The following is a 114,457-nucleotide window of genomic DNA, read 5'->3' on the forward strand; positions in this document are numbered from 1 at the left end:
GCTGTTTAAATTCACCGCCGCCGATGGCTACGACTATGGCTTGAGCCTGCCGATCCTCACCCTGCTGGTAGTGGTGGCGTTAACCGGTTTTATCATGAATAAAACCAGCATCGGCCGGATGATTTACGCCATGGGTGGCAACCGTGAAGCAGCCTCGCGGATGGGATTCGGCATCTTTAAAATGCAGCTGTTTGTCTACGGCTATATGGGCCTGATGTCCGGCGTCGCTGGTGTGGTGCAATCCGCAACCGTATTAACCGTCGCCCCCGACTCCCTGCTCGGCTATGAGCTGACGGTGCTCGCGGCGGTCGTGTTAGGCGGAACCAGCATCGTCGGCGGGCGCGGCACCTTACTCGGCACCCTGCTGGGGGTCATTTTACTGGCCGTGATCCAAAACGGTCTCAATCTTTTAGGGATCTCCTCTTACTGGCATACGGTCGTTACCGGTGTGGTGATTGTCACCAGCATCAGCATGACGGCCTGGAGTCAGCGCAAAGGTCAGGGAGCATTAGCATGAGCGCCAGAAAAACCCAGGATCGCGTTGAGATTTACCTCAGTCTGTTAATCGCCATCGTGGTGATCGCCTTTAGCTTCCTCATCCCCTCTGTCTTCTGGTCTTCAGCTAACTTCCAGTCCATCGCCTCGCAAATGCCGATCCTCGGTGTGCTGGCGTTAGCCATGGCGGTGACCATTCTTACCGGGGGGATAAACCTTTCTATCATTGCCACCATGAATGCCTGCGGGCTGGTAATGGCCTGGGTCGCCACGCACTATCCCCCAACCCTCAGCAGCATGCTGCTGGTACTGGCTGCCGGATTAGCCATGGCGATAGTGATAGGTTCGGTGATTGGATTTTTAATTGCCGTGGTGCGGGTTTCGCCGATTTTAGCCACGCTCGGGATAATGACCCTGCTGAAGGGGATCAATATTCTGATCTCCAAAGGCTCGTCTATCTCGAACTTCCCGGATTACGTGCTGGTCATCAACAGCACCAACGTCCTTGGCATTCCGCTACCCCTACTGGTGTTTCTGGCGGTGGTGGCGGTGCTGTGGGTGATCCTCGAAAAATCCGCCTTCGGGCGCACCCTTTACCTGATTGGCTCCAATGAACAGGCGACCCACTACTCCGGGATCAATACCCGTAAAACCCTTATCTGGGTTTATATACTTTCATCGGTACTGTGCGTGATTGCTGCCCTGCTGATGATGTCCAAGCTGAACTCGGCCAAAGCTTCTTATGGTGAGTCTTATCTGCTGGTGTCGATTCTGGCGGCGGTGCTGGGCGGGGTAAATCCTGACGGCGGCTTTGGCAAAGTCTTTGGCATGGTGATGGCGCTGATCCTGCTGCAGATGCTGGAGAGCGGGCTGAACATTCTCGGGGTGAGCAGCTATATCACCATGGCCCTGTGGGGCGGCCTGCTGCTGGCGTTTATTTTCCTGAAAGGGGCTAACCTCTCGCACCTGTTCAGCAGATCCTGATGATCAGCGGAGAGCGTCGGAAGGCGGTCAATAATCACGACATAAAGTGAGAAATGCAGATTTCAGGCACAAAAAAACCACCTTTCGGTGGTTTCACGACACTGCTTATTGCTTTGATTATTCTTCTTTTTCCCATGGTAGCCGGAGTGGGACTTGAACCCACACAGCGCGAACGCCGAGGGATTTTAAATCCCTTGTGTCTACCGATTCCACCATCCGGCCTCGGGAAGAAAGTGGAGGCGCGTTCCGGAGTCGAACCGGACTAGACGGATTTGCAATCCGCTACATAACCGCTTTGCTAACGCGCCTTAAATCTTTTGTCTTACGACTGACACCCGCTAATGCGACTGTCTTAAATTTGGAGCGGGAAACGAGACTCGAACTCGCGACCCCGACCTTGGCAAGGTCGTGCTCTACCAACTGAGCTATTCCCGCAATCATCAAGTCATTATACTAATCACTTGATTTTGTTATCGACTAACGAACCGTGCCGTCGTTCGATGCGTTGCATTCTACTTACCTGACGTTTTGAGTCAACGTTATTTTTCGCTACTCTGAATCGTTTGCTGAAAATTACGTCGAAACGATCACTGATCAAGCAAATCGCCACGTGCAGCGTTCAAATATTGCAGCATTGACCACAGCGTCAGCACAGCTGATACCATAAACAGAGCGATGCCGGCCCACTCTACCCACTCGTTTGGACGCCACAGCATCCACACCAGCGCGGCCATTTGGGAAGTGGTTTTCACCTTCCCTACCCAGGAAACCGCCACACTGCTGCGTTTACCCAGTTCGGCCATCCACTCACGCAGGGCCGAGATAATAATCTCACGGGCGATCATGGTCGCGGCAGGCAGCGTCACCCACCAGGTGTGGTAATGCTCCACCACCAGCACCATGGCGATGGCGACCATCACCTTGTCCGCGACCGGGTCGAGGAAGGCGCCGAAACGGGTGCTCTGGTTCCAGCGACGCGCCAGATAGCCATCAAACCAGTCGGTGACTGCCGCAATGAAAAAGATCAATGCACAGGCGAAAGGTGCCCAGACGAAGGGCAGATAAAACGCCAGCACAAAGAATGGGATAAGGACGACGCGGAAAAGCGTTAACAACGTAGGGATGTTTAATCGCATAGTGACGGTAACTGTTTGTTGTCAGTAATTATTAGCCCTATGTTGCTACAGAGCCCTCAATGTTTCAACGAGTAGTAGATCTTTTCTGCCAGCCCTTGCGAAATACCCGGCACTTTTGCGATTTCCTCCACGCTGGCGTTGAGTAATCCTTGCAAACCGCCCATGTATTTCAGCAGCATCTGGCGACGCTTTGGCCCGACCCCTTCGATCGTTTCCAGCGTACTGGTGTTTTTCACTTTCGCGCGTTTTTTACGGTGGCCGCCAATCGCGTGATCGTGCGACTCATCGCGAATATGCTGGATAACATGCAGCGCGGGTGCATCCGGCGGCAGGCTAAAGCCCTCCCCTTCCGGCTCCAGGAACAGGGTTTCCAGCCCGGCTTTACGGTCGGTACCTTTTGCCACGCCCAGTAACAGCGGATGATGCTTATCCCAGGGAACGTCCAGTTCGGCGAATACCGATTTAGCCTGGCCGAGCTGCCCTTTCCCCCCGTCTATGATGATGACGTCCGGGATCTTGCTCTCTTCGATGGCTTTACCGTAGCGACGGCGTAATACCTGGTTCATGGCGGCATAGTCATCGCCAGGGGTAATGCCGGTGATATTGTAGCGGCGATATTCCGCACGCACCGGCCCGTTGGCATCGAACACCACGCAGGAGGCCACGGTCTGCTCCCCCATCGTGTGGCTGATATCGAAACACTCCATCCGTTTCACTTCCGGCAGCTGCAGCGTCGTCGCCAGCGCGGCAAGACGCTGATGAATGGTCGACTGCTGCGACAGTTTGGTGCTCAGGGCCGTCGCCGCATTGGTGCGCGCCAGCTTCAGGTAGCGGGCACGATCGCCGCGCGGTTTGGTCTGGACGTTCACTTTACGCCCCGCCAGTTCCGACAGCGAATCGGCCAGCAGCGTCTTATCGCTCAGATTAAAATCGAGCAAAATTTCCGACGGCAGAGTGCGCATCTGGCTACCCTGAAGATAGAACTGGCCGACAAAGGTTTCCACCACTTCGCCCAGCTCGGTGCCGCCCGGCACTTTCGGGAAGTAGCTGCGGCTGCCCAGCACCTTGCCCTGACGGATAAAGAGCACATGGACGCAGGCCATGCCCGCATCAAACGACACGCCAATCACGTCCAGGTCATCACCATTATTGGAGACAAACTGCTTTTCCGTGACCCGACGTACGGCCTGAATCTGATCGCGGATCCGCGCCGCTTCTTCAAAGTTCAGCGCCTGGCTGGCCTTCTCCATACGAGCAATCAATTGGGTCAGGACCTGATCGTCTTTCCCGGCGAGGAACAGGCGCACATAGTCCACCTGCTGCGCATACTCCTCTTCGCTGACCAGCCCTTCCACGCAGGGCCCGAGGCAGCGACCAATCTGATACTGCAGACAGGGGCGGGAGCGGTTGCGATAGACGCTGTTTTCGCACTGGCGAATCGGGAAAATCTTTTGCAGCAGGGCCAGGGTCTCCCGTACGGCATAACCGTTAGGGAATGGGCCGAAGTACTCGCCTTTCGCATGTTTGGCGCCACGATGGGTCGCCAGACGCGGATGAGTATCGCTGCTGAGAAAAATAAACGGATAGGATTTGTCATCGCGCAGCAGCACGTTGTAACGCGGCTGATAGAGCTTGATGTAGTTATGTTCCAGCAACAGCGCTTCGGTCTCTGTGTGGGTCACAGTGACATCGATCTGCTGGATCTGGGCGACCAGCGCCTCTGTTTTGCGGGAAGCAAGATTGCTGCGGAAATAGCTGGAAAGTCGCTTTTTGAGATCTTTCGCTTTTCCGACGTAGATAACCGTCCCGCCGGCGTCATACATCCGGTAGACGCCTGGCTGGCTGGTAACGGTTTTCAGGAAAGCACTGGATTCAAACACATCACTCACTGACTAATTAGGGTCTCGGCATTGCACAGACCATGACGGATGGCCAGGTGAGTGAGTTCAACATCGCCATGGATGTTCAGTTTACTGAACATACGATAGCGGTAGCTATTCACCGTTTTCGGGCTGAGATTAAGCTGCTCGGAGATCTCATTCACCTTTTGGCCTTTGGTAATCATCAGCATAATCTGCAATTCGCGCTCAGACAAACTTGCAAAGGGTGATTCGGTCTTTTCTGGCTCAATCTGGCTGAGGGCCATCTGCTGCGCAATATCGGATGCGATATAGCGTTGCCCGGAAAACACGGAGCGGATCGCATTAACCATCTCCTGAGGGGCAGCGCCTTTGCTTAAATAACCGGCTGCGCCCGCCTGCATTACTTTTGCAGGAAGGGGATTTTCAGTATGAACCGTCAGCATGATGACTTTGGTATCAACCCAGGTACGCGCGATTTTACGCGTCGCTTCCAGGCCGCCAATCCCAGGCATGTTCATGTCCATCAGGACAACATCCGCGGTATTTGACCGGCACCATTTCACGGCGTCTTCACCGCAGCAGGCCTCACCAGCCACTTTAATACCTTTAATATCTTCAAGAATGCGTCGTATCCCTGCGCGCACCAGTTCGTGGTCATCAACAAGAAGGACGTTGATCAAAGGAAATTCTCCAGAATAGGGATAACGGCTACAGACAGTTAATTCGGCATATATTAACGGTTTTTATCCGAAACTGAAAACGTTAAAAAATGCATATCGCCGATATTGCTCCCTTTTTTGGAAATTAACTTGTACATCAACTGGAAACTAAAGCCTTGTGCAATGCGGCTTCGGTCTCTTTTTTCAGGCGGATGTTTTCAAAAACTTACAAAGTTTAATGCGCATATAATGCTGTTAAAATACACCTTTTAAATTTGTAACAATAATTAACCTCTTGCCTACCTTCTCCAAACAATTAACCCACACTAAAGTCTTAGAAAAATCAGAGTTAATGTTTGTTCAATTGAATAAACTAAACGCGAAAAAGTACAAAAAACAAGCACTGCGTTTTTCCTGACGGCTTGTGATATACTCCGCCGCCTTAACTTTGATCTATGCGCAAAAGCGCTGTTTTTATCATGAGGAAAATAAATGAGCACACCTGATTTCGCCACTGCGGAGAATAATCAAGAACTGGCACAGGAAGTCTCCTGCCTGAAATCCCTGCTGACTCTGATGCTGCAGGCGATGGGCCAGGCGGACGCTGGCCGTGTGATCATTAAGATGGAACGCCAGATTGCTGAGATGGAAGATCAGGCTCAGGCCGCGGTATTTTCCGGCACCGTTAAGCAGATCAAACAAGCTTACCGTCAATAAAACAAAAACGGCTGAACGCAGTGCATTCAGCCGTTTACTCGCCTGCCACGCAGAACAGAAGTGTAGTCAGATAATCCCCGTCGCTGCCGCATAGCATGCAATCTGCGTCTTGTTCGGCGCATTGAATTTCTTCTGCATATTTTTCTGATGGAAGTTAACCGTATTTTCAGAAATAGAAAGAATGATCGCTATTTCTGCCGAGGTCTTCCCTTCCGCTGTCCATTTGAGAATCTCTTTCTCGCGCTTGCTGAATTTCATCTCAGGTGGCATCACCATTTCATGTTGCAGCCGTAGCAGCGTGGTCAACGCCAGTTGCACCAGAATTTGCAGACGTAATTCAACCACTTCATTCGCCAGGATATTCACTGGCAGACTGGTGCTGGAGACCGAAAGGAAGCCCATCGCATGATTAGGTAGCATCAGGCATTGCGTGATCCCTTTACGTAGCCCGTGGTCGCGTGCACCGTCCCATAAGGGTTGCGCTTCAGCGAATAACGCATCATTCCAGGGTAAATGCCCGTGAACGAAATTCTCAGGTTTGAGCACCGGATCGATGACGAAATAATTTTCTGCCTGATACTGGGCCATCCACTGTTGCGGATAGGTGGAATGTACCGAGACTTTAGGCCGCGTGAAAGGCACCGGATGACGAACGCAGAGGGAGAAGAAATCATAGCCCAGGTTCTGTGTTTGTCGTTGAAGTTCGGGATATACCTCGTCGGCAGAAGTCATCTCCTGAAAACGTAGGAAGCAGTCCCGCCGCCATGTGAAAAAATCTAAATCCTTCATACTGACTGAATTAAGCCCCTGTAAAAGATAATCATTATTATGGATTCTTAAACTAACACATAAATCTTATTTATATGTATAAAATATCGTCTCAAGGATAATTATCTACACATTTTATGTACTTAGGGCGGTAATAACCGGATAAAATCAGGGGAGCATTCATATACGGGGTGAATATATTGCTCCGGTGAATATTTCCGGAGCAATTAAGAACAAATATGCTATTGCATCAGGAATTTTTCGAGGAATTGCCGGGTACGGGGCTGCTGAGGGTCGGCAAAGAGTGATTTTGCCGGACCCTGCTCCACAATGCGACCCTGATCCATAAAAATAGCCCGGTCCGCCACATCGCGGGCAAAGCTCATCTCATGGGTGACAATCACCAGGGTGCGTTTTTCCTGCGCCAGCTGACGAATGGTGTTCAGCACCTCCCCCACCAGCTCCGGATCCAGCGCCGACGTCGGCTCATCAAACAGAATAACGTCAGGACGCATCGCCAGCGCACGGGCAATGGCCACTCGCTGCTGCTGCCCGCCGGAGAGACGACGCGGATAGCTGGTCTCCTTGCCGGAAAGCCCCACCTTCGCCAGCAGTTCACGAGCGCGGGCAGTGGCTTCATCTTTCGGTTCGCCTTTAACGATCACCGGCCCTTCAATGATGTTTTCCAGCACCGTGCGATGGGGAAACAGATTAAAGCTCTGGAAGACAAAGCCGACATGCTGACGCAGACGGCGAATCAAACTCTTTTGCTGGCTCAGGGACTTGCCGGTATCAATGGTGATCTCACCCACGCGGATAGTTCCGCCTTCCGGATGTTCCAGCAGGTTAATACTGCGCAGCAGCGTGGTTTTACCGGAACCGCTCGGCCCGATGATGGCCACCACTTCGCCCTCCTGCACTTCCAGGTCGATGCCGTGCAGCACCGTCTGGCCATGAAACTTCTTCACCAGGTTTTTAACGTCGATAGCACTCATTTCGGATCACGCTCCTGGCGATTAAGCTGGTTTTCAAAATAGTTCTGCAGCGCCGACAGCACCGTCGCCATCACCCAGTAGATCAGCGAGGCGGCCAGATACATGGTGAAGACCTCCAGCGTACGCGAGGTAATCAGCTGCGCCTGGCGGAACAGCTCCGGTACCTGAATGGTGGCTGCCAGCGAGGTGTCTTTCACCAGGCTGATAAAGCTGTTGCTCAGCGGCGGCAGGGCTACCCGTGCGGCCTGGGGCAGAATGGCCCGGCGCAGGGTTTGCCACGGGGTCATACCGATACTGGCTGCGGCTTCCCACTGCCCTTTTTCAATGGAGGAGATCGCCGCACGCAGGGTTTCCGAAGTATAAGCCGCGGTGTTAAGCGACAGGCCGATCATCGCCGCCGGGATCGGATCGAGCTCGATACCAAACTGCGGCAGGCCGTAATAGATCATAAACAGCTGGGCAATCAGCGGCGTACCGCGAAACACGGAGATATAAAAACGTGCCAGCCAGCGCACCGGCAGCAGCGTTGACATGCGCATCAGGGCCAGGATAAAGCCCAGCACCAGACCAAAGAACATGCCGCCAATACTCAGTTGCAGCGTAAACACCGCACCTTTCAGCAGGTAAGGCAGCGAATCCATCACCAGTTGAATACTTTCTTGCATTATGATTTTTCTGCCTGTGATTTAGACGTGAGGATGGTAGGCAAAGAGAGCCGGTGCCCCGCCAGTATGAATAAACAGGATCGGCCCTTCATCTTTGAAGCGCTTCTGGCTGATGCCGTCGATAAGGCCCGCCATCGCTTTCCCGGTATAGACCGGGTCCAGCAGGATACCTTCCAGACGCGCCAGCAGTTTCACCGCCTCGGTGCCTTCCTCATTTGGGGTGCCGTAGCCCGGCGCGAAGTAGTCATCCCACAGGATGATATCGGCACTGGCGCTCACTTCCAGTTGTTCGGCCACCGCCTGTTGCAGGGTGACCACCTTCGGTTTTTGCTCGGCAACGCTGCGCGAGACGGTAACGCCAATCAGCTCGACGTCCGGCATTAACTGCTCCAGCCCGACCGCCAGTCCGGCATGGGTACCGGCGCTGCCGGAGGCCACCACCACCGAGGAGATCTCCGCCGCCCCTTCACACTGCTGGGCGATCTCCAGCGCGCTTTCAACGTACCCCAGGGCACCCAGCGCGTTCGAGCCGCCCACCGGGATCACATAAGGACGGAAGCCCTGAGCTTCGACGCGGGTGGCCAGCTCATGCAGCTGCGCCACAGGGTCGATCAGCGCATCACACATTTCTATCTGCACATTGAACAGGTCCAGCAGCAGACGGTTGCCGTTGCTGAGGTAGTTTTCTGCCTGGGTGCCAATCGGGTTTTCCAGCAAGGCGATGCAGTGCAGGCCCAACTTTGCCGCCACGGCCGCGGTCTGGCGCACGTGGTTGGACTGGATCGCTCCTGCGGTAATCAGCGTGTCGGCCCCTTCGCGCAGGGCATCTGCCGCAAGGAACTCCAGCTTGCGCAGTTTATTGCCACCCATCGCCATGGGCGTCACGTCATCACGTTTGATGAGGATGTCGCGCCCGAGGTAGTCCGATAAGCGCGGCAAATACTCCAGTGGCGTCGGGGCGCCAATAAATTCGAGGCGCGGAAAACGCGTTAGATTCTGTAATGACATGAAAACCTCCGTAACCCTGTCTAAGTCTCTCTTTTTTATTATGCACGTTGCTGGCGAGGAAATAAAAAAGGCGCTTTGATAAGCGCCTTTTTTTGCATTCAACTGCTTACTTTGTGACGTCTGCCCCGAACCATTTCTCGGAGAGTGCCTTCAGGGTGCCGTCTTTCTGCATCTCAGCAATGGCCCCGTCGACCGCTTTCACCAGATCGTCGTTGTCTTTGCGGATCGCCACGCCAGCTTCCTGACGGGAGAAGGCATCACCGGCCACAGCCAGGGTGTCTTTGGTTTTCTTCACCAGATCCAGCGCCGCCAGACGGTCAACCAGAATGGCATCGATACGGCCTACGCGCAGATCCTGGTATTTGGTCGGGTCATCATCATAGGTACGAATATCGACGCCCTGCACGTTCTGACGCAGCCACTCTTCGTAGTTGGTCCCCAGACCAACACCGACTTTTTTGCCTTTCAGATCGGCGGCAGATTTAATCGAGCCTTCGTTGCCTTTCTTCACCAGCGCCTGGATACCGGAGACGGTATACGGGGTAGAGAAGTCATATTTTTTCTTACGTTCGTCAGAGATGGTGACCTGGTTAATCACCACATCAATACGTTTGGAGTCCAGCGAGGCCAGCATGCCGTCCCATTTGGTCGGCTTCAGCGACGCTTTCACGCCGAGGTGTTTCGCCAGCTCTTCGGCAAACTCCACTTCAAAACCGGTCAGTTTGCCGTCGTCACCCTGATAGCTGAACGGAGGATAGGTGCCTTCCAGCCCAACCAGCAGCGTGCCGCGCTCTTTTACTTTATTTAACAGACCTTCTGCCGCGAACGTTTTCACGCTCATACCGGCAACCAGCGCAACGGCCATTACACCCATCAGCGCCTGACGACCCAGAAGTGCAAATTTCATACTTACCCCGATATCATTGGAATTTTGAGTGTAGTGTAGGGCGTTCGGCCGCAAGGTCAAACACGACTCCGCTACATGTTATTCATTTTTAATATATATCAGAAGTTGTTTCGCGGTGGACTTTCTGCTTCGGCGACACCGGCATTTGCGTTTTAAATTGCGCGTACTTGCGCAGCGCAATCCGGTAGTTGTTGGTGCTGGTTGCAGGCAGCCATGGCTCCAGATTTTCAGCCAGATAGCCGTTGGTCAGTAAGTCACGGGAGATACGCTGTGTGGTCAGATGCTGGCCCAGGCGACGCAGACGCACGACATATTCGCGCACCGTGCCATGGCTCATCTCTGTTTGCTCAAACAGGAATTGCTTAAAGCCGATGATATCGAAAAAGTCGCTCTGCTCCTTGCAGTGCAGATCGCCACAAAAACGACATAACGCCACCCACTCCTTCTGCTCTTCCAGCCATCCGGCTTCATCCAGCAAAGTATCGAGGCGGGAAATCGCAATTTTATTGACGATTTCGCCGCGACGAACCAGCGTGATGCGATCGAGCAGCTTATGGCAATGGGCGCAATGCGTCTGGCTGTGTTTAAAGTCTTTCAGGTAGCGGCTTAATGGCCGTCTTTTAGATTGCTGCACCGTCATGATAACTCCTGGTTGTCAATACGTTGTGCGGCACTTAACGGGTGATAAGGATCACCTATAACTTACCCAGCTTGGTACGTAAGCGTTTAATGGCCTGGCTGTGCAGCTGGCTAACCCGCGACTCCCCTACTTCCAGTACAGCGCCAATCTCCTTGAGATTGAGCTCCTCCTGGTAATAGAGGGTCAGCACCAGCTGCTCGCGTTCCGGTAAAGCTTCGATAGCTTCCATCACGCGCTGGCGTACATTGCCTTCCATTAACTGGTGCAATGGGTTTTCCTGCTGATGATCGTCCGTCACCAGTTCGATGCTATCGCCATGCTCTTCGCGCCACTCATCATAAGAGAAGAGTTGGCTATTATTGGTATCGAGCAACATCTGGCGATAGTCAGCCGTGGAGATCCCCAGACGCTCCGAAACTTCAGTTTCCGTCGCGTTACGTCCGAGCTCTTGCTCCAGCTGCCCCATTGCTTGCGCTACTTCGCGTGCATTGCGTCGGACGCTGCGCGGCACCCAATCCCGGCTGCGCAGTTCGTCCAGCATCGCACCACGAATACGCTGTACTGCGTAAGTCGTAAATGCCGTTCCTTGCAGAGCGTCGTACCGGTCAACTGCATTCAATAACCCGATACCGCCCGCTTGTAGCAGATCGTCCAGTTCCACACTCGCCGGTAGCCGCACCTGAAGCCGCAATGCTTCATGTCGCACCAGCGGAACATAACGCTGCCACAGCGAGTGTTTATCCATTACACCTTCAGCGGTATAGAGTGAATTCACGATAAACAGCCCTGCGTTAGTTGAGTTATCGGCATGATTATCCGTTTCTGGAGGGTTTTTAATCGTGTGAAAAGGGGGGGAAATGGGGGTTTATTTAGGATTTTTGCCCCTTAAGGATCCTGATGGATCCTTAAGGGGTGGGCATTCTGATGTCGATTTGTCGCACCGGTAAGCCCGTTTTTGGCACAAGATCAACCGGCATGTTTAACAAATGGCAAGATATTAAATGGTTACACGGCTTGCCGAGTGAGCGCTGTGCTGCGTCTTTTGCAGGAAGTCCAGACCACGCAGTGCTGTATCAGCGCCTGCCGCATACGTCGACGCTTCTCCCCGCAGGCTGGTCGCAATATCGGCATAATAGTTGGCAAAGGCCTCAATAAAGCCCGCCGGATGCCCGGCTTTGAACCGGCAATACCGTTCATGGTGAGCCACACGGTTTTCACCAGAGGTCCGATCTACCAGCGAGATGCGGCCAGCACTGTCGCTCATACGCAGCACTTCCGGATCCATCTGCACCCACTCGGCGCTACCTTCTGAACCATAGACACGAATGCGCAGCCCGTTACGGTAGCCCATCGCCGCTTTGCCGTACCAGTAGTTACAAACCAGATCGTCGGTGTATCGCGACACAATATGAACGGTATCCACCACGCCCGGAATACGGGCGAAGGTGCTGTTCACGGCATAGACGTCCAGCGCCTGTTTGTTAGTCAGAAACTCCACCATATGGTGAACATGCACCCCTAAATCGAGGGATACCGTCGGGATTGGACCGTCGCTACAGCGCCACGATTGCGGCGTCGCGGCCGAGCCATCGGCCCTGAGCCGGGCAAACCCTTCCTGAGGCATTTCTACCATCACCTGCTGGATCTTGCCCAGTTCTCCGCTCAGCAGACGCTCCCGCAGCTCGCGGATCATTGGATAGCCGCTGTAGTTGTAGGTTACGAAAAGCTTCCCGGCCAGGCGTTCCACTTCGTTAGCAATCTCCTGCGCCTCTTCCACTGTCCCTACTAACGCTTTTTCGCAGATCACCGGCAAGCGATATTCCAGGCAGGCGAGAATAATTTCCCGGTGTGCAGGGGTCGGGGTCAGGATAACCAGCGCATCGAGCTCGGTGTGGCACTCTTCAAGCAATACCATGGCGTCGCGGTAGATCTTCTCCGGCTCAAGGCCCCACTGCTGCCCGGTCTGGAGATTGATCTCCTGATCCCGGCTAAAACACCCGGCAACTAATCTGAAATGCCCATCCATTTGACTGGCGATTTTATGTGTCTGACCGATGGCGGAATTGATGCCGCCACCGATAAACCCCAGAGAAAGTGGCTTATACATCCGAAAGTCCTTCATAAGCATTGAGCAAAAAATAGTCTTTAAGATGCGGCGTCATCTGGCGCAACGCCGCGTCGTCCCTGAACTCTGCAAAAATGAGCCCCGCTCTGTCACCCGGCGCTGGCCCCACCAGGGTGCCCGGCGTGGTCAAGGGGAGCACTTCAATAAGATCGGCAGGCAAGGATTTGAAAGCAAAACCGGTGAACCGCATCGCACGTTCAACAGAGATGGTGTGGCGCGCAATGGCTCTTGTCTGTGCCGGACGGCGCGGAGCGGCCGGGGTCGATTTACCCAGGAACGGCGCGACAAACCAGTCGGCATAGTTCACGCCAGTAGACAATTCAATCAGGCGTGAATAGAGATCGCCCGGACAGCGTCGGGTTAACTCGATAAGCCAGAACTGGCCTTCACTGGCAATAAACTGTGTATGCAGCAGGCCATCGACCAGACGCAGATCGCTGACGATGCTCTGCATGCATTCGCTGACGCTATCACGCATCCCGGAGGACAAATTTTGGCTGAGGCTGCTACTATTCACCTGCCAGGGGTAGACCGTGCAGTATTCGTCGACAAAAAACTCGCAGACGATCGCTCCGTTGCGAATAAACGCAGAGTGGCTGTAGAGCGCACCTTCGCAAAAGTTTTCCACCACGTACTGTTTGCCTGGCGAGGCGCTGCGCGCGGTATCAATCGCCGCATCCAGCATTGCCCAGTCGGTCACTTTAGTGATGCCGTTGCCGCTATAAGCATCAACAGGCTTAACCAGTAACGGTAAGGTTAATTGTCGTGCCTGCGCGGCGGTCCACGCTGCCTGCGGCACAGGCAAGCCTTTGCTCAGCGCCCAGGCACGGAACCTATCTTTCAGGAAAATCGTGTCGCTGACATCAGGGGCATCAAAGCCCGGCAATCCCAGGGAATGGGCAACCCGACAGCCACTCAGGTAGGAGACATCGGTCACGCCAGGAAGCAGTGCCGCAACCTGATGTTGTTGGGCGATCTTCAACACCGCCTCGCTGTCGGCGTAGTTCTGATTACAGGTTATATCTGCCGTCTGCATCCCGGCGTCCTGAGCTTTACCGCTGCACACAAGCGTCATGAAACCGGCGGTTTTTACCGCCCATTGCAGGGGTAACGACGCAAAACCGGCATCAAGCATTAGCGCCGTTTTCGGGTAGCTCATACTGCCACCCCGCTAACTTCAACCACCTCGTAGCGGGCGGCAAAGGCGGTTCGCCGGATCACATCCACCACGTGCTGTTGATCTTCTCTGCTCAGGCCAGGATAGATCGGCAGACAGAGCACTTTAGCGGCGATCTCATTAGCCACCGGAAGGTTCGTCTCCGACGCTGTGGGAAGCGTGCTGTACATGGCAAATGATGTGATAAGTGGGTAGAAGTAGCGGCGGGTCATGATGCCCTCGTCCTTCATACTTTCGTACAGCGCATCGCGGTCAATGCCAAATTCTGGTTCAACCAGAATGGGGAAATAGGCATAGTTCCAGGTCACATCAGCAGGAACGCTGATTTGAGTGATTCCCTCCACGCCATCAAGCAGTTGACGATAGTTATCGGCAATGGCTTTACGTTCAACCAGGGCTTGATCAATATAGTTAAGTTGCAGCATGCCAAACGCTGCTTCCACTTCATTCATCTTGGCGTTGATACCCGGCGCAACCACACGAGTTTCCCCGGCAAAACCAAAGTTTTTAAGGTAGTCGATACGCTGTTTGGTTTTGGCATCATGGCTGACAATGGCTCCTCCCTCGAAGGTATTGAACACCTTAGTGGCATGGAAGCTCAGTACCGAGAGATCGCCGTGATTCAGCACGCTGATACCCTCTTTTTTCACCCCAAAGCAGTGGGCTGCATCATAAATAACCTTCAGGCCGTAGATGTCGGCAATTTGCTGAATTTTGTCCATTTCGCACGGCACGCCATAGCAGTGTACCGGCATGATTGCCGTGGTCTGCGGGGTGATCAACGCTTCGATCTTACGAGGATCAATGTTGTAAGTGTGCGGATCAATATCCGCAAAAACCGGCGTCAGCTTGTTCCACAGCAGGCTATGAGAGGTCGCGACGAAAGAGTAAGGCGTTGTGATCACCTCCCCTGTTAAACGCAGTGCCTGAAAGGCCGTCAGTAGCGCCAGCGTGCCGTTGGCAAACAGTGAGATATATTTCACGCCAAGGTAGTCGGCTAAAGCCTGTTCCAGCTGCTGGTGAAAGGGGCCGCCGTTGGTCAGTTGCTTGTTCTGCCAAATCTGCTCCAGATAAGGAATAAACTCTTCCAGCGGTGGCAATAACGGGCTCGTCACATAAATCTTACTCATATCGCACCTCAGTGTTTATACCGTTAATCCGTCGCGCAAGCGGCTGGATGTGTTATCCAATTCATTTCCCGGGTTCTCATCAGCAACGATAAACGTACGGGGTTTTTCACCACGACAATATATTTCCCATGCTTTACGAAGTACCTTTTCAAAATTCTCGGAAATATTAAAATCGGGCTCATTTTCGCTCGGAATCCGTGCACGGATCCCCTGACGAATTGCCGCGAGTTCTGGAATATGATCCCGCCACGCAATCGCCTTGCTGATATACTCCTGGATATCTTCAGCAATAAATTGTTCAAGCCCATATGAACCCATAATATCAACACCCTGCAGGCTGGGGATTGTCGGCCCATTTATCGTTATTGTCGGCACGCCCATCCATGCACCATGATGTGTTGTTGTTCCGCCGGTATAGGGGAATGCATCCAGTAAAATATCAATGTCATGATGGTAAGCGAGGTACTCTTCCATTTTGGCAAGTCCCCTGAAAAGTAATCTGTCTTCCGTAATTCCCCGGCTTTGCATACGTTGTTTCGTTGCCGCAATCATCTGCCCGTCTGTCATGTTTCCTAGCAACAACTTGGCCTCGGGATAGCCCCGTAAAATAGTTGCCCATGCATCAAGAACATGATCGTTAATTTTTTTTGTGCGATTAAAACTTGCAAATGTAATAAAGCCATTGCGTAACGCAGGCAGCGCATTAACATCCGGGCAATGTGGATGCGGTTCAAAACACTTACGGGTTTCGAAAAATATCACCTTTTCGGAAAGTTGTTTGGCAAGCACTTGAGAGCGGGCAAGGTTTGTGGACAGTAAAATATAATCCATATGTTTAATGCCGGTCGTGCCGGGATAACCTATCCAGGTAAACTGGACCGGCGCTGGGCGAAGAGCAAAAACCGGCAGACGGTTATATGCAGTATGCCCGGACAAGTCGAATAAAATATCAACGCTGTCTTCGACAATCATCCTGGCGAGTTCAATATCGCTAATCGCATCAACCTGCCGCCATAGGGTGGATGTCTCTCTGAAATGCTGAGAAACAGCATCGTTCGTTAAAAATGTGCTGTAAGATACAACATCAAATTTTTCACGATCTAATGCATTCCAGTACGGTAGCAGAAAATTAGCGACGGGATGGTTGCGTAAGTCTCCGGAGATAAAGCCCAGTCGAAGCTTGCGATGCGGGTCCTTGACATTGTCGAGCACCAATTTTATCCCGCTCTCTTCTGCCCACTTATCAGCAAGACGACCATATTCCAGATGTTTTTCCAGCAGGGCTTCGGATTCAATACCAGGATCGTGACTCATTATAAATAACAAGTTACTAAAATGACCAAAGTTAAAATCACTAATCTCAACGGCCTTTTCCATGAAATAGCGTGCTTCAGCCATTTTATGATTATCACTTAGCACAATCCCGGTCCACGCAAGAGAACTGGCAGTCGGATGCTGGAATCGCATGATTTGACGACAGCAACTCTCGGCTAAGGTCATATCACCATAGGCATGATGAAGAGAAGCGAGACTCAGCCAGTAATCAATATTTTTACGATTCAGGCGAAGCAATGTGCGGGCAATATTTCGGGCCCCATAATACTCTCGCTTTCGCTGCAGGACCGTTGCCAGATCATGATAAATATCCAGGCTGGAGAAATAATATCCCATCAATTTACAGAGAGAGATTAAGCCGTCATCCCATGCATAGGTTAAAACGCAAGTACGAGAGTAACAACGCAGTATATGGATGTTTTCAGGATCCTGTACCATTAACTCATGTGCATACTCTCTGGCTTCTCTGGAGCATCCTTTATTAATGAGCTCATTAACGTGATGATAAATAGCATCAACATCCGGATCGACTAAAACGGAATCCGCAATGTCATCATTTATCATTCCACCTTGTTCCTGGCCGACACTCAATAATAACAGGAGAGATAGCTGAGATATTAAAACATCGGTCATGCCTGCACGAAGAAAACATTGCATCTGTTTTTTCCACGCGCCAGGCGAACCAGTGAGTAGTCCTTTCATTTTCAATGAAGAAAAAAGTTCCCAGCCAGGCTGGTCCATAGCCTGCATTTCGTCCTGAATATAATCCCACTCTTCAGGCGTTAACAGAACTGACTCGCCCCACAGATTCATCAGGGTGATATCGTTAGCAGGACGTACAGCGGGTAATAACCCCACCGGTAATAATGTGTCATTCTGCGCCGCATTATATATACCCGGTGAAGCACTCCAGAAAAGCCCTTCAGCGCAGGTCATAAACAGCGTCTTCAATGATTCCCACACACTTTCCTGGGCATCATCTTGTTTTTCAGGCGCACTGCAGTTAAATGCCAACTGTTTAAAGCTTAACGACATTGGCCATGCACTGCCCAACAGCTCCATGATGCGAATGATTTCGCCATTGTCGGTACGGATTAGCTTGCCGTTACTGGTTTTGAATAAATGAGATGCTTTTTCCGAATGGGTCTCTACCGGTATAAAACATCCAGCCCAGTGCAGATTTTTTAACTGGCTCAGGTTCGGCGTAACCGAAGGCGTGGTGATATGTTGGTGGCAAAGAAGGGTAAAACGCTCCTGACGCTGAACAGCATAATCAAGATACTGTTGCGCCATGGATCGACTGGCACCATTGCTGACGGCAGCGAGCATTTGCTCAATATCAGAGTTGTAATAACTCCCTGACTCGTACTGGGGCATCAGATCCCCAAGAAACTGCAAACCCATTGCTTCAGCCTGTAAACTGAATCCATCAATGTTACAGGCACCGTCGGTCGCGTATAGGTAGGCCAGTGTCAGGGTTGTATCATCCATGCTCTCGGCGGCGAGGACTTCGTTCTTCAACTCCCCGTCTTCCAGCGTAATTAGCATAAAACTCAACATGGCGCGGGCTGTTGCAAGGGGATCGCTTCCCTCTTCTGCACGCGCAAGATGAAAGCGTAGCGCCTCACCTAACGAAACGCGGGCCATGCCTCCCGGCAGTACTGACCACTTTATCGTGATAACGCCGTTGGAAGATAAATGCGCCTTACTCCATTCGAGCAATGCTTCCCGCTCGACTTTTCCAAGAAATGAAAATTTCTGATGAATGATAATGTAATCAAACTCGCCGGGATCGGCCGCGAGGAGATCGCCTAATCCCGCAGCAAACAATTCGACGTTAGCACATCCAAGCCCTGCGGCATGCTGCTGCCCCTGCAGAATATCCTGTTCATCCACATCGATACCGATAGCAATGCTCTCAGGATTGGCATAGGCATGCATAATGAGCCGGGATGCCGTACCACAGCCAACCTCCATAATTCGGGCGGTGGCAGGAAGTGGTGTCGCAAGATCATTAAGTGCTGCGGCAGCATGAATAGTCTCGGGTGTAACCCGATAGCTCGGATAGAGAGTCGTCACGTTTATTCCAGATCGTCGTTGTTCTAATGGCACAGTAAAGGTTTAGCGTTGATATTTTTGAATAAGTGACGCTTTTACATCCTTATAAGGCCCTACTGCACTCTCGACGACCCAGCAGAAAACATCAGGTCCATACTGGCTATCGAGTAATGAGGTACGTTCAGGTCGGGAGATCAACAGCTGATCCGTCGCCGCGAGCTTGTCCAGACTTGCAAAGAGTGCCACCTGCTCCAGACCTGGGACATAGTTACCGCTAACAAGGTTGGCATCGATAAAACTTGCAACCCGATCGAAGTATCGTTGAGCGACCCCACCGGGTTTTGCATAGATGAATCCAGCAAAAACCGCTTCCCAGAATGGTGAGGTTTCACTGTGTAATAACATCAGCGGCGTCTCTGACGCTTCCCAGCGTTGGCGCATCAATACGTTGGCGTTGATAGCCATAATCGGCGTACCGAATGTCAGCAATGCATGACGCAGGAAAATGATGCGTCGGGATGCATAGCTGATGGACATGGCATCATTACTCGCAATTTTTTCGTGGCTGGCAGAGATATGGAGTTCAGGCAGTTGCTCACAAAGCGACATTACGCTCTGCTTAACTTCATCATCACAGTTGAAGAGATGCAGATGCACATCAAGTCCGACACGGTTGGTTTCATAGACAGAGTAAATCAGCGGCACAGCATGTTCGAAATAATCAAACTTATCGCAGGCAACCAGCACCGTCGTTTTGGCAGTTGCTTTTTTTTCGACCCACTCTTCGTAAACAGCGTCCGTAATTACATACTCGCTGTTATTGAGTGGTCTGAAATCGATATAGGAATCTGGTATCCCCCCGAGCATATAAATGCCGCAGGTGATCATCAATAACGCCATCGGATCCTCGCCAATGAGAGAGGCATCCTCGGTCAGAGCTTGAATGACGACCATCGCCTGATTGAAGTCATTCTCCATCAGACAAATGAGCAACAGAATTTTAAGCACCGGCCCTGACTTGCTGACTAACGAAAGATTGTTGTTGATTAAAAAAAGTGCTGACGAGATTTCATTAACGCGGAAAAGGATCTGGATCGCGGCAACAAGATAGTTAACGTTATTATCGCCTTTTAATGCCGCGACAACGTAATCGATAATTTGGGCACCCGTTTCTGGCGACAGCTGTTGACGGTCTTCTGACTCCGTCTCGTCAAGCGCATGGTTTGCAAGAACGATCGCACACAGAAGGTGCTTTAAGGCCTGCTCTTTTTCTGGCTCCAGCCCGGTCTTCACATCCCGGATTTGAGGTTCCAGGCGTGCAAGGTTAGTGCTTTTAAAACTAAAGATCTCCGCCACGATATGCGCAGGCATAACATCTGTTTCCGGCAGCTCAATCATCCTGGTAAAAAGATTGCGGTAAAACTGACGCACTGCCCGGCTACGTGCAAATTCACTCATCGTAATAACTCATCGGTAAATGTCGTCAGACGACCTGAAAGGAGATTTTACGCAGAGTAGCACTGCACTATGAGGGCCTATGCCGGGAAAACACCGCTAATTGCGGTCTTATTTTGCACATAACGACATGGGCGGTTCTGGATAAATAACATAAAAAAAAGGCTGCTGTTTCCAGCAACCTTTTTTGAATTTATAGCGTCTATTAACGCAGCAGGGACAGCATAGCCTGTGGAACCTGGTTTGCCTGAGACAGCACGGAAGTACCAGCCTGCTGCAGGATCTGCGCGCGAGACATGTTGGAAACTTCGGTCGCGTAGTCAGCATCCTGGATACGGGACTGTGCAGCAGACAGGTTAGAGATAGAGTTGTTCAGGTTGTTGATGGTAGATTCGAAACGGTTCTGAATCGCACCCATGTTTGAACGAGCTGTATCAATTTTGCTGATTGCGTTGTCAGCTGCAGTGATGAACGCTTTAGCAGTTGAGTTGTTGGTGATAGTACCGGTCAGGCCAGAGTCGAGGCTGGTCGCTTTAGCGTCGATCAGAGCACCAGTAGTGATAGCGATGGTATCAGTTGCACCGGTACCTGCACCCACCTGGATGTTCAGGGAAGCAGTCAGGCTACCATCCAGCAGTTTTTTGCCGTTGAAGTTAGCTGCGCCAGCGATACGGTCGATTTCACCCAGACGCTGTGTGATTTCAGTGCTGACAGAAGCGTAGTCAGTAGTACCGTTGGTGTCGTTCGCAGCCTGAACAGCCAGCTCACGGATACGCTGTAAGTTGCTGTTGATTTCGTTCAGGTTACCTTCAGCAGTCTGAACCAGGGAGATACCGTCGTTGGCGTTACGCGCCGCCTGAGTCATCCCTTTAACCTGAGCGGTCATACGGTTAGCAATCGCCTGACCAGCTGCATCGTCTTTAGAGCTGTTGATACGCAGACCGGAGGACAGACGCTCGATAGCAGTGCCCAGGGAAGACTGAGATTTGTTCAGGTTGTTCTGAGTGGTCAGGGACAACAGGTTAGTATTGATAACGGCCATAATTTTAATTCCTTAAACAAAAATGGTTTCTAGGTCGGTGCCTAACACTCACGGCGTCTCTCACCGTCAACAAGGTTATCGACGCCCTGGCAACAGACTTTAGAAAATATCTAATAAAAAATTTAAATTATTGTTTTTTAATGTAATTTTTTTAATTTAATTTCTTAAAGTGCTTTGTCATTGCCTGAATCAACGGCAAAATACGCTAATAAGGGGGAGTTATTGCCCGATTTATTTTTTTCCTTATAGCGTAAACTTTTCGCTGTTTTGGCCGATAGAGGTCTGAAACAACCATTGGAAAGGAATTAATTATGGCGACTATTAGCAACCTTGGGGTGGGGATGCCGGGTTTATCAGACCTGTACGATAAATTACAGGCTGCGGAAGAGACGAAGCTCACGGCTATCGCTACACAGAAAACCAAGTATGACGCGCAGATCACCGGCTACGGCAAACTGCAAAGCGCCCTGACCAATCTGCAAACAGCTGCCGCTAAACTGGCCAAGACAGACACATGGAACTCAACGTCTGTTACCAGCACCAATACCGCCTTCGCCGCGACCACGTCTACGAATGCGAACGTTGGCGAATTCACGATTAACGTCAATAAAATTGCTAAGGGCCAGGTTCTCACTACCGCTCCCGGCACCATCGACAGCAATACCAAACAGCTGGGTGAAACCACCGGTGCAAATCGCACTATTACTATCACCCAGGCCGGCGCCGACAGCAAACCACTGACCGTGACGCTCGCCGACGGCGATACCTCCCTGAACGGGATTGCCAAAGCCATCAACGCGGCCAACGGCAACGTTACAGCCAGTATTGTCAAAGCGGATGACGGTGATTACCGTCTGATGCTGTCATCAAAAACCACCGGCACCGATTCGGATATGACCGTGACGGTCACTGGCGATGACACGCTGAACGCGGTTATCGGCAGCGCTGCGCTCAATGAGCAGGTTAAATCCCAGAATGCCGTCGTCAACGTTAACGGCATTGAAATTATCCGTCAGAGTAATACGGTGACCGACGCGCTGCCTGGGGTGACCTTAACCCTGAAAGCGCCGAGCACCGCTGATGAGACGCTGTCAGTCACGCGTTCCACCGACGATAACAAGAAAGCCGTTACCGATTGGGTTACCGCCTATAACGCCCTGCAATCGACCATTACGTCTCTGACCAAATATGAACCGCCTGCCACGGGTGCCACCGCACAGAACTCCAGCAATGGCGTGCTGATGGGTGACAGCACTATCAGAGGAGTACAGTCAGATCTGCGTGCTTTATTGACCAATGTGCAGACCGGCTCGTATGCGATCATGGCGCAGTTGGGTATCACTCAGGACCCGCTGAAAGGGGCTGACGGCACGTTCGGCAATCTTAAGATTGACGACAAGAAGTTAACCCAGGCGCTGACAGATAACCCGGCTGGCGTACAAGCCTATTTTGTTGGGGACGGTAAAACCACCGGTTTCGCCACCCAAATGAATAGCAAACTGACGGACATGCTGAGCACCTCCGTGGGTAAAGAAGGCGTTATTCAAAATGCGAAAGATGGCATTAACGCCACGCTGAAAACCATTGGCAAACGTTACGACGCGATGGAACTGTCCATTGAAGCCACAATGGCCCGGTATAAAAAGCAGTTCAGCGATTTAGATTCGCTGGTCACCAAATTCAACGGAACTGCTTCCTACCTGACCTCGCAGTTCAGTAACAATTAATAAAGGAACCGATATGTATAGCAATTCTGGTGTTCAGGCCTATCAGAAGGTAGGTCTTGAATCTGCCGTCTTGAGTGCCAGCCCACACCAGTTAGTTGTCATGCTGTTTGACGGTGCCCACAGCGCGCTGGTAAGAGCGCGCCTTTTCCTTGAGCAGGGGAATATTCCTGCTAAAGGAGAAGCCCTGTCTAAAGCCATCAACATCATTGACAATGGCTTAAAGGCTGGCCTGAACATGGAGGTCGAAAGTGACTTGCCGGAAAATCTCGCCGCGCTGTATGACTACATGGTTCGCCGTTTATTACACGCGAACTTACGTAATGATGCAGAGGCGATCGTCGAGGTTGAGGTTTTACTGAATAACATTGCGGACGCGTGGAAACAAATCGGCCCCAATGCTACCTCCATTTCAGGATAATTTTTGATGAACAACCCTAGCACTGCTCTTAACAACTGGCATGCCCTGCATGCCCTGAGTATTGCCATGCTGAAACTAGCTCATTCCGGTCAGTGGGATGAGCTGGTTGAAAAAGAGACGGAGTACGTTAAGTTAGTCGAAAGTATCGGACAGAACGCCATCTCGGCCTGTCCGCCAGCGCAAATTGAGCAGGCACGCTTTCTCCTCGAAAAGGTGCTGCAAAATGAAACTGAACTGAAAGCGTTGCTGACGGACAGAATGAGTGAACTGCGCCAGCTGATCACCCAGACCGGTAAACAGCAATCGGTCACGTCTACGTATGGCAAACTGTCAGGCAATATTCTTTATCCGGAAAATTTAACCCGCGACCTCCCGTTATGATTCTTATGTTCCATACTCCAGAGGTCAGCCGAAACGGCTTCTGGAGCACGGAAGATGAAAAACCCCACCCTTTTACAGTTTTTTCACTGGTATTACCCTGATGGCGGCCAACTCTGGCCGGAAGTAGCCGAGCGCGCCGACCTTTTAAACGATATCGGTATCAATATGGTCTGGCTGCCCCCGGCCTATAAAGGGGCGTCCGGTGGTTACTCCGTCGGGTACGACTGCTACGATCTCTTCGACCTCGGTGAGTTCGATCAAAAAGGCTCCATTCCCACTAAATACGGGGATAAAAACCAGCTGCTGGCCGCTATCGGGGCGTTAAAACGCAATGACATTGCGGTGCTGATGGACGTGGTGGTTAACCACAAGATGGGCGCCGATGAGAAAGAGGCGATCCGCGTCCAGCGGGTCAATGCGGACGATCGCAATCAGATCGACGACGAGATTATCGAATGTGAAGCCTGGACCCGCTACACCTTCCCGGTGCGGGCAGGCAAGTACTCGGAGTTCGTCTGGGACTACAAATGCTTTAGCGGCATCGATCATATCGAAAACCCCGATGAAGACGGCATCTTCAAGATCGTCAATGACTACACCGGCGATGGCTGGAACGACCAGGTCGATAACGAGATGGGGAACTTTGATTACCTGATGGGCGAAAACATCGATTTTCGTAACCGGGCGGTGACCGAAGAGATTAAATACTGGGCGCGCTGGGCAATGGAGCAGACCCAGTGCGACGGCTTCCGTCTGGATGCGGTGAAACATATTCCGGCATGGTTCTATAAAGAGTGGATCGAGCATGTGCAGGAGGTTGCGCCGAAACCGCTGTTTATCGTGGCGGAATACTGGTCGCCAGATGTCGGTAAACTGCAGCACTACATCGATCAGGTGGACGGGAAAACCATGCTGTTCGACGCCCCGCTGCACATGAAGTTTCACGAGGCTTCGCTGCAGGGACGTGATTACGACATGAGCCAGATCTTTACCGGCACCCTGGTAGAGGCCGATCCCTTCCACGCGGTGACGCTGGTGGCTAACCACGACACCCAGCCGTTACAGGCCCTGGAGGCTCCGGTCGAGGCCTGGTTTAAACCTCTGGCCTACGCGTTAATTTTGCTGCGTGAGAACGGAGTGCCGAGCGTCTTCTATCCCGATCTGTACGGGGCCAGCTATGACGACACCGGCGGTGACGGCGAGACGTACCATATCGAGATGCCGGTGATCGAGCAGCTCGACCAGCTGATCCTCGCCCGCCAGCGTTTTGCCCACGGCGTTCAGACCCTGTGGTTCGATCATCCGAACTGCATCGCCTTCAGCCGCAGCGGCACCGAGGAAGAGCCGGGCTGCGTGGTGGTGCTCTCTAACGGCGATGAGGGTGAAAAGACCATTACGCTGGGGGAGAACTACGGCAATAAAAACTGGAAAGATTTCCTCGGCAACCGCGAAGAGTGTGTAACGACCGACGAAACCGGCACCGGCGTGTTTACCTGCAACGGCGGCAGCGTCAGCGTGTGGGTACTGGAAGAGGTGTTGTAGAGGGTGGAAAGCCGGGCGGCGCTACGCTTGCCCGGCCTGCTAACCACTTACGGCAGCTTACTGCCGAGCGGATTTTTGCTGAGGTAAGTCGCACACTCGGTGGTCGGGCGATCCACGCGCTGCAGGATCATCCCGTCATACTCAATGGCGCTGCCTTCGCGATCCAGCGGATAGATATCAAGCTTACGGGTGACGTTATAAAAATCATCCGAACGCAGCATCATTTTCCCCGGTACCGCCACCACGCGCTGCCACTGACGGCAGTCCAGGGTGTCCCCTTCTTGCGTCACCACCAGCGTGGCGATCGCTTCCGGGCTGACCATTGCGCTTTGCGGCCCTTTCGACTGCCAGTACCCTGCCAGTTCAGCCGGGACGGGATGCTTAATCACGTCCTCGTATCGGTCCACCTGCACACAGCCGGTTAATGCCAGCAGCCCCGCCATCATTGCTATTTTTTTCATCATTGTTCCGTCTATGTCGAAAAAAAAGAGTGTGGCATTAAAGCGGTCGGGTCGCCAGCACCAGAAGGACTAAACCTGCATGGACATAACGTCCTGATACGCCTGCATCAGTTTATTACGCACCTGAATGCCCATCTGCATGGAGACTGACGCTTTTTGCAAATCGGTCATCACATCGTTCAGACCAATACCCGGCGCACCCATGGTGAACTTTTCGCCCTGCACGCGCGCGGCGGTTTGCGTGTCGCTGATCCGATCCAGCGCCGCATGCAGCTGGCCCGCGAAGCTGACGGTTGACTGCACGTCAGCCACGTTCTGATGACGGGCGGTCATTGCCGTTGCCTGCAACTGGCTAATGACGCTTTCAATCCCCTGTATTGCCATGACTTTCCCCTGATGGATTTTTACGCGCTCAAGAGTAGCAGCCTGTCAATGAGATAAAGGCGTTAAATAGCGTTAAAAAACCAGGTTATTTGACGCATAGAAAATCCTGAAACATCAAATAATGGCACAGCCATGATTATGGAATTTTTGTTGTGTTTGCCGACCCGGGAGTCTGTTTTGTTTCTCCACACGAATAATGAAATCCACGATGAGTCACGAGGTACGCTATGAGTGCGTCAGCAACATCCGCTCCTCAAACTAAATCTCTCGAATGGATGAGCCGCCTGCGCGCGAACCCTAAAGTGCCATTGATCGTGGCAGGTGCCGCCGCTATCGCTATCGTTGTCGCGATGGTTTTATGGGCCAAACAACCTGACTACCGCACGCTGTTCAGCAATCTCTCGGATCAGGATGGCGGCGCAATCGTCACCCAGTTAACCCAGATGAACGTCCCTTACCGCTTCTCGGATAATGGCGGCGCACTGGAAGTCCCTGCCGATAAAGTTCATGAGCTCCGCTTACGTCTTGCCCAGCAAGGTCTGCCGAAAGGCGGCGCAGTGGGCTTTGAACTGCTGGATCAGGAAAAATTCGGTATCAGCCAGTTCAGCGAGCAGGTTAACTACCAGCGCGCGCTGGAAGGCGAACTGGCCCGCACCATCGAAACCCTCGGTCCGCTGAAAAGCGCCCGCGTGCACCTGGCGATGCCAAAACCGACGCTGTTTGTCCGGGAACAGAAAGCGCCTTCCGCTTCCGTCACCGTCAATCTGCAGCCTGGCCGTGCGCTGGATGAAGGGCAGATTAGCGCCGTGGTGCATCTGGTCTCCAGCGCTGTAGCAGGTTTACCGCCGGGCAACGTGACCCTGGTGGATCAGATGGGTCGCCTGTTAACCAAATCCAACACCAGCGGTCGCGATCTGAATGACGCCCAGCTGAAATATGCCACCGACGTGGAAACCCGCCTGCAAACCCGCATCGAAGCCATTCTTGGCCCGATCGTCGGGACCAGCAACGTCCATGCCCAGGTCACCGCGCAGATTGATTTTGCCGATAAAGAGCAGACCGAAGAGCAGTATCGTCCGAACGGCGATGCCGCCCAGGCCGTGATGCGCTCGCGTCAGGTCAATGAAAACCTGCAGGTCGGCGGACCAAACCCTGGCGGTGTGCCGGGTGCGCTCTCTAACCAGCCTGCCCCGGCCAATACCGCACCGATTAACGCCCCGGCGCAGAATCAGCAGAATGGTCAGCAAGGCGCGCAGCAGCAGCAAACCACTGCCGCCGCCAACGCCGGTCCGCGCACCAGCAGCCGTAACGAAACCACTAACTACGAAGTCGACCGCACCATTCGCCATACCAAAATGAACACCGGTGAAGTGCAGCGTCTCTCCGTGGCGGTGGTCGTCAACTACAAAGCCCTGGCGGACGGTAAGCCCCTGCCGCTGACCGCCGAGCAGATGAAGCAGATCGAAAATCTGACCCGTGAAGCCATGGGTTATTCAGAGAAACGTGGCGATACCCTCAACGTCGTGAACTCGCTGTTCAGCGCCGTGGACGATACCAGCGGTGAACTGCCGTTCTGGAAAACCCAGTCGTTTATCGATCAGTTGATTGAAGCCGGTCGCTGGCTGCTGGTGGTGATTGTTGCCTGGCTGCTGTGGCGTAAAGCCGTACGTCCGCAGCTTGTCCGCCGCGCCGACGAGGCCAAAGCGTTGAAAGAGCAGTCCATGCTGCGCGAAGAGACGCAGGAAGCCGTGGAAGTGCGCCTCAGCAAAGACGAACAAATGCAGCAGCGCCGTGCTAACCAGCGCATGGGCGCTGAGGTGATGAGCCAGCGTATTCGCGAAATGTCAGACAACGATCCGCGCGTCGTGGCGCTGGTCATTCGCCAGTGGATGAGTACAGAAAATGAGTAACCTTACCGGAACGGATAAAAGCGTCATCCTGCTGATGACCATTGGCGAGGACCGGGCGGCAGAGGTGTTCAAACACCTCTCCCAGCGCGAAGTACAGGTTCTCAGTGCGGCGATGGCCAACGTGCGCCAGATCTCCAACAAGCAGCTGACCGACGTGCTGGCGGAGTTTGAGCAGGAAGCCGAACAGTTTGCGGCGCTCAACGTCAACGCTAACGAATACCTGCGTTCGGTGCTGGTCAAGGCGCTCGGAGAAGAGCGCGCCGCCAGCCTGCTGGAGGATATTCTCGAGACCCGCGATACCGCCAGCGGCATCGAAACGCTCAACTTTATGGAGCCGCAGACCGCCGCCGACCTTATTCGCGACGAGCATCCGCAGATCATCGCCACCATCCTGGTCCACCTCAAGCGTGGCCAGGCGGCAGATATTCTGGCGCTGTTCGACGAGCGTCTGCGTCACGATGTGATGCTGCGTATCGCCACCTTCGGCGGCGTCCAGCCGGCGGCGCTGGCGGAGCTGACCGAAGTGCTGAACGGCCTGCTCGACGGCCAGAATCTCAAGCGCAGCAAAATGGGCGGCGTGAGAACGGCGGCCGAAATTATCAACCTGATGAAAACGCAGCAGGAAGAGGCGGTCATTACCGCGGTACGCGAATTCGACGGCGAGCTGGCACAGAAGATCATCGACGAGATGTTCCTGTTCGAAAACCTGGTCGACGTGGACGACCGCAGTATCCAGCGCCTGCTGCAGGAAGTGGACTCCGAATCGCTGCTTATCGCCCTCAAAGGTGCCGAACAGCCGCTGCGCGAGAAGTTCCTGCGCAACATGTCCCAGCGTGCGGCGGATATCCTGCGCGACGACCTTGCCAACCGTGGCCCGGTGCGTCTGTCTCAGGTGGAAAACGAACAGAAAGCGATCCTCCTTATTGTGCGTCGTCTGGCCGAAACCGGCGAGATGGTAGTCGGCAGCGGCGAGGATACCTATGTCTGATGAACTGCCGTGGAAGATCTGGACCCCCGACGATCTCTCCCCTCCTCGCGCGGAATTTGTGCCTGCGTCCATCGCACCTGCCGAGGCAGGTGAGGATAACGACGAGCCTGAGCTGAGCGAAGAGGAGCAGCGTGCCCAGCAGCTGGCGCAGATCCAGATGCAGGCCCACGATCAGGGCTACACGGCCGGCATGAACGAAGGCCGGCAGAAAGGCCAGGAGCAAGGTTATCAGGAAGGGCTGGCCCAGGGGCTGGCACAAGGTCTGGAGCAGGCGCGTGCCCAGCAGGCGCCAATCCATGCCCGGATGCAGCAGCTGGTCAGCGAGTTCCAGAACACCCTGGACGCGCTGGACAGCGTTATCGCCTCGCGCCTGATGCAGATGGCGCTGGAAGCCGCCCGTCAGGTGATCGGCCATACCCCGCCGGTGGATAACTCCTCGCTGATCAAACAGATCCAGGGTCTGCTGCAGCAGGAGCCGCTGTTCAGCGGCAAACCGCAGCTGCGCGTCCACCCGGACGATCTGCAGCGGGTGGAAGAGATGCTCGGCGCGACCCTGAGCCTGCACGGCTGGCGTCTGCGTGGCGATCCGACCCTACATCACGGCGGCTGTAAAGTCTCTGCCGATGAAGGCGATCTGGATGCCAGCGTGGCCACCCGCTGGCAGGAACTGTGCCGCCTGGCGGCACCGGGAGTCATCTGATGACCGCACGCCTGACCCGCTGGCTCAACACCCTCGACAATTTTGAAACCAAAATGGCGCAACTGCCCGCGGTTCGCCGTTATGGCCGCTTAACCCGCGCCACCGGTCTGGTGCTGGAGGCGACCGGCCTGCAGCTGCCGCTGGGGGCCACCTGCATTATCGAACGCCAGGACGGGAACGAGATCCGCGAAGTCGAGAGCGAAGTGGTTGGCTTTAACGGCCAGCGTCTGTTCCTGATGCCGCTGGAAGAGGTCGAAGGCGTCCTGCCCGGCGCGCGCGTGTATGCCAAAAATTTATCCGGCGACGGACTGCACAGCGGCAAGCAGTTGCCGCTCGGCCCGGCGCTGCTCGGACGCGTGCTGGACGGTGCCGGTAAACCGCTGGATGGCCTGCCCTCCCCCGACACCACCGAAACCGGGGCGCTGATCACTCAACCGTTTAACCCGTTACAACGTACCCCGATCGAGCACGTGCTGGATACCGGCGTACGCCCGATCAACGCCCTGCTGACAGTCGGTCGCGGCCAGCGTATGGGGCTGTTTGCCGGCTCCGGCGTCGGCAAATCGGTGCTGCTCGGGATGATGGCCCGCTACACCCAGGCCGACGTCATCGTGGTGGGGCTGATTGGCGAGCGTGGCCGTGAAGTTAAAGATTTTATCGAGAACATTTTGGGCGCCGAAGGGCGCGCCCGGTCGGTAGTGATTGCCGCCCCGGCGGACGTCTCTCCCCTGCTGCGTATGCAGGGTGCGGCCTATGCCACGCGCATCGCTGAGGATTTCCGCGATCGCGGCCAGCACGTGCTGCTGATTATGGACTCCCTGACCCGTTACGCGATGGCCCAGCGTGAAATCGCTCTGGCGATCGGTGAGCCTCCGGCAACCAAAGGCTATCCGCCTTCGGTCTTCGCCAAATTACCGGCGCTGGTGGAACGCGCCGGTAACGGCATCAGCGGCGGCGGGTCGATCACCGCGTTTTATACGGTGCTGACCGAAGGCGATGACCAGCAGGACCCGATTGCCGACTCGGCACGTGCGATCCTCGACGGTCATATTGTCCTGTCGCGCCGTCTGGCCGAAGCGGGCCACTATCCGGCCATTGATATCGAAGCCTCGATCAGCCGTGCGATGACGTCCCTGATTACCGAGAAGCATTACGCCCGGGTGCGTAACTTCAAGCAGCTACTCTCCAGTTTCCAGCGCAACCGCGATCTGGTCAGCGTCGGGGCCTATGCCAAAGGCAGCGACCCGATGCTCGACAAGGCGATCGCCCTGTGGCCGCATCTGGAGGCTTATCTGCAGCAGGGTATTTTTGAGAAAGCCGACTGGGAAAGCTCGATCCAGGCTCTGGAAATGATTTTCCCGCAGGTGTAACCGAGTAGAGGGCGAATGTCATGGCACAACACGGCGCATTATCCACGCTGAAAGATCTGGCCGAAAAAGACGTTGATACTGCCGCGCAGCAGCTTGGCGCAATGCGCCGCGGGTATCAGCAGGCGGAAGAGCAGCTGAAGATGTTGATTGACTACCAGCATGAGTATCGCACCAACCTCAACACGGATATGGCCCAGGGCATCGGCAGCCAGCGCTGGATCAACTATCAACAGTTCATCCAGACCCTGGAGAAAGCCATAGATCAGCATCGCCAGCAGGTGCTTCAGTGGACCGAGAAGGTTGACCGGGCCCTGAACTTCTGGCGAGAGAAGAAACAGCGTTTACAGGCCTGGCAAACCTTGCAGGATCGGCAGGTTGCCGCAGCAACCCTGGCGGAAAGCCGTCTCGATCAGAAAAAAATGGATGAATTTGCCCAGCGAGCAACAATGAGGAGACCGGAATGATCACCCTTCAACAACTGCTTTCGAGCGACACCGACCTTGCGGCGGGCGTTCGGGGCGGAAAAGCGGCCGACGGCGCGCAGGACTTTCTTTCCCTGCTGGCGGGCGCGTTAACCGATGCCAAAGGCCAGGGCAACGAGGTCGGTCTCACGCTGAACGATCTGCAGACCGCTGGCGGTAAGCGGGCCGTCGTGGATCTGAAAGCCGACGCCAGCGATATTGATGCCGACACCGACGCCGGGAAACTGGCCGATCTGCTGGCGCATCAGGATCTCATCGTCGCCGACGAGAGTGTCACCCAGCCGGGCCTGACCTCCGGCCTGCTGCCCGCAGCCAAAGGCGAGGTGCTGAAAAGCCTGACCCAGGCGGCGAAAGAAGCCGACAGCAAAACCGAACTCAGCGATGAAGAGCTGGCGGGATTAAGCGCCCTGATGGCGATGCTGCCCCACCAGCAGACCGCTACTGCCGCACCACCTCAGCCGGTGAGCACCGGGGGCCTGAACGTTAAGGCCTCTGTAACCAGCGATCGTGGCCGTCAGCCTGCGCTGGATACTGACGCCCTGCGCACCGCCAAAGCCGTAGCCCAGGATAAAGAGGCGGCGCTCGCCTCCAACACCCAACTGACGCCAGCCGTTGCCGCCGCGACGACAAAGCAGGCGGCAGAGAGCACCCCGTCCCCGACCGGGCCGACCATCACCATGGGGCCGATTGTCAGCACCCCGGCCTCAGTGCAGCCGACCTTTGCCGCCGCGCCGGTGGTCAGCGCCCAGTTGGGCAGCAACGAATGGCAGCAGACCATCAGCCAGCACATCACCCTCTTCACTCGTCAGGGCCAGCAGAGCGCCGAGCTGCGTCTGCACCCGGAAGATCTGGGTCAGGTACAGATTACGCTTAAGCTGGATGATAACCAGGCGCAGCTGCAGATGGTCTCAGGCCATAGCCACGTCCGTGCGGCGCTGGAAGCGGCCCTGCCGGTGCTGCGTACCCAGCTGGCGGAAAACGGTATTGAACTGACGCAAAGCAGCATTAGCAGTGAAAACTTTAACGGCCAGCAGCAGGCTTCTTCCCAGCATCAGCAGCAGACTTCCCGTTCCGGCAATGCAAGCACATTCGATGAAGAGAGCGATGAGCTGCTGGCAGTACCTGCCTCCCTGCAGTCCGCGGCACGTGGAAACAACGCTGTCGATATCTTCGCCTAAACCTAAACGTCAGAGGTAGCGTGATTATCTCCGTCTTTTCGGCCCTTTGACGGCGAGCGGACACGGGATAATCACCTCATTAGCAGTCCCGAAACAGGAAGCACGAATCAGATGACTGACTCCGCCATCACCAAGAAAAGTAAGCGTTCCATCTGGATCCCGCTTCTGGTGTTAATTACGCTCGCTGCCTGCGCGACCGCAGGTTACAGCTACTGGCGCATGAATAAAGCACCGTCAGCCGCAGCCAAAGCAGAGCCACCGCCACCCGCGGCCCCGGTCTTTTTCGCGCTGGATACCTTTACCGTTAACCTGGGCGATGCCGAGCACGTGTTTTACGTGGGCATTACGCTGCGTCTGAAAGACGATGCCACCCGCACCCGTCTGAGCGAATACCTGCCGGAAGTGCGCAGCCGTCTGCTGCTGCTGTTCTCGCGTCAGGATCCCACACAGTTGTCTACCGATGAAGGTAAACAAAAACTGGTGGCGGACATTAAGCAAACGCTGGCTGCGCCTCTGGTAAGCGGTCAACCTAAGCAGGAAGTCACTGACGTTCTGTATACAGCTTTCATTCTGCGGTAACGACATGGGCGACAGTATTCTTTCTCAGGCGGAAATCGATGCGCTGCTCAACGGCGACAGCGATAAAACCGACGATCCAAAACCGGGCAAACCGGGCGAAAGTGACATTCGTCCCTACGATCCTAATACCCAGCGTCGCGTGGTGCGCGAGCGTCTGCAGGCGCTGGAGATCATCAACGAACGTTTTGCCCGTCAGTTCCGTATGGGGCTGTTTAACCTGCTGCGTCGTAGCCCGGATATCACCGTCGGCGCGATCCGCATTCAGCCCTATCATGAGTTCGCCCGTAACCTGCCGGTGCCGACGAACCTCAACCTGATCCATCTGAAACCGCTGCGCGGCACGGGCCTGTTCGTCTTCTCGCCAAGCCTGGTGTTTATCGCCGTGGATAACCTGTTCGGCGGCGACGGACGTTTCCCGACTAAAGTGGAAGGCCGCGAGTTCACCCATACCGAACAGCGCGTCATCAACCGCATGCTGAAGCTGGCCCTTGAAGGCTACAGCGACGCGTGGAAAGCGATCCACCCGCTGGAAGTGGAGTATGTCCGTTCCGAGATGCAGGTGAAGTTCACCAACATCACCACCTCGCCAAACGACATCGTGGTGAACACCCCGTTCCACGTGGAGATCGGCAACCTGACCGGTGAGTTCAACATCTGTCTGCCGTTCAGCATGATTGAACCGCTGCGCGAAGTGCTGGTGAATCCGCCGCTGGAAAACTCCCGTCACGAAGACCAGAACTGGCGCGAAAACCTGGTGCGCCAGGTTCAGCACTCCCAGCTGGAGCTGGTGGCGAACTTTGCCGACGTCCCGCTGCGGTTGTCGCAGATCTTAAAATTAAAACCCGGTGATGTGCTGCCGATCGACAAACCCGATCGCATCATCGCCCATGTGGATGGCGTACCCGTGCTGACCAGCCAGTATGGCACCGTGAACAATCAATACGCGTTACGCGTTGAGCACCTGATTAACCCGATTTTGAATTCTCTGAATGAGGAACAGCCCAAATGAGTGATATGAACAATCCGTCCGATGACAACAACGGAGCACTGGACGATCTGTGGGCTGAGGCATTAAACGAACAACAAGCACCGGCCAGCAAAAGCGTGGCCGATGCGGTGTTCCAGCAGCTGGGCGGCGGTGACGTCAGCGGCACGCTGCAGGATATCGATCTGATTATGGATATCCCGGTCAAGCTGACCGTGGAGCTGGGCCGTACCCGGATGACCATCAAAGAGCTGCTGCGCCTGACCCAGGGTTCCGTGGTGGCGCTGGACGGTCTGGCCGGTGAGCCGCTGGATATTCTGATCAACGGCTACCTGATTGCCCAGGGTGAAGTGGTGGTTGTCGCCGATAAGTACGGCGTGCGTATCACCGACATTATCACCCCGTCTGAACGTATGCGTCGTCTGAGCCGTTAATGATGAAAACCCAGGCCATCGTCTCTCAACCCTCTGCAGTGACCGGTTCGCCGCTGCTGCAGGTCAGCGGTGCGCTGCTGGGTATTATTGCCTTTATTTTGATTGTCGCCTGGCTGGCAAAACGCGTTGGCCTGGCGGGTAAGACCGCCGGCGCGCGCGGGCTAAAGCTTGCGGCCAGCACCTCGCTGGGGCCACGCGAGCGCGTGGTGATTATCGAGGTGGAAGATGCCCGGTTGGTGCTGGGTGTCACCGCCTCGCAAATTAACATCCTGCATACCTTACCGCCTGCGCCGGTCTCTGAAGAGACAGGCAAAGAAGTTCCGCCCGATTTCCAGGCCATGATGAAGAGTTTGCTTAAGCGTTCCGGGAGATCGTGATGCGCCGTGTTTTATCCCTTGCGCTTGCAGGCCTTGGCCTGTTTGCTCCCGCCGTGTACGCTCAGTTGCCAGGCATAATCTCCACGCCGATGGCCGGGGGTGGCCAGAGCTGGACCCTGTCGGTTCAGACGCTGGTGTTTATCACCTCGCTGACCTTTATCCCGGCAATCTTGCTGATGATGACCAGCTTCACCCGCATCATCATCGTCTTCGGTCTGCTGCGAAATGCGCTGGGTACCCCTTCGGCGCCGCCGAACCAGGTTCTGCTCGGTCTGTCCCTGTTTTTGACCTTCTTCATTATGTCGCCGGTGATCGACAAGATTTACGTCGATGCCTATCAGCCGTTCAGCGAAGACAAGATCTCGATGCAGGAGGCGATGGAGAAAGGGGCACAGCCGCTGCGCGAATTTATGCTGCGTCAGACCCGTGAAGCCGACCTGGCGCTGTTTGCCCGTCTGGCCAACGCCGGGCCGATCCAGGGGCCGGAAGCGGTGCCGATGCGCATTCTGCTGCCCGCCTACGTCACCAGCGAGCTGAAAACCGCCTTCCAGATTGGGTTTACGATCTTCATTCCGTTTTTGATTATCGACCTGGTGATCGCCAGCGTGCTGATGGCGTTGGGGATGATGATGGTGCCGCCGGCAACCATTGCCCTGCCCTTCAAGCTGATGCTGTTTGTGCTGGTGGATGGCTGGCAGCTGCTGGTCGGCTCGCTGGCGCAAAGTTTCTACAGTTAAGGAGCGCGCAATGACGCCAGAATCGGTCATGATGATGGGCACGGAAGCGATGAAAGTCGCCATCTCCGTTGCCGCTCCCCTGCTGCTGGTGGCCCTGGTCACCGGTCTGATTATCAGTATCCTGCAGGCCGCCACCCAGATTAACGAAATGACCCTGTCATTTATCCCAAAAATTATCGCCGTGTTCGTGGCGATGATTATTGCCGGGCCGTGGATGCTGAACCTGCTGCTGGATTACATGCGTAATCTGTTTACCAACCTGCCGTACATCATCGGTTAAGCCCGGGCATGATCCACTTCACCAGCGATCAATGGCTTGAGTGGCTCGGCCTCTACTTCTGGCCCCTGCTGCGCATTCTGGCCCTGATCTCCACCGCGCCGATCCTCAGTGAGCGGTCGATCCCCAAGCGGGTGAAAATCGGCCTCGGTATTCTTATCACTATTATCGTTGCCCCGACGCTGCCGCCGGTGAACGTGCCGATATTTTCGGGTCCGGCCCTGTGGGTTGGGTTACAGCAGATCCTGATTGGTGTGGCGATCGGTTTTACGATGCAGTTTGCCTTTGCCGCGGTGCGTATGGCCGGGGAGCTGATTGGTTTACAGATGGGTCTGTCGTTCGCCACCTTCTTCGACCCGGGCAGCCGACTCAACATGCCGATCATCGCCCGTATTATCGACCTGCTGGCGATGCTGCTGTTTCTGGCCTTTGATGGTCATCTGTGGCTGATTTCAATGCTGGTGGATACCTTCCACACGCTGCCGATTGGCGGTGAAGCGGTGAACAGTAACGCCTTTATGGCCCTGACCCGTGCCGCCGGGCTGATCTTCCTTAACGGCCTGATGCTGGCGCTGCCACTGATTACCCTGCTGCTGATCCTCAACCTGTCGCTGGGTTTACTGAACCGTATGGCACCGCAGCTCTCGGTGTTTGTCATTGGTTTCCCGATCACCCTGACCGTCGGCATGGTGCTTATTTCTCTGTTAATGCCCCTTATTGCCCCTTTCTGCGAACGCTTATTCAGTGACGTATTTAATCTGCTGAGCAATATCGTGAGTGAACTTTCAGCGAAATAATAACCCCTGGGTTTTATATTGTTTCTTTGAGGATAATCCTAAAGTCAAAGATAAGGAACATCTACCAGCGTATATCTGGTGCGGCCTGAATGTTTTTATCCTCCTCACATTATTCAACATTTACTTTACTTTAAGAAGTTTCCTGGCAAATTATACGTAACTTTACGGGATAGTGAGTTCGCCTGAAAGTCCTTGTAATGCTCACAGGTAATTATGTTATTCCATCCCGTATGGCGGTTATAGAGCTCTCAGGCCGATGGTAAATTATCGTTATGCATTGAGTGAGGGTATACCATGTCAACGATCATTATGGATTTATGCAGTTACACCCGGCTAGGGTTAACCGGGTATTTGGCCAGCAGAGGGGTAAAGAAAAAAGACATCAACGACGTTCATAACGTTGACGAACTTGCCGCCGCATGTGAGGCCTTGACGCCTGGTGTGGTGTTTATTAATGAGGACTGTTTCATTCACGATCCTGGCAACAGTCAGCAAATAAAGCAGATCATTAATCAGCATCCCGGCACTCTGTTTATTGTATTTATGGCAATTGCCAATCTTCATTTCGACGAATATTTGCGGGTACGTCAGAATCTTCTGATTAGCTCTAAATCCATTAAGCCGGAGTCACTGGATGACCTGGTGGGGGATTATTTAAGCAAAGAGATAAAGAATGTAGCAGAATTTAATTTTCCGACTTTATCATTAAGCCGGACTGAATCAAGTATGCTGCGAATGTGGATGGCCGGACAGGGAACGATTCAAATATCCGATCAGATGAATATCAAGGCCAAGACGGTTTCGTCACATAAAGGAAATATTAAAAGGAAGATAAAAACGCATAATAAGCAAGTGATCTATCATGTTGTGCGTCTGACAGATAATGTGACCAACGGAATTTACGTTAACCTGCGTTAATCGCCCTCCCCTTTTTTATTGCTCCCCGATCTCTGGCTATGCCAGAGATTTTTCCTGTGCGCTATTTGGGTCGGGCCAGCCCGGGTATGAACCGGAAACATGGGTAACACTTTAGACCGGATACATGGGTAACAGTTATAACTGGCATAGAAGAGGAGACTCGCTATGCCCTGGACTGAGACCCGACCCATGCAACGCCTTGATTTTATCCGTGCCTGCCACGCAGGCACGGACTCCTTTTCCGCCCTCTGTCGGCTCTTCGGCATCAGCCGCAAGACCGGCTATAAATGGCTTCAACGCTTCGACCCGGATGACCTCTCATCCCTCTCTGACCACTCCCGTGCCCCGCACTCGCACTCCCGGTCCGTTCCGGATGGTATCGCGGCTTACCTGACGGCCCTGCGGCAAAAGCACCCTGACTGGGGGCCCAAAAAACTGCGGATGTGGTGCCTCAATCATCATGTCGGTTTTACCGTGCCTGCCGCCAGTACCATCGGCGATATCCTTAAACGGGAGGGCCTGGTTCCGGATAAAAAGCGAAAACGCCGGACGCCGGGCAACCGCCAGCCCCTGACCACCATCAGTGAGAACAATCAGGTCTGGAGCGCGGACTTTAAGGGCAGGTTCAGGCTGCTGAGCAGGGAATACTGCCACCCCTTCACCCTGACCGATAACCACAGCCGGTATCTGCTGAGCTGCCGGGGAACGGACCGGGAGAGCGAGCCCTTCGTCAGACAGTGCCTGACTGATGCGTTCCTGGAGTACGGGCTCCCGGAGGTGCTCAGAACCGACAACGGTCAGCCCTTCGCGGGGACAGGTATCGCCGGGTTAAGCCGTCTTGCGGTCTGGCTGATAAAGCTGGGCGTCAGGCCGGAACGTATCCGGCTGGGTCATCCGGAGGAAAACGGGCGGCACGAACGCATGCACCGTTCCCTGAAAAGCGCGCTGAAACATGGCAATACCTTCATGACGATGGAGGAGCAGCAGGTCTGGTTCAGCCATTACCGGAAGGAATTTAATCATGAAAGGCCCCATGAAGCGCTGAACGGGGCAACACCCGGAACCGTCTGGACACCCTCCGGACGGCGCTGGGATGGCAGGGTTCCGGAGTTCACCTATCCGGCAGGAGCCCGGCTGCATAAGGTGATGTCGAAAGGGGCACTTTATATGGGAAAAATGGTGTTCCTGAGTGAAGCGTTGATCGGGGAGTTCGTCATGCTGGAAGAGCAGGATGATGGCCTTGAGGCCATCATCTTCAATGGAATAACGCTTGCGTACTATGACCGGAAAACCCAGAGTGTGATCCGGATAGACTAGAAAAGTGTTACCTGTGTTCCCGGTCTGATGTGCCACCTGTGTATCCGGTCATACACCGCGCTACCCGACACACGCGTTACTCCTGGCTTTCGACGAAAATGCCGTCAGGGTGACCCGTCTCGTTAAAGAACCAGATCCCGAGCGGGTAATCTTCCAGCGAGACCAGGTACATCGTGCCTTCATTAAACTGCTCAACCGCCAGTACCACACCCGGGCGGCGCGGCCCACCATCCGTTTTGACTGTCACCCGATCGTTAACCTGCATAAAATCCTCCTCTGGTTTTGAGCCAGTGTAGAACAAAACGTGAAAACTGGCAGCGTGTTGCCGCGTGAATGACGTTTTTATCGACGGTCTATACTTACAGGTGGACAGCCTGTAATGAGGAGTGAGTGATGAAGACCGTCAAAGAGTACAGCGAAACGGCAAAACGGGAAGTGAATGTTGACGTCGATGCCCTGCTCGCCGCAATCAATGAGATTAGCGAGAGTGAGGTAAAACGCATCGAGGATGACCCCGCACGGGTAAGAGTGAATGACCGGGATTACCACACCTGGCGCGAGCTGGCTGAGGCCTTCGAGCTCGATATCCATGATTTTAGCGTGACGGAAGTGAATCGCTGAGGCGAAAAAAATCCCGGTCATGGGGTGACCGGGATGAAACTTGCTTATGCAAGAAGCACTTGTAAATTCGTTACACCAGGAAATCTGATGTGGGGTAGACATTATCTGCAAAAATTTTGCAAGACAAGGATATATTTTTCACATTTATAGTTACCTCGCGAAATTAAATTTTTAGATATGATTGCCAATGGGCCTGGGACGCGGCCTCAACGGGATCGGTTCCATAAGTGGAACTATTGCCATGCCAATTTTTTAAGAAAATTCCTATAAACGACTGTTATAGGTTACGGGAGATGCTATGCCTTCACTTGAGGACCCGCTGCTCATCTATAGCGATCTGGATGGCACGCTGCTGGACATTCACACCTACGACTGGCAACCCGCCGCTGGCTGGCTGGAGACCTTACAGGACCATCAAATCCCGATCGTTCTCTGTAGCAGCAAAACCGCGGCGGAGATGCAGGCGATCCAGCGCGATCTCGGCCTGGACGGTCTGCCCTTTATTGCGGAGAACGGCGCGGTGATCCAGCTGGATGTGCGCTGGAACGATCATCCTGACGCCCCACGGCTGATCAGCGGGGTTCCCCATGCCGATATTGTCCAGGTGATTAACCAGCTGCGTACCGACGCGGGGTACAAGTTCACCACCTTCGATGAGGTGGACGAGCGGGTGATTAGCGAGTGGACAGGCCTCAGTCGCGAAAGAGCGGCCCTGGCGCGGCTGCACGAAGCCTCGGTTACGCTGATCTGGCGTGACAGCGACGAGGAAATGGCGGCGTTTGAAACGGCCCTGGAGGCGCTGGGGCTGAAATTTGTTCAGGGCGCGCGCTTCTGGCATATCCTTGACGCCCGGGGCGGCAAAGACCAGGCCATCAGTTGGCTCAATGAGCAGTACCTGCAGCGCGACGGCATGCTGCCCACCACCTTAGGGCTGGGGGACGGGCCAAACGACGCGCCGCTGCTGGACAGCGTGGACCTGGCGGTGGTGATCAAAGGTATTAACCGCCAGGGCATACAGCTGAAAAACGATGACCCGCAGCGGGTTTACCATACCCAACAGCCAGGTCCTGCGGGCTGGCGTGAAGGGCTGGATCACTTCTTCTCTTCCTGACCAACGACCTGATTGCGTCCTCGCTGCTTCGCCTGATAGAGACGGGCGTCAGCGATGGACTGCAGCTGTTCAAAGTCGTAATTACCGTTTTCCCGGGCGCTGCTGACGCCGATCGACACGCTGATGCGTGCCGTCTGGCTCTTTTTCACCAGAATTTCGCGGCCGTTAATACGCGCCCGTATCCGCTCGGCAATCTGCATCGCCTCCTCAGGCCCGGCTCCTGGCAGGACCACGCAAAACTCTTCCCCGCCCACGCGCCCGGCGACATCGGCCTCCCGTATCGTGCTGGTGATTAACCTGGCCGCATGGGTCAGTACCTTATCGCCCGCCTGGTGGCCGTATCTGTCGTTGATGTTTTTAAAATGGTCGAGATCCATCTGCATTACCGAGAAAGGCTGCTGCTGTTGCTCGCATCGCTTCGCCAGCGCTTTTGCCCGCTCAAACAGCGCGCCGCGGTTGTTGATCCGCGTGAGGGGATCGTGCCAGGCCTGCCACTGGAGCGAGTGTTGCAGCCGGTACATGTTGCTGACCATCCGGCGGATGACGAACCACGAGACCACCAGCATCCCGGTGAACAGCAGCCAGAGCAGCGTCAGGGCAATGGTAATGCTGCCAAAATCGCCTTGCGCCCCTTCCCTGAAGGTGTGGATGCGCAGCAGGACCCCGTCAAAGTGGTCCAGATGCTGCCAGTTAACGTACCGACTCCCCAGCCGGATCTCCCCTTCGGTATCCTTCTCCATCGCGCTGGCAATCTGCGCGCGTTCGCGCTCATCAAACTGGCTGGCGTTTCGGGCGACGCTCTCCGACGTGGCGAGCAGCGTAAAGCTGTTGTCGTAGAGCTGGAACTCCCCTTCCCCATTACCATCTACCGCATCCTGCAGCAGCTTCTTGATCCCCTGCAGGGTAAAATCAATCGCCAGCACGCCGTACCAGTAACGCTGATAGTCGACCGGGACGCTGACCGTAACGATGCGATCGCGTTCAGCCGCCTGCGTAAACCAGCGCACGCTGCGGGCGCGATTATCGCGCTCCGATTGCCGGGTGAACCACGGGGTGATCGCCAGCTGATAGTAACGGGTGGTTATGTCCCGCTCCCCATTGTTGGGCTCGGTCGAGATGTAAAACCCCGCCCGGGAGACGTAAACGATGCGCTTTGCGTGCGCAGGAGGGGCATTAATACGCAGCAAATAGCCCATTTCGAAGGCGGCACTCATCTCCTGTTCGAGCCGTTCGTCGTCGCGTATCAGGCTGTTGGTCTGCTCGACAAAGGCATCGGAAACGCCATTCAAGGGTAAGGTGCGCCGCTCGTCGAAGGTGAGTTGCCAGAAAGATTTTGTCCGCAGGTCGCTAACGCGGGAGACGGTATCATGCAACACCGTAGAGGCCAGCGGGGTTTCAAGGGCATCCTGCATGCCGTTGCGAAAGAAGAGCAGTTTTTCCACGCTGAACTGCAGCTGGCGATCCAGCGAGTTAACCACGTTCTCAAGATGCGTGTGCTGCGTAGCGGCATAGGCGTCTTCAAGCACCACAGCCTCGCGCCAGGTCAGCAGCGTGGAGAAGATGAGGACGGTAATGAAGCAGATATTGACAACCCGGCCCGGATGAAAACGATGAGGTGCCGCAAAAACCTCTTTTCTTACAATATCGTCGGGCTGCACACACACTCCCTGAAAGCCACCTACGCCATCCGCATGTGCGGGGACGGTAATATTACTGTCTGTTAGCGATTATAGCGCACAAAAACGCCCGGCATTGCCGGGCGTAGCGTGACTCAAGCCTTGTCCTGTCGCCGGATGCCGTCACCATGCTGAAGCTCATCTTCACGAAATGCTTCCTGCTTGATGCCGTAACCGTCGTACCAGCGACACTCCACCATTCCGCTTGCATAGCCGGTAACGACCATTCGTGGACCGCCGTTTTTTGGCTTAACTTCATCGCTGACCAGAAAGACCATAACCGCCTCCTTTATCAGTGTGAAACTGTATCAATTTAGTCGACAAATAACAGTTATGCCTGGTATAGCCACAAGCTATTAATGTGAACTACCTCGCATTTTTCCGACGAGTTTTACTATAGCGACCACGATAAGGCCAATGATTAACCCGATCACCAGATTCAGTAAGGTAGGTAAAACGGTTGCAATAACAGTAGCTTGTCCTTCGGCAAAGTGTTCAATGGCATGATGCAGCGGCGCGATGCCATGCACCACGATCCCGCCGCCGACCAGGAACATGGCCAGGGTACCAATCACCGACAGGGACTTCATCAGCCAGGGGGCAATCACCAGCAGGGCTTTACCGATCATCTTCGCCAGGGCGCTGGTTTTATCACTCAGCCAGTAGCCGACGTCGTCGAGTTTAACGATGACTCCCACCAGGCCGTAGACCCCGATCGTGACCACAATGGCAATCCCGGACAGCACCAGCACCTGGTTCAGCAGCGGCGCATCCGCCACAATTCCCAGGGTGATAGCCACAATTTCAGCCGACAGGATAAAGTCGGTGCGGACCGCGCCCTTTATCTTATCTTTCTCAAAGGTGACGGGATCCTGCGAGGCCAGCGCTTCCAGACGCTGTTGCCGCGCCTCCGGGCTCTCCTTCCCTTTATTTTTACGTGATTCGAGCGAATGCAATATTTTCTCTGCCCCTTCAAAGCAGAGAAACGCCCCGCCTACCATCAACAGCGGCGTGATGGCCCAGGGGATAAAGGCGCTGATCAGCAACGCCAGCGGCACGAGGATCACTTTATTGAGCAATGACCCCTTCGCCACGGCCCAGACCACCGGCAACTCCCGATTGGCGCGTACGCCCGAGACCTGCTGGGCATTGAGGGAGAGATCGTCTCCCAGCACGCCCGCGGTCTTCTTGGCCGCCAGTTTTCCCATCAGCGAAATATCGTCCAGCAAGGTGGCAATATCATCCAGCAGTGTTAATAAGCTACTTCCCGCCAAAATTACGTTCCTTCTTTTTTGTTAATAACCTGAACAGTATGGAGTAAAACCCGCAACCCCGAAACTTTCCCGTTTAAGTCAACAAATAATTCAGAATCACCACAATTAAAGAACTCGCCAGCGTGATAGTTTTCACGTTAACTCTATGCGACCAAATTATTGCATTGTGAGGGAGTATGCGTTTCAGGCAAGTCTTACCATTAGCGGGCGCGCTGTTTGCGCTCTATATCATCTGGGGGTCCACCTACTTCGTGATCCGCATCGGCGTGGAGAGCTGGCCGCCTCTGATGATGGCGGGCGTGCGCTTCCTCTCTGCGGGTGTCCTGCTGCTGGCGTTTTTATTCCTGCGCGGTCACAGGTTGCCGCCGCTGCGCCCGCTGCTCAACGCCGCCCTGATCGGCGTCCTGCTGCTGGCGGTCGGAAATGGCTTTGTCACCGTGGCGGAACACCAGAATGTTCCTTCGGGGATCGCGGCGGTGGTGGTCGCGACCGTTCCCCTGTTCACCCTCTGCTTTAGCCGCCTGTTTGGCATCAAAACGCGCAAGCTGGAGTGGCTGGGGATCGCTATCGGGATGGCGGGCATTATTCTGCTCAACAGCGGCGGTAATCTGAGCGGCAATCCGTGGGGTGCGGTGCTGATCCTGATCGGGTCGATGAGCTGGGCGTTTGGCTCGGTGTACGGCTCACGCATCGAATTACCCACCGGGATGATGGCCGGGGCGATTGAGATGGTCACCGCCGGGATCGTGCTGCTGGTGGCGTCGATGATATCCGGCGAAAAGCTGACTACCCTGCCCGACCTGTCCGGCTTCCTGGCGGTGGGTTATCTGGCCATTTTCGGCTCGGTAATTGCGATTAATGCCTATATGTTCCTGATCCGCAATGTCTCTCCGGCAGTCGCCACCAGCTATGCCTATGTGAATCCGGTGGTGGCCGTGCTGCTGGGTACCGGTCTTGGTGGGGAATCGCTTTCCCCGGTTGAGTGGATGGCGCTGGGGATCATCATTATGGCGGTGGTGCTGGTGACATTGGGCAAGTATCTGTTACCGGCCAAACCGGTGGTTACGTCGTGTCAGGCTGAGAAACCTTAAGCGGGCGAATGCCCTGAGTGTCGATCTGCGCGGTCTCTCCACCGCCGCAGATCCACTCCTCCAGCCGCTCGGTGAGCGCCCTGTCATCCAGCTTTAACCTGCCGCGCAGCGCGCACTCCCACACCACCAGCACCCGCCAGCCCTGCTGCTGGAGCAAGCCAATATCGCGGTTGTCGCGAACAACGTTTTTGCCAATTTTTTCCAGCCAGAAGTCGGTGCGGGTCGCCGGGACCTTAAACAGATAGCAGTCGTGGCGATGCCAGAAACAGCCGTGGGTAAAAATGACGCACTGGTGGCTATCAATCACAAAATCAGGCCGCCCGGCAAGGCTGGCGTCCTGCACGCGGAACGCAAAACCGACCTCCGTCAGCAGGCCAGCCAGCCGTTTTTCGATGGCCGTATCCCGCGTGCCGATGGCGCGCATGTTTTTACTGCGGGTGGCCTTATTATGAACGTCCGCCATCGACAGTCTCAGCCTTGCGTTGCGCTACCGCCTGCAGAATGCGCGACTCCAGCAGTCGGGCGACGGCGGCAAACGCCGGGACTACCACCGAGTTACCAAACTGACGGTAAGCCTGGGTGTCAGACACCGGAATGCGGAACTGGTAGCCCTGAGGGGTTTCAAAGCCCATCAGACGGGCACACTCGCGCGGCGTCAGGCGGCGAGGACGGTGGCGCTGGTTTTGCGGATCGTCGAAATCCCGCTCACCGAGGGCTTTATCCCAGCCCCGGTCAATGAGGATCTCGGCCCCGTCTTTGTAATAGCGCGCCGAGAGAGTACGGGCAACGCTGTTCGGGTTGGTGGGATCGACCATACCGAAACCAAACCCGTTGCCCTTCGCCTGATGCTTCTGCGCATAGCGATACAGATATTTCCACAGCACCGGGGTGAGAATGAATTTTGCGTCCACCACGGGTTCGAGCAGATCGGCAATGGTGGGTCGGCGAGCCGGCCACAGCCCGGGAAGATCGCGCAGCGTGAAGTTGCCCCGCAGGTTGAGATCGCGACGAAAACCCACCAGCACAATGCGCTCGCGGTGCTGGGGCAGGAAATGTTTACCATCGATAATCTTCGGATCGTCAGGCCCGCTCTCCGCGGCATCCGCTACGTCATATCCCAGGTCGTCGAGGGTCTGCATGATGATGCGGAAGGTTTTACCTCCGTCGTGGCTCTTCAGGTTCTTCACGTTCTCAAGGACGAAGATGGCCGGGCGGCGAGCGTCAATAATGCGCGCCACGTCGAAGAACAGCGTTCCCTGGGTGTCGCAGGCAAAACCGTGCGCGCGGCCCAGGGCATTCTTCTTTGATACCCCGGCCAGCGAAAACGGCTGACAGGGGAAGCCCGCCAGCAGCACGTCATGCTCCGGAATGGCGTTGCGAATGTGCTGCGCTGCCTCGTCGTCCGTGACGCCGCTCTGGTGGCTGAGGGTGACTTCGCGGATGTCATCGTTGAACTGGTGCGCATCCGGATCGCAATACCAGTTGGCCTTGTAGGTGCGCACCGCATGTTTGTTCCACTCGCTGGTAAACACGCACTGGCCGCCGATCGCCTCAAAACCATGGCGGATGCCGCCGATCCCGGCAAACAGATCGACAAAGCGGAAAGCATAGTGCGGATGACAGGCCGGAGGGCGCGGAAGCAGGTTTTGCAGCAGGCTATATTCACCGTCGCTGAGGCGATGGCCTGCCCGCTCGCTGGTCACCAGACGCTTGAGGATCGCCGGGCTCCAGTGACTGTCGCCCTGAGTCTTCAGAAGATGAGCCAGCGTTCTGGCATCGTAAATTTCCAGGAGCTGGCTCAATAACGCCTGAACTGAAGCCGTTGATTTCTCTGCCAGCACAAGCGCGGACTCCATCACTGATACATTTTCCTGCATAGATTTAACCGGGCCAAAAGGGACTGAGGAGAGAGTAACACATAAAGGCATCACAGACTGTCGCGGAAACGCTGCAACACTGCGGCGTCGATACCCTCGTAATCACCGCGTAGCTCGGCACTGAGCCGGGCCATAAACTGAATCAGCACATCGGCACTCTGGCGTGCCAGCTGTCGTCCGGCGGCGGTCTGCATCGTCTCGGGCAGGCGCAGCAGTTTGGTCTGGAAATGGTCCAGCGCAAACGCCCGGTCGTTCAGCTCACGCGCATCGGCAAAGGGATCTTCCGGATCGAAGAGCGGTACCCCCAGCGCGCCGGACACGGCAAAGACGCGTGCAAGGCCAATCGCGCCAAGGGCTTCCAGCCGGTCGGCATCCTGCACAATTTTCGCTTCATCGGTAAGCGGCGTAATGCCCGCGCTGAAGCTGTGCGCCTCAATGGCATGCTGGATAGCGGCATAGTGATGGGCAGGGAAATCGGTAAAGTCTTCGCGCAGGATGGCGGTGGTTCTCGCGGCGGCCAGCTGCGACGAGCGGCCCCGCTGCGGATGATTTTTTGGCAGGCTGACGATATCGTGAAAGTAGCAGGCCGTCAGGATGACCAACTCTTCAACCGCCTGATCTTTCATCAGCCGTTGTGAGGTATTCCAGACCCGACGGAAATGAGAGATATCATGGGCAGTATCATCGGTGGCATGATGCGCCTTCAGCCAGCTTTCAAAACGTTGCTGCCATTGCACGAGTTCCATAGTGCTTTCCATAGAGTGAAAAACCGTACAATAGCAATTATTTACTCTTCTGACACATCACGCGGGCGGGTGTACCAGGCAATGGCCCCGAGGATCGATCCCACCGCGCTTAACAGCAGAAAACCGCACAGGGCGCTGAGCCATTTGCCCGACGTCGAGCCGAGATCGTCCTCAATGAGCGGCCCCGATACCGAGGTGACTTTACTGACGATCCACAGATAGCGGGCCATCGCCCAGATGAAATAGCCGCAAAAGGCGTAAAATACCCACAGGGCCAGTTTGCCTCCCAGGCTGCGATTGTGTTTTTGTTCCATGTTATTGTCCTTTCCTTTTCGCGACAGTATAGCCGTCGCATTCACATCGCCAATCCAAACCGTGAAATAAATCACATTTTTCGATCGAACGCACCCCTCTGGTGCAGATTTTCTGCCGCCAGTTTGCGTTAGGTTCATCTTCCACAAGATTATATTTAGCACATTTATCATTCGGTCGTATTTATTTGACTGAAAAATATTCTAAGCGGACATGGCGGGAGTGACAGAAAGGATTTATTGCACTGTTTTTATCCTGGACAAGACATTTGCTCAAACGAAGAACTGTGCAATGATAACGACGTTATATGCTTTTTTTATCGTTACACCATTAATAACTCTCAAATCCCCCCTAATCCTTAGCCCGATACTGTTATCGGGCTTTTTTTACCGTCTCCTTATCGCAAAAGCATAAATACAATCAATGAAACCATCATTTCAATAACCCACTGATATATATATTAATACATAATAAGTATACAAATTTAGAAACTATAAATATCACATATAATGAAATTATTATTAATATTTTGAAATAGTCTAAATGATTTGGTTACATTTATTTTTAAACAGTAAAATCCCGCCCTGAAATAGTATTAAACCCGTAACCCGGAGAGGGTTACGTATATTCATTAAGAAAATACTTTGAAGGGAATATATAATGAAAAGAAAAGTTCTGGCAGTTCTCGTCCCTGTTTTGTTAAGCGCTGGCGCAGTAAACGCGGCTGAAATCTACAACAAGGACGGCAATAAATTCGATCTGTACGGAAAGATGGTCGGCGAGCATATCTGGGACAAAACCGACGATAGCAACAGTGAAAACGCTGATACCTCCTACGCCCGTTTCGGTATCAAGGGCGAAACACAAATTAGCGACGACCTGACCGGTTACGGCCAGTTTGAGTACAACATGACCGCCAGCGCCCCGGAAGGCGAGCAGGATGAGAGCACCCGTCTGGCGTTCGCTGGCCTGAAGTTCGGTGACTACGGTTCATTTGACTATGGCCGTAACTATGGCGTGGCCTACGATGCCGGTGCATATACCGATATGCTGGTTGAATGGGGTGGCGACTCCTGGGTTCACACCGACAACTTTATGACAGGCCGTACTACCGGTGTGGCGACTTATCGCAACACGGACTTCTTCGGTGCGGTTGAAGGCCTGGATTTTGCGCTGCAGTATCAGGGTAAAAACCACGAAAACCAGGTGAAAACAGCTAATGGCGACGGTTACAGCACCTCGCTGGCCTACAACTTCGATGGCTTTGGCTTCGTGGGTGTCTACGGCAAGTCTGACCGCACCAACAAACAGTCTGCTGACGGCTATGGCGATACCGCTGAAGTCTGGTCTCTGGCAGCGAAGTATGATGCCAACAACCTTTACGCTGCGGTGATGTACGGTGAAACCCGCAACATGACCTGGGCGGGTGGTGATGTCGGATTTGCCAACAAAACCCAGAACGTCGAAGCCGTGGTGCAGTACCAGTTTGACTTCGGCCTGCGTCCTTCTCTGGGCTACGTCTATTCCACAGGCAAAGATCTGGGTGAACGCAACGGTCGTGGCGGATTTAACGCCGACCTCGTGAACTATGTTGAACTGGGTACCTGGTACTACTTCAACAAGAACATGAACGTCTACACCGCATACAAATTTAACCTGCTGGATGAAGACGACGCAGCCCGAGCCGGCGGTCACTCTGACGACCAGTTCGCGCTGGGTATCGTTTACCAGTTCTGATTTTCTGGCAAGCCTCTGTTAAGCCCGCTACGCAGCGGGCTTTTTGCTTTTTGCCCGCCACCAGATTTACATAGCTTTAACAAATTAGCGCCATCAGCCATAATGCCCGCTTTCTGCATCTCCTGGAGTTTCAATGCGCGATTTGCCGCCCCTTCCTCCTACGCACAAGCGCCCAATGAAACTGAACACCCTGGTCACGCTGATGGTCTACAGCGTAACGGGCGCGATCCTGCTGGTGATTTTTGTGCTCTATTTTGCGCAAATTACCCGTGCCACGCGGGATGGCGTGCGGGATACCGCCCTCGCGGTTGCCAGAACCCTGGCCGACAGCCCGGAGGTGATCCGCGGCTTATCCTTGCCTCCGGAGAGCAACATTATTCAGCCTGTGGCCCTGGCAGTGATGCAGCGTAATAACCTGCTGTTTGCCGTCGTTACCGACATGCGGGGGATCCGCTATTCACATCCCAACGGTGCCCTGCTCGGCAAAACCTTCATTGGGGAGGATCTTCAGCCTGCGCTGGAAGACAAAGAGAACGTTGCCGTAAACCACGGGGTACTCGACGAGGCGCTGCGGGTGCTTACGCCGGTCTATGACGCTCAGCATCAGCAGATTGGGGTAGTGGCGGTGGGGATCTCCCTGAATAAAGTCGAGCAGCAGATCGCCCGCAACCGCTGGGATGCCATCTGGCTGGTTCTGTTCAGCGCCCTGCTGGGTGCACTCGGCGCATGGGGCCTGGTGCGGATGCTGAAACGCGTGCTGTTTGGCCTCGAGCCGTATCAGATTTCCGCCCTGCTGGAACAGCGTCAGGCGATGCTGCAGTCCTTGCGCGAGGGGGTGATCGCGGTGGATCAGCAGGGGCGTGTGACGATGATCAACCATGCCGCCCGGCAGATCCTGAATGCCAGCGCCAGCAGCCATGCCCTGCACGAGACGCCGCTACTGGCGAACCTACGTGAGGTATTGCATACCGGGCTGCCGCGTCAGGATCAGGAGATCAACTGCCACGGTCGGCTATTGCTCTGCAACACCCTGCCCGTCAAAAGCGATAATCAGCTGATGGGCGCCATCACCACCTTCCGCGATAAGACCGAGATCAGCCAGCTGCTACAGCGACTGGACGGTATGGTGAGCTATCTGGATGTGCTGCGCAGCCACTCCCATGAGTTTATGAACAAGCTGCATGTGATCCTCGGCCTGCTGCATATGAAGCACTATGCCAAACTGGAAGAGTACGTCCTGATGACCGCCAATGCCTGGCAGATGGATGTCGGCACGCTGCAGCGCAACGTAAAATCGCCTGTGGTGGCGGGGTTTCTGCTGGGCAAAATCAACCGCGCCAGAGAGCTGGGGTTTAGCCTGACGCTTTCCGATGCCAGTCAGGTGCCGGATAACCCGAATGAACAGCAGGTGGCGGGGCTGATCACCGTACTCGGTAATCTGATCGAGAATGCGCTGGATGCGATGGCTGCGCAGCCCGAGGGGGAGATCGGCCTGCTGCTGCACTATCAGCAGGGCTGGCTCAGCGCAGAGGTCAGTGACGATGGGCCGGGCATTGCCCCCGACCATCTGCAGGCCATTTTTAACAAAGGGTTTTCCACCAAAGGGGAAAACCGAGGTGTGGGGCTGTTTCTCGCCCGTCAGCATATTGAAAACCTGGGCGGGGAGATCGCCGTCGAATCTGAACCGGGCGTGTTTACCCAGTTTTTTGTTCAGCTTCCCTGGGACAGTGAAAGGAAAAGCGCGTGATACATGTTTTGATTGTCGATGATGATGCCATGGTGGCCGATCTCAACCGCCAGTACGTTAACCGGGTGGACGGCTTTTGCTGCTGCGGCGTGGCAACTACGCTGGCGGAGGCCGGGGCGGTGCTGAACGCCCCTGCCCGGCAGGTCGACCTGATCCTGCTGGATGTCTACATGCAGCGCGAAAATGGGCTGAGCCTGCTGCCGGTTATCCGGGCATCCGGGCGCAACACCGATGTCATTATGATCACCTCAGCGTCCGATGCCGCCACCATTCAGACCGCCATGCACTACGGCGTGGTGGATTATCTGATCAAACCGTTTCAGTTTCCGCGCTTCGAAGAGGCGTTAAACGGCTGGCGCGAGAAAAAAGCCCTGATGGCGTCACAGCAGTATCATGACCAGGCCGATGTCGATCGGCTGTTGCGCGGCGGCGCGCCAGGGCTGGCGGACAGCCGACGTCTGCCAAAAGGGCTAACCCCGCAGACGCTGCGCACGCTGTGCCTGTGGATTGATGCGCATCCGGGAACCGAGTTTTCGACCGACGATCTGGCGCACGCCGTTAATATCTCCCGGGTTTCCTGCCGCAAGTATCTGATTTGGCTGGCTCAGATCAATATTCTGCACACCAGTATTCACTATGGCGCCACCGGTCGGCCCGTGTATCGCTATCGTCTGCGTCCCGAGCAGGTTGCCCTGCTCAGACAATATTGCCACCAGGAGTAACGCCCGCAATACAACCGCTTCGGGTAAACATCCTGATTTACTTCACATATATTGTTTTGCAGCGGTAAAGGGCTGTTACTTCCCTTAACTGGAATGATAATGTACCCGGCGCACAGGATGTCTGACGAGAAAGCTAGCGGAAAGACTGACTGAAGAGATAGAGTGGCGGAGAGAGGGGGATTTGAACCCCCGGTAGAGTTGCCCCTACTCCGGTTTTCGAGACCGGTCCGTTCAGCCGCTCCGGCATCTCTCCGTTTTGATGGTTGCCATGATGCCGCGTAATTTGGCATTTTAACAGACCATAACCGTTCAATTTTGTTCAAGTGACGAGTTTGCGAGCAAAGCGATGATTAAGTGGCCCTGGAAATCGAATGAATCCGCCCGAAGCGCGGCGCTGCCGTGGGAAGAGGCGCTGGCGATCCCCGTCCTGTCCACTTTATCGGATGAGGATAAATCGCGTCTGGTGCAGCTTGCCATGCGATTCTTACAGCAAAAACGTCTGGTCCCGCTCCAGGGTTTTGATCTCGACGATCGTAAGAGTACCCGCATCGCCCTGCTCTTTTGCCTGCCGGTACTGGAATTGGGTATCGAGTGGCTGGATGGTTTCCATGAAGTGCTGATCTACCCGGCGCCGTTTGTGGTGGACGACGAATGGGAGGACGATATCGGGCTGGTGCACAGTCAGCGGATGGTGCAGTCTGGCCAAAGCTGGCAGCAAGGGCCAATTATCCTCAACTGGCTGGACATTCAGGACTCGTTCGACGCATCCGGTTTTAACCTTATCATCCATGAAGTGGCGCACAAGCTGGACACCCGCAATGGCGATCGCGCCAGCGGCGTTCCCTTTATCCCGCTGCGTGAAGTGGCTGGCTGGGAACACGATCTGCACGCCGCGATGAACAATATTCAGGATGAGATCGATCTGGTGGGCGAAAGCGCAGCCAGTATTGATGCCTACGCCGCCACCGATCCGGCCGAGTGCTTTGCAGTGTTATCGGAATATTTCTTCAGCGCGCCCGAGCTTTTTGCCCCCCGCTTCCCGGCACTGTGGCAGCGTTTTTGCCAGTTTTACCAGCAGGACCCGCTGCAACGGTTACGTGAAAATGACGGCCAGAGCGGCGATCCCGCAGCACAAGTACACTAAACCAGCACTCTGAGGCTTAATTAATCAATTGAATCAGCGCGTTGAATTTAGTGTTGACACAAAATGGCGGGGCCATTAACATGCGCCTCGTTCACACGATTCCTCTGTAGTTCAGTCGGTAGAACGGCGGACTGTTAATCCGTATGTCACTGGTTCGAGTCCAGTCAGAGGAGCCATATTTAAGAAGCCCGCTTAAGGAAACTTAAGCGGGCTTTTTGCATTCTTATTGATCAAACCCATTTTAAAGCGCAAAGCCGTAATGGGAGCCATCCGGCAGATCGACCTCGACGCGCAGTTTGCCTCCAGCCGCTTCAACATAGCGTTTCAGGGTGGAAAGCTTGATGTCACGCCCGGCCTTTTCCATCCCCGCCACCGTCGGCTGCTTTAAGCCCAGCGCCTGGGCCATTTCGTTCTGCGTTTTGTTCACTTTTTCACGCAGTTCGGCCAGATGGATGTTAAGGAGCATCTCCTCCGCTATAGCTTTGGCGGCCTCTACTACTTCAGGTTTTTCCTCAGCAAGCAGCTGTTCCAGCGTTCTGCCCATACCTCACTCCTTTCCTTCTTTATTGTTCAGATAAGCCGTTAATTCACGATCCGCCAGCGGGATCATCTCCTCATAGAAGCGTTTTTCGTTTCCGGCTTTGTTACCCGCACAAAGGATGATCCCTGTCCGGAACGGATCGAATGCGAAGAATGCCCGCAAGGGCTGACCACCACACTGCACCCGTAACTCTTTCATATTGTGATAGCGGGAACGCTTGATGGTGTCCGCCCAGGGTCGCGGCAGTAGCGGGCCCTTCGTCTGCAATACGATTAACGCCGCCAGCATAGCGCTACGTTCCCGGCCATCCAGCGAACTTAACCAACGATCAAACGTGTCCGTCGTTTCAATCTTCCACACAAGTCCTCCCTGATAATATAGATTAAAATCTATATAGGTTAAAGCCTATATAGAAATTATCTTTTTTACGGGAGGAAGAAAGTGTGGCTGAGGGAAACTGGACGAGACTTCGCAAGAAACTTCATCATGCAATGTAACTGCGTTCACCGTCGGAACCGGGGTAGAAAAAACCCCGCGATGCGGGGTCGGTTGGGCTATATCTGATAGTCAATGGCCACTTCTTCGGACTCCATGACCTGACGCTTGATCTCATCCACCGAGAGCCCCGCGTTGCAGAGTTCGATAAAGCGCCAGACATAGTTGCGCTGCAGCTGGCCGCGCTTAAGCCCGAGCCAGACGGTGTTGGCATCAAACAGGTGACGGGTATCGAGACGCACCAGGCTACCCTGCTCGAGCTCGCCGCCGGACTGTTCCGCCACCAGCCCAATGCCCAATCCCAGTTCAACGTAGGTGCGGATCACATCAGAATCCTGAGCGCTGAGCACCACATCCGGGGTCAGGCCTTTGCGGTTAAAGGCCTCGTCAATACGCGAACGCCCGGTAATGCCCTGACGGTAGGTAATCAGCGGCCATTTGGCGATAGCGTCCAGGGTCAACGGAGAGACCTGCGTCAGCGGGTGATCGACCGGCAGCAGTAGACTGTGATGCCAGCGGAACCACGGGAATGCGGCCAGCAGCGGGTCGTTGCTTAAGCGCTCACTGGCGATACCGATATCCGCCCCGCCGTTTTGCAGCAGGACTTCTATCTCCTGCGGCGTGCCCTGGATCAGCTCCAGACGCACGTCAGGGAACAGCTCACGGAAGGCCTTGATCACCGGCGGCAGGCTATATCGGGCCTGAGTATGGGTAGTGGCGATGGTCAATACGCCGGAGGCATCGTTGGTAAAAAGATCGGCCAGGCGGCGCACGTTGCTGGCTTCATTCAGAATGCGCTCAGCGATGGTCAACAGCGCCTTGCCGGGCTCGGTCATTCCCAGCAGACGCTTGCCGCGACGAATGAAGATCTCAATGCCCAGCTCCTCCTCCAGCTCGCGAATATGACGGCTGACGCCCGACTGGGAGGTATAGAGCATGTTGGCGACCTCGGTCAGGTTGTAATCCCGACGGGCCGCCTCACGGATGATTTTAAGTTGCTGGAAATTCACGGTTCACTCCGGCGGATCTGACATAGCGCTATTGTTAGAGCGTGCCCGTCGTGAGAACAAATAATAAAAACCCGCAACTTATACCTTTATGGAATATCAGCTGACCAGCTGCAGCTCGCGATTCTCCAGCGATGGACGACTCACCAGCGACATCAGTATCTCCTTCACCGCCTGCGCCTGCGGTGTGAGTGCGCCGCGCGCCGAGACGTTCAGCGACAGTGGCAGGCTCATTGACGGCGAGGAAATTCGCGCCATCCAGCCGTTGGCGGCGCTGGAGAGCGAGCGGGCTGCCGATTCAGGCAGTACCGTTACGCCCATTCCGCTGGCAATGGCGGCGGTCAGCGTGGAGATAGAGTCGATCTCGCCAATTATTTTGGCCGTCAGACGACGCAGGGAGAAAGCCTCATCGACGCGCAAACGCACGGCGCTGTAGTCGCGAGGTAAGAACAGATTCATCTCGGCTACCGCGGTTAAATCCACGCTCTGTCCCGGACAGTCGCGCGTTCCCACCAGGAAGAGATCTTCTTTCAGCAGCGGCTGGCTGGTGATGCCCGCCACGGGAGAGCGATCGTAAAGTACCGCCATATCCAGTTGTCCGCCGAGCAATTTATCGTTGAGCGCCGAACCGCTGTTCTCGTGGAGATAGACCAGTACCTCCGGCAGCTCCGCGCGCACCGCCTGCAGCAGCGGCATGGTGACTGACGAGGCCGCCGTGCCCGGCGCCAGGCCGATCGACACCTGACCGCTCAGCGTCTGTCCTACATTGCCCACCGCCAACTGGGCCTGTTCGCACTGGCGCAGAATAGTGCGGGCGTGGGTGTAGAGGATCTTGCCCGCTTCGGTTGGCGTTACGCCGCGTTTCGTGCGGATCAACAGCTGTTGATCCAGCTCACCTTCCAGAGTGGCCACCTGCTGGCTCAGTGCCGGCTGTGCGATATGCAACACTTCAGCGGCCTGGGTCAGGCTACCGATATCGACGATTTTTACGAAGTATTTCAGTCGTCTTAAGTTCATTTTGCCCCCTGTACGAAATGCGTTGCCGGTTCCGGCGCGAATGTACTGAGGGTTTTGCAAGATGCTTGCCAGTTTTTAAAAGAGGTCCGATAAGTCCGCTAAGCGGCGGAAAATAAGGAAATCTAATCATTGCCCGCGCTTTTAAACATGAAACAGCGGTTTATGATCTGCCCCATTCGGGGTATATGCGCACCAAAAACGTGCAATCCGTTGCTGAAACCGCCACTTTGCTGATTTTGTCAGCAAACGATTCACACAGGTGGTATCACCCTTTGACAAGTGCAGGCGACGCCGCTAATATTCGCCCCGTTCACACGATTCCTCTGTAGTTCAGTCGGTAGAACGGCGGACTGTTAATCCGTATGTCACTGGTTCGAGTCCAGTCAGAGGAGCCACATTTAAGAAGCCCGCTTAAGGAAACTTAAGCGGGCTTTTTGCTTTAACTGTCTGGCTTACTGGCTGGAGGTCATCACCAGCGGCGTGCTTTGCGCCCCGAAGCCGATATTCACCGGCATTCCCGACCGACGCTCCAGCGCCCCGCTCACCCGTACGGCATCCACATCCGCCCCGTTAAGCTGCGCGCGTAGCGCAGGCGTCATTGGCAGCGGCACTTTATTGGTGGATTCAAACTCCGCGCGATTACGCGACAGCGGTTCGTGGACTTCCACCCAGCGGCTGCCGTCCGGCTCGGTGGTGACTTTTACCGGCTGATCGATCAGCTGCACCCGCGTCCCCACCGGGACATTATCGAACAGGTACTTAATATCGTCGTTACGCAGACGAATACAGCCCTGGCTGACGCGCAGCCCGATGCCAAAGTTCGAATTGGTGCCGTGAATGGCGTACAGCCTGCCAATATAGAGGGCATACAGCCCCATCGGGTTGTCCGGACCAGCGGGAACAAACGCAGGCAGGGTTTTGCCCTCTTTGGCGTAGGCGCGACGGGTGTTTGGCGTTGGTGACCAGGTTGGCCCGTCCTGCTTGCGCTCGACAGCGGTCACCCAATTACGCGGCGTCTCCCGTCCGGCTTCACCAATGCCAATAGGGAAGATCTCCACGGTGTTCCCCTCTTTTGGGTAGTAGTACAGTCGCATTTCCGCCACGTTCACTACGATCCCCTCCCGCACCGTCGGCGGTAAGATGATCTGCTGGGGCACCACCAGCTGCGAGCCAGATTTAGGTAAAAACGGATCGGCTCCCGGGTTGGCCTCCAGCATATTGCTCAGCCCCTGCCCGTACTGCGCCGCAAAGGCCTCGAGCGGCAGCCTGTTGTCAGCCGGAACGGTGATCACCTGGGGGCTCCCCACCAGACGACTTCCTTCCGGCGGCAACGGGTAACTCACCGCCAGCGCACTCTGACTGACCAGTAATGCGGCAAAACAGCCCAAAATAGTACTACGGCGCATCATTCCCTTCCTCTGTCGCTCCACGTATCAGATAAGCATAGCCTTGTTGCTGCGTTTATCGCCAGATAACCACGCATCATGTCGATAAATATCACCCGTTTAGCTCACGCCAGGATAAAAACGTTTTCACCTGCCTGCTGTCGGGGTAGTCTCATACCCGTCGCTATTTTCAGGCGGCCGCAATGTGAGTGATCTTCTCCCTATACCTATAAGAAAATAACGTCAGACAGGACCACTATGGACACCACCCTCGCATCCCCGTCCCCCGATGGGACAGCACCATCGCTTCATCGCGCGCGCCGCGCGGCCCTCGGCAGTTTTGCCGGTGCGGTTGTCGACTGGTACGATTTTCTGCTGTACGGCATTACCGCCGCGCTGGTCTTTAACCGCGAATTTTTTCCGCAAATAAGCCCGGCGATGGGCACGCTCGCCGCCTTTGCCACCTTTGGTGTCGGCTTTCTGTTCCGCCCGCTCGGCGGGGTGATCTTCGGTCACTTCGGCGACAAGCTGGGCCGCAAGCGGATGCTGATGCTGACGGTGTGGATGATGGGCATCGCCACCGCGCTGATTGGTATTCTGCCCTCCTTTACCGCGATTGGCTGGTGGGCACCGGTGCTGCTGGTCACCCTGCGCGCCGTTCAGGGCTTCGCCGTCGGCGGCGAATGGGGCGGCGCGGCGCTGCTGTCGGTAGAGAGCGCCCCGGCGCGTAAAAAAGCCTTCTACAGCAGCGGCGTCCAGGTGGGTTATGGCGTTGGCCTGCTGCTCTCTACCGGGCTGGTCTCGCTGATCAGCACGCTTACCACCGACGAGCAGTTCCTGAGCTGGGGCTGGAGGATCCCGTTCCTGTTCAGCATTGTGCTGGTGCTGGCAGCCCTGTGGGTGCGTAAAGGGATGGATGAGTCCGCCGAATTCGAGCAGCAGCGTCAGCAACCCGCCGAAAAACGCCGTCTGCCGGTGATGGATGCGTTGATCCGCCATCCGGGGGCGTTTCTGAAAATCATCGCCCTGCGCCTGTGCGAACTGCTGACGATGTACATCGTCACGGCTTTTGCTCTGAGCTACTCCACCCAGAACCTCGGCCTGCCCCGCGAGCTGTTTCTCAATATTGGCCTGCTGGTGGGTGGTATTAGCTGCCTGACCATCCCCTGCTTTGCGTGGCTGGCAGACCGCTTTGGCCGCCGTCGGGTCTATATCACCGGTGCGCTAACCGGGGCTGTTAGCACCTTCCCGTTCTTTATGGCGCTTGAAGCCCAGTCGGTGTTCTGGATTGTGGTGTTCGCTATCCTGCTGGCGAATATCGCCCATGACATGGTGGTGTGCGTTCAGCAGCCGATGTTTACCGAAATGTTTGGCGCGAGCTACCGCTACAGCGGCGCGGGTGTGGGCTACCAGGTGGCGAGCGTGGTTGGCGGCGGGTTTACGCCGTTTATTGCCGCTGCGCTGGTGACCTTTTCCGGCGGGGACTGGCACAGCGTGGCCATCTATCTGCTGGCCGGATGTTTGCTCTCTGCCGCCACGGCTCTGCTGATGAAACCGGCTTCATCCTGATACTTTAGTTTCACATCCAGGTGACATACTATCGGTGAACGCCGTACACCTGTGGAACAAGGAGACAGAGATGAATAATAAGGGCTCCAGCCTGACCCCGGCTCAGGCACTGGAAACGCTGGATGCGCTGTACGATCAGGCGGTCAACGCCTTACGCAGCGCCATCAGCGAGTATATTAAAGACGGAACGCTCCCGGATGCAGAGGCCAGAATGAATGGCCTCTTTGTTTATCCTTCGCTTTCCGTGACCTGGGATGGTAGCGCCACCAATACGCCGAAGACCCGCGCCTATGCGCGCTTTACCCACGCTGGCTGCTACTCCACTACCATTACCCGGCCGACGCTGTTTCGCCCGTATCTGGAAGAGCAACTGACGCTGCTGTATCAGGATTACGGCGCCCACATCACCGTCGAGCCGTCGCGGCATGAGATCCCCTATCCGTATGTTATCGACGGTTCCGAACTGACGCTGGACCGCTCCATGAGCGCGGGCCTGACGCGCCACTTCCCGACCACCGAACTGTCGCAGATTGGGGATGAGACCGCCGACGGGATCTACCATCCGGCGGAGTTTTCCCCGCTGTCGCACTTTGACGCCCGCCGCGTCGATTTTTCGCTGGCGCGCCTGCGTCACTACACCGGCACTCCGGCGGAACATTTCCAGCCGTTCGTACTGTTCACCAACTACACCCGCTATGTGGATGAGTTTGTGCGCTGGGGCTGTAGCCAGATCCTCGATCCGGACAGCCCGTACATCGCCCTCTCCTGCGCGGGCGGGATCTGGATCACCGCCGAAACCGAAGCCCCGGAGCAGGCCATCTCCGATCTGGCGTGGAAGAAGCATCAGATGCCGGCCTGGCACCTGGTCACCGCCGACGGCCAGGGCATCACTCTGATCAACATCGGGGTGGGCCCGTCGAACGCCAAAACCATCTGCGATCACCTCGCGGTCCTGCGTCCGGACGTCTGGCTGATGATTGGCCACTGCGGCGGGCTGCGTGAGAGCCAGCTGATTGGCGATTACGTGCTGGCCCACGCTTACCTGCGTGACGATCACGTCCTGGATGCGGTGCTGCCGCCGGACATTCCGATCCCGAGCATTGCCGAAGTGCAGCGGGCGCTGTACGACGCCACCAAAGAGGTGAGCGGCATGCCGGGCGAAGAGGTTAAACAGCGTCTGCGTACCGGGACGGTGGTCACCACCGACGATCGTAACTGGGAGCTGCGCTACTCGGCGTCGGCGCTGCGCTTCAACTTAAGCCGCGCGGTGGCTATCGATATGGAGAGCGCCACTATCGCCGCCCAGGGTTATCGCTTCCGCGTCCCTTATGGCACCCTGCTGTGCGTCTCCGATAAGCCGCTGCACGGCGAAATTAAGCTCCCTGGCCAGGCGAACCGTTTTTACGAGGGGGCGATCTCCGAGCACCTGCAGATTGGCATTCGCGCCATCGACCTGCTGCGTGCCGAGGGGGATAAGCTGCACTCGCGCAAACTGCGTACCTTTAACGAGCCGCCGTTCCGCTAATCATAAAAAAGGAAAGTTATGCAAACCACATCACCGCTCTCTGCCCTGCGCCAGTGGCTGGAAACCCAGGCGCTGGACGGCATCATCGTCCCGCGTACCGATGCCTTTCAGAGCGAGTACTGCCACCCGCATGACGACGTTCTCGCCTGGCTGACCGGCTTTGATGGCTCAGCGGGCCACGCCCTGATCCTGCGCGATCGCGCGCTGCTGTTTGTCGACGGACGCTATCAGGTGCAGGCCCGTGAACAGGTGGACCTGGCGGAGATTGAGATCCTGCATCTGCACAACGATCCGCTGGCGGACTGGCTGGATCGGCATGTCGGGGCGGGCTCCCGGATTGCCTTTGAAGCCCTGCTGATGACCAACGCTCAGTACGAGGCGCTGAACGCCAGCCATTGCGAACTTGTCGCCCTGAAGGATTCGCCGTTCGACAGCCTGTGGCAGGATCGCCCGGCCCCGCCCGTGGGCGCGATCCGCGAGATGCCGGTTGAGATCAGCGGTGAAAGCAGTGCCGACAAGCGCCAGCGCGTGGCTGCTCTCCTGGCAGAGCGCAATGCCGATTATCTGGCTATCACCCAGCCGGACAACATTGCCTGGCTGCTGAACGTGCGCGGGAGCGATATTCCCATGAGCCCGGTGCCGAACTCGTTTGCTCTGTTGAGCCGCGAGGGCGCGGTGGAGTGGTTTGTCACCCTTGAGAAAACGCAGGGACTTTCCGCATCCCTACTGGAGAGCCTGACGCTGGCCCCTGAAGCCGATTTTCTGCCGCGCAGCCAGCAGCTATGCGCGGGGAAGCGGGTGATGGTAGATGCCGATTCTGCCCCTGTCGCCCTACGCTTTGCCGTTGAGCCGCAGGGTGAGATCCTCTGGCACGCCGACCCGATCACCGCCATGAAAGCGCATAAAAACCCGACCGAGCTGGCGGGCTACCGTGACAGCCATCAGCAGGATGGTGTGGCGTGGGTTAACTTCCTTGCCTGGCTGGCGCACGAGGTGCCCCGCCGGGAGGCTGCGGGTAATCCGCTCACCGAGCTGGAAGCGCAGGCGCAGCAACTGGTGTTCCGCCAGCAGCGACCGGGCTTTATCGAGCAGAGTTTTGCCACCATTTCCGCCTCGGCCAGCAATGCGGCGATGTGTCATTACCACTCCAGCGAGCAGACCAATGCGGCCATTACCCGTGCCCATTTTTATCTGAACGATTCCGGCGGTCAGTACCATAACGGCACCACCGACGCCACGCGTACCCTGGCCTTCGGCCCCCTGAACGCCCAGTGTCGTCTGCACTACACCGCGGTGCTGAAAGGCTTTTTATCGCTTATCTCCCTGCAGTTCCCGTCCGGCACCTGTGGGCATCAGATTGATGCTTTCGCCCGGCGCGGGCTGTGGGAGCTGGGGCTCGATTTTGATCATGGCACCGGGCACGGAGTGGGCCACCAGCTGCTGATCCATGAGAACCCGCAACGTATCGCGAAGAAGGTCAACCCGTGGCCGCTGGTGGCAGGCAATATCATCACCATCGAGCCTGGCTACTATCTGGCCGATGAGTATGGGATCCGCATTGAAAATCAGGTGGAGATTGTGGAGAGCCAGCCGGGCTTCTGCCGCTTCGCCTCGCTGACGCTGGCCCCGATCGACCTGAGCCAGGTGGAGCTGAATCTGCTCAGCGATAAGGATATCCAGTGGCTGGATGCGTATCACCAGCAGGTACGTGAGATGCTTTCGCCGCACGTTAACAGCGATGCACGCCCGTGGCTGGTTGCGGCGACGGCACCGGTGCGTGTGCAGAGATAGTGCGGCCTGATGCCCTCTCCCACAGGGAGAGGGCAAAAGCAAAAAGCCCGCTTAAGTTTCCTTAAGCGGGCTTCTTTAATTTGGCTCCTCTGACTGGACTCGAACCAGTGACATACGGATTAACAGTCCGCCGTTCTACCGACTGAACTACAGAGGAATCGTGTGAACGGGGCGAATATTAGCGATGCCACCTGGCGTTGTCAAAGGCAGATTGCAGATTTTGCATCGTTTGCCGATTTATTCCCCACTTTGCACATTCACTACCCGTTCTGAGGGGGCAACCGCCACATTATTACGCTGTGGCCGCGGGTATTTCTGCAGCCAGCGCCCGCTGATCATCCGCCAGTAGAACAGCGCCCCGCGAACCGCCCAGTCGAGGAACATGCCCAGCCAGACCCCGACCACGCCCATACCCAGCATGATCCCCAGCGTATAACCCGCGACCACACGGCAGCCCCACATGCCGAGCATCGAGACCCACATCGCGAAACGGGCATCGCGCGCCCCTTTCAGCCCGGCAGGTAACACCCATGAGGCAGCCCAGATCGGCATAAAGGCAGCGTTCAGCCAGAGCAGGATCACTACCACGTCTTTAACATCCTGCTCATGGGTATAGAATGACGCCAGCAGCCCGGCGAAGGGCGCGGTCCCCCAGGCAATAGCGGTCAGGCCAATCGTCGAGAGCCAGAATACGTGGCGTAGCTGACGTTCCGCCTGGCCGATCTGCCCCTTACCGAGCCGTTTTCCGGTGATAATGGTGGAGGCGGAACCGAGGGCGTTGCCCGGCAGGTTGATCAGTGCCGCGACGGAAAAGGCGATAAAGTTCCCGGCAATCACGTCGGTGCCCATCCCGGCCACGAACATCTGGGTCAGGAGTTTGCCGCCGTTGAACAGCACCGACTCAATACTGGCGGGCACGCCGATGCCCATCACTTCCCAGATAATGGCGAAGTTAAGCGGCTTGAAATAGCTCTTGATGCTGATGCGCAGCGACGGGTTAAAACCGACCGCCAGCACCACGATAATGGCGACAGCGCCGATATAGCGCGAGATCGTCAGCCCCAAACCGGCCCCGACAAAGCCGAGCCCGTCCCAGGAGAACAGACCGTAAATCAGCACGCTGCTGATCATAATGTTGAGGATATTCATCCCGCCGTTAATCAGCAGCGGAATTTTGGTGTTCCCTGCCCCGCGCAGCGCCCCGCTGCCAATCAGCGCAATGGCTGCAGCCGGGTAGCTGAGCACCGTCATCTCGAGATACGACAGCGCCAGAGCTTTCACCTCGCCGGTCGCCTCGCCGGCCACCACGTTGATGATCTCTTCCCCGAAATAGTGGATCACCGCCGCCAGCACAATGGAGAACAGGGTCATGATCACCAGCGACTGCCGGGCGGCAGCGCGCGCGCGTCGGGGATCGCGTTTCCCCAGGCTAAAGGCCACCACCACCGTGGTCCCGAGATCGATGGCCGCAAAGAACGAAATGATCACCATGTTGAAGCTGTCGGCCAGCCCAACGCCTGCCATTGCTTCTTTGCCGAGCCAGCTGACCAGGAAGGTGCTGAGCACCCCCATCAGCAGGACGCAGGTGTTTTCCAGAAAGATAGGCACGGCAAGGGGGGTGATTTCACGCCAGAAGAGAACCTTGTAACTCTTACGTTTGGCATACCAGGGCGTGCGCATAACGGCCTGGCGTAAAGCGGAGGTGACGTTCAAAATGGACCTTAGCGAGAAAAGTTGAAACTCCATTTCAAATGATGAGGGAGAAATGCAGATCCTGCAAAGTATTTCCCACAAAAATATGTTGGTAATTACGTCAAACTGACGACAGAATCAGCAGTTGATCGAAAGCGGGTAAGATCAGGTTTGACAAAAGTTTTTTCGCCGCTAAGATAACGCTCCACAACGATTCCTCTGTAGTTCAGTCGGTAGAACGGCGGACTGTTAATCCGTATGTCACTGGTTCGAGTCCAGTCAGAGGAGCCACATTTAAGAAGCCTGCTTTCGAGCAGGCTTTTTGCTTTTCTGCGTCCGGCTCAGGCTTTCAGAAACTGGATAAAGGTTTGCGACGCGCCGGAAAGCACGCCGAAGTGGCTGTAGATAAAGAAATCCCGCACAAACACCGTATTCTCAATCATCAGCGGTTTGATCAACTCTGCTTCCGCCTCCAGCTGATAGATCGGTGCTGGCATGGAGGTCAATAAGTCGCTGTTACAGATGAATGATTTAATCGCCGATGACGAGGAGCACTCAATCACCGGCTCCGGTGGCGACATATTATTTGCCTGATACACCTCAGACAGAATCCGCATCGGGGTGCTGTCCGTTGGTGGCATAATCCAGCCATAGGCGCTTAGCGCCTGCAGACTGAGATTTTTTTGGTTTTGCAGGGGATGCTGGCTGCGTGTAATGATATGAATGCTGTCCTGAAAGTTGATTTTTCCTCGCGTAAGCACCTTCTCGTCATGGGGCAACGGGCCACAGATCGCAATATCAATCTCATGAACTAACAACAGCTTAAACAGCTCCGAGTCGATTCTGTCGAACAACTTTATGTGCACTTCAGGGAACGCCTGATGAAAATGGTTCACTCGCTCAATAAAATGGCTCGACAGGAAGCTGGATACGCACCCGACCCTGACAATCCCCTTCCCGGCTCCGTTAAGCAGCGCCAGCTCCTGCCGCGCCTTGCGTTCGGTATTCAGTAAGGTCAGCGCATGCGGCAAAAATGCGCCCCCCTGCTCGCTCAATGAAACCCCATGTTTATGCCTTTCAAATAAAACGGTATCCAGATCGGATTCCAGCCCGGCTAACAGCCGGCTCAGGCCTGACTGGGTGATACCGAGCTTATGCGCGGCGAGCGTCAGATTTCCCTCAGAGGAAACCATAATAAACGCCTGTATTTGCTTCATTTTTATAGGCATGCCAAATACTCATTGAACGCGACATTTCCGCATTATATTTCGAATTAAATTCATCATAGTCTCGATGACAGCATAAAAACAAAACAACGGGCGACGTCATGGCGGTAATTTATTCACCGCACCTATTACTCATTCTGAAATATTTCATCAGCGAGTGATTATCGCCCTCAATGATATCCTGGTCAGAGAGGCGTTCAGAAAAATGAATATCCTATCAAACGACAGTGTGCTGTTAATATTGGGGGCGATCCTGCCGGTCATTATTACTGTATTTCTGGGTTATGTCAGTGGCCGACGAAAGGATTTCGCCTGGGAACATGCAGGCGCTATCAATAAACTGGTGATGTTATATGCGCTGCCGCTGAGCATTTTCAGCAATATGGTGATGACGCCGCGTAGCGTGGTCATGAACATGGGGCCGGTTGCGGCGGCGATTATCATTGCACTGATTGTCAGTTTTATCCTCCCCCTGCTGATTGCCCGGTATCTCTGTAAACGCGATCTGTCATTGAGTACGCTTCAGGCCCTGGCGATCGGCTCGCCTGCGGTGCCTTTCATTGGCACGTCGGTGCTGGCCTTCTTATTTGGTACCGTCAGCGCCTCTTTGATTACGGTATCGAGTATTACGCAAAACGTTTTTCAGCTGCCGCTGGTGATGATCTTAATGTCTTATGCCTCGGGAGATAAAAACGGCGCTTCATTTCTGGCAAGCGTGGTGAATGCCATTAAGCAGCCTGTGGTCTGGTCACCCGTCCTCGCCCTGCTTCTGGTAATGGTCAATATTCACATCCCGGAAACCATCGCCATGTCATTAGGTCTTTTGGGCAAAGCCACCGGGGGACTGGCACTGTTTTCAGCCGGTATCGTGCTCTATTCACGTAGCGTCGTCATTACCCTGCCGACCCTTATTACGGTCATCGCCAGAAACGTTATCGTGCCCGGAATATGTTTTCTCTTCCTCTCCGGGATGGGTTTTTCGCTGGAACAGATAAAACAGATTGTATTAACGATGGCCATTCCGGTCGGTTCAATCGCGATAATTATCGCCATGCAGTATCAAACCGGTGAGCAGGAAATGGCCTCGACCATGGCGCTGAGTATCGTGGCCTCAATCCTGACCATGGGCGGATTCATTTTATTAACCTTTTAACCAGCCAGAAATAAGCGAGGTGAAATATGCAATCAGTCGAGATTTCCGCCGCCGGAATGATTTTATATCGCCTGCAGGCGCTCGGGGTTGAATATATTTTTATTAATTCAGGTACCGACTATCCCCCGATGATGGAGGCGTATGCCCGGGCCAAAAGCGAGGGGCACGCCGTGCCGGAGCTGGTCGTCTGTCCGCATGAAAATGCCGCGATCGGCATGGCGCACGGCTATTATCTGGCCAGCGGTAAGGTGCAGGCCGTCATGGTGCATACCAATGTGGGACTAGCCAATGCGGCATGCGGGGTCATTAACCTCGCCAACAGTAATATTCCGGTGCTGATTTTTGGCGGGCGTACCCCCATCACCGAGCATTCACATTTTGGCTGCCGCAATACCCCGATTGGCTATGGTCAGGAGATGCGCGATCAGGCGGCGCTGGTACGCGAATCGGTAAAATGGGATTTTGAGTTACGTCTGGCAGACCAGGCGGGAGAACTCGTCGATCGCGCCTGGGCCATTGCCACTTCTCTGCCCAAAGGGCCGGTCTATTTAAGCCTGCCCCGGGAGCCGCTATGCGACACCTTTAACACGTCCCTCACCGCCCTGCGCGCCCGTCCCACACAGCAGCCGGTCAGCTATGCCCCCGCGCCGGAATCCCTCTGCGCCGCGGCTACCATAATTGCTAACGCCAGGCATCCGGTCCTCTTCGCTCAACGCGGCGCGCGGAGCCTCCATGGGTTCGATCTTATCAGCAGCTTCGTTGAAGAGTGGGCGATCCCGGTGGTGGAGTACTGGGGAACGGAGGTGACGCTCTCGGCCGAGCATCCGATGTACGCGGGTGATGAACCGAAATACTGGCTGGCGAATGCCGACGTGGTGATGGTGGTCGATTCGCAAGCGCCCTGGATGCTCGACAGCACCAACATCAATCCCGACTGCAATGTGATTCAGATAGGCCCTGACCCGCTTTTCTCTCGTTATCCGGTCCGGGGATATCAGGCAGATATTAACCTGGCAGGCGACGTGGAGACGGTTTTCCGGTTACTGAGCAGCGCGTTAAAACCCTGTCTCGCCGATCAGAACTGGCAAGTAAGGGGCCGCTATGCTCAGGTGGCCGCCCATAATAAGGAACAAAAAGAGAAGCGGGAGACGATCCTGACGGCCGGCCGGACTGGCCCGATTGGTAAACCCTGGCTGAGCCATTGCCTCGGTGAACTCGCCAATAAATATCACGCGAAAATTGCCTCTGAGCTAACGACCCTCCCGCAGTTCGCCAGATTCACCCACCCTGAAAGTTATTACCAGGAGGCGCTTTCCGGCGGGCTGGGAGAAGCCTTCCCCATCGCACTGGGGCTTCAGCTGGCGGATCGCGAGGCGCTGATCGTTGCCGCCGTCGGTGATGGTTCATACCTCTTCGCCAATCCGGCGGTCTGCCATCACATTGCAGAGGTGATGAAGCTGCCCGTGCTGGTGGTGATCGGTAATAACGCGGGCTGGGGGGCCGTTGCAGGCGGAACCCGAGCGCTCTACCCCGAAGGCTACGCCGCAAAAATGGCGCAGATCCCGGCCACCACCTTTACGTCATCACCCGATATGTCGGCACTTGCCGCGTCAGGCCAGGCCTGGGCGATGGCGGTTGACCGCGCCGAGATGCTGCCCGTCGTTCTTGAGGAAGCCGTCAATATTATTCGCACCCAGAAGCGTTCGGTCCTCGTAGACGTGAAGCTGGGAATGTAATCAAGGAAAAAGAGTATGTCTGGTCAGAATGTACGTTCCCTGCCCTTCCGTGCTGCCGTGGTGCGTCAGCCCGGTGGCCCGTTTGAGCTGAAAACGGTTCGCTTCCAATCGCTGCGGCCCCATGAGGTCATTGTTCGTATCGTGGCGACGGGGATGTGCCATACCGACATGGTTGCCAGGGATGGTTTATATCCGGTTCCGCAGCCTGTTGTGCTCGGCCACGAAGGGGCTGGGGTGGTAACCGCCATTGGCGCAGAGGTACAGAGGGTCACCGTAGGCGATCATGTGGTGCTGACGTTTTTATCCTGTGGAACCTGCCGCCCCTGCCTTGAAGGCGCGCCAGCCGGCTGCCAGAACTTTAATGCCCTGAATTTTTCCGGCCAGCGTTGCGACGGCAGTCATGCCCTTTGTGGCAATGATGGCCAGCTACTTCATGACCGTTTCTTCGGCCAGTCCTCGTTTGCCGAGTTTGCGGTGGTGGATCAGCGTAATGTGGTGAAGGTACGTCCTGACGCGCCGCTGGAAATGCTGGGCCCGCTGGGGTGTGGGATCCAGACGGGTGCCGGGGCGGTACTGAATGCGTTAAAGGTAAAAGCAGGTAGCACCTTTGCCGCATTTGGCGGCGGCACCGTTGGCCTGAGCGGCGTGATGGCGGCTCATGTCGCCGGTGCCACCACCATTATCGCCATTGACGTGGTTGCTGAACGGCTGGCACTGGCCCGTGAACTGGGCGCCACGCATGTCATTAACAGCCGGGAGCAGGATCCGGTCCAGGCCATCCGGGAGATCACCGGCGACGGCGTGGATTTCAGTCTGGATTCTACCGGACGCCCGGAGATAGTGCGTGCCGCGGTGGAGGCACTGCGTCCGCGCGGCCTGTGCGGGATTGTCGGCGCGTCAAAACCGGGCACAACCTTTTCACTGGATATGAATGACATGATGCAAAATTGCAAAGTGTTGCGGGGCATTGTTGAGGGAGACAGTATTCCGGATCTCTTCATCACGCAGCTGGTTGAGCTGTATATGCAGGGGCGATTCCCCATCGACAAGCTGATGCGTTTTTACGCTTTCGACCAGATAAACCAGGCCGCGGCAGACAGCGAGCGGGGTTTAACCATCAAACCGGTGATCCGCATCGGTTGATCCGGGCAACAAAAAAGCCCCCTGCCGGAGCAGAGGGCTTTTATTCATTCAGTGGCGCTTATTCGCCTTTGGCTTCAGCGTGCTTCATCTCGCCCATGACTTTCAGCTTTTTCGAGATTTCACGACGTTCTTTAGAGATCTCAGCATTTTTGATGATGTAGTCATCGACGCGGTCTTCGTAGTCACTTTTCATGCTGGCGATGATGCCCTGGATGGCTTCAACGCTCATGCCTGGCTTGATGTAATCGCTCAGGTTGTCCAGCAGCAGAACACGCTTCTGGTTGTCACGGATCTTCTTCTCAACGTCCTGGATTTCACGTTGCAGTTTGTTCTTGCGGCGGAACAGGCGGACGAATTCCAGAACATCCTGGAACGAAGGCTTGGTAGTTTCCATTTTTACACCCCTGATAATGTGAGATTCGGATTCGTTTAAACAACCGCGATGCCGTTAACCTTACTGACAGCGATTGCTGATGACAATAATTTTTCCTTTGTCCCTATCATAACCTCAATTTCTGCTGAATCGAAGCAGCAGCCATCACAACCGTGCATAGCCGCTTTTTATTTGCGCAATGCCCGGCAGATAAGATGTGACAACAGCTCCAGCTGGCGCGCAAGTTCCATGCTCAACCATACATAGCCATGAATAGGCGTTTCCGCCACGTTTTCACTGCGTTGATCGTTTATCAGCTGTCGCAGCTCGGCAACGATTTCGTTCAGCCGCTCGGTATTGGCCAGAATCGGCTGCGGATTACCTTCATAGAGCGCATGGGCTATGGTGAGCAGCGTCTGCTGCGTCATCTGCTGCGTCTCTTTTAAGGTCCGGGCATTCAGCATCACAAAGTGACTGGCCCGGGAAGCCCAGTGGGCGTTGATCTGTAGCTCCAGCATGCAGACCAGGTTGCGGCTGACGGTCTGGATCGCTTCGAAGATCGCTTTCTGAATATGGGTCTCTTTACTGGCCGGGGTGATCAGGCCGCGCATTTTTACCACGTCGTTAAGGATGGTTTGCAGATGTTTTTCCAGCCGCGGACGCTCAACCAGGTTGGGAGAAAAGCCCGCCTGATAAACCCGGTTAAAGGCAGTGACGTAGTTCGCCATCTGGATACGCCAGTGCAGGAATGCCCGCTGCGGCCAGATCCCGGTAAACAGCATCGCCAGCAGGGAACCGAGGATCACGTCGCCGCTTCGCCACAGCGCGGTGTGCATATCCCCTTGCGGCGCGCCAATCACCACCGCAAGGGTGATACCAATCAGCAGCGCCTGATAGGGTCGCTTGCCGAGCGCCAGCCAGCCGCAGAGGAACATCGCTACTGCGCACCACAGCAGCATCAGCGGCAGGGAGAACAGCTCCAGCTTCAGGGCAATCAGCCCCAGCGCCGAACCCAGAATGGTGCCGCCAATGCGCTCAAACGCGCGTGGCACCACGTTACCCCAGAAGGAGATGGGGCCCATGATTACCACCAGCGTAATCAGCGGCCAGGTGCCTTCCGGCACGTCCAGCAGACGCACCAGTAAAAAGGTGAGGATAAACGCCAGCGCGATACGGCATCCGTGCACGGTACGGTAGTGGCGATACAGTCGGATTTCAAAGGGCGTCAGAGTTTTGTCGGGGCGCACACGCTCTCCAGCATTACGGCAAACCCTGATTGTACTGCGTTTTCTGCCGGAGCGGTGGCATCCGGCAGAAAAACCCTGTGAAGCGTAAGCATACGTGCAGCGTTACGCCACCCGGTTTTGGACCGGAATAAACATCTCAATATCCCAGTAGCCGTCGGCGTTACCGTCATTCAGGTAACGTTCGAAGCAGGGTTTCGGCGCGATCTGGTAATCGACATCTTCAAGCAGGCTGTCGAAGAACAGGTTCCACGGCGTGGCGAAGTCGTGATTCTCAACGCGGGCGCTGGCTACCGCGTAATCGCCTTCGGCCACTTCGGTGAGGATCACCCCTTCACTGTTAGCGGGGATGACAAAATCGTCCGGCACGGTGACAACCGTGTCGCAGCGTAATTTTTCCGCCGGGACTTCATCAGGATTATCGTAATAGACCGCCACCCACTCCAGCGGCTGAATATGTCGGCCATCTACCCACATCACCAGTTGCTCAAAACCCTGCTTAACGGTCTGCTCCCAGGGGCCAACCATATGAAAACCGGCGATTTTGCGTTTATTCTGGTGCTTGATGCTGTAGTCCATGCTGCCTCCGATTGGTTACTGTATATACATACACTCTAATGCAGAGAAAAGCGGTTTAACAATGATGACCTGTCTATTATGCGAGCAGGCTCGCACAGTCGCCAGCCTGCTCATTCTGCCGTCAGGCTTTATGGTGCAGATAGTCGCTCAGGCGTGAGAACATCCCGCCTTTACCGACGCTTTCCAGGGTCACCAGCGGCCAGTGGGCGACCACCTTATCGCGATCGTACAGCTCGATCTCCCCGACCCGCTGATGCGCGGCGATAGGCGCTTCGAGCTCTTTTTTATCCAGCACATATTTGGCTTTGATGTTCGACAGCTCCGCTTTCGGCAGCGCCAGCCAGAAGTCCTGATCGGTGCCCAGCGAAATCTGCTCTTTATCGCCATACCAGATGCGCTCGATGCCCACCTGCTTGCCGTTACGCAGGATCTGCACGGTATCGAAGTTCTGCTGTCCCCAGTGCAGGAGCTTGCGCGCCTGATCCTCGCGGCCTTTCGGGCTCCCGGCCCCCATGATGACGGCAATCAGTCGGCGCTGACCGTCCACGGCTGAGGCAATCAGGTTAAAACCGGCGCCGGAGGTGTGCCCGGTTTTCAGGCCATCGACGTTAAGGGACTTATCCCACAGCAGGCCGTTACGGTTCTGCTGGGTGATACCGTTCCAGGTCAGGCTCTTCTCGCTGTACATGTGATAAAACGCCGGTTCACCGTGGATAATGGCCCGGGAAAGCACCGCCAGATCGAATGCCGAGCTGTGCTGGCCCGGCGCGTCCAGACCATGCACCGTTTCAAAATGGGTATCGCGCAGATTCAGCTTTTTGACGTAATCATTCATCATGGTGACGAATTGTGGCTGCCCACCCGCCACGTAATCGGCCAGCGCCACGCAGGCATCGTTGCCGGAGTCAACAATCAGGCCCCGGCTGAGGTCACGCACCGAAACCTGCTCGCCCGCCTTCAGGAACATCAGCGAGGAGCCGTCAAATACCGGATTGCCCTTGGCCCAGGCATCCTGACCAACCGTGACCATATCGTCCGGGGTGATGCGATGGCTGTCGATGGCGCGATCCACCACATAGCCGGTCATCAGCTTGGTCAGGCTGGCCGGATTGCGCTGCTGATGTTCGTTGCCCGCCGTTAAAATCTGCCCCGTCGTGTAATCCATCAGTACCCAGGAACCGGCCTGGATAGCTGGCGGCTGCGGCGCATAATTAATCGGGTCGGCAGCCAGCGCGGAAGAAATGCTCAAAGTGAGTAAAGAAACAGCAATAAACAGACGGCGTTTCAACGGTATATCCTCAGGTCATTTAAAATCGTTGCCCTTTTTACGTAAGTTTTCCGCTGGATACCTGGAATAATTGCAAAAAAATGTGACAGCACGCAGGTTTTTTCCGGACAATGCTTCGCAAATTTGCAGGCTGACGGCGCTTTTCCTTCGGCGTGCCAGGCGGGATGGTTTACCATAGTGGTGTCACTCATAAACAGGATGGTATTACTGGTGTCTGACTCCGCCGCGCTGCCTACATTTTTATTTCACGACTACGAAACCTTTGGCACCAGCCCCTCGCTGGATCGCCCTTCCCAGTTCGCCGCCATCCGCACCGATGCCGATTTCAATATCATCGGCGAGCCGGAAGTGTTCTTTTGCAAACCCGCCGATGACTATTTGCCTCAGCCCGGCGCGGTGATGGTCACCGGCATCACGCCGCAGGAAGCCCGGGAAAAAGGGGTAAATGAGGCTGAGTTTGCCCGTCGCATTCATGACCTGTTTACCGTGCCTAACACCTGCGTGGTGGGCTACAACAACGTGCGTTTCGATGACGAAGTGACCCGGCATATTTTTTACCGCAACTTCTACGATCCCTATGCCTGGAGCTGGCAAAACAAGAACTCGCGCTGGGATCTGCTGGATGTGATGCGCGCCTGCTATGCCCTGCGTCCTGAAGGGATCAACTGGCCCGAAAACGAAGACGGGTTACCCAGCTTCCGCCTTGAACATCTGACCCGCGCGAACGGCATTGAACACAGCAACGCTCATGACGCGATGGCCGATGTCTACGCCACTATCGCCATGGCGAAGCTGGTGAAGACCCGGCAGCCGAAGCTGTTTGAGTACCTGCTCAGCCATCGCAGTAAGCAGAAACTCATCACCCTGATTGACGTGCCGCAGATGAAGCCGCTGATGCACATCTCCGGGATGTTTGGCGCCTGGCGCGGAAATACCAGCTGGGTGGCCCCGCTGGCCTGGCACCCGGACAACCGCAACGCGGTGATTATGGTGGATTTGGCCGGGGATATTACCCCCCTGCTGACACTGGATAGCGACAACCTGCGCGAGCGGCTGTACACCCCAAAAGAGGCGCTGGGCGATGATGCCGCGGTGCCGGTGAAGCTGGTGCATATCAATAAGTGCCCGGTGCTGGCTCCTGCCAATACCCTGCGCCCGGACGATGCCGAACGGCTGGGCATCAACCGTCAGCACTGCCTGGACAACCTGAAACTGCTGCGGGATAACCCGCAGGTGCGCGAGAAGGTAGTGGCGATTTTTGCCGAAGCGGAGCCGTTCGTTCCGTCAGAGAACGTCGATGCTCAGCTCTATAACGGCTTTTTCAGCGACGCTGACCGCTCTGCCATGAATATCGTGCTGCAGACCGATCCCCGTAACCTGCCCGCCCTGGATATCACTTTTGCCGATCGGCGCATTAACAAGCTGATCTTTAACTACCGGGCGCGTAATTTCCCCGGCACCCTGGATGAGGCCGAGCAGGAACAGTGGTTACAGCATCGCCGCAACGTGTTTACGCCGGAGTATTTGCAGGCTTACGCCCAGGAGCTGGAGATGCTGTACGGTGAGTATGAAGGGAATGCTGAAAAGCAGGCGCTGTTAAAAGCGCTGTATCAGTATGCGCAGGAGATTGTGTAACCCGAGAAAACAAAAAAGCCGGAGGCGATGTCTCCGGCTTTTTTTTGCCCGGCGGCGCTACGCTTGCGCGGGCCTACGGGCTTTGCAGTCAATTAATTATGCGACATCTTCGTACTGAGGAACCGGGTTGCGGAAGCTTTTGGTTACGCATGCCAGGTAAATCAGACCGATACCACCCCAGATCAGACCCAGAACCATTGAGCTCTCTTCCAGGTTGATCCACAGCGCACCCACAGTCAGCGCGCCACATACCGGCATCAGCAGGTAGTTGAAGTGGTCTTTCAGCGTTTTGTTGCGCTTCTCACGGATCCAGAACTGAGAGATCACGGAGAGGTTAACAAAGGTAAAGGCAACCAGCGCACCGAAGTTAATCAGCGCCGTAGCAGTAACCAGGTCAAATTTAATTGCCATCAGAGCAATCACACCCACCAGCAGCACGTTCCATGCCGGGGTACGCCATTTCGGATGAACATAACCGAAGAAGCGAGTCGGGAACACGCCATCACGCCCCATCACGTACATCAGACGGGAAACGCCCGCGTGTGCCGCCATACCGGATGCCAGAACGGTGACGCTGGAGAAGATTAGCACGCCCCACTGGAAGGTTTTGCCGGCGACATACAGCATGATTTCTGGCTGTGACGCGTCCGGATCCTTGAAGCGAGAGATATCCGGGAAGTACAGCTGCAGGAAGTAAGAGGCACCGATAAAGATGATGCCGCCCAGCAACGCCGTCAGGAAGATAGCGCGCGGGATCACACGCTCAGCATCTTTGGTCTCTTCAGACAGAGAAGAGATGCCGTCAAAGCCGAGGAACGAGAAGCACAGGATCGTCGCACCGGTGATCATCGGCACTACATGCGCGCCTTCAGACCAGAACGGACGGGTGCTGGTCAGCGTACCTGCGCCTTCACCGTGAGAAACGCCGTAAATGATCAGACCCACGATGACCGCCACAATACCCATCTGCAGAATAACAATCAGGGTGTTGAAGTTGGCCACGGTCTTGATGCTGCGCAGGTTAGAGATGGTCATAAAGGCCACCAGCGCCACAACAAAGATCCACGAAGGTACGGAAGGCACCAGCGCTTCAAAGTAAATTTTTGCCAGCAGAATGTTGATCATCGGCATGAACAGGTAGTCCAGCAGGGATGACCAGCCCACCATAAAGCCAACAGCCGGGCTAATGGACTTCTGAGCATAGGTGTACGCAGAACCTGCGGACGGGAAGCGGCGAACCAGCTTGCCGTAGCTCAGCGCGGTAAAGAGGATCGCGATCAGCGCAAAGGCATACGCCGTTGCAACGTGACCGTCAGTGAGGCCTGAAACGATACCAAACGTATCGAACAGCGTCATCGGCTGCATATAGGCAAGGCCCATCATAACAACCGGAATCAACGTAAGCGTTTTACGTAATTCCACGCGAGAGGTTTTTGGAGTTGCGTTATGCGACATGGTTATTCTCCTTTACGGTGAATACCGCCACGTAAGCGAATGATTGCCCCATTTCTTTCTTCCTCAGCGACAACAACTGTCGGATTTTAGTAAATATCTATCCGGTACGAAGCCCGGCCTCTTGGATTTAATGGTTTTCTTACATGCAAAAAAAAATAATCGACGCCTTTTATATCGTCGATTATTCCATGTTTGCTGCGGCGCATTTTCCCTAAATGATAGTAAAAATGCAAGAGATCGAAAGGCATCCTAAAGTTAAATTTTTTATTAATCCGCTGATTTCTCAGCTGCGCCCTGCGCATAAAGGGCAGCGATAGCACTATTTGCTAAAATTTCTTGCCGCCACCATGCGCTGGCAAGCCCGGCGGTCTGCTCATTCCAGCCTATCCATACGGAATCATAACTGGATTGAGCGATGACCTGTTTCTCGACCAACGCACCGCTTTCTATAAAACGCTGGGCTAAATATCGCGGCAGATAGCCACAGCCTAAGCCGCTAATTTGCAGCTCCAGCTTGGTTTTAAAATCAAATACGGTAATGGCTTCCTGATCGTCCAGTAGCTGGGAGGAGGCCGTACAGCCCGGTAATGAATTATCACCCACTACAATTGCGCGATAACTTTTGATGACCCGCCGGTTGATCGGCTCCGGCTCCTGGGCCAGCGGATGGTGTGGGGCGATGACGAACACCTGCTCCAGTTGCCCGAGACAAGCAAAGCCAAAATCGCTGAGCCGGGGCGGCTCATGCAGCGCGCCAACGACGATATCCGCCCGGCCCTGCACCAGCGACTCCCAGGAACCGGCTAACACGCCATTGATAAATTTGAGACGGGTAACGCTGTGTCGCGCGTAAAAGGCCTCGATGAGCGGTGCCAGCAGGGAAAACGGGAAGGTATCATCCACGCCGATAATCAGCTCGTTTTCCCAGCCCTGATGCAGCTTGACGGCCTGTTTTTCCAGCTCACGCACCGAATGCAGCACGTCCCGCCCTTTTTCCAGCAGCATCTGCCCGGTGCGGGTAAAGCGCGCCCGGTGACCGGAACGGTCCAGGATCTGAATATTCAGATCGCTTTCGAGTTTGTGAACGGTGTAGCTGAGCGCAGAGGGGGTCTTGAACAGCTTTGCCGACGCCGCAGCAAAGCTCCCCTCTTTTTCCAGTGCATCAAGGATAATAAGGACATCCAGCAGCGGTTTCATGCTCACCCCCTTGTGGTGCGCTTACGCTCCGCCAGCGGCGTTACTCCATTGGCATAACCAGCGGATCGGGAAAGAGATACTCAAATCCCAGTTCATGACAGATGCGGTTCCCATCAATCAATTTGCCCTTCCCCGCTCCGGGGGCATCGTGGAAGTGCGGCGCTGCCAGGCCAAGCTGACGCGACATCACCGGATAGAATGTACTGCGTGTTGGATGAGAGGGCGCACATATATTATAGATGTGCCCGCCCTTCGGGGCCTGTAATAGCAGGGTAATTGCGCCGATCACGTCTTCAAGATGCACCAGATTGACGCCATGTTGGCCGTCAGGCGCTGATTTCCCGGCAAAAAAACGGCCAGGATGACGACCGGGCCCCACCAGCCCCGCAAGGCGTAATATATCAACCTGCGTGCCGGGTAAATTATGCAGCCAGTCTTCCAGCTCTTTTAATACCCGCCCGCTGGCGGTCACCGGCTGGCGCGGCATATTCTCTTTCACGGCGCCTTCCACATCGCCATATACCGAGGTAGAGCTGGTGAAAATAATGCGTGGAATATGGTACGCGAGAGCGCTATCGACAATTTCCTGTACTGCCTGCAGATAATAGCTCTCGCCCGGTCCGGTGCGACGCGCTGGCAGGGTGATCACCAGCGCATCCACATCACTCATCAGCGTATCCAGATCGTCGGTGTCGCACACCAGCTCTGGCTCCAGGCGCAATTCAACGCTTTCGATGCCGCACATCCGCGCCGCCTCGACCCCATCCACGGTGGTTTTACTGCCGGTGACCTCCCAGCCCCGCCCCAGTAGCGACATGGCCAACGGCATTCCAAGCCATCCCAGACCGACAATTGCGACCTTTTTCATGCATTTTCTCCTGACGTTTACGCCTCTGCTTTAAGGCTACGCCAGCCATGCGCAACTGACAATTGATAGCGCTAATATGAAATCATTTAATGATAAAAAAAAGCCCTTGCTTTATATAGCGCAAGTGGTTTAGGTTAAACGACATCACATGAATAAGCATTCATCGAGAATTTTATGACACGCGTTCAATTTAAACACCACCATCATCACCATCATCCTGACTAGTCTTTCAGGCGATGTGTGCTGGAAGACAGTTAGATCTTCCAGCGGTGCATGAACGCAAGAAAAAGCCCCCGGAAGATCATCTTCCGGGGGCTTTTTTTTGGACCGTGTTCAGGCAAGTTACAACAGGATCATGAGGAACCGACAATGTTAGATAATTCACGTTTACGCATAGCTATGCAGAAATCAGGTCGTCTTAGCGACGATTCACGCGAACTGCTGGCGCGCTGCGGCATTAAAATCAACCTGCACACGCAGCGCCTGATCGCGCTGGCAGAGAATATGCCGATTGATATTCTGCGCGTGCGTGACGATGACATTCCAGGACTGGTGATGGACGGCGTAGTCGATCTGGGCATCATTGGCGAAAACGTGCTGGAAGAAGAGCTCCTGACCCGCCGCGCGCAGGGCGAAGACCCGCGCTATTTCACCCTGCGCCGTCTGGACTTTGGCGGCTGCCGCCTGTCGCTGGCAACCGCGGCTGACGAAGCCTGGGACGGCCCGGCCGGGCTGAATGGCAAGCGTATCGCCACCTCCTACCCTCACCTGCTGAAGCGTTACCTCGATCAGAAAGGGGTGCAGTTTAAATCCTGCCTGCTGAATGGCTCTGTCGAAGTGGCACCGCGAGCCGGTCTGGCCGATGCGATTTGCGACCTGGTCTCCACCGGCGCCACCCTGGAAGCAAATGGCCTGCGCGAAGTGGAGGTGATCTACCGCTCCAAAGCCTGCCTGATCCAACGCGACGGCGAAATGCCGGAAGCCAAACAGCAGCTGATTGACCGCCTGCTGACCCGTATTCAGGGCGTTATCCAGGCCCGCGAATCGAAATACATCATGATGCATGCCCCGACCGAGCGTCTGGATGAAGTGATTGCCCTGCTGCCGGGCGCTGAACGTCCAACCATTCTGCCGCTGGCAGGGGATCAGCAGCGCGTGGCGATGCATATGGTCAGCAGCGAAACCCTGTTCTGGGAAACCATGGAAAAACTGAAGGCGCTGGGTGCCAGTTCGATCCTGGTGTTGCCAATTGAGAAGATGATGGAGTAACAACCATGACCTTTAACACCGTTATCGACTGGAACACCTGTAGCGCCGAACAGCAGCGCGACCTGCTGATGCGCCCGGCGATCTCGGCCTCGGAAAGCATTACCCGTACCGTGGCGGAGATTCTGGACAATGTGAAAACCCGTGGCGACGATGCCCTGCGGGAGTACAGCGCAAAATTCGACAAAACCGAAGTGGGTGCGCTGAAGGTGAGCGAGCAGGAAATGACTGACGCCTGTAACCGCCTGGGTGAGGACATTAAGCAGGCGATGGCGGTGGCGGTCAAAAACATCGACACCTTCCACCGCTCGCAAGCACTGCCGATCATTGACGTTGAGACCATGCCTGGCGTGCGCTGCCAGCAGGTGACCCGCCCGGTTGACTCTGTGGGTTTGTATATTCCGGGTGGTTCCGCCCCGCTGTTCTCCACGGTGCTGATGCTGGCCACCCCGGCACGTATCGCCGGTTGCCGCAAGGTAGTGCTCTGCTCGCCACCACCGATTGCCGATGAAATTCTTTATGCGGCGCAACTGTGCGGCGTACAGGAGATCTTCAAGGTAGGCGGTGCGCAGGCGATTGCCGCTCTGGCACTGGGCACCGAGTCCATCGCGAAGGTAGATAAAATCTTTGGCCCGGGCAATGCGTTTGTGACCGAAGCCAAACGTCAGGTCAGCCAGCGTCTGGACGGTGCGGCCATCGACATGCCGGCTGGCCCGTCGGAAGTGCTGGTGATTGCCGACAGCGGCGCGACGCCGGATTTCGTGGCCTCCGATCTGCTGTCCCAGGCCGAGCACGGCCCGGATTCGCAGGTGATCCTGCTGACCCCGGATGCCGCTATGGCACAATGGGTCGGCGAAGCGGTTGAACGTCAGTTGGCCGATCTGCCGCGGGCCGATACCGCCCGCCAGGCGCTCTCCGCCAGCCGCCTGATTGTGGCCCGGGATCTGGACCAGTGCATCGCCATTTCCAACCTCTACGGCCCGGAGCACCTGATCATTCAGACCCGCAATGCCCGTGAGCTGGTCGACAGCATCACCAGCGCCGGTTCGGTGTTCCTCGGTGACTGGTCGCCGGAGTCCGCGGGCGATTACGCCTCGGGCACCAACCACGTGCTGCCGACCTACGGCTATACCTCAACCTGTTCCAGCCTGGGGCTGGCAGATTTCCAGAAGCGCATGACCGTACAGGAACTCTCCCGCGAAGGTTTTGCGTCGCTCGCCGCCACCATCGAAACGCTGGCCGCCGCTGAACGGCTGACCGCCCACAAAAATGCCGTGACGCTGCGCGTTGCCGCCCTGAAGGAGCAAGCATGAGTATTGAAGAGTTAGCCCGCGACAACGTTCGCGCCCTGACCCCGTATCAGTCTGCCCGTCGTCTGGGTGGTAATGGTGACGTCTGGCTGAACGCCAATGAATTCCCTACCGCCGTTAGCTTCGAGCTGACCCAGCAGTCGCTGAACCGCTATCCGGAGTGTCAGCCGAAAGCGGTGATTGAAAACTATGCCGCCTATGCCGGTATCCAACCGGAGCAGGTGCTGGTCAGCCGCGGCGCGGATGAAGGCATTGAACTGTTGATCCGCGCCTTCTGCGAGCCAGGCAAAGACGCGGTGCTCTACTGTCCGCCAACCTACGGGATGTACAGCGTCAGCACCGAAACCTTCAACGTTGAGCTGCGTAAAGTGCCTGCCCTGGAAAACTGGCAGCTCGATTTGCAGGCCATCGCCGATAACCTCGACGGCGTGAAGGTGGTGTTTGTCTGCAGCCCGAATAACCCGACCGGGCAGCTGATTAATCCTCAGGATATCCGCTCGCTGCTGGAGATGACACGCGGCAAAGCCCTGGTGGTGGCCGATGAAGCCTATATTGAATTTTGCCCGCAGGCGACGCTGACCGGCTGGTTAGCAGAATATCCGCACCTGGTGATCCTGCGCACCCTGTCAAAAGCCTTTGCTCTCGCCGGGCTGCGCTGCGGCTTTACGCTGGCGAATAAAGAGGTGATCGACCTGCTGATGAAGGTGATTGCGCCTTATCCACTTTCGACGCCAGTAGCGGATATCGCTGCCCAGGCGCTGTCGCCAGAGGGCATTACGGCCATGCGGAGCCGCGTGGCGCAGATCGTCGATGAGCGGGCGTATCTCGTCAGCCAGCTGAAAACCATCCCCTGCGTGGAGCAGGTTTTCGACTCGGAGACCAACTATATTCTGGCGCGTTTCACCGCCTCGAGTGCAGTATTTAAATCTTTGTGGGATCAGGGCATTATCTTACGAGACCAGAACAAACAACCCTCTTTGAGTGGCTGCTTGCGCATTACCGTGGGCACCCGTGAAGAGAGCCAGCGCGTTATCGACGCCCTGAATGCGGAGAAAGTATGAGCCAGAAGTACCTCTTTATCGATCGTGACGGCACCATCATTTCGGAACCACCCAGTGATTATCAGGTCGATCGTTTCGACAAACTGGCCTTTGAAGCCGACGTTATTCCGGTGCTGCTGAGGCTGCAGAAAGCCGGTTATAAACTGGTGATGATCACCAACCAGGATGGTCTGGGCACGGACAGCTTCCCGCAGGCTGATTTTGACGGCCCGCACGACCTGATGATGCAGATCCTGACCTCTCAGGGCGTGGCGTTTGATGAAGTACTGATTTGCCCGCACCTGCCTGCCGACAACTGCGACTGCCGTAAACCGAAAGTGCAGCTGGTTGAGCAGTATCTGGCCGATACGGCGCTGGATAAAACGAACAGCTACGTGATCGGCGATCGCGCCACGGACATCGAGCTGGCAGCCAACATGGGCATCACGGGCCTGCGCTATCAGCGCGAGACCCTGAACTGGACGATGATTGGCGAGCAGCTGACCAAACGTGACCGCTACTCCCACGTGGAGCGTAATACCAAAGAGACGCAGATCGACGTCAAGGTGTGGCTGGATCGCGAAGGCGGCAGCAAGATCCACACCGGCGTGGGCTTCTTCGATCATATGCTGGATCAGATCGCCACCCACGGCGGTTTCCGTATGGAGATCGGCGTTAAAGGCGACCTCTACATTGACGATCACCACACCGTCGAAGATACCGGTCTGGCGCTGGGCGAGGCGCTGAAGCTGGCGCTGGGCGATAAGCGCGGCATCAGCCGTTTTGGCTTTGTGCTGCCGATGGACGAGTGCCTGGCCCGCTGTGCGCTCGATATCTCCGGCCGCCCGCACCTGGAATATAAAGCCGACTTTACCTACCAGCGCGTGGGCGACCTGAGCACCGAGATGGTTGAGCACTTTTTCCGCTCCCTCTCCTACACCATGGGCCTGACGCTGCACCTGAAAACCAAAGGTAAGAACGATCACCACCGCGTGGAAAGCCTGTTCAAGGCCTTTGGTCGCACCCTGCGCCAGGCCATTCGCGTGGAAGGCGATACCCTGCCGTCGTCGAAAGGAGTGTTGTAATGAACGTGGTGATCCTTGATACCGGCTGCGCCAACCTCAACTCGGTGAAATCCGCAATTATGCGTCACGGCTACGATCCGCTGGTCAGCCGCGATCCGGATGTGGTGCTGCACGCGAGCAAACTCTTTTTACCGGGCGTCGGTACGGCGCAGTCGGCGATGGATCAGATCCACCAGCGTGAGCTGGTGGATCTGATTAAAGCCTGTACCCAGCCGGTGCTGGGTATTTGTCTGGGGATGCAGCTGCTCGGCCGCCGGAGTGAAGAGTCTAACGGCGTGGATCTGCTGGGTATCATCGACGAGGATGTGCCGAAAATGACCGACCACGGTCTGCCGCTGCCGCACATGGGCTGGAACCGGGTCTATCCGAAAGCGGGTGACCGACTGTTCCGCGGTATCGAGGACGGAGCGTATTTCTATTTTGTTCACAGCTATGCGATGCCGGTGAACGCCAATACCATCGCCCAGTGCCACTACGGCGAAGCCTTCACCGCGGCCGTGCAGAAAGATAATTTCTACGGCGTGCAGTTCCACCCGGAGCGTTCCGGAGCCGCTGGCGCGCAGTTGCTGAAAAACTTCCTGGAGATGTGATGATTATTCCCGCTTTAGATTTAATCGACGGTACGGTTGTCCGTCTGCACCAGGGCGATTACGGCCAGCAGCGCGAATACGGTAACGATCCGCTGCCGCGCCTGCAGGACTATGCCGCCCAGGGAGCGGAAGTGCTGCACCTGGTTGATCTGACCGGCGCGAAAGATCCCGCCAAACGCCAGATCCCGCTGCTGAAAAAACTGGTGGCGGGCGTTAACGTCCCGGTCCAGGTTGGCGGCGGCGTGCGTACCGAAGAGGACGTGGCGGCGCTGCTGGAAGCGGGTGTGGCGCGCGTGGTGGTAGGTTCTACCGCAGTAAAAGATCCCGAGATGGTACAAGGCTGGTTCAAACGCTTTGGCGCCGACGCGCTGGTGCTGGCGCTGGACGTGCGTATTGACGACCAGGGTAACAAACAGGTCGCGGTCAGCGGCTGGCAGGAGAACTCCGGCGTGACGCTGGAAGCGCTGGTGGATCGCTATCTGCCGGTGGGTCTGAAGCATGTTTTATGCACGGATATCTCTCGCGACGGTACGCTGGCCGGGTCTAACGTGTCGCTGTACGAAGAGGTTTGTGCCCGTTATCCGCAGGTGGCGTTCCAGTCATCTGGTGGTATTGGTGATTTGAATGATATCGCCGCCCTGCGCGGAACCGGGGTACGTGGGGTGATCGTTGGACGCGCCCTGCTGGAAGAAAAATTCACGGTTAAGGAGGCGATTCAATGCTGGCAAAACGGATAATTCCCTGTCTCGACGTGCGTGATGGTCAGGTCGTGAAAGGTGTGCAGTTCCGCAATCACGAGATCATCGGCGATATCGTTCCTCTGGCAAAACGCTATGCGGAAGAAGGTGCCGACGAGCTGGTCTTTTACGATATCACCGCCTCCAGCGATGGGCGCGTAGTGGATAAAAGCTGGGTCGCGCGCGTGGCGGAAGTGATTGATATCCCATTCTGCGTGGCGGGTGGGATTAAATCGGCAGACGATGCAGCGAAGATCCTTACCTTCGGCGCGGACAAAATTTCCATTAACTCCCCTGCCCTGGCCGATCCTGAACTCATCACCCGCCTGGCCGACCGCTTTGGCGTGCAGTGCATCGTGGTTGGGATTGATACCTGGTTTGACGACGCCACTGGCAAATACCACGTCAACCAGTACACCGGCGATGAGAGCCGGACCCGCGTAACCCAGTGGGAGACGCTGGACTGGGTGCAGGAAGTGCAGAAGCGCGGCGCGGGTGAGATTGTGCTGAACATGATGAATCAGGACGGCGTGCGTAACGGCTACGACCTGACGCAGCTGAAGAAAGTGCGCGAAGTATGCCACGTGCCGCTGATTGCCTCGGGCGGCGCAGGCACCATGGAACACTTCCTCGAAGCCTTCCGCGATGCCGATGTTGACGGCGCGCTGGCGGCCTCGGTGTTCCACAAACAGATCATTAATATTGGTGAGTTAAAAACGTTCCTGGCAAATCAGGGCGTGGAGATCAGGGTATGTTAACAGAGCAACAACGTGCGCAGCTGGACTGGGAAAAAACCGACGGCCTGATGCCGGTGGTGGTGCAGCACGCGGTGTCCGGTGAAGTGCTGATGCTGGGTTATATGAATCAGGACGCCCTGGCGAAGACCATCGACAGCGGTAAAGTAACCTTTTTCTCGCGCACCAAACAGCGTCTGTGGACCAAGGGCGAAACCTCCGGCCATTTTCTGAATGTGGTCAGCATCACGCCTGACTGTGATAACGATACCCTGCTGGTACTGGTTAATCCCATCGGGCCGACCTGCCACCTTGGCACCAGCAGCTGCTTTGGCGACGCCAGCCACCAGTGGCTGTTCCTGTACCAGCTGGAACAACTGCTGGCTGAGCGCAAAACCGCGGATCCTGAGAGTTCTTATACGGCGAAACTGTATGCCAGCGGCACTAAGCGTATCGCGCAGAAAGTGGGAGAAGAAGGCGTAGAGACAGCTTTAGCCGCTACTGTGAATGACCGGGCCGAGCTGACTAATGAAGCTTCTGACCTGATGTATCACCTACTGGTGCTGCTGCAGGACCAGGATTTAGATTTAACAACGGTGATTGAGAATCTGCGTCAGCGACACAAATAAAAAAACCGGGGAAACCCGGTTTTTTTAGCTTGTAGGCCTGCTTCAGGCACGGGGCTGGTAGTTGCGCAGAGCGTTACGCGCCAACACAACGCCGGAACCAAGGATACCGCCCAGCATTACCGCAAGGATCAGAACGATTGAACGTTTCGGGCTATCGCGACGAATCGGCAGGTCCGGCTTCATCACGTAGCGATACGCATGGATGGTTGTCGGATCGATTTTCAGCTTCTGAATATCAAGCAGTTTCTGTTTGTTTTGATAGTAGCTGTCGGAAAGCGTCAGCGGACGTGAAGATTCATGCGCAATCATGGATTGCAACGCTTCAGTACCTAACAGAAACATTGACTCTTGCGTCACATCTTGTGTCTGCTGAATTTTTGGGCTGGTAACGTTTGCCGCCTCAGCATACTTCAGTGCTTCCGTGATCTGCCTGATTCGCAGGTCTTTTTGTTCCTGAGCGATGGTCTCCTGGTTACCCAACACATCCTTTAAGGTCACGACCTGCTGCTTGATGTTGTCATTGAGATCAACTTCAATCTCTTTCTGAATCTGCTCATCGATCTGCTGAATGTACTGCGCTACCTGCTTTTGTGCCGCCTCGGCTGAACTGCTTACGTAGCTAATACTTAACGGTAAAGGCTGGCCTTTCACAGATTGTTCAATAACCAGTTTTTCTGGTTCAGCTTTGTTTTCCAGAGTCTGAGATAACGCAGAGAAAGAGGCGTTATAGCGAATAATCACACTTTCCTGAATATCGGTTAATTTCGGTGCGTTAGCACCATAAAGAATATTCAGGGCGTTACTATAGCTGCCTATTTGGGCTGCATCCGGCTGGGTGATAATCGCTGTAGAAGTCCACTTTTCTTTGGCGAAAACCAGGTATACACCAGCCAGAACCAGGGCGATAGCGACAAACGCAGCAATGACCCATTTCCCCCGCCACAGCTGTAACAATAGATCAATGAAATCAATCTGCTCAGGGTCACTGCTTCGCGTGACCACGTTATTGTTGTTCTGCGTCATATAATCCTTACAAGGCCAAAAAGCGCAAATAATAAAGTTTCAGATATAGTTTATCGATTGTTTTCGGATTTTCTATAGGAATCCGATGAGCGATATCGAAAATATGATGTTTGGTAACCCTGCGCATCGCGTTATCATACCCTAAATCCGGTATTTAACGCACCGGGCATGATATGTAACAGATGAGGACAGTTATGAAATTTCTGGTCACTGGCGCAGCAGGTTTTATCGGCGCTCATGTCAGCAAGCGGCTTCTGGATGCCGGACATCAGGTTGTGGGTATCGATAACCTCAATGACTATTACGATGTGAACCTGAAGCAGGCGCGTCTTGATCTGCTCACCTCCGCGAACTTCAGCTTCCATAAGCTTGACCTGGCCGACCGTGACGGCATGGCAGATCTCTTCGCCGCTGAAAAATTTGATCGTGTGATCCATCTTGCCGCCCAGGCGGGTGTACGTTACTCCCTGGACAACCCACACGCTTATGCCGAAGCCAATCTGGTGGGTCATCTGAACATACTGGAAGGCTGTCGTCATAATAAGGTGCAGCACCTGCTGTATGCCTCTTCCAGCTCCGTTTACGGTCTGAACCGTAAGATGCCGTTCTCGACCGACGACTCCGTGGATCACCCGGTTTCGCTGTACGCCGCGACCAAAAAAGCCAACGAGCTGATGTCGCACACTTACTCCCATCTGTACGGTCTGCCGACCACTGGCCTGCGCTTCTTTACCGTCTACGGTCCGTGGGGTCGTCCCGATATGGCGCTGTTTAAGTTCACCAAAGCTATGGTGGAAGGCAAAAGTATCGATGTCTATAACTTCGGTAAGATGAAGCGCGACTTCACCTATATCGATGATATTGCTGAAGCGATCGTTCGTCTGCAGGATGTTATTCCACAGGCAGACAGCAACTGGATGGTTGAGTCTGGTTCCCCTGCCACCAGCTCCGCCCCTTACCGAGTCTATAACATCGGTAATAGCTCACCTGTTGAACTGATGGACTACATCACGGCACTGGAAGAGGCGTTAGGCATTGAAGCGGACAAAAACATGATGCCGATTCAGCCAGGCGATGTGCTGGAGACTAGCGCGGATACCACGGCACTGTATGAGGTGATTGGCTTTAAACCGCAGACCTCGGTTAAAGAGGGCGTGAAGAACTTCGTGGACTGGTATCGCGAGTTTTATAAGGTTTAAAAAATAAGCCCGGCGATGATGCCGGGCTTTTTTTGGTATCGATAAATCAATCGCTGCCAAACAGATCGCGGGTATAGACCTTATCCGCTACGTCAGACAGTTCTTCCGCCATCCGGTTAGAGATGATTACGTCCGCTTCTTTCTTGAAGGCATCCAGGTCGCGAACCACACGTGAATGGAAGAATTCATCTTCTTTCATCACCGGTTCATAGATGATGACCTGAACGCCCTTCGCCTTAATACGCTTCATAATCCCCTGAATAGAGGAGGCGCGGAAGTTATCCGACCCGCTCTTCATGATCAGACGGTACACGCCCACTACTTTAGGCTGACGCGCCAGAATGGAGTCGGAGATGAAGTCCTTACGCGTGCGGTTAGCATCCACAATTGCAGAAATTAAGTTGTTCGGTACGGACTGGTAGTTAGCCAGCAGCTGCTTGGTATCTTTCGGCAGACAGTAGCCACCGTACCCGAAGGAAGGGTTGTTATAGTGGTTGCCGATACGTGGGTCGAGGCAGACGCCTTCGATGATCTGACGGGTATTCAGCCCAAGGCTCTCTGCGTAGCTGTCCAACTCGTTGAAGTAGGCAACTCGCATCGCCAGATAGGTATTGGCGAAGAGCTTGATAGCTTCAGCTTCCGTCGCATCGGTGAACAGGACATTGATGTCCTTTTTAATGGCACCTTCCTGCAGCAGAGCAGCAAAACGTTCCGCACGCTCCGAACGCTCACCAATGACGATACGTGACGGGTGCAGGTTATCGTACAATGCCCTGCCCTCACGCAGAAACTCCGGTGAGAAGATGACATTATCGATACCCAGCTCTTCTTTAATCGATTGGGTGAAGCCAACAGGAATGGTCGATTTGATGATCATCACGGCGTTCGGGTTAATCGCCGTCACATCCTTGATCACCGCTTCCACGCTTGAAGTGTTGAAATAGTTGGTTTTTGGATCGTAGTCAGTTGGCGTCGCGATGATCACAAAATCCGCACCGCTGTAGGCGTCAATTTTGTCCGTAGTGGCGCGGAAATTCAACGGCTTATTGGTCAGATAATCTTGGATCTCTTTATCCACAATGGGCGAGATTTTCTGGTTCAGCATATCAACTTTGGCCTGCACGATATCCAAAGCCACCACTTCATGGTGCTGTGCAATCAGGATCCCGTTTGAGAGACCCACATAACCTGTTCCGGAGATTGTTATTTTCATTGGATTAACGTCTTTAAGTTAAGTGTCGGGAGCGACAACCGCCCCACCGCAATAAGCAACTTTTTGGGTTTTTACCGCGTATGCTGAGTTGATGTCAAGGCGAATGGCTGGCTGCAGGAAGGGACAATTATAGTGATTTATGCTGCAGTATAGCCTGTCGGATTAACCAGGTGAGGTAACACGGGGATATTGCGAATAAAAAAACCCGGTGACGTTCACCGGGTCTCGCTACGTGACTGAGTTAAATCAGATTAATCCAGCCACTCGGTGTGGAACACACCTTCTTTATCGGTACGCTTATAGGTATGCGCACCGAAGTAGTCGCGCTGCGCCTGAATCAGGTTGGCAGGCAGAACGGCAGCACGATAGCTATCGTAATACGCGACTGCAGCAGAGAAGGTTGGCACCGGAATACCGTTCTGTACTGCGTAAGCCACAACGTCACGAAGCGCCTGCTGGTAATCATCAGCGATCTGCTTGAAGTATGGTGCCAGCAGCAGGTTAGCGATGTTCGCATTTTCAGCGTACGCATCGGTAATTTTCTGCAAGAACTGTGCACGGATGATGCAACCGGCACGGAAAATCTTCGCGATTTCACCGTAGTTCAGATCCCAGTTGTTCTCATCAGACGCGGCACGCAGCTGAGAGAAGCCCTGAGCGTAGGAGACGATTTTACCCAGGTACAGTGCGCGACGGACTTTCTCGATAAATTCAGCTTTATCGCCTGCCAGCTTCGCCTGTGGACCGGTCAGCACTTTAGATGCTGCAACACGCTGCTCTTTCAGAGAGGAGATATAACGTGCGAAGACCGATTCAGTGATTAGAGATAATGGTTCACCCAGATCGAGTGAACTCTGGCTGGTCCATTTACCGGTACCTTTGTTCGCCGCTTCATCCAGAATCACATCAACCAGGTATTTACCCTCTTCATCTTTCTTCGTGAAGATATCTTTGGTGATGTCGATCAGGTAGCTGCTCAGCTCGCCGTTGTTCCAGTCAGTGAAGGTTTGCGCCAGTTCTTCGTTGGAGAGGTTCAGGCCACCTTTCAGCAGAGAATAGGCTTCGGCAATCAGCTGCATATCACCGTATTCGATACCGTTGTGAACCATCTTCACATAGTGACCTGCACCGTCCGGACCGATATAGGTTACGCACGGTTCACCGTCTTCAGCAACCGCAGCGATTTTGGTCAGGATTGGCGCGACCAGCTCATAGGCTTCCTTCTGACCGCCAGGCATGATGGATGGGCCTTTCAGCGCGCCCTCTTCACCGCCAGATACACCGGTACCGATGAAGTTAAACCCTTCAGCTGACAGTTCACGGTTACGACGAATAGTGTCGTGGAAGAAGGTGTTACCGCCATCAATGATGATGTCGCCTTTTTCCAGATACGGTTTCAGCGAGTCGATGGCTGCATCGGTGCCAGCGCCTGCTTTCACCATTAACAGGATACGACGAGGCGTTTCCAGAGATTCAACAAACTCCTGCACCGTATAGAAAGGAACGAGTTTTTTGCCTGGATTCTCGGCAATCACTTCTTCGGTTTTATCACGGGAGCGGTTGAAAACGGAGACGGTATAACCACGGCTTTCGATGTTCAGCGCCAGGTTGCGCCCCATCACTGCCATACCGACGACGCCGATCTGTTGTTTGGACATTACATACTCCTGTCAGGTGTGTTTAAGACGATTCTACATCGCGAATCACAATAACAAAATCGTCTTTTTTTTAACAAATAAAAATTATCGATATGATAGCTTTCAGCTACAAAGGCAACGATTGCAAAATCAGGATATTAAATGAGCAATAATTAATAAGACTTTTTATTTGAATTTATAGCCATTGCAATAACAAATATCCCCATTGGCGTATACAGGAAGGGATTAGTAATGGAAACGCCTGCCGAAAAAATAAGTGCACAAACTATCTGTAATTTTCGGATAGTGTAAGATTTCAAAATAGTACCGATGGACAAAATAAAAACAGGCAATGCGGATAAAATTAAGCCTAACGCACCGGTCTTATAGAACAACTCCAACGGTACAACTTCAATTCTACCCCTGTCCAGAATCTGCGCCCCAAACCCATGGCCAAAAATAGACATAAGCCCTTCCATCGACTTTATGACGAATGTGTAATCCTGGAGTCGCACAGAGTCAGAGTCACCTGCCCTCCCTCCAACGATAACCATCAATGCAAACCCAGCGGTGACGGCTAATCCTGTGTAGATAAAATTCTTCAGCGCGCCATTAATCCTGAAACTTGCAAGCATCATAGCTATACCAGAAAACAGGAATACCCCTCTGGTCTCAGTTAAAAACAGCGCTACAACGGTTAGAGCAAAAAATATGTACTTTTTTTCTATAAAGAAGAATATGGCACCTATGCCCAAAAAGAAAAATGATTTTGAAAAGAACGCACCACTTGGCCTGAAGAAAAATTCTGATGTTAAAGACAAAGCATTATAGAACGACATCCAATTGATTAGCCCGCCCTTCAACATAATAATATAAAGTATGTATACTGTGGAGGCGATGACACTAAAGACTTTAACTACTTTAACAAAAGTGGTTAATGAATACTCTGTAAGCGTTTCATTTAAAGTACACAGGTAGAAAAGTATTAACATATAGATGTAAGGCTGAAAATCAAACGCCATTTCACCTAATTCGTTACCATTAATCGCTCCAGCGAGACATCCATAAATCGGCAGAGCAAGTATCGAAAATAGAGTCAACATGGTTTTACTGTTGGCCCGGGCGTTAAATGTGATCGCATTTAACGCGAACAGTACCAGCGCCAAACCGAAAAACACGTACCGAAAGGGGGGGATACCCAGCGGATCTAATAATCTTCCGCCCCCGCCAAAGACAATTTCAATGGTGAGAAGCAGGATAAAAATCCTGTTTATCTTATTCATTATTTTTTCTCAAATTATAATCAATAAAAATATAATTAAACCAGTTCGCTCAGGACAAGTATTCACGACAAAAGACGATAACAAAACTCACGTATAAAACATAAATCTTAAAACAGATTAAGGAGCAACAAAATGCTTAAAACAACCTTATCCCTTTTTCGACGCCTTAATTTACTAACAAATGGCAGAAGCATAATGTTGTTAATATAATTACGCTGATTTGAGACCTTGTGAATAGGTTTAAAGTTTGCGTTAAACAGGCTTTTCAACTTATAAACTTCATTACGGTACCAACCAGAATTGACAAGTTTGACTCTTTTCACCCACATTTTATAAGATATATTGGCACCAACCTGGTTTGAAGAGTGCTGCCGATACCTCATTCCAGGCGCAGCATCAATATACCATTTATAATTATTAGCCCGTGCAAAGGCATAAATCAACCAATCATGGAGAGTCACTTCCTGAGATGAAGTAGTTGAAATTAAAAACTTCCGGAACGCAGTCCCCAACTTATTGGTAAAGACATAGGTACAGCCAGGGCCTGCAGCCTCAAAATAATAGTCAAAAGCAGCCTGAGGCTGAGCTTTATCAATCAGGCACGTTCTTCCATCATCCCAAAATGCAAGCACGTTGCTCGAATAGGCATCAACCTTTTTATCAACAATTGTTTCTATGGCACGCTGGAGCTTATTTGCATACCAGATATCATCCTGATCGGAAAAAGAGATATAATCGTAATTGTCAAAATTGACATCCAGCACTAAACGATAAAAGTTTTTACCGGCAGAGCCGAATTTATCACCATAGGGGAGGAAATGAACATTTTTATAGCTGCTGTATTTTTCCGTCAGATAGTCCCATGAGCCATCCGTTGAAAGATCGATACTGACAAAAACATCAAGATTAACCTCAATCTGAGCTAATATAGATTCTAATTGTTCATCAATCCAGGTTCGGCCATTATAAACTGCAAGCAAAACTGCCAATTTATTCATTATACAATCTCAAAATTACTTATGTTTTATATTAGATGTACGAGGATTTTCACCAACTACATTGCGGATACCATCCCAGACACCTGATATAAATGATTTTAAGTAGTTTCTCTTATCTTTTTCGTGAAAAATCAAGATGAGGCTATGCACAACGCAAAAAGTAATTTCCCTGAGCGCCAGCAATTTAGGCACATGGGAATATCGTAGCAAACGGAACGCATTTCTCACCCGATAATATCTTCTTGCCGCAGAGTGCACTGGCACACAAAATCCAAATACTGAAAAGGATGAATTGCCGATAGAGTGAATCATGACTGCGTTAGGGTTTATATAGACCAAATGGTTTTGGTCAAAACAGCGAAGACACCATTCTGTGTCAACATAATCAATAAATAATGAAGCATCCATCATGCCGACGGTATCAAACAACGAAGTTTTCACCAGCGATCCGGATGAAATAACTACGGATGAAGTGAAGGTTTCTTTTCGTCCGTGAGAATATAGCTTTTCGCGTAAGCCATTTTTCTTGACATGGGTGATTGCATATTCAAAGCCTCGAACTTCATCATAGAATACAGGCGCTGAGATAAATGCGTTATTGTTGATTGCGAACTGAAGCATATTTTCGATAAAATTATCAGGGATCTTACTATCCTGATCAAAGAAAATTACGTTCTCATAGCTATTTTCAATACAATATTCAATGCCGATATTCTGAGCTAAAGCAATCCCTTTATTACCTTTTAACCATCGGTATTCGATGCCAGCGTCCCTGAGTTCCATGATTTCCAAAGGACTGTTATCCACCACAACGACATCACATAACTGACGCTTTAACGAAGCTATGGTCTGTATTAAATCAGTTAATACCGGATTATAGGCTACTATTATTGCGCAAATTTGTTTCGTATTGATCATTTAAATGTTCTCAAATAACACTCAAAGCTTTATATTGTCTTGTGACAAATGCATTCTAATAATGATTCCATCAAGAACATCCCTGATGAAGGACTGTTTAGTTGTGTACTTACTGTAGCAAGGACTCAGTAATGCTGAGGGCAGGCTCTTACCAGTTTCCCCCTCAAATATCGCGCCACCATAGATGGCATTAACACAATTCAAATAGTCGAAGATATCTTTAGAAAGGTCGTTCAAATTAGCGTTGTGTTGCAACTTGTCTAGCCCATGCACTAAGTCATAAATTTCTCGATAATGGGCTATTCTTTTCTCTCGTTTATTAGCATCAAATACGGCTTTGAACTTATCTGTCAACGAACTTTTTTTTGCGCCAATTTGATTATTTGCATGCTGGCGATATAAAATGAGTTTTTCATCGAGAGGTATCAATGACCCAGAGGCACATGCATTGCTTGCGAGCCAATAATCATGTGGGATTTTTGCCGGGAACGGCATAACTGATAAAAGGAAGCTTTTACGCACGGCCATCGTAGCGCCGGTAACAACATTATTGAGCAGGATCTTTTCTAATTTAATCTGACCGCTTTCAGGTGTAAATTTGACATGTTCCCAAAGCGTCCCAAGTTTTTGCAGATCATTATTAACCAGATATGCATCAGAAAAAACAACATTAGCTTTGCTGCCGCTTGTAAATACTGCTAGCAATGTTTCTGCTTTACTTTCAACCCATATATCATCTTGATCTGAAAAAAAGACAAACTCTGCTTCTACATATTCGCTTAATTTTTCGAAATTTTTAATATACCCTAGATTAAAACCGTCAGAAATAATCTTAATATCTATATTTGATTCATTTTGTAGTTCCTGGAGAACAAAGAGAGTTTTATCAGTCGAACCATCGTCTCTTATAATAATTCTAGATGGCTTAATTGACTGCGCGAGGATGCTTTCGACTTGCGTTCGGATATAGCGCTCACCGTTGTAAGTCGCAATAATAACTTCATAGCTCATATTTTCCCTCTATGTTTCGCTATGCACTTCCGGGAAACCAGAATAAGTAAAAGGCAATCGACAAATACGCGAATAGTCCACGCATACGCGGCTCCCAGCACGCCATAAGAATTCACAAGGAAATATAACAGGACCAGATAAGGTACAACCTCAAGGCAGTGTAGAAATGCGGTATATTTCGCTTTCCCCAGAGATTGTATGACAGTAAAGGGGATCTGTGCGATAGAGTTAAAGAAAAAGCCAACTAATAAAATTTGGAAAATGGTCTGAGAATGCAATGCATACTCTTCACCCAGCCATAAGTGCATAATCATTTTTGCTAACAGGATTAATACCACCACTAAAGGCAAGCAACCTAATCCCATAACAAGATATGCAAATTTAATATTCTTTTTTAATTCACCATAGGTTTTCGCTGCACTGAGCTTGGGAAACACGGCCCTGGATAGAGCCCCAGGAATGAGTCCTAACCGCGACACAATTTCTGAAGGGGCAGTGTAATAGCCCACCTTGTCTGCACCTAACGAGCCAGAGATAACGAATCGGTCAAAGTACACCATTACCGGGCTAATAATGTTGCTGACAGTAATCCATCCTCCAAAGAAAATCATCCTACGGAATGTTTCCCGATAAAACATAAAGCCGGCATTAATGATTTCATTTCGAACAATTACAAATGCAATAATTAATGACAACAATCTACCTACGGCTAAACCAAGGATTGCAGAGTATAGCGACGGTGAAAACAGTACAAAAAGTGCCGGCAAGCCTGCAATAATCGAACTGCCAAAGCTTCTCTGGATGTTTAATATAGCAAAACGTTCATCACCCTCAAGTATAGACATCCACAACTGGTTGAGTAAAAATGCGGGAATGGTCCAGACGAGGATCTGAATTGAGCTCTGAACATCGCTATGATTAGCGGCAGTAATATTTAAAAGAGAAATAATTTTTGGTGTGCAGAGTGAAATAACAATAGCGCCCGCTACGCTGAATAAAAACAAGAAAATAGTGGCCGTCGATATTATTTTTTTACGCTCATCAACGTTGCCCCTATAAACCGCTATCTCTCTCACTATCGCTCGGGTCAAACCGATATCGAATATGCCAGCATAGCCAACAATCGCGATAGCTAATGTATAGACACCGAAAAGCTCGACGCCTAATACTCTTGCAAGATAACCCATTGCCGGTATAGCGATTGCAGTTGGGATTACATACCCCGCTAAATTCCAGACACTATTCTTAATTAATCCCATTCTGTTTACATCATCTCATATTAATAAATAAAGGGGCGACAAGCCCCTTTTGACAACGTTAAGCCAGGTAAAGTAGTTCTTTGTTATGTATACGAACTTAGCAGTTTCACTTAATACAAGAAAATTTACCACAAGGTAAAGTAACTGATAAATATCTACGGTGTCAGTAAATGGATAAGCCATAATACTGAGCGATCAATAACCTTTGAGCATTTTCAACAAATATTGACCGTAGGCATTCTTCGCTAAAGGTTTTGCAAGTTCCTTAACCTGCTCCGCATCAATAAACCCTTTGCGATACGCAATCTCTTCCGGACACGCCACCTTCAGCCCCTGGCGCTCTTCAATAGTCGCAATGAAGTTGCTGGCTTCAATCAGGCTTTGATGCGTACCGGTATCCAGCCAGGCGAAACCGCGTCCCATCATGGCAACGGACAGACGCCCCTGCTCCATATAAATTCGGTTGATGTCTGTAATTTCCAGTTCACCACGCGGAGACGGCTTAAGGCTTTTCGCCATCTCAACAACGCTGTTGTCATAGAAATAGAGCCCGGTTACGGCGTAATTACTTTTTGGCTCAACCGGTTTTTCTTCGAGGCTGACAGCAATACCGTCTTTATCAAACTCTACGACACCATAGCGCTCAGGATCGTTCACGTGATAAGCAAAGACGGTAGCACCGCTTTCTTTACTTACCGCGGAGTCCATCAACTTCGGCAGATCATGGCCATAGAAGATGTTGTCACCCAACACCAGCGCACAGTCGTCCTCACCAATGAACTCTTCGCCCAGGATAAAGGCCTGTGCCAGACCGTCCGGACTCGGCTGGACTTTATATTGCAGGTTAATTCCCCACTGACTGCCATCACCCAGCAATTGCTCAAAACGTGGAGTATCCTGAGGAGTACTGATAATCAGAATATCGCGAATACCCGCCAGCATAAGCGTGGACAGCGGGTAGTAAATCATCGGCTTGTCATAGATGGGCAGCAGTTGTTTGCTGACAGCCATAGTGACCGGGTACAGACGAGTTCCGGAGCCACCGGCTAAAATAATCCCTTTACGCGTTTTCATTTCATCATCTCTATATGTGCAAAATGCCCGTAAACGGGCATTAAATTTAAGGTCAGACCGCAGTAGTCGTAAACAGCTCAGCCAGCATACGTTTTACGCCGATATCCCATTGAGGTAATACCAGATCAAAGTTTTGCTGGAATTTTTCCGTGTTCAGACGGGAGTTATTTGGGCGACGTGCAGGGGTAGGATAAGCACTGGTAGGTACCGCGTTGAGCTTAGTAATCGCCAGCTCAATGCCAGCCTTACGCGCTTCGTCAAATACCAGCGCGGCGTAGTCGTGCCATGTGGTCACGCCACCTGCAACCAGGTGATAGAGCCCTGCGACTTCAGATTGTTTCATAGCCACACGAATCGCATGCGCCGTGCAATCTGCCAACAGTTCAGCGCCTGTTGGTGCACCAAACTGATCGTTGATGACCGACATCTCCGCGCGTTCTTTGGCAAAACGCAGCATGGTTTTGGCAAAGTTATTCCCTTTGCCCGCGTAAACCCAACTGGTGCGGAAAATTAAGTGACGGGCACAATTTTCCTGCAGCGCTTTTTCACCGGCGAGTTTGGTTTCGCCATACACGTTCAAAGGTGCAGTGGTATCCGTTTCCCGCCACGCATTTTCACCATCGCCAGGAAAAACGTAATCGGTAGAATAGTGTACAACCCAGGCACCGATTTTTTCAGCCTCTTTGGCAATGGCTTCCACGCTTGTGGCGTTCAGCAACTGCGCGAATTCGGGCTCAGACTCGGCTTTATCTACGGCGGTATGGGCCGCCGCGTTGACGATGACATCCGGCTTAATGCGGCGCACGGTTTCAGCAATACCTTCAGGATTACTGAAATCACCGCAATACTCGGTAGAGTGAACATCGACGGCAATCAGGTTACCTAGCGGGGCGAGCGAACGCTGCAGCTCCCAACCCACCTGCCCTGTTTTGCCGAACAAAAGGATATTCATTACTGACGTTCCCCGTAGTTCTGTTCAATCCAGGATTGATAGTTACCGCTTTTCACGTTCTCCACCCACTGGGTGTTGGCCAGATACCACTCCACCGTTTTACGGATCCCGCTCTCGAAGGTTTCCTGCGGCTTCCAGCCTAAGGTCTGGCTAATCTTATCGGCATCAATGGCATAACGACGGTCATGGCCCGGGCGGTCAGTTACGTAAGTAATTTGATCGCGATAAGAGCCCTCTTTCGGCACAATTTCATCAAGCAGATCGCAAATGGTAGAAACCACATCCAGATTTTGTTTCTCGTTGTGGCCGCCGATGTTGTAGGTCTCGCCAGGCTGACCCTGAGTTACCACGGTATAGAGCGCACGGGCGTGATCTTCAACATATAGCCAGTCGCGGATCTGATCGCCCTTACCGTAAATCGGCAGCGCTTTACCGTCCAGCGCGTTCAGGATCACCAGCGGGATCAATTTTTCCGGGAAGTGGTAAGGACCGTAGTTGTTCGAGCAGTTGGTCACGATGGTCGGGAACCCGTAGGTACGCAACCAGGCGCGTACGAGGTGATCGCTGGAGGCCTTCGAGGCTGAATACGGACTGCTTGGCGCATAGGCCGTCGTCTCGGTAAACAACGGCAGCTCAGTAGACGCTGGGTGTTCATCCGGGTGCGGCAGATCGCCATAAACTTCATCAGTGGAGATATGGTGGAAACGGAATGCTTTCTTCGCCTCTTCGCCAAGCGTTGACCAGTACGCACGGGCCGCTTCCAGCAATACGTAGGTACCGACGATATTGGTCTCGATAAAGGCAGCCGGGCCAGTAATGGAACGGTCAACGTGACTTTCCGCCGCCAGATGCATCACCGCATCAGGCTTATGCTCGGCAAAAATACGGTCCATCGCTGCTTTATCGCAAATATCAGCATGCTCAAAAGCGTAACGCGGGCTGGCGCTCACGTCAGCCAGAGATTCCAGGTTACCGGCGTAGGTCAATTTATCGACATTAACCACTGCATCCTGGGTGTTTTGAATAATATGTCGGACAACCGCAGAGCCGATAAAACCAGCACCGCCAGTAACAAGAATTTTCACGCGTTATTTTCCGTAGATTGAATAGTTCAGACACGCTACCGCCCCTGGCTTAACAGCTACCAGTGCACTGAACGTGGTTCATAATAGAGATATGTTGTCGCCTGACCCCGGCAAAATGGCGCCAGATCAGCGTTTAAGTCAATTAATAATTGTCGTCTTAAATGCCAGCAGAAACAAGGGAAAAAAACAGGCTAACAATACAAAAAAGCAGCAATTAACTGACTGAAATTTAAGAAAATATTTAAAAAGAAAACGGCAGTGTCATTCTCATGGCCTATGAAAGCCTGGAATGATCCACTGCCGTTTAGTCAACGACCAACCAATCGTTAATCGTTGGTTAATAGTTTCTTCATGCTTTCCCGGAACTTCTGCCCTTCTTTCAGGTTACGAAGGCCATACTGAACAAAGGCTTGCATGTATCCCATCTTCTTACCGCAGTCGTAGCTGTCACCGGTCATCAGCATGGCGTCCACAGACTGCTTATTCGCCAGTTCCGCGATAGCATCCGTCAGCTGAATACGATCCCAGGCGCCTGGCTCGGTACGCTCCAGCTCAGCCCAGATTTCAGCGTTGAGTACATAGCGACCGACAGCCATCAGATCGGAGTCGAGCGTCTGCGGTTGATCCGGTTTCTCAATAAACTGAACGATACGGCTGACCTGACCTTCTGAATCCAGCGGCTCTTTGGTCTGAATAACCGAGTATTCGGACAGATCGCCTTTCATGCGTTTCGCCAGCACCTGGCTGCGGCCGGTTTCGTTGAAACGGGCAACCATAGCTGCAAGGTTGTAGCGCAGCGGATCGGCAGAGGCGTTATCCAGAATAATGTCCGGCAGAACAACCACAAACGGGTTATCGCCGACCACAGGACGCGCGCACAGGATAGAGTGACCGAGCCCAAGCGGTTGCGCCTGGCGAACGTTCATAATGGTCACACCTGGCGGGCAGATGGACTGCACTTCCGCCAGCAGCTGACGCTTAACGCGCTGCTCCAGAAGGGCTTCAAGTTCGTAGGAGGTGTCGAAATGGTTTTCCACCGCATTCTTCGAAGAATGGGTTACCAGAACGATTTCTTTGATCCCTGCAGCAACAATCTCGTCGACGATGTACTGAATCATCGGCTTGTCAACGATCGGCAGCATCTCTTTAGGAATGGCTTTTGTGGCCGGGAGCATATGCATGCCCAGACCGGCTACCGGAATAACCGCTTTCAAATTAATCATATTTCTTCCACCTTAAAATGGTTGCCGAATTATAGCTCTTTAGCCTGGTTTCGCCAGCACGATTTGCTACAAATCAGGCGTAGATGTTACGCCGCTGCCTGACGAATACCAGTGGATGCAGTCCGAATCCGCGCGCTTAAATTCCAGGAATCTTCGCAAAATGGTGTCTGGTTAATATTTAGCGCTTCGGCAGATTAAAATTCAGCCGTTCCGTATTAATCGTGTGCTGATCGATGAGGTCGATATCCACCGAACTTTGGCCTTTCTCATTAACCGCGTTAATGTTCGCCAGGGAGAGTAGCGTCTCTTCCCGGGCCATAAATTTCCCACGCACATCCTTGCGCAGGTCAAAATTCAGCTTCAGTGCGGGTCCGACAGTGGCATCCTGCATCACGTTGATATTACGCATAAAAAGATGCTGCGGTTTATTATGCAGCTCCAGCGTAGCGCGCTTCATTTCGAGATTGGTGATCGCCACGAACGAGGTGGCATTGCCGGAAGAGATCTGTATTCCGCGCAATTTACGCGCAAGCTTCTGGTTGTCGAGATGAATATTGTTGAGGCGAAAATTCTGCGGGATCGACAAATAGTTGCCTTTGATCACCCCGTAACCAATTAACATGCCTGCGCTGTCGATCATTTCTACGTTATCGATGACAAAATTATCGCAGCCATATATTGCTACCGTGGCGTTATCAATCCCCGCTTTCTTACTGAAGTCCGGAGTGATATTTCGGGCTTTAACATTACGGATAATAAAGTGTTTACCATTCTCGACATGCACTAACTGGCGGCAGTTGCTGCCGGTGATATTGGCGACGACAAAGTTCTTCACCGCCTGGTCTTCCGGGTAGGCATTGTCATAGGTGCTGCCGGCCAGTCCGATGCCGATCCCCCAGTTAATCTTGCCGTTGGTGCAGTCGATATGGTCGATAACATGGTCTGAGATCAGGATGTTCTGGTCGTTGATTGCAACGTTCCACTCAATGGCATCGCCCTGCAGATAGCTGAAGTGGCAGTTGGTGATTTTGGCGCCATCTATCTGGTTGTGGAATCCCTGACGCAGGATCGCATAGTTGGCTTTCGTCACCCGCAGGTTGTCGATCAGCAGGTTGCGCATCACCCGCGGCTTTTTACCGCCGATGTAAATCTGGGTTACCGGGCCATAACCGCTCATCGCCAGCCCCTGGATCACGCAGTCGGAGCCGCGGACGTCTAGGGTGATGTTTTCGCTGCGCCCCTCCCCTTCGCCAATGACTTTACTGCCATCCTGCAATACCAGCCGCCCGCGTCCGTTGCCGGTCAGCGCGCCGCGGATGCGCAGGGTTTTACCTTCGGGGATAAAAATGGCGGTGTTGATGTTGTCGCAGGTCAGCCCGGCGGGCACCACCACGGTATCACCGTCGGTAAAGGCCTTTTTGAACGCCGCGATCCAGTCACGATGGTTATAGCGGCTGATATCGACCGTGCTGCTGGTGGTGGCGGCCCGCACGCCGACCAGCGGTGCGGCAGCCAGGACGGAACAGGTGGTGACAAACGCGCGTCGCGTCATCTCTTTCGGCATATCGCCTCCCTTTTTAAAGCGTCTGAAGCAGAGTGGCTAACTGCCGGTTAATCAGATGTTGATTGAAATCGGTCTCTACTTTCCGGCGCGCGTTGTGCAGCACCGGCGAGAGCGCCCGATCGTCAAGTGAAGCAAAGCGTTCCAGCTGCCCGGCCAGTGCCGCCGGGTTGTTCTCTTCCACCAGCCAGCCGGAGTGGCCAGGCTCGATCAGTTCTGGAATGCCGCTGTGCACCGTGGAGACCACCGGGATCCCCACCGCCATCGCCTCCATCAGCGCCACCGGGATGCCTTCCATGTCGCCATCCGCGCCGGTGACTGAGGGAAGCAAGAACACATCCGCAGCATCAAGCATGGCTTTGACTTCATGGCTGGGCTTGAACCCGGGCATCTCGACATGGGCTTCCAGCCCATACTGTTCGATCAGGGTACGCAGGCGGCGTTCCCAGGGGCCAATACCGAGGATGCGATAGCGAAACGCCACCCCACGCTCTTTAAGCTGGCGGCAGGCCTCGATCGCCACATGCAGCCCTTTTTTCTCGGTCAGGCGCGCCACCGAGATAATTTCCAGCGGGCTTCCCGGGGCTTTAACCGGACGTTGGGTGAAGCGCTGCATATCCACACCCATGCGTGAGACGGTGATTTTCTCGGGCGGGCAGCCCATACTTTTGAGCCGTCCGGCCCAGAGATCGCTGATCGGCAGCATCATATCGCCGCGCTGAAACAGGCGTTGATATTCCGGGGTGTAATGATTCAGCACCTCGCGGCTGGAGATATCGATCCCGTGAAAGACGGTAGCGATTTTGCCCTCGATAACCCCCAGCTCGCGCAGCTTGGCCGCCGTCACCCCGGCCGGGCCGAAGTGGGCGATAAACACATCCGCACGCCAGGGCTGTGCCGTCTGGCCGCAGATAGCGGAGAGGATCAGATTGCGCGACTCGGCGCCATAGCGGGAGACGTTCAGCGCCTTCCAGGTGCCCGGGCGATGCAGCCCGCGCAGGGTCTGGCGGGCGCGGTAGCCCAGTTTCGCCAGCTTGCCCTGCGGCTCATCCTGCAGCCAGCGGGTTTTGCTGGCCAGGTCATATTGGGTCCAGGCGGCGTGGGTATTTTGCGTGTCGCCCTTTTGCAGGGCGACAATCTCCACGTCATAACCCATATCAATAAACGCGGTGATCTGGTTAAGCACAAAGGTTTCGGACGACAGCGGGAATTTCAGTAAGAAGAAACCAACCTTCATTTGCCCTCCCCGACCCGATCCAGCACCGATTTCACCATCCTGATGCCGTTCTCACGTTCGGCTTTCACCGCCACCGCCAGGCGTTCGTTGATGGCCGGCAGCTGGCCGAGGGTGTCGCCCACCATCGCCCCCAGGGAGCCATCCAACAGATGGCGAATATCCACCGCCATCTCCGGCATCCCCAGCTGCTGCATGATCCCGGCAGACTTGTGTTCGTAGTTGATAGCGATGGCCGGGGTGCCAAAGTTCATGGAGATGATCGCCGAATGCAGACGGGTACCCACGGTCAGATCGCAGGCGCCCAGCAATTTGCCCATCTCCAGGTCGTTAAGTTCGTCCATCACCACGTGATAGCGCGACGGATCGCTGACGTGCTGGCGCAGATTCAGCGCCACCATGCGGTCATCTTTGTTGTAGCTGTCGATCCCGGTACAGGTGGAGAGCGCCAGCACCTGATAGCCGCTATCCAGCACCCGGTTTACTACCTCGGCAAAAGCTTTTTCGTAGGCTGCCTGAGTGGTACCCAGTCGTTTATCGAACGGGGCCAGTTCGCGCAGGGTGATGGCGACAGTCTTCTGCTGACCCACCACGTTCAGCCAGTGCTGCACCGCATAGCTGGGGGTAAAGTTCGCCTCCTGATGATCCACCAGCCAGGCGGTGTCCACCCCCTGCTCCACTTTGGTGGTGTCAATCTCACTGCGCTGCATCAGATTCAGACTCACCGACTCACGCAGGATCAGGGCATCGCAGTGGCCAAACACATAGTTGGCCAGCTGGTTGAACTGTGGATCCTGGAACGGCCCGACGCTGTGGCCGACCATAAACAGCGGCTTTTTCGCCATAAAGGTGCAGAGCGCATGCTCGAACTGCGGCACGCCGTAGAGGTCAACGAAGAAGGAGCCGCCCACCTGAATGATGGCGTCGTAGCCGGAGAGCAGACGAACAAAATCGGTAAAGCCCTGGGCGATGGCGATGTTGCGCAGCTTGCCGGTGTCGGTCACGCGGGAGAGCAGCACCTGGTGCTGATAGCGGCGGCGCAGCACCTTTTTCACCCGCCCCATTACCCCGGCAGCGTTGTTGTGCTGTTTCATCTGGCTGTAGAGCGGATCGCCCATCACCGGGCGGTTCAGCAGCCAGGAGGAGCTCACCGGGTAGCGGCTCATCACATCGACTTCAGTCTCCGGCGACAGCGCGTAAATGGCATCCAGCAGGCCGCGCAGAATGGCGCTGTCACCACGGTTACCACAGGTATGGTTGCCCAGAATCAGTAATTTCATAATGACCTCTTAAAATTAGCCTGCGCGAAGCAGCGTTTTAATCTTTTCGTTGCGGCAGAACTGACGTTTGATCTCCACCACCAGCGCATTACGCGACAGCACAATCATCACCGCGAAGGCCAGCGCACCGGCAGCGACCTGCACCGCCAGCAGCGCCGCCAGCGGCAGATGGCCATTAAGGGCTAGCCCTAAGCCATAGCTCACCGCCAGCGTCGGCAGTGACAGGTAAAACGGCAGCCACAGGCTCAGGATGTACTGGCGATAGCTGGAGCCCAGCACCGGCTTAATCATCACGAAGTAGCTCAGCACGGTGTTAATGATTTGCACCAGCAGGAAGCCCAGCGTCACCCCCATCGCGCCGGCCAGATGGCCGCCGATGACGATCGCCGGAATAAACAGGAATGTCTTGAAGACGTTGAATTTGAAGCTGATATCAACGCGGGCTTTGGCCATCAGCAGGGAACCAATCGGGTTACCGACCGAGCGCAGCAGGCCCACCACGCACAGCAGCTGCAGGATCGGCACAATACTGACCCACTTTTCGCCGAACACCAGCGGCACCATATTGCCGGAAACAACCATCAGCCCCAGCAGGGTCGGGAAGTTAATGATCCCCACCACCGACAGCAGCTTGTAGAAGTTGATCCGCAGCTTTTCAGTGTCGTCCTGAATTTTGGCAAAGGCCGGGAACAGCACGCGGGTGATGATCGGGTTGAGCTTCATCGGCGGTACCACCGCCACGTTGTACGCCAGGTTATAGCCCCCCGCCACGCTTGCGCCGAGGATGCGTGCCAGCACCAGCGTCGAGAGGTTGGTGTTCACGTAGTTGATGATGCTGTCGGCGGTCAGCCAGGCGCCGAAGCGCAGGTTGGATGATACCGATTTGAGCGAGAAGTGGAGGCCAGGGCGGTAAATCTTGCGACCAAAGAAGCCGAACAGCAGTGTACGTACAGCAGAGTTCACCAGATAGCCAAGGATGGCGGTCATTGCCAGCGGCCAGAAGTGGGCGCTGACCACGGTAAAGGTAAACCCGGCCAGCACGGCGCTGGTTTCAATCATGCCGATTTTGCTGAACTCCAGCTCCTTTTGCATCAGCGCGCGGAACTGCTGCCCGTGCGGGATCACCACAAACGCAAACGACAAGGCGCGCATCAGCGGAGCCAGCTCCGGGTTGTTCAGTGCGCCCGCAATGGCATCGCTCAGCAGAAACAGCGCCACGAACACCACAATCCCGAGGCCGACGTTCAGCCAGTAGAGGGTGGTCAGCTCCAGATGGCTGATCTCCTTACGCTGAATAATCGAGTTGGCGATGCCGAAGTCCGACAGCGTATCGGCGAGGGCGATAATCACCAGCGAGACGGTCAGCAGGCCAAACTGGTGGTTATCGATAATGCGCGCCAGCACCGTCATCTGCACCAGCCCGAGGCCGATGATGATCACCGTGGCGATAGCCGACCACTTTGCCCCGCTGAGGGTTTTTTCACGTAAGCTCATCTTAATACGCCGCTTTGTTCACAAAGCCCTTAAAGACGGTAAGAAACACAATTTTGATATCGAACCAGAGACTCCACTCGCGGATATACTCCAGGTCAAACTCAATGCGTTTTTCCATCTTCTCCAGGGTGTCGGTTTCGCCGCGCCAGCCATTAATCTGCGCCCAGCCGGTGATGCCCGGTTTCACTTTATGGCGCAGCATGTAGCCTTCAATCAGAGCGCGATACTGCTCGTTATGGGCCACGGCGTGCGGACGCGGGCCGACAATGGACATGCCACCGGTTAACACATTAATAAACTGCGGCAGTTCGTCGAGGGAGGTACGACGCAGGAAGTTACCGACGCGGGTGACGCGCGGATCGTTTTGCGTCGCCTGGGTCACTACCTCGTCGTTCTCCATCACCTTCATGGAGCGGAATTTCCACACCATAATCGGCTTACCGTCCATACCGTAGCGGGTCTGGCGGAAGATCACCGGCCCTTTAGATGTGAGCTTCACCGCCAGCGCAATGGCGCAGAGCACCGGGGAGATCAGGAGCAGGATCAGGGATGAGAGGACGATATCCTCCACGCGCTTCAGCACCCGGTTGAGGCCGGAGAGCGGCGTGTCATACAGCGGCACCACCGGCACGCCGTTTACCTCTTCAATGCGGGAATGGAGGATGTTAAAGGTAAACACATCGGGGATCAGGATCACCGAGCAGGTGGTGTCCGCCAGTTTGCGCATCAGGGTTTTGATTCTGGCCTCATCGCTCATCGGCATGGCGATATAGACGTTGTGGATCTTGCCGGCTTTGGCATCGTCAACCAGCTGGGAGTAGTTCCCCGCCCAGTCAGCCGATACGCCACCGGGCTGTGCGTCATGATAGACCCCGACCACATCAAACCCCAGCCACGGCTCTTTACGAAAACCGTCCAGCAACGCCAGTCCGGCGGGCATACTCCCGGCCACCGCTACCCGACGGGTGTTGTAGCCGCGGTTACGCAGCCAGCCTGCGCCGTAGCGGATCAGCGATCGGCAGACCACCATCCCCACGCTGGTGAGCAGGTACCAGGCAAAATAGGTAGCAAAGCGATTATCAAAGTCGTTGTTGAAGGCCACCAGCCCGAAGCTGAACACCAGGCTTAAGGTCCAGTTCTGCAACAGCAGCAGCAGCTCGGTGGCGATCTTGACGCCACGCCATGAGCGGTAGAAATCAGTCATGCCGCCGATCATCTGGAAGACCACCAGCGCGATCAGCGCCATCAGCAGATGCATGTAGAGGAAGGGCAGCCCGCTGAGTTTACACACCATCCACAAGCCACCGAACATGATGGTGATATCAGAAAAACGCTGCACCATAGAGATTAACGATGCATTCGTTTTGGCTCGCTCGCGCTTTTTTAGATTTGTCATCGTTGTTCCTGTTTCAGGGGCCCCTCCCCCGTCGGGAGAGGGGCAAGGATTACTGATTCAACAGCGCCATAATGTCCTGCGTTCGCGCCGCCATCAGCGCCGCATCGGCGCGGGATTCCACGTTCAGGCGCACCACCGGCTCGGTGTTCGACGAGCGTAAATTGAAGCGCCACTGGGGGAAGGTCATGCTGATCCCGTCGGTGCGGTCGATCTCCAGCGCGTGCAGAGCGAAGTGGTTCTCCACGCGGGCAATCGCCTCGGCCGGGGCCGCGAGCGTGCTGTTGATCTCCCCGCTCGCCGGGAAGGCCGCCATGCGGTCGCGCACCAGCTCACCCAACGTCTGGCCCTTCAGGCACAGCAGTTCAGTGACCAGCAGCCACGGGATCATCCCGCTGTCGCAGTAGGCAAAATCACGGAAGTAGTGATGAGCGCTCATCTCTCCGCCGTAGATCGCATCCTCTTCCCGCATCCGCTCTTTGATAAAGGCATGGCCGGTTTTCGACATCACCGGGGTGCCGCCCGCCGCAGCCACGACATCCACCGTGTTCCAGGAGAGACGCGGGTCGTGAATAATGCGCGAGCCGGGGTTTTTCTCGAGGAAGGCTTCAGCCAGCAGGCCGACAATGTAGTAGCCCTCGATAAACTGCCCTTTTTCATCGAACAGGAAGCAGCGGTCGAAGTCGCCGTCAAAGGCGATGCCCATGTCCGCGCCGTGCTCAATCACCGCGTTGCGGGTATCGGCCCGGCACTCCGGCAGCAGCGGGTTTGGAATACCGTTCGGGAAGGTGCCGTCCGGGGTGTTGTGGACTTTAACGAAGGTCACCGGCACGTTAAGCGCTTTAAAGCGGGCTTCCAGAGCGTCCACCACCGGGCCTGCCGCGCCGTTGCCGGAGTTGATCACCAGCTTCAGCGGCTTGAGGTTCGCCAGGTTGATGTAGCCCAGCAGGTGATCGATATAGGCCTCACGCAGATCAATCTTTTTATAGCTGCCGCGTTTCGCCTCGTTCACCGGCGGGAAATCGTTGGCTTCCGCCAGACGCTGGACGTCACGCAGACCGGTATCGCCGCTGATCGGGCGAGCCCCTTCGCGCACCAGCTTCATACCGTTGTAGTCCATCGGGTTATGGCTGGCGGTCACTTCGATCCCGCCGTCAACGCCCAGGTGGAAGGTGGCAAAGTAGATCTCTTCGGTGCCGGACAAACCGATATCCAGCACGTCAACGCCCGCATCCTGCAGCCCTTTCGCCAGGGCCAGTTTCAGGGCTTCGCTGGTCAGACGCACGTCGCCGCCCAGCACAATGGTCTTTGGCTTTAAATATTCGCCGTACGCGCGGCCAATGCGCCACGCAATGTCTTCATTCAGCTCTTCACCGAGCTTGCCGCGAATATCGTAGGCTTTAAAACAGGTTAACTTTTGCATCATTACCCCTTATTCAGGCAACAGTTGGCCCGACCCGGACAGGGCCAATTTAATTTTTTGTTTTGCGTCATTCGTAGGCCGGATTAGCAACGCGCATCCGGCAAGCCACGCTCAGGGGCTAAACCCGCCCGTAGCGATCCTCGAAGCGAACGATGTCGTCCTCTTCCAGATACGAGCCGGAGCGCACTTCAATCAGATCGAGCGGGATTTTTCCCGGGTTTTCCAGGCAGTGGGTCGCCCCCAGCGGGATGTAAATGGATTCATTTTCACCCAGCAGCGTCACCACATCGTTAATGGTCACTTTGGCGGTTCCCGCCACCACCACCCAGTGCTCGGCGCGATGATGGTGCATCTGCACCGACAGCCCCTCGCCCGGTTTCACGGTGATGCGTTTAACCTGATAGCGATCGCCCTCGTCGATGGAGTCATATTTGCCCCACGGACGGTACACTTCACGGTGAATGTGGTGCTCATGGCGGCCATCGGCTTTGATCTGCTCGACCACTTTTTTGACGTCCTGCACCGCGTTGCGATCGGCAATCAGCACCGCGTCTTTGGTCTGGACCACTACCAGATCCTTCACCCCGACGGTGGTCACCAGTCCGGACTCAGCGTAGACGTAGCTGTTTTCCGTTTTATGGCTGATCACATCTCCGTGATGAACGTTGCCTTCCGGCGTCTGGTTGCTGATTTCCCACAGCGAGGACCAGGAGCCAACATCGCTCCAGCCGGCATCCATCGGCACCACCACCGCATCGGCCGTCTGTTCCATCACCGCGTAATCCACCGATTCATCCGGGCAGGCGAGGAACGCGGCTTCGTCAACGCGGATAAAGTCCAGATCCGGGTCAACGGTAGCCATCGCTTTTTCGCAGGCGTCCAGAATATCGGGGCGGTACTTCCGCAGCTCTTCCAGATAACGTCCAGCGCGGAACAGGAACATGCCGCTGTTCCAGTAATACTCGCCGCTGGCGACATAGGCCTGGGCGGTTTCGAGATTCGGTTTTTCAACAAACTGCGCCACGTCGAACGCGAGGTTGTCCCCCTCACCCGGCGTCACGTTGCCACGGCGAATGTAGCCATAGCCGGTTTCCGGCATATCCGGCACGATGCCGAAGGTCACCAGCTTGCCGCTTTCGGCATAAGGAATAGCTGAACGCACGGCCTCGCGGAACGCCTCTTCCTGCTGGATCACGTGATCCGCGGCCAGCACCAGCATCAGCGGATCGCAATCCGGGCTGCTGCGCTGGGCGGCCAGCGCCGCCAGGGCGATGGCCGGGGCGGTGTTACGTCCGGCAGGTTCCAGAATGATATTTTCGGTCAGCTTGTTCAGCTGACGCAGCTGCTCGGCGACGATAAAGCGGTGCTGTTCGTTACAGATCACCACCGGACTTTCACACATCACGCCGTTCAGGCGGTTGACCGTAGTCTGCAGCATGGTGAGTTCCCCTTTCAGGCAGAGGAACTGTTTTGGATAGAGCACGCGGGAGAGCGGCCACAACCGGCTGCCAGAGCCACCTGCCATTACCACCGGGTACAACGTATTTTTACTCATGATTTATCCCCGAATATCTGCAATAAACTGGCTCAGCACGTTCTCTTTCTCGAGCGTGCGTTCGGCATAGTCACGGGCTACCCTGTTCTCTTTAGGCATGTTCAGCGCCTGTTCGATCCCCTCTACCAGCGCGGGTACCGACTCCGGCTCCACACAGACGGCGATCCCCGGCAGGTTGTCACACAGCTGGCCCAGCTCGGTGTGGGCTTCGGCAGTGATCACCGCGTTGCCGCCCACTGCCAGAATGTTGGTCAGCTTGGAGGGCAGGACCGCATCCGCCGCGCCGCGCTTCTGTATCACCAGATGGCAGTCGGCCATCTTCAGCAGCGCCGGTAAGGCGTCGTAAGACTGCAGCGGGAAGAACTGAATATTGTGCAGGCCGCGCTCGCGGGCCAGTTTCTCCAGCCGCGCTTTGCCGCCACCCTGGCCGACAATTACAAACTGCAAGGGCTTATCGCTGAGCGCGGCGGCAGCGTCGATGACGCTCTCCAGACCCTGCTTCTCACCGATATTGCCGGAATAGAGAACAATCTTTTGCGCCTCAGCCAGACCCAGCTGTGCGCGCAGCGCTGCTGCATCGTCAGATGTGACGTCGCGAAAACGCGCCACTTCCGACCAGTTTGGGAAGAAGATCACCTTCTCCGCCGCCACGCCCTTCTCCTGCGCTTTGTTCATCATCGAGCGGGAGATGGTCGAGACATAATCCACGTTATGCAGGGCGCTGCGCTCAAAGGCGCTGGCCAGTTTCGCGACTTTGCCGCCCTTGCCTTTGCCCGCCATGCCCAGACCGAGCATGGCGTCCACTTCATAATCCTGAATGTGCAGCAGAGTGCGGGCCCCGGAGAGCTTGCCCAGCAGGCGCATGCCTGGGGTGCAAAACAGGGTCGGCACCACGCCAATAATGCGATCCGGCTTCCAGCGACGTTGCGCCATCAGCGGGAAGAAACTGCTCAGGGCAAAACTGCCCAGATGAATCAAACGCTTTAAGGTCGATGGCTGTTTCGGCACATACAGCGGGCAGCGCCAGACGGTGGCAGCTCCCTCTTCGCGACGATAGCGCCAGTTTGAATAATTTTCGCCCACCTGCCACTCAGGGTAATAAGGCGGGGCCGTAATGACCCGCACCTCATGCCCCTGGCTGGCCATCCACTCCACCATCTCGCCGGTGTATTTGCCGATACCGGTGAGCTCCGGGGAGTAGTTAATGCCGTACACCAAAATTTTCATAAACCCGGCACCCCTGACTGATCCAGGAAGTAGGCCCGGCTGTTGTCATGCACGTTATCGCTGGCCAGAAGCTGTTCAGGCGTCAGCCAACGGTAGTCGTCGTGCTGAGAATCAGGCAGACGCAGGTCTGCCTCATTCACCTTCAGGCGATAGCCCAGCACCACGTAGTGGGTGGTGAAACCGGTGCCGGAAAAGTTGTCGTCATAGAAGTGCTGCCAGACCCCGTAGAACTGCCCCGCCGTCATCGGCAGGCGCAGCCCCAGCTCCGCCTGTGTCAGACGGGCAAAGGCATTTTCCAGCGTCTCGTCTTTCTGCACCCGCCCACCCGGCACGAACCAGTAGCCCTGCGCCGGACGGTTGGTGCGTTGCCCGAGCAGGAACTCGCCCCGCTCGTTCTCCACCACCAGATCGATGGAGATAAGCGGAGTGGAACGCACCACAGTGGCAAAATCTTCCTGACTTAAAAACATATCTACCCCCGGAACCGCTGCTGGTTTTCCAGGAACCACTGGTAAGTACTGGCCAGCCCCTGCGCCAGCGTCACCTCGTGGAACCAGCCCAGCTGATGCAGACGGGTCACATCCAGCAGCTTGCGCGGCGTGCCGTCGGGTTTGCTGGCATCGAAGGCCACGCGGCCTTTGTATCCCACCACCTGAGCGATAGTCTCGGCCAGCTCGCGGATAGTGCAGTCCACCCCGGTGCCAACGTTGATGTGCGACAACATCGGCTCGGTGTTCTCCTGCCAGACCTCGCGTGCCAGCTCCATCACGTGAATGCTGGCGGCGGCCATGTCATCCACATGCAGGAACTCGCGCATCGGCGTACCGCTGCCCCACACCACCACTTCCGGTGCGTTGCTGACGGTCGCCTCGTGAAAACGACGCAGCAGCGCCGGGATCACGTGCGAGTTGCTCGGGTGGAAGTTATCGTTCGGGCCGTACAGGTTGGTCGGCATCACCGAGCGATAGTCGCGACCGTACTGGCGGTTATAGGATTCGCACAGCTTGATCCCGGCAATCTTGGCGATGGCGTAGGGCTCGTTGGTCGCTTCCAGCGTGCCCTGCAGCAGCTCGCTCTCGGCGATGGGCTGTTTGGCCATCTTCGGGTAGATACAAGATGAGCCGAGGAACAGCAGCTTGTTCACGTTATGCAGATGCGCAGCGTGAATGATGTTGCTCTCAATCATCATGTTTTCGTAGATGAAATCTGCCGGATAAGTGTTGTTGGCGACAATGCCGCCCACTTTTGCCGCCGCCAGATAGACCTGGTCGATGCGCTGCTCGGCAAAAAATGCCTGTACCGCGCCCGCATCGAGCAGATTCAGTTCATCACGGTTGCGAACCACCAGTTCGACGTTGCCGCGCTGTTCCAGCTGGCGAACAATCGCGGAACCCACCATTCCGCGATGACCGGCAACAAAAATTCGTTGTTTGCTCATACTCAGGACTCCAGCGCGATGGCAACCTCGTAGCCATGGGACTTGAGCAGGGAGTGTTTCTTCGCCGCTTCAAGATCGTGGGCAACCATCTCTGACACCATCTCCTGGAGGGTGATTTCCGGCTTCCAGCCCAATTTTTCGTGCGCTTTGCTTGGGTCGCCGAGCAGGGTTTCCACCTCAGCAGGACGGAAGTAGCGCGGGTCAACCTGAACAATCACATCGCCCGGCTTCACGCCCGGTGCGTCATGGCCGGTCACGGAGACCACGATACCCTTCTCTTCCACGCCGGTACCTTCGAAGCGCAGTTTGATACCCAGCTGGGCTGCCGCCATCTCAACGAACTGACGCACGGAGTACTGCACGCCAGTGGCGATGACGAAGTCTTCTGGTTTTTCCTGCTGCAGCATCATCCACTGCATTTTCACGTAGTCTTTGGCATGGCCCCAGTCACGCAGGGAGTCCATGTTGCCGAGGTGCAGGCAGGATTCCAGACCCTGAGCAATGTTGGCGATGGCGCGGGTGATTTTACGGGTCACGAAGGTTTCGCCGCGGCGCGGGGATTCGTGGTTGAACAGAATACCGTTACAGGCGTAGATGCCGTAGGACTCGCGGTAGTTCACGGTGATCCAGTAGGCGTACATTTTAGCCACGGCATACGGAGAGCGCGGGTAGAACGGGGTGGTCTCTTTCTGCGGGATCTCCTGCACCAGGCCATACAGCTCGGAGGTAGATGCCTGATAGAAACGGGTCTTCTTCTCCAGACCGAGGAAGCGAATGGCTTCCAGCAGACGCAGGGTACCCATGGCATCCACGTCGGCGGTGTATTCCGGGGATTCGAAGGAGACCGCTACGTGGCTCATCGCGCCCAGGTTGTAAACCTCATCCGGCTGCACTTCCTGCAGAATACGGGTCAGGTTGGAGCTGTCGGTCAGGTCACCGTAGTGCAGGTGGAATTTCGGGTTTGCTGCATGTGGATCCTGGTAGATATGATCCACGCGCTCGGTGTTAAACGAGGAGGCACGACGTTTGATTCCGTGCACTTCGTAGCCTTTTTCCAGCAGGAGTTCCGCCAGATAAGAACCATCCTGTCCGGTAACGCCGGTGATGAGAGCGACTTTAGACATGTTTATTTTCTCCAGACTTATCAGAAGTTATTCAGTTTCAACGCGTTCGCGTATCACCACTGCGGGATTGCCACGGCAAAGCTTATTTGCCGGAAGCGATTTAAAAACACTGCTGCGCGCACCAACAACGGTGCCATCGCCAATGGAAACACCGGGCGCGACAAAGACATCGGTCGCCAGCCAGCATTTCTCACCCAGGGTGATGGGCTGCGCATTAATATCAAAATGTTGACTCATATAATCGTGACTGCCGGTGCAGAGATAACACTTCTGCGACACCACCGAATTGGCGCCAATCGAAATATTACCCAGCGTATATAACACCGCCTCGTCACCCACCCAGGCGTTATCCCCTAAGGTTAATT

At 54.6% G+C, this 114,457-nt stretch carries 109 protein-coding genes, 8 tRNA genes, 2 pseudogenes and 1 other annotated feature (2 of these 120 only partly in view); of the genes and pseudogenes, 49 read left to right on the top strand and 70 right to left on the bottom strand.

Annotation, left to right across the window (positions count from 1 at the left end; genetic code table 11):
- Nucleotides 1–517 carry the 3' portion of an ABC transporter permease gene (locus SOM40_RS14740; RefSeq protein WP_320530249.1) on the top strand. The gene continues 464 nt to the left of window position 1, outside the view, so the window shows 517 of its 981 coding nt (coding positions 465–981); its start codon lies beyond the left edge, outside the window; its stop codon occupies nt 515–517.
- Nucleotides 514–1,479: an ABC transporter permease gene (locus SOM40_RS14745; protein ID WP_106993387.1), complete on the top strand. Its 966-nt coding sequence runs from the start codon at nt 514–516 to the stop codon at nt 1,477–1,479. Before SOM40_RS14740 ends, SOM40_RS14745 begins: the two co-directional genes overlap by 4 nt.
- A gap of 135 nt (nt 1,480–1,614) precedes the next feature.
- Here SOM40_RS14745 and SOM40_RS14750 read toward each other — a convergent pair.
- From SOM40_RS14750 to uvrY, 6 genes are all read right to left on the bottom strand, one after another.
- A tRNA-Leu gene (locus SOM40_RS14750) sits at nt 1,615–1,701 on the bottom strand.
- Between the two features lie 12 nt (nt 1,702–1,713).
- Nucleotides 1,714–1,787 (bottom strand) — tRNA-Cys (locus tag SOM40_RS14755).
- Between the two features lie 51 nt (nt 1,788–1,838).
- Nucleotides 1,839–1,914, bottom strand: a tRNA-Gly gene (locus SOM40_RS14760).
- A 152-nt stretch (nt 1,915–2,066) separates the two neighbouring features.
- Nucleotides 2,067–2,615, bottom strand: coding sequence for a CDP-diacylglycerol--glycerol-3-phosphate 3-phosphatidyltransferase (gene pgsA / locus SOM40_RS14765; RefSeq protein ID WP_106993388.1), 549 nt, complete (start codon nt 2,613–2,615; stop codon nt 2,067–2,069).
- Nucleotides 2,616–2,671: 56 nt separating this feature from the next.
- The gene (gene uvrC, locus SOM40_RS14770) at nt 2,672–4,504 is read right to left on the bottom strand and encodes an excinuclease ABC subunit UvrC (RefSeq protein ID WP_106993389.1); all 1,833 of its coding nucleotides are present in this window, start codon (nt 4,502–4,504) and stop codon (nt 2,672–2,674) included.
- The gene (gene uvrY / locus SOM40_RS14775; RefSeq protein ID WP_106993390.1) at nt 4,501–5,157 is read right to left on the bottom strand and encodes a UvrY/SirA/GacA family response regulator transcription factor; all 657 of its coding nucleotides are present in this window, start codon (nt 5,155–5,157) and stop codon (nt 4,501–4,503) included. The genes uvrC and uvrY overlap by 4 nt, the downstream gene beginning before the upstream one ends.
- 471 nt (nt 5,158–5,628) lie before the next feature.
- Between uvrY and SOM40_RS14780 the strand changes: the two genes are divergently transcribed.
- A complete protein-coding gene (locus SOM40_RS14780) occupies nt 5,629–5,853 on the top strand; it encodes a DUF2594 family protein (protein WP_106993391.1) in 225 nt (74 codons plus the stop codon).
- Nucleotides 5,854–5,919: 66 nt separating this feature from the next.
- Here SOM40_RS14780 and sdiA read toward each other — a convergent pair whose 3' ends face one another.
- The 13 genes from sdiA to SOM40_RS14845 form a co-directional block, all read right to left on the bottom strand.
- On the bottom strand, nt 5,920–6,642 hold the full coding sequence (sdiA, locus tag SOM40_RS14785; RefSeq protein WP_261644087.1) for a quorum-sensing transcriptional regulator SdiA: 723 nt from the start codon (nt 6,640–6,642) through the stop codon (nt 5,920–5,922).
- Nucleotides 6,643–6,863: 221 nt separating this feature from the next.
- Entirely contained in the window at nt 6,864–7,616 is a 753-nt protein-coding gene (gene tcyN / locus SOM40_RS14790) for an L-cystine ABC transporter ATP-binding protein TcyN (protein WP_106993393.1), read from the bottom strand.
- Nucleotides 7,613–8,281 carry a cystine ABC transporter permease gene (gene tcyL / locus SOM40_RS14795; protein ID WP_106993394.1) on the bottom strand — a complete coding sequence of 223 codons (669 nt, stop codon included), beginning with the start codon at nt 8,279–8,281 and terminating at the stop codon, nt 7,613–7,615. Before tcyL ends, tcyN begins: the two co-directional genes overlap by 4 nt.
- Nucleotides 8,282–8,302: 21 nt before the next feature.
- Complete coding sequence (gene dcyD / locus SOM40_RS14800) at nt 8,303–9,289, bottom strand: D-cysteine desulfhydrase (RefSeq protein ID WP_320530250.1); 987 nt, start codon at nt 9,287–9,289, stop codon at nt 8,303–8,305.
- 106 nt (nt 9,290–9,395) lie between these two features.
- The gene (gene tcyJ / locus SOM40_RS14805; protein WP_106993396.1) at nt 9,396–10,196 is read right to left on the bottom strand and encodes a cystine ABC transporter substrate-binding protein; all 801 of its coding nucleotides are present in this window, start codon (nt 10,194–10,196) and stop codon (nt 9,396–9,398) included.
- Nucleotides 10,197–10,284: 88 nt separating this feature from the next.
- Complete coding sequence (gene fliZ, locus SOM40_RS14810) at nt 10,285–10,836, bottom strand: flagella biosynthesis regulatory protein FliZ (protein WP_320530251.1); 552 nt, start codon at nt 10,834–10,836, stop codon at nt 10,285–10,287.
- A 55-nt stretch (nt 10,837–10,891) separates the two neighbouring features.
- On the bottom strand, nt 10,892–11,611 hold the full coding sequence (gene fliA / locus SOM40_RS14815) for an RNA polymerase sigma factor FliA (protein ID WP_032612078.1): 720 nt from the start codon (nt 11,609–11,611) through the stop codon (nt 10,892–10,894).
- A 222-nt stretch (nt 11,612–11,833) separates the two neighbouring features.
- Nucleotides 11,834–12,943: a Gfo/Idh/MocA family protein gene (locus tag SOM40_RS14820; protein ID WP_320530252.1), complete on the bottom strand. Its 1,110-nt coding sequence runs from the start codon at nt 12,941–12,943 to the stop codon at nt 11,834–11,836.
- On the bottom strand, nt 12,936–14,120 hold the full coding sequence (locus tag SOM40_RS14825) for an ATP-grasp domain-containing protein (protein WP_320530253.1): 1,185 nt from the start codon (nt 14,118–14,120) through the stop codon (nt 12,936–12,938). Before SOM40_RS14825 ends, SOM40_RS14820 begins: the two co-directional genes overlap by 8 nt.
- Nucleotides 14,117–15,268, bottom strand: coding sequence for a DegT/DnrJ/EryC1/StrS family aminotransferase (locus tag SOM40_RS14830; RefSeq protein WP_320530254.1), 1,152 nt, complete (start codon nt 15,266–15,268; stop codon nt 14,117–14,119). The genes SOM40_RS14825 and SOM40_RS14830 overlap by 4 nt, the downstream gene beginning before the upstream one ends.
- A 15-nt stretch (nt 15,269–15,283) precedes the next feature.
- Nucleotides 15,284–18,682 carry an O-linked N-acetylglucosamine transferase family protein gene (locus SOM40_RS14835; RefSeq protein ID WP_320530255.1) on the bottom strand — a complete coding sequence of 1,133 codons (3,399 nt, stop codon included), beginning with the start codon at nt 18,680–18,682 and terminating at the stop codon, nt 15,284–15,286.
- A gap of 42 nt (nt 18,683–18,724) precedes the next feature.
- On the bottom strand, nt 18,725–20,119 hold the full coding sequence (locus SOM40_RS14840; protein WP_320530256.1) for a hypothetical protein: 1,395 nt from the start codon (nt 20,117–20,119) through the stop codon (nt 18,725–18,727).
- 202 nt (nt 20,120–20,321) lie between these two features.
- Complete coding sequence (locus tag SOM40_RS14845) at nt 20,322–21,158, bottom strand: flagellin N-terminal helical domain-containing protein (protein WP_320530257.1); 837 nt, start codon at nt 21,156–21,158, stop codon at nt 20,322–20,324.
- Nucleotides 21,159–21,469: 311 nt separating this feature from the next.
- Between SOM40_RS14845 and fliD the strand changes: the two genes are divergently transcribed.
- The 4 genes from fliD to amyA are packed head-to-tail and all read left to right on the top strand — an operon-like array spanning nt 21,470 to nt 25,226.
- Nucleotides 21,470–22,885 carry a flagellar filament capping protein FliD gene (gene fliD / locus SOM40_RS14850; RefSeq protein WP_106993412.1) on the top strand — a complete coding sequence of 472 codons (1,416 nt, stop codon included), beginning with the start codon at nt 21,470–21,472 and terminating at the stop codon, nt 22,883–22,885.
- Nucleotides 22,886–22,898: 13 nt separating this feature from the next.
- Entirely contained in the window at nt 22,899–23,303 is a 405-nt protein-coding gene (gene fliS / locus SOM40_RS14855; protein WP_106993413.1) for a flagellar export chaperone FliS, read from the top strand.
- A gap of 6 nt (nt 23,304–23,309) precedes the next feature.
- Nucleotides 23,310–23,684 carry a flagella biosynthesis regulatory protein FliT gene (gene fliT / locus SOM40_RS14860; RefSeq protein ID WP_106993414.1) on the top strand — a complete coding sequence of 125 codons (375 nt, stop codon included), beginning with the start codon at nt 23,310–23,312 and terminating at the stop codon, nt 23,682–23,684.
- 54 nt (nt 23,685–23,738) lie between these two features.
- A complete protein-coding gene (amyA, locus tag SOM40_RS14865) occupies nt 23,739–25,226 on the top strand; it encodes an alpha-amylase (protein WP_320530258.1) in 1,488 nt (495 codons plus the stop codon).
- A gap of 47 nt (nt 25,227–25,273) precedes the next feature.
- Here the strand turns inward: amyA and yedD are convergent, their stop codons facing one another.
- A complete protein-coding gene (yedD, locus tag SOM40_RS14870) occupies nt 25,274–25,687 on the bottom strand; it encodes a lipoprotein YedD (protein WP_225758491.1) in 414 nt (137 codons plus the stop codon).
- A 69-nt stretch (nt 25,688–25,756) separates the two neighbouring features.
- Nucleotides 25,757–26,071 carry a flagellar hook-basal body complex protein FliE gene (gene fliE / locus SOM40_RS14875; RefSeq protein ID WP_106993417.1) on the bottom strand — a complete coding sequence of 105 codons (315 nt, stop codon included), beginning with the start codon at nt 26,069–26,071 and terminating at the stop codon, nt 25,757–25,759.
- 227 nt (nt 26,072–26,298) lie between these two features.
- Between fliE and fliF the strand changes: the two genes are divergently transcribed.
- The 15 genes and pseudogenes from fliF (at nt 26,299) to SOM40_RS14950 (ending at nt 39,120) form a co-directional block, all read left to right on the top strand.
- On the top strand, nt 26,299–27,981 hold the full coding sequence (gene fliF / locus SOM40_RS14880; RefSeq protein ID WP_320530259.1) for a flagellar basal-body MS-ring/collar protein FliF: 1,683 nt from the start codon (nt 26,299–26,301) through the stop codon (nt 27,979–27,981).
- Nucleotides 27,974–28,969, top strand: a complete 996-nt coding sequence (fliG, locus tag SOM40_RS14885) for a flagellar motor switch protein FliG (RefSeq protein WP_032612254.1) — start codon at nt 27,974–27,976, stop codon at nt 28,967–28,969. Before fliF ends, fliG begins: the two co-directional genes overlap by 8 nt.
- Nucleotides 28,962–29,669 (top strand): flagellar assembly protein FliH, encoded by a 708-nt coding sequence (gene fliH / locus SOM40_RS14890; protein ID WP_166182885.1) that lies wholly within the window; start codon nt 28,962–28,964, stop codon nt 29,667–29,669. The genes fliG and fliH overlap by 8 nt, the downstream gene beginning before the upstream one ends.
- A complete protein-coding gene (gene fliI, locus SOM40_RS14895) occupies nt 29,669–31,039 on the top strand; it encodes a flagellar protein export ATPase FliI (protein WP_106993420.1) in 1,371 nt (456 codons plus the stop codon). The genes fliH and fliI overlap by 1 nt, the downstream gene beginning before the upstream one ends.
- Before the next feature lie 20 nt (nt 31,040–31,059).
- Entirely contained in the window at nt 31,060–31,503 is a 444-nt protein-coding gene (gene fliJ / locus SOM40_RS14900; RefSeq protein WP_166182886.1) for a flagellar export protein FliJ, read from the top strand.
- The gene (gene fliK, locus SOM40_RS14905) at nt 31,500–32,699 is read left to right on the top strand and encodes a flagellar hook length control protein FliK (RefSeq protein WP_320530260.1); all 1,200 of its coding nucleotides are present in this window, start codon (nt 31,500–31,502) and stop codon (nt 32,697–32,699) included. The genes fliJ and fliK overlap by 4 nt, the downstream gene beginning before the upstream one ends.
- A 111-nt stretch (nt 32,700–32,810) precedes the next feature.
- Entirely contained in the window at nt 32,811–33,278 is a 468-nt protein-coding gene (gene fliL / locus SOM40_RS14910; protein ID WP_106993423.1) for a flagellar basal body-associated protein FliL, read from the top strand.
- Nucleotides 33,279–33,282: 4 nt separating this feature from the next.
- Nucleotides 33,283–34,287 carry a flagellar motor switch protein FliM gene (fliM, locus tag SOM40_RS14915; RefSeq protein WP_106993424.1) on the top strand — a complete coding sequence of 335 codons (1,005 nt, stop codon included), beginning with the start codon at nt 33,283–33,285 and terminating at the stop codon, nt 34,285–34,287.
- On the top strand, nt 34,284–34,697 hold the full coding sequence (fliN, locus tag SOM40_RS14920) for a flagellar motor switch protein FliN (protein ID WP_106993425.1): 414 nt from the start codon (nt 34,284–34,286) through the stop codon (nt 34,695–34,697). The genes fliM and fliN overlap by 4 nt, the downstream gene beginning before the upstream one ends.
- 2 nt (nt 34,698–34,699) lie before the next feature.
- On the top strand, nt 34,700–35,074 hold the full coding sequence (gene fliO, locus SOM40_RS14925; RefSeq protein ID WP_320530271.1) for a flagellar biosynthetic protein FliO: 375 nt from the start codon (nt 34,700–34,702) through the stop codon (nt 35,072–35,074).
- Nucleotides 35,074–35,811, top strand: a complete 738-nt coding sequence (gene fliP, locus SOM40_RS14930) for a flagellar type III secretion system pore protein FliP (RefSeq protein ID WP_106993427.1) — start codon at nt 35,074–35,076, stop codon at nt 35,809–35,811. Before fliO ends, fliP begins: the two co-directional genes overlap by 1 nt.
- A 10-nt stretch (nt 35,812–35,821) precedes the next feature.
- Entirely contained in the window at nt 35,822–36,091 is a 270-nt protein-coding gene (gene fliQ, locus SOM40_RS14935) for a flagellar biosynthesis protein FliQ (protein WP_106993428.1), read from the top strand.
- 8 nt (nt 36,092–36,099) lie between these two features.
- Nucleotides 36,100–36,892, top strand: a pseudogene (gene fliR, locus SOM40_RS14940) (flagellar biosynthetic protein FliR); the annotation flags it as partial.
- 287 nt (nt 36,893–37,179) lie between these two features.
- Entirely contained in the window at nt 37,180–37,803 is a 624-nt protein-coding gene (gene rcsA / locus SOM40_RS14945; protein ID WP_106993430.1) for a transcriptional regulator RcsA, read from the top strand.
- A gap of 165 nt (nt 37,804–37,968) precedes the next feature.
- Nucleotides 37,969–39,120, top strand: coding sequence for an integrase core domain-containing protein (locus SOM40_RS14950; protein ID WP_320529792.1), 1,152 nt, complete (start codon nt 37,969–37,971; stop codon nt 39,118–39,120).
- Nucleotides 39,121–39,196: 76 nt separating this feature from the next.
- On the opposite strand, the gene dsrB is transcribed toward SOM40_RS14950, so the two are convergent.
- Nucleotides 39,197–39,385, bottom strand: coding sequence for a protein DsrB (dsrB, locus tag SOM40_RS14955; RefSeq protein WP_181247239.1), 189 nt, complete (start codon nt 39,383–39,385; stop codon nt 39,197–39,199).
- A gap of 128 nt (nt 39,386–39,513) precedes the next feature.
- Here dsrB and yodD point away from each other — a divergent pair, with 128 nt between their 5' ends.
- Nucleotides 39,514–39,741, top strand: a complete 228-nt coding sequence (gene yodD / locus SOM40_RS14960) for a YodD family peroxide/acid resistance protein (RefSeq protein WP_106993432.1) — start codon at nt 39,514–39,516, stop codon at nt 39,739–39,741.
- 298 nt (nt 39,742–40,039) lie between these two features.
- Complete coding sequence (locus SOM40_RS14965; RefSeq protein WP_166182891.1) at nt 40,040–40,852, top strand: mannosyl-3-phosphoglycerate phosphatase-related protein; 813 nt, start codon at nt 40,040–40,042, stop codon at nt 40,850–40,852.
- On the opposite strand, the gene dgcQ is transcribed toward SOM40_RS14965, so the two are convergent.
- From dgcQ to SOM40_RS14980, 3 genes are all read right to left on the bottom strand, one after another.
- Nucleotides 40,834–42,510, bottom strand: a complete 1,677-nt coding sequence (gene dgcQ, locus SOM40_RS14970) for a cellulose biosynthesis regulator diguanylate cyclase DgcQ (RefSeq protein WP_242685327.1) — start codon at nt 42,508–42,510, stop codon at nt 40,834–40,836. The genes SOM40_RS14965 and dgcQ overlap by 19 nt on opposite strands.
- A 113-nt stretch (nt 42,511–42,623) precedes the next feature.
- Nucleotides 42,624–42,806 carry a YodC family protein gene (locus SOM40_RS14975; RefSeq protein WP_166182893.1) on the bottom strand — a complete coding sequence of 61 codons (183 nt, stop codon included), beginning with the start codon at nt 42,804–42,806 and terminating at the stop codon, nt 42,624–42,626.
- A gap of 78 nt (nt 42,807–42,884) precedes the next feature.
- On the bottom strand, nt 42,885–43,802 hold the full coding sequence (locus SOM40_RS14980; RefSeq protein ID WP_320529791.1) for a DUF808 domain-containing protein: 918 nt from the start codon (nt 43,800–43,802) through the stop codon (nt 42,885–42,887).
- A gap of 176 nt (nt 43,803–43,978) precedes the next feature.
- Between SOM40_RS14980 and yedA the strand changes: the two genes are divergently transcribed.
- Nucleotides 43,979–44,893 (top strand): drug/metabolite exporter YedA, encoded by a 915-nt coding sequence (gene yedA, locus SOM40_RS14985; protein WP_320529790.1) that lies wholly within the window; start codon nt 43,979–43,981, stop codon nt 44,891–44,893.
- On the opposite strand, the gene SOM40_RS14990 is transcribed toward yedA, so the two are convergent.
- Genes SOM40_RS14990 through drpB form a run of 4 tightly spaced genes read right to left on the bottom strand, consistent with a single transcriptional unit; the run spans nt 44,865 to nt 47,830 of the window.
- A complete protein-coding gene (locus tag SOM40_RS14990; protein WP_320529789.1) occupies nt 44,865–45,356 on the bottom strand; it encodes a very short patch repair endonuclease in 492 nt (163 codons plus the stop codon). The genes yedA and SOM40_RS14990 overlap by 29 nt on opposite strands.
- Entirely contained in the window at nt 45,340–46,770 is a 1,431-nt protein-coding gene (locus tag SOM40_RS14995) for a DNA cytosine methyltransferase (protein WP_166182897.1), read from the bottom strand. The genes SOM40_RS14990 and SOM40_RS14995 overlap by 17 nt, the downstream gene beginning before the upstream one ends.
- 50 nt (nt 46,771–46,820) lie before the next feature.
- Nucleotides 46,821–47,516, bottom strand: coding sequence for a phosphohydrolase (locus tag SOM40_RS15000; RefSeq protein ID WP_320529788.1), 696 nt, complete (start codon nt 47,514–47,516; stop codon nt 46,821–46,823).
- A 41-nt stretch (nt 47,517–47,557) separates the two neighbouring features.
- Nucleotides 47,558–47,830, bottom strand: coding sequence for a cell division protein DrpB (gene drpB / locus SOM40_RS15005; RefSeq protein ID WP_106993441.1), 273 nt, complete (start codon nt 47,828–47,830; stop codon nt 47,558–47,560).
- A gap of 658 nt (nt 47,831–48,488) precedes the next feature.
- On the opposite strand from drpB, the gene SOM40_RS15010 reads away from it, so the two are divergent.
- The 3 genes from SOM40_RS15010 to dcuR all read left to right on the top strand — a co-directional run bounded on the left by SOM40_RS15010 (nt 48,489) and on the right by dcuR (nt 52,034).
- Nucleotides 48,489–49,565 carry a porin gene (locus SOM40_RS15010; protein ID WP_106993442.1) on the top strand — a complete coding sequence of 359 codons (1,077 nt, stop codon included), beginning with the start codon at nt 48,489–48,491 and terminating at the stop codon, nt 49,563–49,565.
- A gap of 133 nt (nt 49,566–49,698) precedes the next feature.
- Nucleotides 49,699–51,312: a sensor histidine kinase gene (locus SOM40_RS15015; RefSeq protein ID WP_320529787.1), complete on the top strand. Its 1,614-nt coding sequence runs from the start codon at nt 49,699–49,701 to the stop codon at nt 51,310–51,312.
- On the top strand, nt 51,309–52,034 hold the full coding sequence (dcuR, locus tag SOM40_RS15020; RefSeq protein ID WP_320529786.1) for a two-component system response regulator DcuR: 726 nt from the start codon (nt 51,309–51,311) through the stop codon (nt 52,032–52,034). Before SOM40_RS15015 ends, dcuR begins: the two co-directional genes overlap by 4 nt.
- Before the next feature lie 163 nt (nt 52,035–52,197).
- Here dcuR and SOM40_RS15025 read toward each other — a convergent pair.
- A tRNA-Ser gene (locus SOM40_RS15025) sits at nt 52,198–52,287 on the bottom strand.
- 93 nt (nt 52,288–52,380) lie between these two features.
- Here SOM40_RS15025 and mtfA point away from each other — a divergent pair.
- On the top strand, nt 52,381–53,178 hold the full coding sequence (gene mtfA / locus SOM40_RS15030) for a DgsA anti-repressor MtfA (RefSeq protein WP_106993445.1): 798 nt from the start codon (nt 52,381–52,383) through the stop codon (nt 53,176–53,178).
- A gap of 100 nt (nt 53,179–53,278) precedes the next feature.
- A tRNA-Asn gene (locus SOM40_RS15035) sits at nt 53,279–53,354 on the top strand.
- Nucleotides 53,355–53,419: 65 nt separating this feature from the next.
- Here SOM40_RS15035 and proR read toward each other — a convergent pair.
- The 4 genes from proR to nac all read right to left on the bottom strand — a co-directional run bounded on the left by proR (nt 53,420) and on the right by nac (nt 56,238).
- Entirely contained in the window at nt 53,420–53,722 is a 303-nt protein-coding gene (proR, locus tag SOM40_RS15040) for a transcriptional regulator ProR (RefSeq protein WP_106993446.1), read from the bottom strand.
- A gap of 3 nt (nt 53,723–53,725) precedes the next feature.
- Nucleotides 53,726–54,079, bottom strand: a complete 354-nt coding sequence (locus tag SOM40_RS15045) for a type II toxin-antitoxin system RelE/ParE family toxin (protein ID WP_262673457.1) — start codon at nt 54,077–54,079, stop codon at nt 53,726–53,728.
- A 194-nt stretch (nt 54,080–54,273) separates the two neighbouring features.
- Nucleotides 54,274–55,224, bottom strand: coding sequence for an HTH-type transcriptional regulator Cbl (cbl, locus tag SOM40_RS15050; protein ID WP_320529785.1), 951 nt, complete (start codon nt 55,222–55,224; stop codon nt 54,274–54,276).
- Nucleotides 55,225–55,320: 96 nt separating this feature from the next.
- Nucleotides 55,321–56,238 carry a nitrogen assimilation transcriptional regulator NAC gene (gene nac, locus SOM40_RS15055; RefSeq protein WP_106993448.1) on the bottom strand — a complete coding sequence of 306 codons (918 nt, stop codon included), beginning with the start codon at nt 56,236–56,238 and terminating at the stop codon, nt 55,321–55,323.
- 319 nt (nt 56,239–56,557) lie between these two features.
- On the opposite strand from nac, the gene SOM40_RS15060 reads away from it, so the two are divergent.
- Nucleotides 56,558–56,633, top strand: a tRNA-Asn gene (locus SOM40_RS15060).
- Nucleotides 56,634–56,690: 57 nt separating this feature from the next.
- On the opposite strand, the gene ldtA is transcribed toward SOM40_RS15060, so the two are convergent.
- Nucleotides 56,691–57,647, bottom strand: coding sequence for a L,D-transpeptidase (gene ldtA, locus SOM40_RS15065; RefSeq protein ID WP_320529782.1), 957 nt, complete (start codon nt 57,645–57,647; stop codon nt 56,691–56,693).
- A gap of 234 nt (nt 57,648–57,881) precedes the next feature.
- Between ldtA and shiA the strand changes: the two genes are divergently transcribed.
- From shiA to SOM40_RS15080, 3 genes are all read left to right on the top strand, one after another.
- Nucleotides 57,882–59,192, top strand: a complete 1,311-nt coding sequence (shiA, locus tag SOM40_RS15070) for a shikimate transporter (RefSeq protein WP_320529783.1) — start codon at nt 57,882–57,884, stop codon at nt 59,190–59,192.
- Nucleotides 59,193–59,262: 70 nt separating this feature from the next.
- Nucleotides 59,263–60,717, top strand: coding sequence for an AMP nucleosidase (locus tag SOM40_RS15075; protein WP_106993451.1), 1,455 nt, complete (start codon nt 59,263–59,265; stop codon nt 60,715–60,717).
- Nucleotides 60,718–60,735: 18 nt separating this feature from the next.
- A complete protein-coding gene (locus tag SOM40_RS15080) occupies nt 60,736–62,508 on the top strand; it encodes an aminopeptidase P family protein (protein ID WP_320529784.1) in 1,773 nt (590 codons plus the stop codon).
- 81 nt (nt 62,509–62,589) lie between these two features.
- On the opposite strand, the gene SOM40_RS15085 is transcribed toward SOM40_RS15080, so the two are convergent.
- Both SOM40_RS15085 and SOM40_RS15090 read right to left on the bottom strand, forming a co-directional pair.
- Nucleotides 62,590–62,665: transfer RNA gene (locus SOM40_RS15085), tRNA-Asn, on the bottom strand.
- 80 nt (nt 62,666–62,745) lie between these two features.
- On the bottom strand, nt 62,746–64,254 hold the full coding sequence (locus SOM40_RS15090) for an EmmdR/YeeO family multidrug/toxin efflux MATE transporter (RefSeq protein ID WP_320530272.1): 1,509 nt from the start codon (nt 64,252–64,254) through the stop codon (nt 62,746–62,748).
- A 161-nt stretch (nt 64,255–64,415) separates the two neighbouring features.
- Here SOM40_RS15090 and SOM40_RS15095 point away from each other — a divergent pair.
- Nucleotides 64,416–64,491 (top strand) — tRNA-Asn (locus SOM40_RS15095).
- A gap of 50 nt (nt 64,492–64,541) precedes the next feature.
- Here SOM40_RS15095 and SOM40_RS15100 read toward each other — a convergent pair.
- Entirely contained in the window at nt 64,542–65,429 is an 888-nt protein-coding gene (locus tag SOM40_RS15100; RefSeq protein WP_106993454.1) for a LysR family transcriptional regulator, read from the bottom strand.
- A 202-nt stretch (nt 65,430–65,631) separates the two neighbouring features.
- Here SOM40_RS15100 and SOM40_RS15105 point away from each other — a divergent pair, with 202 nt between their 5' ends.
- Genes SOM40_RS15105 through SOM40_RS15115 form a run of 3 tightly spaced genes read left to right on the top strand, consistent with a single transcriptional unit; the run spans nt 65,632 to nt 69,458 of the window.
- Nucleotides 65,632–66,579: an AEC family transporter gene (locus SOM40_RS15105; RefSeq protein WP_106993455.1), complete on the top strand. Its 948-nt coding sequence runs from the start codon at nt 65,632–65,634 to the stop codon at nt 66,577–66,579.
- Between the two features lie 26 nt (nt 66,580–66,605).
- Nucleotides 66,606–68,315: a thiamine pyrophosphate-requiring protein gene (locus SOM40_RS15110; RefSeq protein WP_106993456.1), complete on the top strand. Its 1,710-nt coding sequence runs from the start codon at nt 66,606–66,608 to the stop codon at nt 68,313–68,315.
- 15 nt (nt 68,316–68,330) lie between these two features.
- Nucleotides 68,331–69,458, top strand: a complete 1,128-nt coding sequence (locus tag SOM40_RS15115; protein ID WP_320530273.1) for an NAD(P)-dependent alcohol dehydrogenase — start codon at nt 68,331–68,333, stop codon at nt 69,456–69,458.
- Nucleotides 69,459–69,516: 58 nt separating this feature from the next.
- On the opposite strand, the gene SOM40_RS15120 is transcribed toward SOM40_RS15115, so the two are convergent.
- The 4 genes from SOM40_RS15120 to dacD form a co-directional block, all read right to left on the bottom strand.
- Entirely contained in the window at nt 69,517–69,852 is a 336-nt protein-coding gene (locus tag SOM40_RS15120; RefSeq protein WP_103180181.1) for a DUF496 family protein, read from the bottom strand.
- Between the two features lie 167 nt (nt 69,853–70,019).
- Nucleotides 70,020–71,078: an FUSC family protein gene (locus SOM40_RS15125; RefSeq protein ID WP_166182913.1), complete on the bottom strand. Its 1,059-nt coding sequence runs from the start codon at nt 71,076–71,078 to the stop codon at nt 70,020–70,022.
- A 102-nt stretch (nt 71,079–71,180) separates the two neighbouring features.
- A complete protein-coding gene (sbmC, locus tag SOM40_RS15130; RefSeq protein WP_106993459.1) occupies nt 71,181–71,654 on the bottom strand; it encodes a DNA gyrase inhibitor SbmC in 474 nt (157 codons plus the stop codon).
- 121 nt (nt 71,655–71,775) lie between these two features.
- Entirely contained in the window at nt 71,776–72,948 is a 1,173-nt protein-coding gene (dacD, locus tag SOM40_RS15135; protein WP_320530413.1) for a serine-type D-Ala-D-Ala carboxypeptidase DacD, read from the bottom strand.
- A gap of 192 nt (nt 72,949–73,140) precedes the next feature.
- Here dacD and sbcB point away from each other — a divergent pair, with 192 nt between their 5' ends.
- Complete coding sequence (sbcB, locus tag SOM40_RS15140; protein WP_320530414.1) at nt 73,141–74,577, top strand: exodeoxyribonuclease I; 1,437 nt, start codon at nt 73,141–73,143, stop codon at nt 74,575–74,577.
- A gap of 96 nt (nt 74,578–74,673) precedes the next feature.
- Here the strand turns inward: sbcB and SOM40_RS15145 are convergent, their stop codons facing one another.
- From SOM40_RS15145 to SOM40_RS15160, 4 genes and pseudogenes are all read right to left on the bottom strand, one after another.
- Nucleotides 74,674–76,032 carry an APC family permease gene (locus SOM40_RS15145; protein ID WP_166182915.1) on the bottom strand — a complete coding sequence of 453 codons (1,359 nt, stop codon included), beginning with the start codon at nt 76,030–76,032 and terminating at the stop codon, nt 74,674–74,676.
- Nucleotides 76,022–76,084 carry a membrane protein YoeI gene (gene yoeI, locus SOM40_RS15150; RefSeq protein WP_100780850.1) on the bottom strand — a complete coding sequence of 21 codons (63 nt, stop codon included), beginning with the start codon at nt 76,082–76,084 and terminating at the stop codon, nt 76,022–76,024. The genes SOM40_RS15145 and yoeI overlap by 11 nt, the downstream gene beginning before the upstream one ends.
- Before the next feature lie 159 nt (nt 76,085–76,243).
- Nucleotides 76,244–77,229 (bottom strand): annotated as a pseudogene (locus SOM40_RS15155) (LysR family transcriptional regulator).
- A gap of 40 nt (nt 77,230–77,269) precedes the next feature.
- Nucleotides 77,270–78,097, bottom strand: a complete 828-nt coding sequence (locus tag SOM40_RS15160; protein WP_166182917.1) for an SDR family oxidoreductase — start codon at nt 78,095–78,097, stop codon at nt 77,270–77,272.
- 174 nt (nt 78,098–78,271) lie between these two features.
- Here SOM40_RS15160 and hisL point away from each other — a divergent pair, with 174 nt between their 5' ends.
- The 9 genes from hisL (at nt 78,272) to hisIE (ending at nt 85,488) form a co-directional block, all read left to right on the top strand.
- Nucleotides 78,272–78,322: a his operon leader peptide gene (gene hisL / locus SOM40_RS15165; RefSeq protein WP_001364200.1), complete on the top strand. Its 51-nt coding sequence runs from the start codon at nt 78,272–78,274 to the stop codon at nt 78,320–78,322.
- Nucleotides 78,298–78,421 (top strand) — a sequence feature (His leader region). It overlaps the preceding gene by 25 nt.
- 45 nt (nt 78,422–78,466) lie before the next feature.
- Entirely contained in the window at nt 78,467–79,366 is a 900-nt protein-coding gene (gene hisG, locus SOM40_RS15170) for an ATP phosphoribosyltransferase (RefSeq protein ID WP_106993465.1), read from the top strand.
- A 5-nt stretch (nt 79,367–79,371) separates the two neighbouring features.
- A complete protein-coding gene (hisD, locus tag SOM40_RS15175; RefSeq protein ID WP_320530274.1) occupies nt 79,372–80,676 on the top strand; it encodes a histidinol dehydrogenase in 1,305 nt (434 codons plus the stop codon).
- Nucleotides 80,673–81,734: a histidinol-phosphate transaminase gene (gene hisC, locus SOM40_RS15180; protein WP_320530275.1), complete on the top strand. Its 1,062-nt coding sequence runs from the start codon at nt 80,673–80,675 to the stop codon at nt 81,732–81,734. The genes hisD and hisC overlap by 4 nt, the downstream gene beginning before the upstream one ends.
- Entirely contained in the window at nt 81,731–82,798 is a 1,068-nt protein-coding gene (gene hisB / locus SOM40_RS15185; RefSeq protein ID WP_320530276.1) for a bifunctional histidinol-phosphatase/imidazoleglycerol-phosphate dehydratase HisB, read from the top strand. Before hisC ends, hisB begins: the two co-directional genes overlap by 4 nt.
- Nucleotides 82,798–83,388 (top strand): imidazole glycerol phosphate synthase subunit HisH, encoded by a 591-nt coding sequence (gene hisH / locus SOM40_RS15190; RefSeq protein WP_225758471.1) that lies wholly within the window; start codon nt 82,798–82,800, stop codon nt 83,386–83,388. The genes hisB and hisH overlap by 1 nt, the downstream gene beginning before the upstream one ends.
- The gene (gene hisA, locus SOM40_RS15195; protein ID WP_320530277.1) at nt 83,388–84,125 is read left to right on the top strand and encodes a 1-(5-phosphoribosyl)-5-[(5-phosphoribosylamino)methylideneamino]imidazole-4-carboxamide isomerase; all 738 of its coding nucleotides are present in this window, start codon (nt 83,388–83,390) and stop codon (nt 84,123–84,125) included. Before hisH ends, hisA begins: the two co-directional genes overlap by 1 nt.
- Nucleotides 84,107–84,883, top strand: a complete 777-nt coding sequence (hisF, locus tag SOM40_RS15200; RefSeq protein ID WP_320530278.1) for an imidazole glycerol phosphate synthase subunit HisF — start codon at nt 84,107–84,109, stop codon at nt 84,881–84,883. Before hisA ends, hisF begins: the two co-directional genes overlap by 19 nt.
- Nucleotides 84,877–85,488, top strand: coding sequence for a bifunctional phosphoribosyl-AMP cyclohydrolase/phosphoribosyl-ATP diphosphatase HisIE (gene hisIE / locus SOM40_RS15205; protein ID WP_142486356.1), 612 nt, complete (start codon nt 84,877–84,879; stop codon nt 85,486–85,488). The genes hisF and hisIE overlap by 7 nt, the downstream gene beginning before the upstream one ends.
- Before the next feature lie 42 nt (nt 85,489–85,530).
- Here hisIE and wzzB read toward each other — a convergent pair whose 3' ends face one another.
- The gene (gene wzzB, locus SOM40_RS15210; RefSeq protein WP_320530279.1) at nt 85,531–86,511 is read right to left on the bottom strand and encodes an LPS O-antigen chain length determinant protein WzzB; all 981 of its coding nucleotides are present in this window, start codon (nt 86,509–86,511) and stop codon (nt 85,531–85,533) included.
- Between the two features lie 194 nt (nt 86,512–86,705).
- Between wzzB and SOM40_RS15215 the strand changes: the two genes are divergently transcribed.
- Entirely contained in the window at nt 86,706–87,710 is a 1,005-nt protein-coding gene (locus SOM40_RS15215; RefSeq protein ID WP_320530280.1) for an NAD-dependent epimerase, read from the top strand.
- Nucleotides 87,711–87,756: 46 nt separating this feature from the next.
- On the opposite strand, the gene ugd is transcribed toward SOM40_RS15215, so the two are convergent.
- From ugd to wcaF, 23 genes are all read right to left on the bottom strand, one after another.
- A complete protein-coding gene (ugd, locus tag SOM40_RS15220; RefSeq protein WP_320530281.1) occupies nt 87,757–88,923 on the bottom strand; it encodes a UDP-glucose 6-dehydrogenase in 1,167 nt (388 codons plus the stop codon).
- 251 nt (nt 88,924–89,174) lie between these two features.
- Entirely contained in the window at nt 89,175–90,581 is a 1,407-nt protein-coding gene (gene gnd / locus SOM40_RS15225; protein WP_320530282.1) for an NADP-dependent phosphogluconate dehydrogenase, read from the bottom strand.
- Between the two features lie 152 nt (nt 90,582–90,733).
- Complete coding sequence (locus tag SOM40_RS15230) at nt 90,734–91,843, bottom strand: oligosaccharide repeat unit polymerase (RefSeq protein WP_320530283.1); 1,110 nt, start codon at nt 91,841–91,843, stop codon at nt 90,734–90,736.
- A gap of 107 nt (nt 91,844–91,950) precedes the next feature.
- Nucleotides 91,951–92,841, bottom strand: coding sequence for a glycosyltransferase (locus SOM40_RS15235; protein WP_320530284.1), 891 nt, complete (start codon nt 92,839–92,841; stop codon nt 91,951–91,953).
- A 15-nt stretch (nt 92,842–92,856) separates the two neighbouring features.
- A complete protein-coding gene (locus tag SOM40_RS15240; RefSeq protein WP_320530285.1) occupies nt 92,857–93,759 on the bottom strand; it encodes a rhamnosyltransferase in 903 nt (300 codons plus the stop codon).
- Between the two features lie 21 nt (nt 93,760–93,780).
- Nucleotides 93,781–94,770 carry a glycosyltransferase family 2 protein gene (locus SOM40_RS15245; protein ID WP_320530286.1) on the bottom strand — a complete coding sequence of 330 codons (990 nt, stop codon included), beginning with the start codon at nt 94,768–94,770 and terminating at the stop codon, nt 93,781–93,783.
- Nucleotides 94,767–96,029: a flippase gene (locus tag SOM40_RS15250; RefSeq protein ID WP_320530287.1), complete on the bottom strand. Its 1,263-nt coding sequence runs from the start codon at nt 96,027–96,029 to the stop codon at nt 94,767–94,769. Before SOM40_RS15250 ends, SOM40_RS15245 begins: the two co-directional genes overlap by 4 nt.
- Nucleotides 96,030–96,224: 195 nt before the next feature.
- A complete protein-coding gene (gene rfbA, locus SOM40_RS15255) occupies nt 96,225–97,103 on the bottom strand; it encodes a glucose-1-phosphate thymidylyltransferase RfbA (protein ID WP_320530288.1) in 879 nt (292 codons plus the stop codon).
- A gap of 52 nt (nt 97,104–97,155) precedes the next feature.
- On the bottom strand, nt 97,156–98,055 hold the full coding sequence (gene rfbD / locus SOM40_RS15260) for a dTDP-4-dehydrorhamnose reductase (RefSeq protein ID WP_320530289.1): 900 nt from the start codon (nt 98,053–98,055) through the stop codon (nt 97,156–97,158).
- A complete protein-coding gene (gene rfbB / locus SOM40_RS15265; protein ID WP_320530290.1) occupies nt 98,055–99,140 on the bottom strand; it encodes a dTDP-glucose 4,6-dehydratase in 1,086 nt (361 codons plus the stop codon). The genes rfbD and rfbB overlap by 1 nt, the downstream gene beginning before the upstream one ends.
- A 326-nt stretch (nt 99,141–99,466) precedes the next feature.
- Entirely contained in the window at nt 99,467–100,363 is an 897-nt protein-coding gene (gene galF, locus SOM40_RS15270; protein ID WP_106993487.1) for a GalU regulator GalF, read from the bottom strand.
- A gap of 178 nt (nt 100,364–100,541) precedes the next feature.
- Nucleotides 100,542–101,927 carry a colanic acid biosynthesis protein WcaM gene (wcaM, locus tag SOM40_RS15275; protein ID WP_320530291.1) on the bottom strand — a complete coding sequence of 462 codons (1,386 nt, stop codon included), beginning with the start codon at nt 101,925–101,927 and terminating at the stop codon, nt 100,542–100,544.
- Between the two features lie 13 nt (nt 101,928–101,940).
- The gene (gene wcaL / locus SOM40_RS15280; RefSeq protein WP_320530292.1) at nt 101,941–103,161 is read right to left on the bottom strand and encodes a colanic acid biosynthesis glycosyltransferase WcaL; all 1,221 of its coding nucleotides are present in this window, start codon (nt 103,159–103,161) and stop codon (nt 101,941–101,943) included.
- Nucleotides 103,158–104,438: a colanic acid biosynthesis pyruvyl transferase WcaK gene (wcaK, locus tag SOM40_RS15285; RefSeq protein ID WP_156264201.1), complete on the bottom strand. Its 1,281-nt coding sequence runs from the start codon at nt 104,436–104,438 to the stop codon at nt 103,158–103,160. Before wcaK ends, wcaL begins: the two co-directional genes overlap by 4 nt.
- 15 nt (nt 104,439–104,453) lie before the next feature.
- Nucleotides 104,454–105,932 carry a colanic acid undecaprenyl disphosphate flippase WzxC gene (wzxC, locus tag SOM40_RS15290; protein ID WP_320530293.1) on the bottom strand — a complete coding sequence of 493 codons (1,479 nt, stop codon included), beginning with the start codon at nt 105,930–105,932 and terminating at the stop codon, nt 104,454–104,456.
- A 1-nt stretch (nt 105,933) separates the two neighbouring features.
- On the bottom strand, nt 105,934–107,328 hold the full coding sequence (gene wcaJ, locus SOM40_RS15295; RefSeq protein ID WP_106993492.1) for an undecaprenyl-phosphate glucose phosphotransferase: 1,395 nt from the start codon (nt 107,326–107,328) through the stop codon (nt 105,934–105,936).
- Nucleotides 107,329–107,377: 49 nt separating this feature from the next.
- Nucleotides 107,378–108,748, bottom strand: a complete 1,371-nt coding sequence (gene cpsG, locus SOM40_RS15300) for a colanic acid biosynthesis phosphomannomutase CpsG (protein ID WP_225758449.1) — start codon at nt 108,746–108,748, stop codon at nt 107,378–107,380.
- Nucleotides 108,749–108,866: 118 nt separating this feature from the next.
- The gene (gene cpsB, locus SOM40_RS15305) at nt 108,867–110,303 is read right to left on the bottom strand and encodes a mannose-1-phosphate guanyltransferase (RefSeq protein WP_106993494.1); all 1,437 of its coding nucleotides are present in this window, start codon (nt 110,301–110,303) and stop codon (nt 108,867–108,869) included.
- A gap of 3 nt (nt 110,304–110,306) precedes the next feature.
- Nucleotides 110,307–111,530 carry a colanic acid biosynthesis fucosyltransferase WcaI gene (gene wcaI / locus SOM40_RS15310; RefSeq protein WP_320530294.1) on the bottom strand — a complete coding sequence of 408 codons (1,224 nt, stop codon included), beginning with the start codon at nt 111,528–111,530 and terminating at the stop codon, nt 110,307–110,309.
- Entirely contained in the window at nt 111,527–112,000 is a 474-nt protein-coding gene (locus SOM40_RS15315; RefSeq protein ID WP_225758446.1) for a GDP-mannose mannosyl hydrolase, read from the bottom strand. Before SOM40_RS15315 ends, wcaI begins: the two co-directional genes overlap by 4 nt.
- A 2-nt stretch (nt 112,001–112,002) precedes the next feature.
- Nucleotides 112,003–112,968: a GDP-L-fucose synthase gene (gene fcl / locus SOM40_RS15320; protein ID WP_166182941.1), complete on the bottom strand. Its 966-nt coding sequence runs from the start codon at nt 112,966–112,968 to the stop codon at nt 112,003–112,005.
- 2 nt (nt 112,969–112,970) lie between these two features.
- Nucleotides 112,971–114,092, bottom strand: a complete 1,122-nt coding sequence (gmd, locus tag SOM40_RS15325; RefSeq protein ID WP_106993498.1) for a GDP-mannose 4,6-dehydratase — start codon at nt 114,090–114,092, stop codon at nt 112,971–112,973.
- A gap of 27 nt (nt 114,093–114,119) precedes the next feature.
- Nucleotides 114,120–114,457: the 3' portion of a colanic acid biosynthesis acetyltransferase WcaF gene (wcaF, locus tag SOM40_RS15330; RefSeq protein WP_106993499.1), read on the bottom strand. It continues 211 nt past the right edge of the window; the window shows 338 of its 549 coding nt (coding positions 212–549); the start codon falls outside the window, past its right edge — the gene reads right to left on this strand; its stop codon occupies nt 114,120–114,122.

The sequence above is a fragment of the Leclercia sp. CFBP8987 genome, from assembly GCF_034044995.2.
Classification (GTDB): domain Bacteria; phylum Pseudomonadota; class Gammaproteobacteria; order Enterobacterales; family Enterobacteriaceae; genus Enterobacter; species Enterobacter tamurae.

What these genes read in the sequence shown, in the direction of transcription:
- fliQ (WP_106993428.1), top strand. Translation starts at nt 35,822, where the DNA reads ATGACGCCAGAATCGGTCATGATGATGGGCACGGAAGCGATGAAAGTC.
- SOM40_RS14840 (WP_320530256.1), bottom strand. Translation starts at nt 20,119, where the DNA reads ATGAGTGAATTTGCACGTAGCCGGGCAGTGCGTCAGTTTTACCGCAAT.
- galF (WP_106993487.1), bottom strand. Translation starts at nt 100,363, where the DNA reads ATGATTAATTTGAAAGCGGTTATTCCGGTAGCCGGTCTGGGCATGCAT.
- fliM (WP_106993424.1), top strand. Translation starts at nt 33,283, where the DNA reads ATGGGCGACAGTATTCTTTCTCAGGCGGAAATCGATGCGCTGCTCAAC.
- SOM40_RS15115 (WP_320530273.1), top strand. Translation starts at nt 68,331, where the DNA reads ATGTCTGGTCAGAATGTACGTTCCCTGCCCTTCCGTGCTGCCGTGGTG.
- tcyL (WP_106993394.1), bottom strand. Translation starts at nt 8,281, where the DNA reads ATGCAAGAAAGTATTCAACTGGTGATGGATTCGCTGCCTTACCTGCTG.
- fliG (WP_032612254.1), top strand. Translation starts at nt 27,974, where the DNA reads ATGAGTAACCTTACCGGAACGGATAAAAGCGTCATCCTGCTGATGACC.
- SOM40_RS15160 (WP_166182917.1), bottom strand. Translation starts at nt 78,097, where the DNA reads ATGAAAAAGGTCGCAATTGTCGGTCTGGGATGGCTTGGAATGCCGTTG.
- ugd (WP_320530281.1), bottom strand. Translation starts at nt 88,923, where the DNA reads ATGAAAATAACAATCTCCGGAACAGGTTATGTGGGTCTCTCAAACGGG.
- pgsA (WP_106993388.1), bottom strand. Translation starts at nt 2,615, where the DNA reads ATGCGATTAAACATCCCTACGTTGTTAACGCTTTTCCGCGTCGTCCTT.
- SOM40_RS14745 (WP_106993387.1), top strand. Translation starts at nt 514, where the DNA reads ATGAGCGCCAGAAAAACCCAGGATCGCGTTGAGATTTACCTCAGTCTG.
- SOM40_RS14780 (WP_106993391.1), top strand. Translation starts at nt 5,629, where the DNA reads ATGAGCACACCTGATTTCGCCACTGCGGAGAATAATCAAGAACTGGCA.
- SOM40_RS14995 (WP_166182897.1), bottom strand. Translation starts at nt 46,770, where the DNA reads ATGCAGGAAAATGTATCAGTGATGGAGTCCGCGCTTGTGCTGGCAGAG.
- wcaJ (WP_106993492.1), bottom strand. Translation starts at nt 107,328, where the DNA reads ATGACAAATCTAAAAAAGCGCGAGCGAGCCAAAACGAATGCATCGTTA.
- SOM40_RS15105 (WP_106993455.1), top strand. Translation starts at nt 65,632, where the DNA reads ATGAATATCCTATCAAACGACAGTGTGCTGTTAATATTGGGGGCGATC.
- SOM40_RS14950 (WP_320529792.1), top strand. Translation starts at nt 37,969, where the DNA reads ATGCCCTGGACTGAGACCCGACCCATGCAACGCCTTGATTTTATCCGT.
- SOM40_RS15120 (WP_103180181.1), bottom strand. Translation starts at nt 69,852, where the DNA reads ATGGAAACTACCAAGCCTTCGTTCCAGGATGTTCTGGAATTCGTCCGC.
- fliI (WP_106993420.1), top strand. Translation starts at nt 29,669, where the DNA reads ATGACCGCACGCCTGACCCGCTGGCTCAACACCCTCGACAATTTTGAA.
- wcaL (WP_320530292.1), bottom strand. Translation starts at nt 103,161, where the DNA reads ATGAAGGTTGGTTTCTTCTTACTGAAATTCCCGCTGTCGTCCGAAACC.
- SOM40_RS14965 (WP_166182891.1), top strand. Translation starts at nt 40,040, where the DNA reads ATGCCTTCACTTGAGGACCCGCTGCTCATCTATAGCGATCTGGATGGC.
- drpB (WP_106993441.1), bottom strand. Translation starts at nt 47,830, where the DNA reads ATGGAACAAAAACACAATCGCAGCCTGGGAGGCAAACTGGCCCTGTGG.
- fliT (WP_106993414.1), top strand. Translation starts at nt 23,310, where the DNA reads ATGAACAACCCTAGCACTGCTCTTAACAACTGGCATGCCCTGCATGCC.
- hisD (WP_320530274.1), top strand. Translation starts at nt 79,372, where the DNA reads ATGACCTTTAACACCGTTATCGACTGGAACACCTGTAGCGCCGAACAG.
- hisF (WP_320530278.1), top strand. Translation starts at nt 84,107, where the DNA reads ATGCTGGCAAAACGGATAATTCCCTGTCTCGACGTGCGTGATGGTCAG.
- sdiA (WP_261644087.1), bottom strand. Translation starts at nt 6,642, where the DNA reads ATGAAGGATTTAGATTTTTTCACATGGCGGCGGGACTGCTTCCTACGT.
- SOM40_RS15080 (WP_320529784.1), top strand. Translation starts at nt 60,736, where the DNA reads ATGCAAACCACATCACCGCTCTCTGCCCTGCGCCAGTGGCTGGAAACC.
- SOM40_RS14825 (WP_320530253.1), bottom strand. Translation starts at nt 14,120, where the DNA reads ATGAGCTACCCGAAAACGGCGCTAATGCTTGATGCCGGTTTTGCGTCG.
- gnd (WP_320530282.1), bottom strand. Translation starts at nt 90,581, where the DNA reads ATGTCCAAACAACAGATCGGCGTCGTCGGTATGGCAGTGATGGGGCGC.
- SOM40_RS15240 (WP_320530285.1), bottom strand. Translation starts at nt 93,759, where the DNA reads ATGATCAATACGAAACAAATTTGCGCAATAATAGTAGCCTATAATCCG.
- SOM40_RS14990 (WP_320529789.1), bottom strand. Translation starts at nt 45,356, where the DNA reads ATGGCGGACGTTCATAATAAGGCCACCCGCAGTAAAAACATGCGCGCC.
- hisA (WP_320530277.1), top strand. Translation starts at nt 83,388, where the DNA reads ATGATTATTCCCGCTTTAGATTTAATCGACGGTACGGTTGTCCGTCTG.
- shiA (WP_320529783.1), top strand. Translation starts at nt 57,882, where the DNA reads ATGGACACCACCCTCGCATCCCCGTCCCCCGATGGGACAGCACCATCG.
- SOM40_RS15090 (WP_320530272.1), bottom strand. Translation starts at nt 64,254, where the DNA reads ATGGAGTTTCAACTTTTCTCGCTAAGGTCCATTTTGAACGTCACCTCC.
- SOM40_RS14845 (WP_320530257.1), bottom strand. Translation starts at nt 21,158, where the DNA reads ATGGCCGTTATCAATACTAACCTGTTGTCCCTGACCACTCAGAACAAC.
- SOM40_RS15075 (WP_106993451.1), top strand. Translation starts at nt 59,263, where the DNA reads ATGAATAATAAGGGCTCCAGCCTGACCCCGGCTCAGGCACTGGAAACG.
- wcaK (WP_156264201.1), bottom strand. Translation starts at nt 104,438, where the DNA reads ATGAAATTACTGATTCTGGGCAACCATACCTGTGGTAACCGTGGTGAC.
- cpsB (WP_106993494.1), bottom strand. Translation starts at nt 110,303, where the DNA reads ATGAGTAAAAATACGTTGTACCCGGTGGTAATGGCAGGTGGCTCTGGC.
- fliN (WP_106993425.1), top strand. Translation starts at nt 34,284, where the DNA reads ATGAGTGATATGAACAATCCGTCCGATGACAACAACGGAGCACTGGAC.
- sbcB (WP_320530414.1), top strand. Translation starts at nt 73,141, where the DNA reads ATGGTATTACTGGTGTCTGACTCCGCCGCGCTGCCTACATTTTTATTT.
- rfbD (WP_320530289.1), bottom strand. Translation starts at nt 98,055, where the DNA reads ATGAATATCCTTTTGTTCGGCAAAACAGGGCAGGTGGGTTGGGAGCTG.
- fcl (WP_166182941.1), bottom strand. Translation starts at nt 112,968, where the DNA reads ATGAGCAAACAACGAATTTTTGTTGCCGGTCATCGCGGAATGGTGGGT.
- SOM40_RS15235 (WP_320530284.1), bottom strand. Translation starts at nt 92,841, where the DNA reads ATGAATAAATTGGCAGTTTTGCTTGCAGTTTATAATGGCCGAACCTGG.
- amyA (WP_320530258.1), top strand. Translation starts at nt 23,739, where the DNA reads ATGAAAAACCCCACCCTTTTACAGTTTTTTCACTGGTATTACCCTGAT.
- fliP (WP_106993427.1), top strand. Translation starts at nt 35,074, where the DNA reads ATGCGCCGTGTTTTATCCCTTGCGCTTGCAGGCCTTGGCCTGTTTGCT.
- hisC (WP_320530275.1), top strand. Translation starts at nt 80,673, where the DNA reads ATGAGTATTGAAGAGTTAGCCCGCGACAACGTTCGCGCCCTGACCCCG.
- cpsG (WP_225758449.1), bottom strand. Translation starts at nt 108,748, where the DNA reads ATGCAAAAGTTAACCTGTTTTAAAGCCTACGATATTCGCGGCAAGCTC.
- SOM40_RS15250 (WP_320530287.1), bottom strand. Translation starts at nt 96,029, where the DNA reads ATGGGATTAATTAAGAATAGTGTCTGGAATTTAGCGGGGTATGTAATC.
- fliS (WP_106993413.1), top strand. Translation starts at nt 22,899, where the DNA reads ATGTATAGCAATTCTGGTGTTCAGGCCTATCAGAAGGTAGGTCTTGAA.
- SOM40_RS15230 (WP_320530283.1), bottom strand. Translation starts at nt 91,843, where the DNA reads ATGAATAAGATAAACAGGATTTTTATCCTGCTTCTCACCATTGAAATT.
- gmd (WP_106993498.1), bottom strand. Translation starts at nt 114,092, where the DNA reads ATGTCTAAAGTCGCTCTCATCACCGGCGTTACCGGACAGGATGGTTCT.
- rcsA (WP_106993430.1), top strand. Translation starts at nt 37,180, where the DNA reads ATGTCAACGATCATTATGGATTTATGCAGTTACACCCGGCTAGGGTTA.
- yedA (WP_320529790.1), top strand. Translation starts at nt 43,979, where the DNA reads ATGCGTTTCAGGCAAGTCTTACCATTAGCGGGCGCGCTGTTTGCGCTC.
- rfbA (WP_320530288.1), bottom strand. Translation starts at nt 97,103, where the DNA reads ATGAAAACGCGTAAAGGGATTATTTTAGCCGGTGGCTCCGGAACTCGT.
- SOM40_RS14820 (WP_320530252.1), bottom strand. Translation starts at nt 12,943, where the DNA reads ATGTATAAGCCACTTTCTCTGGGGTTTATCGGTGGCGGCATCAATTCC.
- fliE (WP_106993417.1), bottom strand. Translation starts at nt 26,071, where the DNA reads ATGGCAATACAGGGGATTGAAAGCGTCATTAGCCAGTTGCAGGCAACG.
- hisH (WP_225758471.1), top strand. Translation starts at nt 82,798, where the DNA reads ATGAACGTGGTGATCCTTGATACCGGCTGCGCCAACCTCAACTCGGTG.
- fliD (WP_106993412.1), top strand. Translation starts at nt 21,470, where the DNA reads ATGGCGACTATTAGCAACCTTGGGGTGGGGATGCCGGGTTTATCAGAC.
- fliH (WP_166182885.1), top strand. Translation starts at nt 28,962, where the DNA reads ATGTCTGATGAACTGCCGTGGAAGATCTGGACCCCCGACGATCTCTCC.
- wzzB (WP_320530279.1), bottom strand. Translation starts at nt 86,511, where the DNA reads ATGACGCAGAACAACAATAACGTGGTCACGCGAAGCAGTGACCCTGAG.
- ldtA (WP_320529782.1), bottom strand. Translation starts at nt 57,647, where the DNA reads ATGATGCGCCGTAGTACTATTTTGGGCTGTTTTGCCGCATTACTGGTC.
- SOM40_RS15110 (WP_106993456.1), top strand. Translation starts at nt 66,606, where the DNA reads ATGCAATCAGTCGAGATTTCCGCCGCCGGAATGATTTTATATCGCCTG.
- hisIE (WP_142486356.1), top strand. Translation starts at nt 84,877, where the DNA reads ATGTTAACAGAGCAACAACGTGCGCAGCTGGACTGGGAAAAAACCGAC.
- SOM40_RS15015 (WP_320529787.1), top strand. Translation starts at nt 49,699, where the DNA reads ATGCGCGATTTGCCGCCCCTTCCTCCTACGCACAAGCGCCCAATGAAA.
- fliK (WP_320530260.1), top strand. Translation starts at nt 31,500, where the DNA reads ATGATCACCCTTCAACAACTGCTTTCGAGCGACACCGACCTTGCGGCG.
- SOM40_RS15000 (WP_320529788.1), bottom strand. Translation starts at nt 47,516, where the DNA reads ATGGAACTCGTGCAATGGCAGCAACGTTTTGAAAGCTGGCTGAAGGCG.
- tcyJ (WP_106993396.1), bottom strand. Translation starts at nt 10,196, where the DNA reads ATGAAATTTGCACTTCTGGGTCGTCAGGCGCTGATGGGTGTAATGGCC.
- hisB (WP_320530276.1), top strand. Translation starts at nt 81,731, where the DNA reads ATGAGCCAGAAGTACCTCTTTATCGATCGTGACGGCACCATCATTTCG.
- proR (WP_106993446.1), bottom strand. Translation starts at nt 53,722, where the DNA reads ATGGGCAGAACGCTGGAACAGCTGCTTGCTGAGGAAAAACCTGAAGTA.
- SOM40_RS15215 (WP_320530280.1), top strand. Translation starts at nt 86,706, where the DNA reads ATGAAATTTCTGGTCACTGGCGCAGCAGGTTTTATCGGCGCTCATGTC.
- mtfA (WP_106993445.1), top strand. Translation starts at nt 52,381, where the DNA reads ATGATTAAGTGGCCCTGGAAATCGAATGAATCCGCCCGAAGCGCGGCG.
- SOM40_RS15245 (WP_320530286.1), bottom strand. Translation starts at nt 94,770, where the DNA reads ATGAGCTATGAAGTTATTATTGCGACTTACAACGGTGAGCGCTATATC.
- SOM40_RS15315 (WP_225758446.1), bottom strand. Translation starts at nt 112,000, where the DNA reads ATGTTTTTAAGTCAGGAAGATTTTGCCACTGTGGTGCGTTCCACTCCG.
- yodD (WP_106993432.1), top strand. Translation starts at nt 39,514, where the DNA reads ATGAAGACCGTCAAAGAGTACAGCGAAACGGCAAAACGGGAAGTGAAT.
- dcyD (WP_320530250.1), bottom strand. Translation starts at nt 9,289, where the DNA reads ATGTCATTACAGAATCTAACGCGTTTTCCGCGCCTCGAATTTATTGGC.
- fliF (WP_320530259.1), top strand. Translation starts at nt 26,299, where the DNA reads ATGAGTGCGTCAGCAACATCCGCTCCTCAAACTAAATCTCTCGAATGG.
- fliJ (WP_166182886.1), top strand. Translation starts at nt 31,060, where the DNA reads ATGGCACAACACGGCGCATTATCCACGCTGAAAGATCTGGCCGAAAAA.
- wcaM (WP_320530291.1), bottom strand. Translation starts at nt 101,927, where the DNA reads ATGCCGAAAGAGATGACGCGACGCGCGTTTGTCACCACCTGTTCCGTC.
- SOM40_RS15145 (WP_166182915.1), bottom strand. Translation starts at nt 76,032, where the DNA reads ATGTCGCATAACGCAACTCCAAAAACCTCTCGCGTGGAATTACGTAAA.
- wcaI (WP_320530294.1), bottom strand. Translation starts at nt 111,530, where the DNA reads ATGAAAATTTTGGTGTACGGCATTAACTACTCCCCGGAGCTCACCGGT.
- dsrB (WP_181247239.1), bottom strand. Translation starts at nt 39,385, where the DNA reads ATGCAGGTTAACGATCGGGTGACAGTCAAAACGGATGGTGGGCCGCGC.
- fliZ (WP_320530251.1), bottom strand. Translation starts at nt 10,836, where the DNA reads ATGACGGTGCAGCAATCTAAAAGACGGCCATTAAGCCGCTACCTGAAA.
- sbmC (WP_106993459.1), bottom strand. Translation starts at nt 71,654, where the DNA reads ATGGACTACAGCATCAAGCACCAGAATAAACGCAAAATCGCCGGTTTT.
- nac (WP_106993448.1), bottom strand. Translation starts at nt 56,238, where the DNA reads ATGAACTTAAGACGACTGAAATACTTCGTAAAAATCGTCGATATCGGT.
- fliO (WP_320530271.1), top strand. Translation starts at nt 34,700, where the DNA reads ATGAAAACCCAGGCCATCGTCTCTCAACCCTCTGCAGTGACCGGTTCG.
- SOM40_RS14830 (WP_320530254.1), bottom strand. Translation starts at nt 15,268, where the DNA reads ATGAGTAAGATTTATGTGACGAGCCCGTTATTGCCACCGCTGGAAGAG.
- SOM40_RS15010 (WP_106993442.1), top strand. Translation starts at nt 48,489, where the DNA reads ATGAAAAGAAAAGTTCTGGCAGTTCTCGTCCCTGTTTTGTTAAGCGCT.
- yedD (WP_225758491.1), bottom strand. Translation starts at nt 25,687, where the DNA reads ATGAAAAAAATAGCAATGATGGCGGGGCTGCTGGCATTAACCGGCTGT.
- SOM40_RS14975 (WP_166182893.1), bottom strand. Translation starts at nt 42,806, where the DNA reads ATGGTCTTTCTGGTCAGCGATGAAGTTAAGCCAAAAAACGGCGGTCCA.
- hisG (WP_106993465.1), top strand. Translation starts at nt 78,467, where the DNA reads ATGTTAGATAATTCACGTTTACGCATAGCTATGCAGAAATCAGGTCGT.
- SOM40_RS15100 (WP_106993454.1), bottom strand. Translation starts at nt 65,429, where the DNA reads ATGCCTATAAAAATGAAGCAAATACAGGCGTTTATTATGGTTTCCTCT.
- wzxC (WP_320530293.1), bottom strand. Translation starts at nt 105,932, where the DNA reads ATGAGCTTACGTGAAAAAACCCTCAGCGGGGCAAAGTGGTCGGCTATC.
- tcyN (WP_106993393.1), bottom strand. Translation starts at nt 7,616, where the DNA reads ATGAGTGCTATCGACGTTAAAAACCTGGTGAAGAAGTTTCATGGCCAG.
- fliL (WP_106993423.1), top strand. Translation starts at nt 32,811, where the DNA reads ATGACTGACTCCGCCATCACCAAGAAAAGTAAGCGTTCCATCTGGATC.